This window comes from Paraglaciecola arctica (genome assembly GCF_018861065.1).
Classification (GTDB): Bacteria; Pseudomonadota; Gammaproteobacteria; order Enterobacterales; family Alteromonadaceae; genus Paraglaciecola; species Paraglaciecola arctica_B.
In genome coordinates this window covers 57,672-173,014 of record NZ_JAHKQO010000015.1, presented here as the reverse complement: position 1 = coordinate 173,014, position 115,343 = coordinate 57,672, and the positions used below count along the sequence as shown (strand labels likewise).

Genomic DNA, 115,343 nt, shown 5'->3' with positions numbered 1-115,343 from the left:
ATGGGCCCCTACATGGCTCCAATGGCGTTTAATGTCCCGGTAAGTGTGATGATTTCCACCTTCGTTGCCTTCGCGATCACGCCTTGGTTGGCGGCGAAACTATTAAAACCGACAACCACTGAAGTAGATGAAAACAAACATGGGCTGTATTCGCGTTTGTTAAACCCTTTAATACTCAAGAAGGGACGTAGCAAATTAGGTTTATGGATAGTTCTAGTGTTGTTTATCATTTCTTGTGCGCTGCCTTTGATGCGAAGTGTACCGCTAAAATTATTACCTTTTGATAACAAAAACGAGATTCAGGTGTTGATTGATATGCCACAAGGCACATCTTTAGAACAGACCTCGGCTAAAGTAGAAGAAGTGATAGAAATCGTTAAACGCTTGCCAGAAGTGAAAGCCATCGCCAGTTACATCGGTCAACCATCTCCAATCGATTTTAACGGTATGGTACGCCAACATTATTTACGGCAGTCACCTGACCTTGCTGAATTACGTGTGACCTTATTAGATAAATCCGAGCGTGAGCACCAATCTCATGCAATTGTTTTAAGACTTAGAGAACAACTAGCAAAACTACAACAGACACATCTGACAATAAAAGTGGTCGAAGTACCTCCCGGGCCTCCTGTATTGAGTACCTTTGTGGCAGAAGTCTATGCCGAACCGTTTGTGAGTCCACAAGTACACCAAGCAGCCGCACAAAGTTTAATGCAACGCCTTAAATCAGAAGCACACGTGGTAGAAATAGACTCAACAATTAACAGCGAACAACAAATCTGGCGTTTTGTCACTGACAAACCAAAAGCCGCACTTTCTGGGATTTCCACAGTCGATATTAACAATGCCTTAGGCGTGGCTATCACTTCGAAAAGAGCCGGCATATATCAAGTTGAAAACGACGCGTCACCAGTCCCCATAGAAGTAAAGTTGCCTTACGAAAATAGACAATCTTTAACTGATATCTTAAGTCTTCAAGTTTTGGGACAAAATGGAATAGCACAACAAAACACTGGTTTAGGATTAGAATCATCACCACAATCCTTAGTCAGTTTGGCGGAACTTGGGCATTGGCAACAAACGCAAGTATCTCAACCTATCTTACGCAAGGATCTGGTACCGGTCATCTATGTCACAGCAGAGTTATCGGGGCGTACACCTGCTGAAGTCATTGCAGACTTGAGCACAGATTTAACTGCAGATCTTGATACTTCCGCTTCAAGTCAGTCTAACGACCCAATAGATTGGAAAAACCGAACTTATTTGCAACCGGGCGGTGGTGAGCCGTGGCAACTACCCGCTGGCACATCCTACTCATTTTCTGGTGAGGGGGAATGGAAAATCACTGTAGATGTGTTTAGAGATATGGGCATTGCTTTTGCGTTTGCTTTAGTAGCAATCTTTTTTCTGCTTAAACTACAAACTTCTAGCTCCGCTCTAGCTTTGATTATTATGTCGGCGATCCCTTTAACTATTATCGGCATAATGCCGGGGTTTTGGCTGTTGAATCAATTTGGAGAACGCACTATTGCAGGGGCACCTGATCCTATTTTGTTTACGGCTACCGCCATGATAGGCATGATTGCCTTGGCGGGCATAGTCGTTAGAAACTCTTTGATTTTAGTCGAGTTTATTACGCTGGCTAGAGCCAAGGGCATGAACATTAAACAAGCACTGTTGGCAGCAGGGGAGGTTAGAATGAGACCCGTACTACTCACCGCGGGTACAACCATGCTAGGCAATTTAGTGATAACACTTGACCCCGTTTTTAGCGGCTTAGCATTGGCCATTATTTTCGGCATTATTGCATCAACACTGTTTTCATTGTTTGTGGTGCCTATGGTGTATTTCTTAGTATTTGAAGATAGCCCAAGTCCACAGTTACAGGAGCAAACAATATGAGTTTTAAAAAATGGGGGATCCCGCTGATAACTGTTGTGGGATTATTGCTAGTTGTAGCTTGGATGGCTGGGGTGTTTAGCAGTCGTGTGGCGCCGGGGTTATTAGAGCGCTCAAGTAATAGTACTGTAGAGAGTTATAGCGTCATGCTCAGTAGCAAACCCAATATCGAGTCTATTCCAGCTGGAATAAAAGCCAGAGAAGCAACCCTAGTCTCCAGCCAAATTCTATCTCGAATTAAAAATATACATGTCAGGGCAGGGGAAAGTGTAGTCCAAGATCAGTTACTTGTTACGCTCGAAAGTGCTGCTTTAAAGGCACAATTAGCTCAAGTGGTGGCGATGGAGGAAGCGGCTCAGGCTTCGTTAATTGAATCTCAAGAAACGCTAGAAAGGACTCAAGCACTTAAAGATAAAGGCTTAGTTTCACAAAGTGTACTTGATAACGCTATTGCTGGTTTCCGTCGCTACGATTCTGAAGTTGTAGCCGCAAAACAGCGTAAACAAGCAGCGCAAACAGCCCTTGAATATACAGAAATCGTTTCTCCTTTTTCCGGCGTGGTCGTTGAAAGGTCTGCTGAGCCAGGTAACATGGCGTCTCCCGGACAACTACTGTTGTCTTTGTATGATCCTCTGACTTTGCAAATTGAGGCAGATGTGCGTGAATCATTGGCTATCAAACTACAGGTTGGGCGAAAAATATCTGTGGAAATAGATTCTCTTGGTAAAAATATTGACGCTACCATAGTAGAAATTGTGCCGGCCGCTGATCCCAATGCACGCTCGTTCTTGGTTAAAGCAGGTATAGAGTTCGATCCACAATTGAAACCAGGCATGTTTGCCAGAATGCTAATCGAAGACGGTACCAGCGAAGTGCTGTCTATACCCGTTAATTACGTTAAAAGTTACGGGCAACTTGATATGGTGTGGTTATTACAAGACGGTGAAATTAACCGTCGTTTTGTACGTTTAGGAAAAACTCAAGGTGATCAAGTAGAAATTATTTCAGGTCTCAACTCCGGTGAAACGCTTGTTTTGAGCGCCATTTAAACATGACATATAGATTAAGGAATTTACCATGCTGACAACTCTTCCATCATTGCTACAGCAAGCATCACAAAACGTGCAACTAGTCACAGCGAAACAGGCGGCTCAAGAAATGAGCCAAAACCATGGGTTGCTGATAGATGTTCGGGAGCCTGCTGAGCACGCTGCGTCGCCGGCAGTTGGTGCTATCAATATACCTCGAGGGGTATTGGAAATGAAAATGTTAGAGATAGAAAAACAAGCTGAGCGCCCAATATACTTGCATTGTGCGTCATCTTTGCGAGCGGTACTAGCGGCTGAACAATTGGCGAGAGTTGGTTATACAGATGTCAGTGTTATCAGCTGCAAAATGGACGAAGTGCATAAAATTCATCAATATAGTGAGTAGCTCTATGAAACACCGCACCGACCCTTTTGTTAATGACTATGTATCATCTTTGGTTAAAACTCAGATTTTATTCGAACCGATACCAGGTATTTTCATAGGCTAAACTCCCCCATAGTGCATGAGCCAATGCGGTATCTGACAACTCAAGGTTTAACGGTTTAGGGACCAGCGTTTTTTGCCTGAAGTCATAAGTAAAATTCAAAGCTGGTTTCAGCGGTTGAAGTATTGTTACTTCATCCGCTTTCATATATGCAAAGTTATCAGCATATTGCATCATCGCTCGCCCCGGCGCTTTTGTATTACTAAGGTCGTGTCCCAACATTGGAGATTGATTAGTGATCCCAATTTGTGAAAGTAGTGTGGGTGCTAGATCCATTTGACTAACCACCCTGTTATCAATGAACCCCGTCTTCGATGAATTAAGAATAACGCCTGGTATATGAAAATTTTTTATTGGCACAAGATCACTACCCAATGCTCTTGCATCATGATCAGCCACTATTAAAAATACTGTGTCATTCCAGTAGGAGCGAGTTCTAGCGGTATCAATAAACTGTCCTAGGGCGTGATCAGCATATTTAACCGCTTTATGCCGCATCCGCTCTTTTTCATCGTAGAGTGATAATTGCTCTTTTGAATATTCAATAGGGCTTACCATTCCATCGGGAATTTCAAATGGGTCATGATTGCTAGAAGAAAATATGAAACTAAAAAACGGTTTGTTTTGATTATGAAGTTCAGTTAATTCAATATCTGCTTGTCTAAATAGATCACCATCACTGACCCCCCAAGATGCAATAAATTGCGGGTTGATAATGTCGTTGAAATCAACAATATCGATAAAGCCGTTACCTAGGAAAAAACTCTTCATATTGTCAAAATGGCTCTCACCACCATAGATAAATTGAGTCGTATAGCCGTGCTTCTTTAATAGATTAGCAATGGTAAAAAAGTGACGCTGTGATTTATCTAGCTTGACCACCGCCCTTGCTGGTGTCGGGGTAAAGCCGGTAATAACAGCCTCGATACCTCGAACAGAACGGGTACCTGTTGCAAACAATCTTTTGAATGCCCAACCTTCATTATTCATCTTATCAAGTTGTGGGGTGAGTGGCAGGCCGCCTAAAGATCCCACAAATTGGGCGCCTAAGCTTTCCTCTAAAATAATGACCAAATTTTTAGGCTTTCCTTGATAAGCCGGTTGGCGAGTAGTCAACGAAGGTTGAGATGTATCTATAAATGAATCTAGCGCTAATCCTGTTTCGCCGCGAATAAGTGAAATGACTTTTTGTTCATCCATTTTGCCATAAAGTTTTGCGGAGTTTTTTTCATTACTTAATTGTTTATAGGCATGGACAACACTATAGATTGAATTTAAGGCTAAAGAATTAACCAGAGGGTCGGTTGAAAAATACACCAGGGATGGGTTGATTGGCCTATGTGCAATTGTACCTCGTGCACTAAACATGAGAATAAATAACATCAAAGCACATGATAACAAAGACGCTATTGGAGTAGGGGAGACCTCACTTTTTTTTAAACTAACAGTACCGCTCAATAGCGGTTTTATTAGGAAAATTGCCATAATGAGTGTGATCAGTACGCTGACCAATGTTAAGGAGTGTCCGTTGATTAACATCTTCATCACTTCATTTGGGTATTCTAAATACTCAATGAACAATCTATTTGGACGGAAGCCATATTCGATAATGAACGCAGGTGTGGCAAGTTCAAAAAAAATCACTGCAATTAAAATAGCGAAAAATATAACCTTTAGTATCCTGAGCCAATGATTCTGGTATTGAGTCAACATCAACCAAGGATGCAAGATGGCAGGTAAAATCAATACGTATCCCAAGGTACTCAAGTCTATTCTTAACCCGCTTAACAAAAGCGCACTCAATACCTGTGTATCCTCGATGTGTTCAAACTGCCAAACCGCTAAACCCACCCTAGAAACGAGCAAGATAGAAATTAACAATAAAGAAAATAAAACAAAGGGACGAACTAAATTCAGGACTGCAGTAATCATGGTTATTAAGCTCAAATACAACATAGATTTGAGCTTAATAAATGAAACTTAAGAAGGACTTAACTCGACTTAATTGGAAGCAATTGTATTTCTAAAGGTGATTTGGGGAGAATAAATATCAAATAACTAAGTTATCAAATCCCATCCAAATGATAAATGCACAGTACGCCAACAATAGAATTTTACCGTTATTGTTGGTTAGTTTAGAGCCGTTGCGTGCTACAACTAGAAAAAAGACAGTGGCGCCAAGTAGGAACACAAGCATTGGAAGTACATTAGGAAAACTAAATACCACCGTTCCTGTGACTAATACTCCAACAGGCAATACCACCAACAAGTCAAAAACATTGCTACCGAAAGCATTCGTTAGGCTGGCTGCATTGACTTTTCGTTTTGCCGCTTTAACACTGACAAATAAATCCGGAATACTGGTAGCTGCGGCCAATATAGTCGCCCCCCAAAAGTAACTTGGTGTGTCGAACATTTCGCCAAGTTTTATCACCATTTGTATCAAAACCTCTACAGATATAGTCACCAGCATCATTGAGATTAGTAATTTTGCCCAACTCTTTAGTAGTGGGATGTCGCGATTCTTTTTGTCTGTTTTGTGGTCGCTAACTTCTTGGTATTGGATATATATGTAGAGCACGTAGAACAGCAGCGGCAGGAACATCATTGAAGTGCTAAGTGTTGCGCTCATAGGCGTGTTCGGTAATGGGTTGTAAATCAGTGCTAACGATAAAGTTAACATGATGATTAATACACTGATTAAATAAAACTGTGCTTCTCTGTAAATAAGGTCGCGTCCAGCTTTGAGCGGGCCTTTACGAAACAAAACTGACATTCCTGGGATGACCAATATATTAAAAACCGCTGAACCAATAATGGTCGCCAAACCCAATTCAAAGTCTCCGTGAATTCCCGCTGCGAGAATAATAGTCACCAACTCGGGAAAGCTTGAACTAATCGCCATCACTGTTGAGCCTTTGACTGAGTCAGGTAGTCCGTAATAAAGGGCTAGTTCGTGGCATGCGTCTTCAAGATAGTTGCAAGCCTTCCACACTATGGCTGCAGCAATAGTCATAACAAATAATAGATAAGCAAGTTCTAAAAACACAATAATCCTTAAGTATTGAATTCTATCTTTGACAAGGGCAACAATTCTTATTGAACGGCAGCGAAGGTTACTATTTTCGTCACTTTTCGGGTAAACCTCAAATTGGTAGTCATGCTATTCACCTGTAAACATTTGTATCAAGCAAAGTCTATTCCAAACCAATTTCTATTTGGTTTATATAGGTATGCAAATTATTAGAAAAAGTTCATTTGAAGCCGCTAATAGACATAAATTATCGTTCTGTCATTTAAGGGGCGAAAGACACCTTGATTATCCCTAGGGCAATTGGACCTACGTTACCCTGCAATTGGTATTTGTGGCACTAAGTGTGACTGAATAAAGTTTGATGCAGGTCAAGCTCTTAGATTTACTTCTACTTATACTGAAGATTACTAAAACGAGATGTTTGGCATTGGGTGTTTAACTATCTCGGTTGTTTATAAAGGTGTGTGTTACTTAGCCAAATGTTGGGAATGATTATATGCAAGCACAACAGACTCAAAGTTCTACTGTCCAATTAGCTGGAAAAACGATAACAATTCGCCCAATTAATCTGCAAGACATGACTTTAGAGCAGGATTTTATCGATCACCTATCCCCAGAGACTAAACATTATCGCTTTTTTGGGGCAATAAATCATGTATCTGACACCGTGTTGAAAAGCCTATGTGATATAGATGGAAAAAATTCAATGGCTTTTATTGCCACTGAAAATAGTAATGGTAAGGAGATTGAAATTGGAGTTTGCCGTTATGTGTTTAGTGAAAATCCGGATGTTCATGAGATGGCGCTTACAATAGCAGATGCCTGGCAACATAAAGGTTTAGGGAAGTTGCTTATGACTCATTTAATGTCATATGCCAAAAGTCATGGAATACAGACATTATATGCTGTTGAACTGGCTGAAAACCCTCAAATGCATGCATTGTCAAAAGAACTAGGAATGTTAGCAAAAAGGGACCCTGATGACTGCCACCAAGTGATTTATTCATTAGCACTTTAATATCAATCTGAGGCGAATATATGAAAAATGAAATAGCTGAAAACGCAAAACATGAAGTCGAAAAAATTCTAGAACAAGTTAAACAAGAAAGAGACGAAATTGTACTTAAGGCACATTTGTTAAAAGCCGATGCAAAAGATGAATGGCACAAGGTTGATAAACAATGGGAGCATTTCAAGTCTAAAGCAGGGCAGGTAGGAAAAGAGGCAAAGGGAGCATCTGGAGATGTATCTGCAGCAGCAAAACTATTAGGTGAAGAAATCATGAAAAGTTTTCAACGCATTCGTAAATCTCTTTAAGTTTGAAACTGCTAGATAACACTTCTTTAGATACTCATTACCGCCACTAGTAAAGAAAGCTCATAGCGTTTCTATAACTATATGCAGAAGTAGTGGTTTAAATGGACAGGTAACTCCTCCCCAGTAGGGAGTTAGCCGGGCACAGTGAGGGTAATGCCTTGATAGCTTATTTATAGGCAGTTCTTTTATAGATAAATCTTGTTTGGAGTAGGGGATTTCGATACTGTTTTATTGGCTACAATATATAGTTACTTTTGAGTCAATTTTAATGAGAAATAAAACAACAGATCAGGTCATCCATATCATATCCATTTATGCTTTCTAAACAATGCTAGCATGCCGCAAATCATTACTACTATGACACACCAAACTGCGATATAACCATATTTCCACTGAGTTTCTGGCATATTAAATGAGCTGATTTGTGAGTCAAAATTCATTCCATATACTCCTACAATAAAAGTAGGAGGAATGAAAATTGTAGCGATAATGGTCAACACTTTCATAACATCATTTAGCTTCAGGCTGACGCTGGTCATATACAGATCCATCAAGCCCGATGTCATTTCATGATAGGTTTCGAGTAGCTCCATAATCGCGATGACATGGTCGTGACAATCTCGGATATGCAGCTTGGTTTCGGACGAAATTTGGGTGTTTTCGTCATTACGTAATATTTCATTTATCACTTCGCGTTGAGGCCAAATACGCCTTTTTAGTAGCAATAATTCCCGGCGTAATTTATGAATTTGGTTCAATACATTAGCGTCAGACTTTTCTAACAATTCATCTTCAATAGACTCAATACGTTCAGAATAATACTCTAATAATGGAAAGCCATAATCGATGACACTATCAATGAGATTGTAAAACAGATAATCGGATTTACGTTGGCGTAGTTTACCGGCAACTTTTTGCAATCTAGCCATAACTTTTTGAAATGGGTTAAATCCACCCGAACAAAAAGTGACGACTGTATTTCCTATCAAGAATAGACTGACTTGCTCAATTCGAATTTGATTATCGGTATGTACAGGTAAACTTAAAATTACGAATATTTGTTCTTCATTAATTTCGACTTTAGGTCTTTGACCAGAATTCACTATGTCTTCAACGTATAAATCGTGAATATCTAAGCCCTTAGCGAGAGTAGACAAAGTCTCATGTGTTGGATCTCCTTGTACATGTATCCAGGATACATTTGGGCTGTCAATAAATGGTCGGCAATCATGAACGCTAATATTATTATTTACAGTAATACTTGTTGCATCGTAATAGAGCAAATCAACTGAAAAAATATCACTTTCTGGCTCAGCTAATTCTCCAGGACGGGTACCAGGCTGATGATAGCGTTTATGAAAAAGTTTCATTCAAATCCTTAAAACATCATGTCACTAATTACAGAGTATGATGCAGCGCAAACTAAATTGTTTCAATCACGCTGTAACAGTTAACTTTTTAGTTATGGAATATTAGGTATGTTTTTAAAACGAGACTAACAACAAAGCCAGTTATTTAGTCATGATGATTTACATTCAATAATTAAACACTGTACCTTTTTCGCTACAATGATTAAGGTAAATAATTGTGTCTTCATCTTATTACGGCTTTCGACCCAAAGCGGACGTTGACCTTTCATAGAGACTTTCCTTAATTTAGTTGGAGTATGAGCAATTAATAGACGTTCAGTAGACAAGGTAAGAGCCTCACGTGATGGTCATGAATTTCATGAAAACTGGGCAGCGCGCAGGGCGTTGCAATTATTATGGCCGCAAGATGATCTTATCGGTATAGCCATAGAAGGTTTACACCCAGCCGACCAAAAAAATGCCGCCACTGAAACCGTAGAAATTGCCGATGCCACTATGTACTACGGTAAAAGGCCGACGTTTAAAGGATCAGGCAAGGTTGTAATAGTTCAACTCAAATACTCAATTAGCGATGAGCGCACCCCCTTTCGCAACAGCCATGCTAAAAAAACCATCATAAAATTTTCTACTGCATACAAAGACCATATAAATATGCATGGCGTCAATGAAACCAATAAAAAGCTAGAATTTGAGTTAGTAACTAATAGACCCATATACCCTGCTTTAGAGGATGCGGTTCGATTTATAGCCGAAGGAAAACCTTTAATAGGCGAAAATAAAAAGCAAGCGGATCAATTTACAATGGCATGCGGTCTTAAGGGCAAAGAACTTAAGGATTTTGCTAAAAGAGTATCTTTTTCTGGTTTCTCTGGAAGTTTAGAAGATAACAAGCGTAGTCTATCAAAAACTTTGGCCGATTGGTCAGCTGGTCGTGATCCTATGTCACGTGCTTATCTAGAAGGCATGAAACAGTTGCTAAGAGATAAAGCAGGAACTGAAGGAGAAAGAAATAATGTTATAAAACTTGTCGATGTTTTAGATCGTCTAGAAGTGAATAAAGAAGATCTTTTTCCATGCCCAGAGAGCTTTCCTGAAGTTGGGCAGATAGTAAAACGAGAGCAATTAGCAAACGCTATCAAACTTATAGATAAAACTCGCGATCCATTTTTGATACATGCCGCTGGCGGTGTTGGGAAAACTGTTTTTTTACAAAGCATTACTGAACACTATTCGAAGGATCATGAAGTTGTTCTATTTGATTGCTTCGGTGGTGGTGCATACAGAGCACCTGAAGATGCTCGTCATCTCCCTAAACGAGCTTTTACTCATATCGTAAACAGACTAGCCCAAAAGGGTTTGTGTGATCCCCTGATACCAATACATAACAATACAGAAGATCTAATCAAAACCTTCCGAAGCAGGCTTGAGCAAGCAGCTAATACTTTGCAAAGAGTATCTTCGGATAAAAAGCTAATGCTGTTTATTGATGCAATAGACAATGCCGCCGAGTTCGCACAAGAAAAAAATGAAGTTTGCTTTTCTAAAGAGCTACTGAGGAGTATTGAGTACAATCAAAGTATCCCAAACGTAACATTAGTTTTGAGTTGCAGAACAGAGCGCAGGGAAATAGCTAAAAAGGATCTTACTTGCGAAGAGTATAAGTTAAACCCCTTCTCCATTAAAGAAACTAAAATCTACCTAAAAAAGAGAGTAAAAAACCTTACCTCCACAGAAATTGAAGTTGCTCAAGCAAGGTCAGCTGGAAATCCTAGAGTTCTAGATCATTTAGCATTAACCGATAGAGGATTATTAGATCAATCCGAGATAAACAAAACGATTGAACTGGATGAACTGCTTAAAACTCGCATCGAGAAAGCTTTAAAGGAGGCATTAGGACGAGGATATAGAAAGGCCGATATAAATTCATTTTTTGCCGGCTTATCGGTTCTTCCTCCTCCTGTGCCAATCAATGAATATGCGATTGCTCAGGATATGGATGTGAGTGCAATAGAGAGTTTTATAGCAGATTTAGCGCCACTACTTGAGAGAACTAAGCATGGTATTTGGTTTCGTGATGAACCAACAGAAACATTAATAAGAAAAACTTATGCTTCAAATGAACAAGCCCTTAAAAAGGTATCTGAAAATCTATATAAACAACAAGGTGTTTCAGTATATGCCGCACGTTCTTTACCTGGCTTATTACAAAAGCGGGGGGATGGTGAAAAGCTATTTGAGTTAGCCTTTGATGAACGCTTTCCTATAGAAATTACAAGTACTGTTGGTAAGCAAGCCATTCGCCACGCAAGACTAAAAGCAGCGGTGTCTTATGCTACCCATACCGAAAACTATAATCAAATTGTTCGTTTGTCTGTTGAACTTTCTACTATTGAGGCTGGAAATAAAAGGGGGGCTGATTATATTTTAAATAATCCCGATTTGATCATTGCAGCTCAAGATACCGATGCAACAAGACGACTATTTGAAATTCGTACTCCATGGCAAGGTACCAGGCATGCAAGGCTTGCAATTGCGCATGTGCTATCAGGTGATTCAAGTGAAGCATACCGTCACGCCCTAACTGCTAATGAGTGGATCAATCACTTCGCTAAACAAGATGATGAATATAAAAGAGACCGTAGCGGACAAGAAAGAATAGATGTTGCGGCAATTCCGTTATGCATTTTATCACAAGGCGAAATCGAAACCGCTATTGGCTGGATGAGAAGATGGAAGTCTTGGTATGCTTATGAAGTTTCAGAATATATTTTCTCATTCATTTATCAATCAAAGCTTTTGTCTTCCAATCTGGTAATCGACGTAGATGAGTTATTAAAAGGTTTAACAGATGATATCGGTGTTATTACAGGAGCCTTATCTTTTCATGAATGTTCGGGTGATGATCAAAAGGAATTAATTAAAAAGCTTGCTAAGGCGTGTAATAAAAATAGTTCTATAAAAACAGGGAACAACTTTCATCGACATCGCGATTACGTTATTCAAGACGGTTTGTTTAAAGCTGGGTCTATAGCTTTGTCAATGGGCTTAAAATCAGAGGCATTATCGATTTGCGGAGCCATAAAGACTGAAGTTCCTAGACTATGGTCATTCAACGATAATTTTTCAATTCAAAATATCATCCCCTTTATTATAAATAAGGCCATAACTTCCATGGCAGAAGGGCACAATTTATCAGGGCAGGATATTTTGCCTGAAGAATTGGTAAAGCTATGGCCAACAACTGATAAAAAGATTAATGACGTTGAATTTGAAAAGTTGTTAAAAAAGGAAATCACTGAGAGGTTTAAGCAAAGCCAAAAAGAGAAAGTACAAAAAGATCATGAGCGATCATTTACTTATGATAATAAGAATAATTCTGAACGATTCTTGAACGAGCGTTTTCAGCCACTCACTGAATTATCAAAATCTTTAGCTGAATTATTATCCTCTCCCGTTGGTAAGGCGGAAACTGCTTTTCTTGATTTGGTGCGTGTATGGTCTGACGCCAGAAAAAAGAGAAGTATTTATGAACATGGTGAATTCAATAGGTTCTTCGACCAATTAGGCCAAGGATTACTTCTTTTTTCACTATGGACACGAAACGATTTATCAATTTTATCTATTACTAAGTTTTGGGAGACCCTAAGCGAAGGTAGTTTTATAGGCTCAGCTAATTTAATTCAGATTATATCAACTTTATCAAAGCAAACACTTTTTCACGAACTGGCTGGTGAAATGTCGCTAAAGGCCAGCACTATGATTGAGCAAGAAGACGATGTGGATGCGCGAGTTTCTCTTTATGCCAGTTTATCTAGAGCTATTTTACCTGCCAGTGTTGAAGAAGCAGCAGAGTATTTTAGAGCTGGTCTAGATCAAATGGATACCATTGGATCTGGTGATTATGCGTTTACTAATGAACTTTTGTTGTTTGCCGCTTCTATAAAAGGAGATGAGCTTGAAGGTAAAGATTTTCATACTTTAACCAATATCTGTGAACTCAATATAGGAGAAGAGCCTGGAAAATTTCCTTGGTATGCTTTTGCACAAGGCCTATCTAGAGTAGCCGGCTGTAACGTGTTGGCCAAACTGAGCCGGTGGGATGACCGTTCAAAAGTTTTATTTGAAGACACACTTCTACCATGCCTCCTAGCTTTATTGAATGATGATAAAATAGATGCTGATATAGCATTACCTCTGTTAAGGCTTTGTGATCCTTCTGAATCATACGGCTGTCGTACATCTTACTTTGCTCAAGCAATTGACAATCTTAATTTCCCTAATAAAGAGAAGCTTATTAGAGAGTTTATTACTCAATTTGAAGAAAATAACCCTAACATCCCGATGGATGATGATGTGGAAAGGTTGCGAGCAATATCTTCTAAGCTTTTGGGTGATACTGACGAGGCAACAATTCGTTTGCAGGCGCTTAGTGGAAAATTGAAGACTGTAAGGGAGCAACGTAATGAACACATGAATTACAGAGGTGCACCAGACCAGCAAGATAAAGGAAGCATAAAAAAAAGAGAGCAAGAAAACAAAAAAATAGTCATTGAACTTATCGCTGACACTGATCCAATGGATGAAACAGCCATATCTAAAGCCATTGATAAACTAGATGAAATACAAACCTTTTATACTCTTGAGAGAGACTACCTTTCGGGTATACGTGCAAAAGTAAGTTTTGGTGATCGTTCTCGTTATATCCAAATCATATCCAAACTTGAAAATTTATTTTACCGCAGAAAGATTAAAGAACTAAAGGCGTGTAAAGATAACTGGTGTAAGTCTTCCAAAGCTTTGAACACTTCATTTAGTAATATTGCTAACATTTTTTTTCAGCGACATTCAAGTGAGCTAATTAGCTCTGATAGCTTACCTACTTCAAACTTAGAGGAAATTTCAGATCTTTGCGATATACCGATCACAACGTTGGCAACACGGTTAATAAATGAATATTCTGGCTCTGATATTTATGTTCCTGCCGCAGTATGGATGTCTTTAGCTTCGATTATTTGCGAAAAGTCTGATGATGGTGAAGGCCAAAAAGCCTTAGTGCGCTTGCTCAACAGTAGTGCTGCTAAACTATCTTTGAATGTAGAGGATGGGGAGTGGGAAAAAACTATGTATCCATCAGAAGGTACAACTAAGATAGCAGCAAGTTTGGTATGGCTAAAATTAGGCGCTCCGTTAGCCGCAGACAGGTGGAGAGCGGCTCACAGTATTCGACGTTTTGCAAAACTAGAAAGATGGGATGTCATTGATATACTCGTTTCTAAAATATTTTTAGATAACGCACATCCTTTTCAAGCACCAGAGTTAGTCTTTTATCAGTTACATGCACGTCTGTGGCTATTAATTGCTTTAGCTAGAGTAGCCATCGATTATCCAAAGAAGCTAACAAAACACGCAGACATATTTAAGGAAATTGCTTTAGATGAAGATTTACCGCACGTCCTACTACAACACTTCGCTGTCAGTATAATCCAAACATGCATTAGCAAAGGTAATCTTAAACTTTCTGTGCAAGATGAGCAGGATATAAAAGCTGTCAACCAATCTCCACATCCTCGTTTGAAAAATAAAGTAAGAAAGTTCAGAAAATCTGGATTATATGATGCACGACCAGACACTGCACCAGAAGCTCAGGCAGAATTTTCTTTAGAATATGACTTCAACAAATATGACGTTCAGTATTTAAGCGATGTATTTGGCAAACATGGCTGGGAGATGAGCGACATCATTACAAAATGGGCTAGAAAGTTCGACGATAGCATAGATGGCATGTACGAAAGTGGCGGCAGGAATAGAAGCTTTGGTAGACGACAAACAAAAGGAATTACTTCCAGCTACCATACATATGGTGAACAGTTGGGCTGGAATTCCTTATTCTTAGCTGCTGGAGATATTCTTACTGAATCCCCTGTCACAAACGATTCATATGATGATGACCCTTGGCCTAATTGGATGAGCCGTGGAATGCTAACTCGAAAAGATGGGTTATGGTTATCAGATGGAGTAGATGTCCCCCCCCTCGACACTAAAATAAATCTATTTGAAAAGGGTGAGAAAGAACTCGTTATTACAGGTAACCAGAACACCATACTAAGTCTTATTGGACTTAATTCACTGAAGGTAAAAGATAATATAATTGTTGAGGGGAACTGGCATTCTTCTGATGGTATTAGTATTTACATATCCTCTGCACTAGTACCATCAGAGCAAACTAAACAATTAGCAACGAAGCTATCTAAAGAAGACCCTTTTCAAGCTTGGTTGCCAACTTATCAAGTGGGAGAGGAGGAAGAGGAATACATAAATAGTCAAAAAGAAAGTTATGAGGCGTGGCTTGTTTGCCCTAGTACAGAAAGTAAAATAGACGAAAGCGATACCTTAGGAGCTAGGTGTGCCATGGATCGCCCATACTTTACAAAAGAAATAACTAAAAGGTTCACGCTTGAAACAGGTGATCCCTTCAAAAGACAGTGGAATACGAGTGATGGTGATATTGCGGCAATTGCAGAAGCTTGGAGATACACAAGAGAGCATGACGAAGGAACATCTATCAATGGCCTACGACTAAAATGTTCAAAGGATTTTTTGAAAGATGTCCTAACTCAAAAGAATATGGATTTAATAATATTTATTAAACTACAGCGTTATGAGCAAAGTAATGGGAATACAGGTAGCCGCTATACACACACTACAGCCGTCGTAACCATTCAAGAAAATTCTGTTGTTGAGTTTTACGAAGGACATATAAACCAACTTCATAAATCTAAATTTTAATGTCCGATTAGGGCGTTTACCAGCATAACCTGTCAATACTTACTAATAGGGCTTTCAACCAGCGATCTGTTGGTCGCCATCCACTGCGACCAGTTGATCAACAGGTGAGGGTGTCGATTCGTAACGAAATCAAATTGGTACATGCAAATATAGCTAAAATTAGCTGCTGTACCGTTTGCAACTGTTTTATACATTACGACCCAGTTTCCCTTGTTCATTGGCCAAATTGGCTGTTTCGTTGCCTCATTTCTGCTAGGGTCGGCACCCACAATCGTTCCATCAATAATCATAATTCGTTTCCTAAGTCAGTTGGCTATTTGATACCAAACGAAGTTTATATAACAATTTAGCCGAGTAGGGTGAGCTGTTCTGCACTAACTTGAGTAACATGCAAAACGGTCACCCCACAAACCATTGCGGCACCTAGTGGCAAAACCGCACCAGAACAACACATAGTTGAATTATACGGTCATCCAGAGGGCCCATTCAGAATTACAGGCTCTACTAGTTATGACGCCACACATATCAGTTTGACAGCCGACTTACGTAATTCGACAGACCTGTATGTCATCACAGCCAATAACAAAGATACAAACACATTTGATACTATGGCGTCAGCGCTACAATGGCATATGTACCAGCACGTTGTTATTTTCAATATTGGAGAATATGCTAGTAGCCTTCGCCAACTGGCGATGTTTGTAAACTACACTTCGGCGATCTGTATCAAGCGTTCACAGTTTGAGACATTAACACGTGCAGTGTGATTGTTTTATGCTGCTGGTTAATGGTTAATAATACTATGGGTCGTACACTAACTATTTAATGACACGCTGTGCGAAAAATGACAATGACTACACTTAAAGTGATAAAACACTCCTAAACTAAAATATATGAGAGTTCCTATAATGTATATTATGTTAAATTGAGTGTATCATGACTATCAGGAATTCTAACTAGCAAACGATTCAGTAAATGAACTCGTTTGCTTGCCAATGCACTTCTAATTATTTTTTACGGGTGCTATTAATTTTCCGTCTTCCATGAATTTTGATAATACCTGTTTTTCAACATACTGATTTCTGGCTAACTCCTTATGGCCAGCTTTTCTACTTACCGATGTATTTGATGCCTCCCAACCTGCCATAAATGAAGCTTCGATACTGGCTTTTATTACTTCCTTGTCTCTAAAAGAAATTCGCTGCATTAAACTATGCAAGGCATCTACTTCATTTCCATAAACAATATTTCTAATGTTACTTACTGCTTCATCTCTATGCTCTATGTAAAGCTCTGACATTAAATAGTCTAAGCATTCATCTACACTTTCTGAGTTAATAGACTTCATGGTGTCGCTAAGCCGTTGCCTAATAAATTCTGACACGACTATTGTTTTTCTATTATTTTTTGATCTGTATTTATAGCTTCTATAACGGGTTCTAAATACTTCTAGTTTGTCAGTGGCAATGTACAATTTTAGTAGTTTGAAGGCTTGTTTTGCTGTTTGAGCCTCTTTAACTTGAGCCCATAACAAGTGGATATGGGTAGTTAACGCTTCAGAATCCTCGATTTTAATAAAACTCTCTGATTTTAATTCAGTTAGAAAATCAAGGAGGTTTTTTCGGTACATTTGCCATTCGTAATCAATTTCCTGGTGTTTAAGCATCATTCCCAACATTAATAATATACATAAATAGGCTTCCTATAAGACTGTGATTTACCGTCTAATTTCATGATACATCATGAAATTGGTCTGTACTTAGACTTATTTATATTTATGCAATGGGTATTATAAATTGCTTATCATATCTTGGATATTTGTGAGTACTGTCAGGTTGAATCTACAATGGTAAAAACATGATGTATCATGAAACATGGTTGGCTGGGCATCTATACAAACGAATCCTATATGTCTCTTTTAGTACTTATCTTGTTTTCGTAGTCGGTAATAGTTACATCGATTGTAGATATATCATGAGAACCACGCTTTAGTACATGACTGCATCGATAGTGAAGAAACAGTAACATGTCGTCGGTATTGACTACCACAGTGTCTAACACTGTTTGTAATTTAACTTGGCTACCACTTTTGAGTTTTACTGAAATAACGGGGGCAGGCTCATCGGGTAAAGAGAATTTTAATTTTGACCAAGGTGACGCGTTGTAAACCTGCACAGGCTCGTTACCTTGAAGATAACCTGTAGCCATCAACTTTTTAGGTGCCGCATTATAAAATAAAGGGTTAAAGTCCAAGGGTAACTTTGGTGATCTGTTTTCTTCCCATTTTTTGTCATAGGTACCAGCTAATAAACGCCTTGGTAACCAATTTGGCGAGGTAAATCCAAAGCCTATAGGGGCAGGACAATCGGTATAATGACTAATGAGATGATTGGGATCTTCAATATTCGGCAACGGTGAGTTTTCAATGCAGTCTTTACTATTTTTATGATATCCCCTTCCGACGGGGTTCCTTTGTTCAAATGGATGACCATGTTTGGTCTCTACACTGGTATCCACTCCTCCAAACGCGTTCTCATAATTTAGGGGGATTTCAGTGACTATTTCCGGCTCTGAAATACGCATACCTGCGGCACCCTTTTGCCAGACTCGATTACCAAAAATACGTGCAACTTGGATGTTATCCCCTACCCTGAAACCACAATCAAATTCGGTGATATTTTGTTTTGGTGCACGTGCTGTAGCAATAAGAACGATATCGGTATTTTGCTTAAAAGGCACACACTCTGGTTCATATTTGTAGCTACTAGTTTCTGGTGGGCCGTATTGTTCGCCAGCAAGTACAGGAGCAATTTGTTCCTTCATTGGTATAACAGGGCCGATACTATCAGGTTGAATTCTAAATGCTGCTTTAACCAAACCTACAAATAAGGGGCGCATTTCTTCATCCTGAAGAAATAAAGGCTCAAAATGAAAGGTTGTAGCATTGTTAACTCTGGGGTGACCCATTGAATATTCCTGTTGCTGATTAGATTCGTTGTGATGTGTTTATTGTATGTTTCCAGATAGATAAAATTGACCTGGTGTAAAATTGTTTTCAACAGTTGTAGCCCATTGATAAAGGGCGAGAATTGATTTTTGCTGCGCTTGTATAAGCTCCTCAGTAGAAAAAAAGTGTTTGGCGTTATAGCGTATTGTTAATTCTTGGTAAGTTAATTCACGTATTTCATTATCAACAAATTCAAAGCTCAGCGTTTTAACTAACGCAACCGGAGAGATTGGCACCCCTAACCGATACCGCGTACCACTAATATATTGGGTATGGTTTTGTTTCCACCAATCTAGCCAAGTTTCGAGAGAAAGTGATATTTGTTCAATCGTTTCACCAAAAGCACGACCGTCAGTTCTTTGAGGCATTTTACCTTGTTCAAACTCTTCAATTTCTTCATCAAACAAATCTGCTTTGTCCCAGCTTTCTTCTTGAAAAACATTGTCTATCAAGCGTGTGCCAGTAATCATAAAAAGTGCTTTGGCGGCAAAGTTGGCCACAGACTCGTCTTTTAGTAATTTGATTAACTCAGGAATATGGTCTGCCAAGCCACTTATAGCTAAACACTTTATGTTGTTTTCGTTCCAGTTTGAGGCCGTGTTTGTTTCAATTAGATTGCTAAAGAATGTGGCTGGTGCTCCTAATGCAAAACTTAGTAGTGGTGCGTTTTTTTGCTTAACTTTCGCAAGCGTCTGCTCAACTACTGACTTTCGTCCTAAACGTAAAAGAACCAATACGGCAGCGCTCTTTTCTTTCTTTGAGCCGTTAAGGATAAAATGTGTTAACAGTGCATCAGTATCTAAATCGGAGTAATAATAAATCCCTTGTATACAAGGCGAAACATCGGCTTGTTCATTGGTAACGATACTGTTGTACAACTGCTTGAACGCTAGGTTTGCAGGCATTTGTTGATGTTTAATTAACACAGGGATAAATAGCAACAGTAATACCGGTTGCTGATCAAGCACCTTTTGCAATAATTCACCACACCAGTCTACTGGCATTCTATGCAATAACGCTAACTGAATAGCCTGCTGTACTTCAACGTCTTCTAAATCAAAGTTATCTAATTCACTTAGAAACTTATTACGGTTATTGCGTAAACACCAAAGACTTAGCAGGGTATAGATTGCTCCTACATCGCCCTCTAAAGCAATTTGTTGCGAAATTGATAATGCTCGTTCCGCTCCAATGATTAACCCGTCAAGATGGGCATCTAAGGTTTGTTCTTCAGAAAAAAAGGAAAACCATGACAAATCAGCATCGAGCATCAACGCCAATCGTTGCTCATATAGAAATGACGCCTCTTCAACGTGCTCTTCATAGATTTCATTAATAAATTGCCGGTAGCTGGTAACCATAGATCTTATCTCACTTAACTAATCAGCAACCAATTGACGGTAGCAACAACGATGAATATCAAGGCAATTCGCAACCACGTTTTGCGAGCTAGGTCTTTTTCGGGCTTGTTATAGTTCACAGCAACCAAAATTATAAAGATGGCAGCAATAGCGTATAATATCATAACTGCGTTCATTGCTATTCTCCGGAGAAAGGAATGGTCATAGCAACTAAGCTATTTGCAGGGCAAAATTGGTAGTGGGTAGTGGTATCAATTCCGTGGATTTTGGCAAGGTTTATGAGTGCTAGCCCTTCGATAAAAACCTTTCGATGCGCTAGTACTTCTGGCGTATCCAACTGCCCGCGTTTTTCATTTTTTAGTATCAACTCTTCTTGTTCTACAATGAGCTCTTCAAATGCTTCTTCAAAATCACTTTGGCTTTTTTGAATAATCGCACGTATCAAATCGGTCTTAGTACTTTCACCTGTTAGCTCTTGGTATTGATCACAGAGTGTTTCTATTTGTGGATCGCTTAGATGTTGTAAAACCAAATGATGTAGTAATTGCGAATAACAAAAGTCTTCTTGGTACTCCATCGTTTTTTGAAACTCAGCAGGTGAAAGTTGAGCTATTTGTTTCGCCAAATTAAAATCTTGTGCCGCAACTGCACTCAAAAAGCCCTGAATTCGACCTGAACATTGATGATAAACTTTTGTTTTTTGCGCATCTAATAGTTCAGACAAAAACCGCTTTCTAATTAAGGCTGCTCTAATTAAGTTGTGGTAAAAGCCGTTACTGTCTCCTCGCACTAGCAACACCATAATGGCTAACGCTTGAGTTTGCTGGATTAATTGATTAACCAAATCACCTTTCTCATGTTGCGGCATGTCAGGGTTATCAAGCCCTTGTTGAAAAAATGCAATCTCATAAGAAAGTGCCTCACCCGCTTGTTCAAAATCCATATGTTTACCTAATAAAAATAGCTACTTTATCAACTACTGTAATCAGAAATATCTTGCCAATATATGCCAGTAAAACCGTTATCATCGATTTCTTTTGCTAATGATTGACTAACGCAAATAGCATTGTACAAACCTTTAATTCGAAAAATTTGTATTTCCTGTGGAATACTTTCATCCAATAACGTTAGGTCTTCGACGGATTCATACATTTCATCATTTAAATCGTCTATTTCTAACTCTGTTTGTGTTTTATCGATTGCATCAATGACCTCGGTTGAGTGCAATAAATAGTACTGTTCGAGTACCCTCCCCTTATGATCAAGCATATCTACAGGAATAAACTCAAGATTAGGAATGGTTTTGTTTTCAAGAAAGTGTTTTAGCTTAGGTGATATAGGAATGATGCTTTCTGTATTGCCGAAACTATCTAACATAAGTAAATCGTTGGGATAATCTGGATCGGCACTAAACTGAAGGTTTTCTGGCATATCACTCGCGAGAGAGTCCCCCATCAATAGAGAAAGTTTATTCTCAATGTTTAATAGGTCATCCGGTACGTATGCATTGGGCACATCGTCAAAATCCCATATAACAAACCTATCAGTCATATTTTACTCCTAAATTGTCTTTAATTATCATTAAGGTATCCATGTGATTCGTATTACTTGAATACTAACAACTATAAGTTGATATTTCTCTCCAAGAGATACCAGTAAAACCGTTATCATCAATATCTTTCGCCAGAGTTTTACTTATACAAGTTACGTCGTATAAGCCTTTAACTCTAAATATTTGAATATGATTAGGAACGCTATTGTCGATTAAGGTCAAGTCATCAACCGTGTCGTACATTTCGTTATTTAAGTCATCCACTTCTAAGTCAGTTTCTTCTTTGTCTATGGCATCTATCACTTCAGTTGAGTGGAGTAGAAAGTATCGAGCTAGCACGCTTTTGTTATGATCCAGCATATCAACAGGAATGAACTCGAGGTTCATTATGTTTTTTTCTTCGAGGAAAACCTTAAGCTTGGGTGATATTGGAATAACACTCTGAGTATTACCGAAACAATCCAACATCCGTAAGTCGTGCGGGTAATCAGGGTCTGCACTAAACTGCAGATGACTTGGCATGTCGTCAACCATAGAAACCCCCATGCTAAGGCGAAGATTCCTTTCCATATTTAAGAGTTTTTTTGGCACGTACGCATTAGGCACATCTTTAAAACGCCAGATAGTAAACCTGTCATTTATCATACTCTTTCTCCTCGGCCCTAGTTTCTACTCTATAGGCATCCACATTGAGCGAGCTAGACCTGAAATTTTGCTAGCCATGGAGCCAGACGCTTTTCCTAGTGGAAAAGTCATTTTAGTGGGACGCTCTGCCATAGAAAAATTGAGATACCAATGGTTACTATTTGGGTCATCTTCAGCTCCTTTCATGCCGCCTTTCCATGCTTCATGTGTGCTTGAATATTTCCTCGATACTGCTCTCTTTTTCAGCTTCTTCTTCATCGTTTCGGAGAGTTTGTCGAGTTTATCTTTGATAGCGTCTATCTTATCTGTTTCATGCTTATCTTTGGCGGCTGTTACGTTAGCTACGACATTCTTTAAAGCGCCTATTACTTCCTGGTTGTAACCCGATTTAGCGCTTCTACCGGTATGACTATAGTTATGCTGTGGTAAATCCTTAAATGCTGGAGCGGTATCTCCGGCATCTGTTAGCATATTTGATAGGCTCTTTCTGGCTTCTGCAGAAAGTTTTGACAGCGCCTTATTCCCTATTGAACCTTCATTTTTAGAGAGGATTTCTTCTATTACTTCATCGGATACAGCAGAAAAATTATCGGTGTACCACATAATTGTGTGCCCCCACATGGGCATGGCGATCATATTCTTCTCGGTATTGATACACCATTTAGTTCCTGAAATAACACTCGGGCTACTATTAGCCTTTTCGTCCCATGCAAGAATGACTTTAGATATACAAGCAACGGGTAAAGCGTGATGTGCTTCAAAGGAGCGCTGATTTTTTCGTAAGCTTTCTATTAATTTAGTTGACGCATTTCTTACTGAGTATTTTTGTGGGTAATTGCCCCAACCAGTTGCTTCTCCTTCGCAGGCCTTAAAATAATCATTTCCACAACCGCACTTTCCAGTCGCTGCAACTGAACAGAACTCATTGGTGGTACTGCCTCTTCTATGTTTATCGGACATTATATTGCTCTACCATTGGCTAAAGTTATCGTCATCCCACTTCTCAAAATTCCATCAGCTGATGCCACTACGTACCCATAAGGACTAGGCGCATAGCCCCTGTTAAATGCTTCGCAAATCAGGACTATGGCAACGGCACCATACGCAGCTTCAGCGTAACCAAAAGAAATTACTGGAAACCATGTATCATTAACTAAGACGTTGGGCTGATGTTTCTTTAGGAAATGTAATGCTCCTCCCCATTCTGATGCTCTTGAGTCTTCACCATTGTGATCACTGACCACCCAAGCTCTAAAAATAGTGTCCTGTTCGGTGACAGGAAGTAATTTATCTAAAACCTTAGCCAGCACTTTACCGTCTGATAATTCAGCTTTTAATTGACTTGTAGGACTATGGTCGATGATACAAGTTTGTATACTGCCTTGGGCTTTTAATCCTAATTTAGAGGCTAACGCTGATGAGCATACTGTTAATGCAGAACCCGCTTCACCCGATTGCACACCCACCGGATTACCTGAATGTTTTAATCGATTACAAGCGTGAAGCCATTGCAGTTCTTTTATAGATACCAATGAATCAACGGCAACAATCACTGCAAGTGTATCAGGTTCGTCAGACGCTCCGTTTTTATTTCGAGTTTCTACTTTGGCACTAACAGCATCGATACATTCAGATACACCAGTACTTCCCGAAAAAAACAACGCTTTAGTTGTTGGGGCAACTGGCCAAGGTAAGCCGTTAATGCTTTGATTGAGTGTTGCACGATATAAGGCTTCATCCGGTTCTTCGGTATTAAGTAGATCTTCTAGTTCGGATTGCTCTGTACTTGGTTCCTCGGTTTGTAAAGCCAAACCTTGATTAGTTCTATGAGGGTGCGGTAACGAAAAGTATAAATCTATAGGAACATTTACCTTGTCTCGATTTATTTGCTTACAAACATCGCTAAGGGTCTTTTGCAATATAACCCCGAGTCTAGCTTGGTCTTGAAACCCCGCAGTAATAAAAGGTAAGGGGTGGATAATGGCACTTTCTACTTCGTCCACAGCAGGCTTACCAATTGGGAAGTTATCTGCTTCCTGGCTTCTTATTAACCCAGCCCTCGCTCCAGCGGCGCTACTTTGAACATCTAATCCTAAAGAAGTGTTTAGTGCGGTGTGTATGATAGTTAATGCCTGCATAATATGATCGAAACTCTACTCATCGTTTTACAAAGGCTTATTACAGATATCACATTCTTCTTTGATGATGGCGACACCAATAATAGGTGGCTGTAACACTGGAAATGGTGGGGTGTTTTTATCGTTATGCAACATTAAATCAAAGGCTCTAGCAACATTTTTGCCTTCGAATTTGACATCAAATGAAAAATTGACGAACTCGGCCTTACCCTTAGTTTTACTGGATATAATGCCACCGCCAGCAGTACCGGCTTCATCACCCGTACTCGTCTTAAAGTTTGAATCTTTGACACAAACTGGATTGCCGTCGCATTTTACTTTTTTGGTGCCTTTTGCCGTATCAGAAGACATAGCAATATTGGGATATGGAATAGGGATTGGGCCCGCTGGTGAGGGTGTTTTACAGACATCAGGAAAAGCAATAGTGATCCCATTACTTGATTTATGCACTACCGACATAAAATTTACACCCACACTCACACTCATTAGATACTCCTCGTGGTGAATAATTAATTATTTTCCCTAATTAATACTTTGATGTTTGCAACACTAATTGACTTGGACGTTTGCGCCTTTTATTTTATTAGCGCCTGAAGACCGTGTTGTAATGTTGGTTCCTTTTATTGTTACTTTGCCGTTTCGGGACAATGAAAGTGAACTCTTACCGCATTTGAGCACTACTTCGTTTTGCGCCTGCAGGTTGATTTTTTTACCGTCGACATGCAATGAGGACGTTAATGTGTCTCCAACTAAACCAAAGGAAGTCTGTTTTTGATTTTGCAAAGTGTCACCAACAAACCCCATGATAATAGGTAAATCGCTACCCATAAATAATATGACAGAATTACCGCTGAGTAACATAGGATCGTCATTGATTGTCACTATTGCTTGAGCCACTACCGGTTTGATATGTAAGCTAGAAGTTATTAATGGTCTTTGCTGCTCGTCCAACCCAATAAATTGTCCGATAATAAGATCACTTTCACTACCCACTGCCAACGAATGTAATGCAGTCAAATTAATTCTCCTTAATTTTGCTGCCTTTAATAATGACGTCACCGCGACCATTAACGGTTATTTTTTTACCTTTAAGGGTTATATCACCATTCTTTTTCATGGTGATCATTGCCTTGCCTGTTTTAAATGATATTTCATCATCTGCAGTAAATTGAATTTTCTTAGCACTTAGGCTTAGTTCTTTTTCTATACCAATTGTACTTTTTCCATTGATTGATACATTGTTGTCTTTTTCTACTGATAGATTTCGGTTTTTAGCGATAGACTCACTCGAATCATCGGCCACTGTAAGTGTTCGATTTTTGCCGATACTTTCAGAGTGATTTCCACCAATTGATTCAGACTTATCGCCGCCAACAGATTCAGTCTTTTTAGCCCCTATGGTTTCTGCATAAAAGGCACCCACTGTTAATTCCATTGCCACACCGACAGATTCCGCGACGTTAACCATTACACTTTCGGTTAAGCTGCCACCTACAGTCACTTGCATATTTGCGCCAATCGATTCAGAGTGACTTGCACCTACTCGTGTTGTTTTGTTATTACCGATTGTTTCGCTTAGGCAGTTTTCAACCATGCTGTTATAGTCTTTTTCAGCATGCATATAGAGTTCTTCGCTACCTTTTTCATCTTCGAAGCGAATTTCATTAAAGTTGCTAGCATTTCCACCTTTGGTACTTCTGGTTTTTATTCCACTTTGGGTGGCGTTTGCAGGTAAATCGTAGGGAGGCATAGTTGAACCGTTATATACACTACCAACAATAATGGGGCGGTCTGGATCACCACCTAAGAAATCAACTAAGACTTCTTGTCCAATACGAGGAATTTGAATTTGACCCCAGTTTTTACCCGCCCAGGTTTGCGCTACGCGGATCCAACAAGAACTTTGTTCATCACCTTTTCCATATCTGTCCCAATGGAAATGCACTTTGACTCGTCCGTACTTATCAGTCCAAATTTCTTCACCAGCTTTACCCACAACCATGGCTGTTTGTGGTCCCACCATTTTGGGCTTGGCGGCACTAACTTGCGGCCGATATACGACTGCTGAAGGGATCGCTGTGAACTCACTGCTAAATACTTCAGAGTCATCAAGGTTAGAATTCGATATATACTCGTCTGACGATAAATTGTAGCGAAATTGAGTGATAAGGTATTCACTGTTTTGATCATCTCTATGGTGATCTTTTAACGTAAAATGGCTACCAGTAAACAGGGTGCGTACATTGCTCTTCGCCACCTTAGTTTCGTAGGCTACATTCTCTTTTTCCATTAATAAACGGACGTATTCTGTACCTTTACCCCGCTCTTTATATTTGCCAGGATAATTAAATTTTTCAACTGACGACAATAAACTCGTTTTTGGATCAGTAGACACAAACTCCAAGTTTTTTGAAGGGGTTTCAAAATCGAAATCTGATAAGCGAATTCCCCCCGTAACTATCTTCCTATAGTTCTCCCACTTGGTAATCGATTCGATATTAGTGACATCGTTAGCACCGCCTTGTTGATGAAACTCAACGTCGCCACTGTCTGGTAGTGTTGTACTGTCATCGGCTAAGATTAACGTGTGTTTACCATCGGCATGTTCAAAGTAGTAATAAATCCCCTCTTGTTCCATCAGTCTTGTAACAAAATTAAAGTCACTTTCGTTGAATTGAACAACATATTCTTGAGGTTGATAAGTGCCGGTTAGTTTATTCTCATAATCTGAAAATCCTAAATCATTAAATATGAGTTGAATGATATCGGGGTAACTTTTCTCTTGGAAAATTCGGCAGTTTTCGCTGAGGTCCATTAGCCATAGCCAAGGCCGGATCGTTGCACCATAACGACTGTATCTATCATTATTTGGTAACTGGTGGAATTCAGTAATATAGCCGTTGAAAAAGCGCACATCACCAGCTGTATCCAACCGAATTGTGACATTCTGGCCCATTATATCGTCAAGTGAAATATTGTCATTTTCACTGACTAACTCGACGTTTATCGAAAATGGTCTGGCGAGTTCTTCGTTAATTTCTGCTTTATACAGCGCCAATTCGTTATCGCCCAATGGTGTGGTGATAGCAATTAAGCGGTTTTCTTGTTCAAGCATCCTTTCATTCCCTTAGCCCAGTTAACATTTAAACAAAACTGAGAAATAATTAATATTGATAGGTATTTAATCATTACTTTGGTTAAACGAGTTGTACTAAATTCGGTTGTCACAATATAGAGCAAACTAGTTTTCGGTCAACAATTTTCGCAAAACGTATCTCGAAATATTTAGTCAAAGCTTCAATCTCTTTTCTGTTATTATTACAAAAAACAATAGTTACACCAAGCAGATAACCTGATTTAGCGGCCAACACCGAAACTTAAACAAAATAGCCAATTGAGGCTAACAGAATTTAGCTACAGTTAACCCCGTTTTCGTTACATATAGCTTATTTTTGGTTACCATATGCTTGTATTTGAACTAGTTGATGTTTTAGTTTTTGTAAAACCAATACATGCTATCAATGTTCTCAAGTTGTAATTAGCGAGTAAAAGGCAAATATAATCTAATGCTGAGTGATAAATCCCGTTCTGACAAAGTGGAAATGATTAAAAATCTGATCCGCGCCAATAATTACAAAGATTCTCAGAAAACTTATGAACAATGTATGAATGTGGGTATTAGCGTTAATCTCATGTCTTTGACACGTTTCACCGAAAAACTAGAGTTACTTGACAGAGCAGACCGTTCCAAGCGTATTGAACAGTTACAGAAAGAAAAAAACCAGCCAAGTAAAGCACTCACTTATGAGCAGGTTAAGCAAAGAGAAACAGCAATTACCTTCGAGTTAGGAGAGCTAAAGATTAAAGAGAATAGGCTCATGGAAGAACTCAATGAGCTTTCCAAATTGTTAGATTCTAAACAATTCAACTAGAGTAAATAGACTTTAAATATAACAATGGTGTTTAACTGTTCACCTAGCTTTCCTCAATAAAATTGTTACCATATTAACTACTTATCAGTAGTTAAAGATTTTATATGGAATTCGCTTTTATCCTTTTAGCATTTGTTTGTGGCTTGGGCCTTAAATTGCTTGGCTTACCGCCATTGATAGGTTATTTGATAGCTGGATTCGCACTAAATTACTTGGGTTTTGAGTCGACCGAAGCCTTGCAAACCATTGCTAATTTAGGGATAACCTTGATGCTGTTTAGCATTGGTCTAAAGCTCAACATCCGTGACCTATATAAAAAAGAAGTATGGCTTGGCAGCCTTTTGCACACGGGTATTTGGGTTACAGTTGTTAATCTACTTTTATTGATTGTTACTTGGTTAGGTCTTGATGCCTTTGCGAATTTAGACTGGTTTACTCAGGCCCTTCTAGCGTTTTCACTCAGTTTTAGTAGCACAGTATGTATCGTTAAAATACTTGAAGAAAGTGGCGAAATCAAAACCCGCCATGGAAAGTTAGCTATTGGCGTGTTGATAATGCAAGACATCATCGCGGTGTTGTTTTTAGTCATTGCTACCGGAAAAGTACCGTCAATATGGGCTCTACTACTTTTACTTTTATTTTTCGTTAGACCTGTTTGGAAAAGTATTCTTGAACGTGTAGGCCATGGTGAATTATTGATATTATCAGGATTTATCTTCGCCTTTGGTGGGTACGAACTGTTTTCATTGGTGGGCATTAAAGGTGATCTAGGTGCGTTAATCGTAGGAATGATAATCGCTACACATGTGAAGTCTGCTGAAATGTCCAAAGCACTGATGAACTTCAAAGATATCTTTCTGGTTGGCTTTTTTCTAACAATCGGGTTTAGTGCACTTCCTACCCTAGACTTAACCCTTACTGCTTTACTACTTTGTTTGTTAATCCCAATCAAATTTGTATTATTTTTTGGATTATTTACGCTTTTAAAACTGAGAGCTCGCACCAGTTATTTAGCGAGTTTGGTATTATCTAACTATAGTGAATTTGGCTTAATTGTTGTGGCCTTATTGGTGAGTTTAGGATGGCTTAGCGCCCAATGGTTAGTGGTTTTAGCATTGGCTGTGTCGTTTTCTTTTGTGTTAACCAGCTTGGCGTATAAAACATCACACAATCAATACACCAAATTCAAAGACAGGCTTAAATCTTATGAAAGCCCTAGTCGCTTACCTGAAGATATTTACGTACAACCAATAGGTGCAAAAATAGTAGTGATTGGACTTGGTCGAGTCGGTAAAGGTGCATATACGTCCCTTAATAATATGGTAGGCAAAGAAGTATGGGGAATGGACGCCGATCCTGTTCGCATAAGATCATTAAGAAAAGCGGGTTATCAAGCCATGGTAGGCGATGGAGAAGACGTAGACCTTTGGGAAAACATGGATTTGAGTAAGGTAGAACTCATTTTAATGGCATTACCTTCTATTGAGGATATCTGTAACATCACCGAACAATTACAACACGCTAATTATTCTGGGAAAATTGCCTCAATTGCGCGTTATGAAGATCAAATTCAACCATTATTAGACGCTGGGTCAGACAAAGTATTTAACTTCTTTACAGAAGCAGGAACAGGCTTTGCTGAGGAAAGTTTGCAATTGCTTCCAGAACATTCAAAGTCTTAATAGAGATTAAAATGGTAATCGTTATCATTGCCTATCACATTGTTTTATAAGATGATTTTTATGTTTTAGTGGTTTTGTATACCACTAGAGACTATACTCCGTGCATTAGTTTTAACATGAGAAGCAAACAATGAAAGGTGACAAAAAAGTACTTGCTGTGCTTAACGAAATTCTTACTTTCGAACTTACATCAATTAATCAATATTTTTTACATGCGCGAATGTTCAAAAATTGGGGATTTGAAAAACTTAATAACACCGCGTATAAAAAATCCATCAAGGACATGAAACAAGCGGATCAATTAATTGAACGCATTTTGTTTTTAGAAGGGTTACCTAACTTACAAATGTTGGGGAAATTGATGATTGGTGAAGAGACTCGTGAAATGTTGGATTGTGATATGGCGTTCCAAAATTCCCAAATTCCGTTATTAAAAAATGCCATTAAAACTTGCGAAGAATTACAAGACTTTGTGTCTCGAGACTTAATTGAATCAATCTTAAGTTATGAAGAAGATCACATTGATTGGATAGAAACCCAACAACACCAAATAACACACTTAGGTCTTGAAAATTATTTACAAAGCCAAGTAGAAGAGGACTAACATGAAAGGTAAAAAAGTCGTTATTGAGCAACTCAATGCCCTACTCGCTTATGAATTGGCCGCAATGGATCAGTACTTTATCCATTCTCAGATGTATCAAGACTGGGGACTAAATAAACTTTATGAACGTATTTCACATGAATTTGATGATGAAAAAGGCCACGCAACAAAACTAATAGAGCGTATGTTGTTTCTAGAAGGCACACCCAATATGGTTGACCGAGACGGTTTACTTATAGGTACTGATGTCCCTTCTATGCTTGAAAGTGATCTGCGAGTTGAATACGCAGTGGCTCAGGCATTAAAAGATACCATTAGCCTTTGTGAGTCTGAGCAAGATTATGTTACTAGGGATATGTTGTTAATATTATTAGATGATACAGAGATGGATCACGCACATTGGCTTGAACAACAATTAGGCTTAATAAAACGTTTAGGTTTGTCTAATTATTTACAATCTCAAATGTAAAATCCCTAAGTTTAATAGGCTGAATGAATGGTATTCGTTCAGCTTTTTTTGTTTCTATCAGTCGAAAAGTTAACAAACCAAGACTGTTCCTTTCCTGCCTCATCAATAGTTTGAACAATTAACTGCCATTTCATTTTAGGTTCGCTACAGGCACCTAAAAATAGTCGCGCATTGTAGGTTTTAGTTTCATCATCTTGGTCGATCGAATCAGCTAAAACTGCCGTTTTTCCCATATACATGTTTACACCCTGGACCCACATTTGATGAATGTTTGTACTACTTGGCACAGCAATGCTGAGCAATAATTCCTCCTCTACTTCAATTGCTTGTAAAAATCGAACAGAAATTTGTTGGTTATCCTGCAAAAGCTTACATTGTTGCGTTAGATCAATATCGCACTGTTTTGTAGCGTTAACAGTAATTGGATCTGTATAATTCAAAAAAAAACCGATAATTGCCGTAAAAACCAGCAAAGGGAGTAATATTTTGGTAAAAAAAGTAGGATTCAAAATGGCACAAGAGTTAAACTAAACTACTGTTAAGTGTGATAAAAAAAAAGATAACTAGCAAGTGTGTATTTGTCTTTCTTTTTCGAGTTCATAACCTTAAAATAACTAAGGTTATAGTTCATATTATTTTTAATATCAGTTGCTTAGCTATCAACACCAAATAACAAACGTGAATTGCGTATTGTTTGTAAAGAGCCTGTAAGTTTATCGTTAACAAGAGTGGAAGATTCATTAAATGAGTGAAGCTATTCAAGTACATCCCGAATACAACTATAAAGTAGTTCGGCAATTTGCGGTGATGACCGTAGTATGGGGAATTATTGGTATGGCTGTCGGGGTATTAATCGCCGCACAACTGTATTGGCCGGCATTGAACTTTGATACTCCATGGCTAACATTTTCAAGGTTAAGGCCACTACATACCAATGCTGTCATATTCGCTTTCGGTGGATGTGCCCTATTTGCAACATCTTTTTATGTTGTCCAGCGTACCTCAAATGTGCGTTTGTTTAGCGACAAGTTGGCATCATTTACCTTTTGGGGATGGCAATTAGTCATCGTACTTGCAGCCATAACGCTTCCAATGGGATTAACCAGTACGAAAGAATATGGTGAGCTAGAGTGGCCAATTGACATATTGATTACCATTGTTTGGCTAGCGTATATTATTAATTTCTTCGGCACCATGATCATCAGAAAAGTTTCTCATATATATGTGGCGAACTGGTTTTTTGGTGCATTTATGTTAACTGTAGCGGTATTGCACATTGCTAACAGTATGGCGGTTCCGGTTTCATTGACCAAATCCTATTCTGTTTACGCCGGCGCTGTTGATGCAATGATTCAGTGGTGGTACGGGCACAATGCTGTTGGCTTTTTCTTAACTGCCGGCTTTTTAGGTATGATGTATTACTTTGTACCAAAGCAGGCTGGACGCCCAGTTTATAGCTATCGTTTATCTGTTGTACACTTTTGGGCGTTAATCTCCCTTTATATATGGGCCGGCCCTCATCATCTTCATTACACTGCATTACCTGATTGGACTCAGTCTTTGGGCATGGTGATGTCTATTATTTTATTTGTTCCGTCTTGGGGCGGTATGATAAATGGAATTATGACGTTATCGGGTGCTTGGCATAAGTTACGTACTGATCCGATATTACGTTTCTTAGTTGTGTCTCTGTCTTTTTACGGTATGTCCACATTTGAAGGACCAATGATGGCAATTAAGACAGTTAACGCACTTTCACACTATACGGATTGGACCATCGGTCACGTGCATTCTGGTGCGCTAGGATGGGTGGCTATGGTATCTATTGGTTCCATCTATCATCTGATACCTGTGTTATTTAATAAAGAGAGAATGCACAGTATCTACCTTATTAATGTTCATTTTTGGTTGGCCACAATTGGAACAGTGTTATACATAGTTGCCATGTGGATGTCGGGGGTTTTACAAGGTTTAATGTGGCGCGCTATTAATGCCGACGGTACCCTAACCTATAGTTTTGTTGAATCTCTTGAAGCGTCTAAACCCTTCTACTTGGTTCGATTTATAGGAGGGGCGTTGTTCTTAGTAGGCATGTTGCTAATGGCGTACAACGTTTACAAAACAATTAGAAATGAAAACGAAGACGTTGTTGAACCAACAGCACAACCGGCATAAGGAGGTCAGATTATGAAGAATGTACATGAGTTAATTGAAAAAAATGTTGGTCTACTGGCTATTCTTATCCTTATCGCGATTAGTTTGGGAGGCATGGCCCAAATTACCCCGCTGATGTTTCAACAACAAACCATGGAGCCTGTTAATGGGTTAAAACCCTATACTGCGCTACAAATGGAAGGACGAGATATATATATTCGCGAAGGTTGTGTGGGCTGCCACAGTCAGATGATACGCCCTTTCCGCTCTGAAACAGAACGCTATGGTCACTACTCTGTTGCTGGTGAGTCTGTATGGGAACACCCATTTTTATGGGGCTCTAAACGTACTGGGCCAGATTTGGCACGTGTGGGTGGCAGATACAGTGACGATTGGCATAGGATCCACCTCATTAATCCAAGAGATTTAGTCCCTGAGTCGAATATGCCTGGTTTTCCATGGTTAATGGAAAATACCTTAGACGGTGAACTCACAGCTAAAAAGTTATCGGTATTTAGAGACTTTGGTGTGCCTTACACCGACGAAGATATAGCAGGCGCAAAAGATGCAGTTAAAGGTAAAACGGAAATGGTTGCACTTATCGCTTACTTACAATCTCTCGGCACGGCGTTGAAATAATATGGATTATGCAACTAGTGGCAGTATTTATACGGTAATAGTATTTGTATGTTTTATTGGAATTGTGTTGTGGGCCTATAGTAAAAAGTCAAAAGCTAATTTTGACGAAGCTGAAAGGCTTATATTTGATGATGAGCCACAGCAAGATAAGCGGGAGTCTAAAGTAGATGAGTAGTTTTTGGAGTATCTGGATCTCTGTCATAACACTGGGGTCAATATTAGGTTGTTATTTATTATTGCGTTGGTGTTTGCAAAATCACACTGGTATTAAAGAAGGTGATGATATGCACCATGAGTTTGATGGCATTGTCGAACTCAATAACCAGTTACCGAGATGGTGGACGATCTTATTTTACATTTGTATTGTCTGGGGACTCGTTTACTTAGTTCTATATCCTGGTTTAGGTAATTATAAAGGTTTGTGGAATTGGCAGAGTTCTAATCAAACGATTAAATCTTTGGCAGAATCAAGAGCGGCAGTTGAAGCCAACAAAACTAATGGTGTAATTAATCAATACGACAGAGAAGTTGAATTTGCTAATGAACTTTTTGCGCCTATCTTTGATAATTATTACAAACAACCTATTACTGAGTTAGTTAAAGATGCAGAGGCCTTAAAAATTGGACAACGTTTATTTAGTCAAAACTGTTCTCAATGTCATGGTTCTGATGCTCGAGGTCAAAGAGGTTTTCCAAATTTAACCGATGATGACTGGTTATACGGTGGCACCCCTGAAAAAATCACTGAAACTTTAATTAATGGACGCCAAGCGTTGATGCCTGCGCAACTTGATGCGATGGGTGAAAAAGGAATTCAGGAACTAGTCGCGTATGTATTAAGCTTAAGTGATAGGCCAGACTTGGATCAAGCTCAGGTTGATGCTGGTCAAGCAAGGTTTGCCATTTGTGCTGCTTGTCATGGACAAGACGGAAAAGGCAACCAGCAATTGGGAGCGCCTAATCTAACCGATCAAACTTGGTTATACGGCGGAACAAACAAAGCCATAACCGAAACACTGACATATGGGCGTAACGGCGTAATGCCTTCATTCAAAGATACATTAGGTGAAAAGAAAATCCATCTAGTTGGTGCATACGTATACAGTTTGTCGCAAAAAAATTAGCCACAAAGTGATATACTAAAAGCCCCGTGATTACGGGGCTTTTTTATTTTTTAGTTATTTTAACCTTGAGTATTTTCGTTACATGAAATCTGAACTTCCAAAAATTTGGTACAAACAATTCTGGCCTTGGTTTCTAATATTTGTGCCTGTCACTTCTATGATCCTCAGCTTTACAATGATGAACTTTGCTTTTAACAGTGAAGATAGCATGGTGATTGATGATTATTATAAGGAAGGTAGAGGAATCAATTTAAAAATCCAAAAGCTACAGCAAGCCAAAATCTTGAACATAGTAACCAAAACCCAAGTGTTTACAGATTATGTGGAGGTGACGTTTATCAGTGGCAGCCCCGAAAATGGCGAAGCGTTAATATTAGATTTTTTGCATGCCACCCAAAAATTCAAAGACTTCTCGGTGACTTTGATACGGGATGCTAATGGAATATACCGCGCTCCTTTGACTAATGATGTGCAAGGTAAATGGCAACTGAGTTTACATCCATTCGATGGAAGTTGGAAAATTCAAAAAATGGTTGCCCTACCACAAGCTAATTCATTCGATTTTAAGCCCTAGTTAGATGCAAACCGATTGTTTCCATTGTGGTTTACAAGTGGCCCCACAATTTACCTATCACACTAATGTTTTTGGCAAGCAGCAAGTTTTTTGCTGTCCTGGTTGTTGTGCTGTAGCCGAAGCAATAGTCAGTAATGGTTTGGAAGATTATTACCATTATCGCAGCGAATTTGCAGAGAAAGCCACTGAAAACGAAGACGAGTTATTAGCGAAACTCAGAGTATTTGATGATGAGAATATTTTACAAGAATTTACTGAATCAAGTGCCAGTGGTAGTGAAGTCCAACTGACAATTAGCGGTATTAACTGCGCAGCTTGTGGTTGGTTAATCGAAAAACAACTCGCTAAAGTCCAAGGTATCAATAAAGTGGGAGTCAATGTATCTGCTAGACGCGCCACGGTGTTGTGGGACAACCAAAAATTAAAATTCAGTCAAATACTAAGGCATATTGAAAAAATTGGTTATCACGCCAAGCCGTTTCAGATTGAACAGCACGAAGCCTCTTTTAAACAAGAGAATAAAGCGTTTTTAAAGCGACTTGGCCTAGCCGGTCTGATGACCATGCAAGTTATGATGCTAAATATCGGGGTGTTTTTTGACTTGTTTGGACATATTGACGCGCAAACTAAACAATACTTCAATTGGATTAGTTTGTTCTTAACCACACCAGTTATTCTCTATTCTGCCTCTGAATTCTATTCAAGTGCATTCAGAGCCATTCGCGCTAAAGTGGTCAACATGGACGTGCCAATTACAATGGCATTAACATTGATTTATGTGTCTGGCGTGTTTGCTACCATACAAAATAACGGGCAAACCTATTTTGAATCTTTATGTATGTTTGTGTTTTTCTTACTCACTAGTCGTTATTTAGAGCACAGTTCTCGCTATAAAGCGTCGCAGCTTTCAGCGAATATGTTGGAATACATGCCTACTACTGCAACTTTGATAGAAAACAACAAGTTTTTACCCGTATTAGCCAAGACATTAATAGCAGAGCAACTCGTTTTGGTTAAGTCTGGCGAAATGGTACCGGTCGATGGTGAAATAATTCAGGGCCAAGGGCAGTTGGATGAAGCATTGCTGACGGGTGAGTTTGATTTGGTTCGTAAAACTATCGGCGAAACAGTGTATGCTGGCACAGTTAATCAATTAGGCACCTTAACCATTAAGGTTAACAAGTCCTTAAAACATTCTATGCTCAGTCAGATTAATCTTCTGCAAAACAATGCGTTGTTGGATAAGCCCAAAATAGCTACCTTGGCAGATCAATTTTCACAATATTTTGTCATGGCGGTGTTGGTCATTGCCTTGAGTAGTTATGTTATATGGACGCAAATAGACGCCTCACAAGCGTTGTGGATCACTATTTCCATTCTCATCGCCACCTGCCCTTGTGCCTTGGGTCTGGCCACTCCCTCCGCCCTATCCTGCGCAGTTGCACATTTAAATAGTAAAGGAGTATTGCTTAAACGTGCGGATGCCCTTGAACAAATCTCGCAAGTAGATTGGATTGCCTTAGATAAAACGGGCACTCTGACTGAAGGGAAATTCACTATTGTGGACAGTTTTTGTGCAGAAAAACAAAACAAACAACACTGTCTAGAATTAGCTGCTAGTTTAGAGAAGTATTCGTCTCACCCCATAGCTAACGCCTTCTCAGAACTTCCAAGCGCATATCAAGTGTCCGATTTTTCTGCAAAAATTGGGCAAGGAATAACAGGAGTCATTGCTGGTGTCAGTTATAAACTTGGTTCGTTAAACTATGTCAACTTAGACATTCCAGTAGAAATGCAGAGCTGCAATGTATTCCTTTCAAATCAACACAAAGTACTATGCGGCTTTTTATTAACTGACAAGATCCGCGCAACCAGTGTTGCTTTTCTTAATGAAATTAGATCTAAGCATTTAACTTTGCTTAGTGGCGACATCCCAAGTGTGGTGGAAGATGTCGCCAAAACATTAAATATTCCTAATTGGTTAGCGCAACAAACACCTGAGGAAAAATTAGATTTCATTAAACAAGCCCAGACACAGAAACATGTAGTCTTGATGGTAGGCGACGGCATTAATGACGGGCCAGTTTTGGCGCAAGCTGATGTGTCTGTGACTTTAGGTGCTGGGTCTGATTTGGCAAAATCCTCTGCCGATGTGATTTTGCTGGATAACTCTTTGGAAAAAATTAGCTTAGTATTTACAATTGCCAAACGTTGCAAAGTTAAAATTATCCAAAATATGAGCTGGGCAATTGCCTATAACCTTTTAGTTTTACCTTTAGCTGTATGTGGTTTATTGAGCCCTTGGATGGCTGTTGTAGGTATGTCGTTGAGTTCGTTTATAGTAGTAGTTAACTCCATTAGGCTTTTAAAATAACTAGGAGTAGTTTTGAGTATTATTTATGTGTTGATCCCCATTGCACTGTTACTTGTATTTATCGCAGTAGCGGTATTTTTTTGGGCGGTTAAATCAAATCAGTTTGAAGATTTAGAGCGTCACGGTAGTAGCATTTTATTCGACGACGATCTTCCTAAAAAAGAAAACAAGACCCAAAATCACATCGATAAACCTAATGAATGACCTGAGCTTTTTGTCAGCTTTTTTAATTGGCTTAGCTGGAGGCGTACATTGTGTTGGAATGTGTGGTGGGATCGTAGGCGCGTTTGCTTATGCTGTTCCCAAAAATGCCGCTATGCTCCCATATACTTTGGCCTACAATTTGGGGCGAATATTCAGCTATACCCTAGCCGGAGCCATAACAGGCTGGGCTGGCTACTTATTCACCCAACAAGTCAATATGGGAATTGTGGTTTTAGAGTTTGTCAGTGGTATTTTTCTATTCCTATTGGGTTTATATATAGCGGGTTGGTGGCAGGGACTTACCAAAATAGAGCAATTAGGAAGCAAATTTTGGCAAGTCATTCGCCCTTGGTCAAAAAAACTATTACCTTTTAAGAGCCCTTTTCACGCCTTGCCATACGGCATGATATGGGGGTGGTTGCCATGTGGTTTAGTGTACTCAGTGCTAACTTGGTCTTTAGCAAGTGGTTCTGCGATACAGGGAGCAAAAATTATGGCTGGTTTTGGACTAGGAACTTTACCAATCATGATATTAATGGCGACGGGCTTCGATAAAATTCAATCACTTATCCAGAAACCTAAAGCCAAAACTTTGATGGGGTTGCTATTGTTGCTGTTTGCCATAATGCAATTATTTCACGCCATATCTGGGTCCATTCAATAATCCGATCAAACTTTGATTGTGTTGCATTTTGGCTGGTAAAACCTTAAATAATTTCATAAGCTTAGCTTAGTTCTTCTTAGCTATTTAAGGTGTAGGTCGGATATGAATTATCAGAAAATACTCGCTGTTATTGAGCCAGAACTCTCCTCTCAAAAGTCTTTAGCCAGAGCCATTGAAATAGCCAAAATGAATGGTGCTAGCATCACTGCATTCTTAACTATTTATGATTTTTCATATGAAATGACCACCATGTTATCTATGGATGAACGGGAAAATATGCGTCAGGCAGTTATAGATGATAGGACGGATTGGTTAGTTAAGTTAGTCTCAGAGAATTTTGGTAATCAAGGCGTGAGTATTGATGTAAAAATTGTTTGGCATAATCGGCCTTACGAAAGCATTATTTATGAAGTAATCGAACAAGGTTTTGATTTAATCGTTAAGGGCACTCAGCAGCACGATTCTTTGAAATCCGTCATATTCACACCTACCGACTGGCATATTATGCGTAAAGCCCCCGTTCCCGTATTACTCGTTAAGGAGCATGACTGGCCAATTGGCGGTCAAATTATTGCTGCAATTAACGTAGGTGTAGACGTTGAAGAACATGTCTCTTTAAATGAAGAAATAACCAAACAAGCCCTACATTTTGGTAAGTTATTAACTTCAAACGTTCATTTAGTCAATTCGTACCCGGGAACCCCAGCCAATATTGTCATTGAAATACCAGAGTTTGATCCCACTACCTACGATGAGTCTGCCAGGCAACACCATGAACGCAGTATGCAAATACACAGTGAAAAACATCATATTGATAAAAACTGTTGCCATGTTCACATCGGTTTACCAGAAGATGTTATTCCCCAATTCGCCGAACAGTTAGATGCTGAACTGGTAGTGCTGGGAACTGTGGGTAGACAAGGCATTTCTGCGGCATTAATAGGCAACACAGCAGAACATGTAATAGACAAACTTAATTGCGATGTTTTAGCGATTAAACCCGAAGGTTTTGTCTCCCCTGTAAAATGTTAGGATTAAAACTCACACATTGTTTTCTTTTTGACTGATTAAAATTTGGACGTTTTCGGTTTAAACCTACCCCTAGGTAATAAGCTTTTCAATTAACTGAGGTTTAGTTTAGAAAGGGTGAGTTTTTTGAGTATAATTGCGCGATAACCTAAACAGCCCTTTTCGTAAGACGATATAAAAGCCGTATTCATGAATCATTTATCCAGTACTAATCAAAAACAATCTGCAAGCTTCACTAAATTGCAAAAACGTATCAGACATAACACGGGTAAAGCTATTGCTGACTTCAATATGATCGAAGATGGCGACAAAGTAATGGTGTGTTTATCGGGTGGAAAAGATAGCTACACTATGTTGGATGTATTGTTACACATGCAAAAAGTGGCACCGATATCTTTTAGCATTATTGCTGTTAATCTCGATCAAAAACAGCCAGGGTTTCCGGAACATGTATTGCCCCAATACCTCACTCAACTAGGTGTCGAATTTGAAGTTGTCGAGGAAGATACCTATTCAATTGTTATAGATAAGATACCAGAAGGTAAAACGACCTGTTCATTATGTTCACGGCTTCGGCGCGGCATCCTATATAAAACAGCTACGCGCCTACAAGCAACTAAAATTGCTCTCGGTCATCATAGAGATGATATGTTAGAAACCTTATTTTTAAACATGTTTAATGGCGGACAACTTAAAGCTATGCCACCTAAGCTAGTAAGTGATGATGGGCAACAAATTGTTATTCGCCCTTTAGCTTATTGCGCTGAACAAGATATCGCTGAATATTCCGAAATTTCAGAATTTCCAATTATCCCCTGTAATTTATGCGGCTCCCAAGAAAACCTACAAAGAAAAGTAATTAAAGGCATGTTACAAGACTGGCAACAACGGTTCCCTGGAAGAATAGAATCAATGGCCAAAGCATTGCAAAATGTCGTCCCATCTCACTTAGCCGATAGCAGCCAATATGACTTTATTGGCTTAAAAACTCAAGCCACACCATTTGTAGATGGTGATATCGGGTTTGATCCTCCTGAGTTTGTTAATACTCCCGTAAACAGTAACCGTCATACTGATTCACTCGACGTAACTAACATTTAGGACCCAAAACTAAAATGAAAATTGGACTAGCACTTGGTAGCGGCGCAGCCCGTGGTTGGGCTCATATTGGCGTCATCCAAGCCTTAGAAGAAATGGGCATACAGATAGATATTGTCTCTGGTTGTTCTATTGGCTCTTATGTAGGAGCCGCATATACATCTGGCAAACTACCAGAGTTGGCTCAGTGGGTTACAAGCCTTACGGAGTGGCAGGTCATAGCGTTGATGGGAGTGGGTTTCCATAAAGGAGGCTTAATGAGTGGTCTTAAGGTGTTTAAAGCGCTGCAAGATGATTTTAGTTACGATAACTTTGAGCAATTGAATAAACCTTTTGCAGCTGTTGCCACTGACTTATATAGCGGCCGTGAAGTTAATTTTACCAGCGGTTCAGTAGTTGAAGCTGTAAAAGCCTCTTGCGCCATTCCAGGCCTTTTCCCACCACTGTTATATAACAACCGTTGGCTAGTTGATGGTGGCGTGGTTAACCCTGTACCAGTCAATATGTGCAGAATGTTAGGTGCTGATATTGTTATTGCGGTTAATCTAAGCGCAGATTTTAGACCTCAATCCATCGTCAATAATCAAATCGATCACGGTAATAATCAAAAGAAGACCTCGGAGTTTTTTAGACGTAGTAAACAACAAATTAAGCAATGGTTTACTAAAGAAGACATTTCTAATCAGGAAGACAACTTATCTAACTCAACTGAAGATCAAGACTTCTTAGATATAATTGAGCCAACTAATGTTGAAGCCCAGAATGCTGAAGGAGAACTTGGGCCAACAGAAGCCCAAGTGCCACCTGCCCCATCCATAATTAACGCTATGTCAGGATCATTGGATATATTAGCCGCTAGGGTGGCTCGTTCGCGATTAGCTGGGGATCCTCCCGATATTTTAATCGAACCCCAACTTCGAGATTTTGGCATGATGGAGTTCTATCGAGCAACTGAACTGATTGAACATGGCCGCGCAAGTGTCGAAAGAATTTCTGAACAAATTAAGTATCAATTGGCTTCTGAATAAGCGATATTTAATCTGTACGATTGACAGAGTCTTAGCTGCTCTTTAAGGTATGTAACTAAAATAAAATAAGGATTGAGAACCATGCCCATTCAAATTAGTTTTGAATTATCTGATAGTGACTTAGATCATTTTCGTACAATGATGAAAGCCGCTATGAACAAAGCCAGTGAGTATCCGCCGGCAGAAGTGTTAGAAAAAGCGCGTCTAGTTTGCGCTGAGATGGAAAAGGCTAATTTGCCGGATTTTGTAAAACATAGAATGGAATCTCTGGAGACCCTTATTTCAGCTTTAGAAGATCCAGAATGGCAAATGCCAGAAGATGAAAAGAACGAAATTTTAACCTCTCTTGCCTACTTTACTGAACCCGAAGATTTAGTGCCTGACAACATTCCTGGGCTAGGTTATGTTGATGATGCGATTATGATTGAGTTGGTAATTCAAGAGTTGTCTCAAGACTTGTCTGCCTATAGGCAATTTTGTAGTTTTAGACAAACTGAAGAAAACCGCAGAGGCGAAGAAGCTAACGTTAACCGCGATAGTTGGTTGGATAGTAAAAGGACTGAACTTCGTTCAAATATGCGACGCAGCCGCAGCAATGCAGGTGGTAGACGGTTGTTTTCGAGAAGAATGTAGAGTTTAAACTTTAGTTTCTAGGGCAAATACATGTTTGCCCTATTTTTAGCTTCACTACTACTTTTTGACAATGGCGGTTATGCGTAACGGTTTTTGCGGCAATTCTAAACTTTTATGCTGTGACAACCACACTTTGCTCAAAGCAAGCCTTCCATTATTATCAGATAAAGTTTGTAACTCATCGCCTAATTCTACTTTTTCGTCAAAATGAAATAATAAACCTTGAGCTGAAGGCATCATAAGCGACAAAAAGCCACCCATCTCTTCAAAAAACGCCTGATATTGATTAAATATCAAATTTAAATCCGCGTCACTGTATTGAGTTTGTAAGTAGTCAGGTTTTGTTTCTAATTGCACTGACATATCACATTGATTAGCTTGATCTTGCAGTTCAATGACCACCATTGCTTTTGCCATTTTGAGAATTTTATCTGTAGGTACAGTAAATCGACTATTGTTTTCCACTGTTAATGGCAAGTTTTGTTTTTGAGTGATTATTTCAGCGGAATCTATATGGCAAAGTCTTGACTGTGCAATGTGTTGAAACCCAAAAGCGAACCGCAAAGAATCGATACTCGGATCATCAAGTTTTTTAACATGGCTATAAAAACTAGCGTATTCAACGGTTAAAGTATTAGCAGTAACCTGCGTACTTAACAGCAGACTCGCCCAAATAAAAAATAATTTCTTCAACTTGCAGTATCCATATGTTTTTTGTTGACTCGCAACATGCTTAACAACTCTTCGATGTATTCTTGTCCACGCTCGGAATAGCTAGACAGCCCCAAAGCTAAGGCGCTAGCAGTAACGGGTTTATCTTGTGTTCTTAGGTTTTGTCTAATTGACCTTAATTCTTTATATGCATAGTGTCGGTTGAGATTACGAATGTAGGTCATTACAGCGTGGGATAAACTTCTAAACTTAGCGACTTCGTGCACGGCTTCATTTTCACGTAGTTTCGGAACAAAACCACAACCTTCTTTGAAACACCATAGGCCGAAAAAATTATATCCTTTTTGTGCAAACCTGGACGTTCCCCAACCTGATTCATTCGCCGCTTGAACTAAAACTAGTGCTTCAGGAATTGTATCTACGCGTCGAATGAGTGATTCAAATGTTTGTTCAATTGTTAGCGATTCGTCGCCTGTAAAACGATACTTTTCAGCTAATACATCAAACACTTTTTGTTGGCGTTTAGTTAAATATTGCTGCTGGGCGTATACTTCTTGTAATGCAAATACCATGTCTCTTTCTTTGAGTACTATTTGGTTTTGCCTTTGTATTTCAGGTTTCAGGTAGGCAAAAAATGCGCGTTTTTTTGCTGTCACGTTAGAGTAAGTTGAAAAGTCCGGTACCGCTTTGTTACTGCTTTCTAACGGCGCAACATATAAGCTCTCGAGACTAATATTATCATAGGTTTTGGTACTAAATTGCTGCACAAAGACAATTAACACTAGCGTGCTAACGACAACAATAAAAGAGACTACAAAACACCTAATAAAATTAGGCATGGAATATTGTCTCACTTGGGTTAGCTTCGTTTGAGATACTCAAGACTTTCACGCCAAATAACTCTCTGTACAACACACCTTTCATATTCACAAAAAATGGAATAATCCAGATATATGCAAAACCTAAAGACAATGCTCCTAGAAATAAACAACAATAATAGGCCAAATAGAACAATGAAAGTGGCATCCAGTATTTATGGAATACTCTCATTGATAGAATCACACATTGGCTTGGGGGTAAACGTTTCTCAACCAACAACATAATCGAAAAACCGGTTGCTAGATTAATGTAAAATAGCAATGCTAGGCCAAATAGAACACTAATTTGGGACCCAATGATTGAACCTATGTCCGACATTGCAGCCAATAGAAGTGCTAACAAAATGACTAATACCGAACCCAAAACATTTTTAAGGATGGATAGAAACCTTGGTTTTATGCCTACACTATGGGAAATTCCCAATAGAAACATGGTGGCAATAATTGGAGTGGTGACAATCACACCTGCCACTTTTAGTGTAATCATCATGTGTTGTGACACCAGATTCAAATCTGTAACGCCTAATATAGACTGCATGATCCAAGCAAATAAAATAGCGATGAAAAATAATAGTAACACCCCGTGTAATACGGCTGTTTTGGTGTTACTTGATAAATTCCACGCTTCTTTGGCAATCGCCTTTAGATCCAAATGGGTTTCACCATTTAGAGACTTTTCAACGCTTCCACCTTTAATTTTAAACTGTTGTTCCACTTATACTCCTAGTTTTACAGGGTAATTGCAGCGCACTATACAGGCATTACTAGTTTTATCGCTAACAAAATCAGTACAATCCCCATTACACGGTCAAACCAATAGCCGTTTTTGCCAATAAATTGAGTGACGCTTTTCGAGCTTAAGAAAAAGGACAACACACAAAACCACACTCCAGTAGCAAACGCTAAGTACAAACCATAACCTAGTTTAATAATATTAGGTGTTTCTGGTGATACTGCTACGGCAAAGACAGACAAAAAGAACAAAGTGGCCTTGGGATTAAGACCATTAGTCAACACCCCTACTACAAAAGCTCTTTTATCTGAAATAACTAAATTATGCGTGTCTTCTTTTGCTACAGCTAAATTATCTGGCGCTGGACTTCTTATGGCGCCCCAGCCTAAGTACAGTAAGTAGGCTGCCGCAAGGTAACTAAAAATTTGAAACAACACAGGAGTCGTTTTTATTAGAATTCCAATCCCTAATAACGAATAGGCGACATGTATTAGAATAGCGACGCCCACGCCAATACTTGTAATTATGGCTGCTCTTCGACCATAACTAATACTGTGTTTTAATACGATAGCAAAATCAGGACCTGGACTAGCAACCGCCAACAAATGTACACTAGCGATAGTTAAAAACTCTAGCCAATATTGATTTACATATTCAGTCACTCTAAAAACCTTCTATTAAAGAATCTACAAATTTACACACAATTTCAGTTGCCTGACCATAATGTTTTTCAGCAAAGGCGTTTTGCCCTGAACTGGGTTCTAGGTTTAGTTCAACGGAATGTGCTCCAGATTGATTCGCCAAATTGACAAAACCAGCTGCTGGATACACTGTGCCTGACGTACCTATTGATACAAATAAATCGGCTTGACTGAGTGTGTTTTCAATCTGTTGCATATATTTAGGCATTTCCCCGAACCACACTATATCGGGTCGTAAATTATTGGGAGGGACACAGCATTGGCAGCGGTTACTGCTGTCTAAATCGGTGCGTAAAGGGGTACTTTTATTTGAACTTACACATCGAGCAGATAACAAACGACCATGCATATGCAACACATTTGTGTTACCTGCTCTTTGATGTAAATTATCAACGTTTTGAGTGACTAAAGTAAAATTATTTTTAAAAACACTCTCAAGTTTAGCTAAGGCGAAGTGTGCATGATTTGGTTTGACTTCTGGACTAAGTAGTTGCCGTCTACGTTGATTATAAAAGCGATAGACTAATTCTGGGTTACGCTTAAAACCTTCAGGTGTTGCCACTTCTTCAACGCTATGGTTTTCCCACAAACCGTTATTGTCTCTAAAGGTTTTTAATCCAGATTCAGCGGAGATACCTGCCCCAGTAAGCACAACAATCTTTAGTTGTTGCCCTTTGAAACGAACCAAACTATCTAGCATAAGGCCATCGAATAGCAGTAAACGAAAATTTAATGTGGGTCATCTTAACTTGATAAATCATTAATCTTGTAAGTGTTTTCTTGGGGCGCTATGTTATCAAATATCTGACTCGACGATTCGTTTTTTTAACTTAAACATTTCCCGAAAGGTTATTATTTAATTTGTGAAAGTGCGCTGGTGACTAATAAAGACTACCGAATCGTATTTAACACTTTCACCCCACACCCTTTTAGAACGATAGTAGTAATTGAAGCAACTATCGCTTCATAACTGCTTTCATCCATTTCTTGAATATCCATTGCCGCTAACACTTGAACGTTAAAATCTGCATAATGTTGAGTGGCGCCCCAGATTAAAAACAATAGATGGTAAGGATTAACATCGTCCATCAAGTCCTGCTTGATCCAACCTTGAATTACATTCACTTTAGTTTGCACCCACACCTTAAAGTCAGTGGATAGGTAGTCATTTATTAAGGGGGCGCCGTGTATAATTTCACTAGCAAAAATGCGCGACGCTTCGGGTTCTTCAAGAGAATACATGACTTTTGAGCGAATATAGGCTGATAACGCAATTTCAGGTTCATCATCTGCATTCAAGGAATCAAATTTAGAGTTCCAAATACTAACTATATCGTTGAGCAACTCTTGGTATAACTCCTCTTTGTTTTCGAAATAGTAGTGAATATTGGCCCGTGGTATTTTGGCTCTTTCAGCGATGCGCTTAATAGACGCTCCTTTATAACCGAAGGTAACAAATTCTTGTTTGGCTGCATTAAGGATCAGGGCTTTATTCTTTTTACGAATATCGCCCACTTCAGACTTTTTGGTGTTTAAAACAGGTTTTGCCATTAACTGGTTTTGCTTAGCTTTAGTTCTTTACGCATTTTATGTAATAGTGGTTCTGTGTAACCACTGGGTTGTTGTTCACCTTCAAATATGAGTCCAAGGGCCGCCTGAAATGCGAAGCTGCTATCAAAGTTGGGAGCCATGTTTGTATAGGTGCTATCATCGGCATTTTGCTGATCTACGATCACCGCCATGCGTTGTAACGTTTGTTTAACTTGTTCAGCTCCTAGTAAACCGTGATGTAACCAGTTACAGATATGTTGGCTGGAAATACGCAAGGTAGCTCGGTCTTCCATTCGCCCTACATTATGTATATCGGGAACTTTTGAACACCCTACTCCTTGATTAACCCAGCGCACGACATAACCCAATAGCCCTTGCACATTGTTATCTAACTCTTCTTGGCGCGCTCGTTCGCTCAATATTTCGATATCTGTTAGCAACGGAATAGTTAACAGCGCGTCCAACTGGGCATTATCGTCAATAGATTTTGCTTGTAACAATATATTGTCTTGGACATCCGAAACGTTAACTTGATGATAATGCATCACATGTAATGTGGCAGCCGTAGGTGATGGCACCCAAGCACAAGTTGCTCCGGATTTAGGATGCGCAATTTTAGTGTTAAGCATGGCCGCCATTTCATCGGGTGTTGCCCACATTCCTTTTCCTATTTGTGCCTTACCTTTGAGTCCGGCTTTTAATCCAATGATGACATTTCTATCTTCATAAGCAGAAATCCAACTCTCATTTTTCATTAATTCTTTGGGAACCATTGGCCCAGCCAACATACTGGTGTGAATTTCGTCTCCCGTTCTATCTAAGAATCCGGTGTTTATAAAGGCAACACGAGCGCTTGCAGCGCGGATACACTCTTTCAGATTCGCTGAGGTTCTGCGCTCTTCATCCATAATCCCCAATTTAATCGTGTTTTGGGCGAGACCTAAACATTCCTCGACTCTACTAAATAAGTCATTGGTAAAGTGTACTTCTTCAGGACCATGCATTTTAGGTTTAACAATATATATACTGCCGCATTTCGAATTTACATATTTGGATGAACCCGTTAAGTCATGAAGTGCTATTAACGTGGTTATCAGTGCATCCACTATCCCTTCTGGTACTTCTTCATTGTCGGCAGTTAAGATCGCGTCAGTGGTCATCAAGTGCCCCACATTGCGGATGAACTGCAAACTTCGCCCAGGTAAACTCATGACTTTACCTTCTGGGGTCAGATAACTGCGGTCTGAATTCAGTGTTCTGGTACTTTGTTTGCCACCTTTAGTGATAGTTTCTGCTAAATCTCCCTTCATCAATCCTAACCAATTTGCATAAACCGCGGTTTTGTCTAGCGCATCAACAGCAGCAATGGAGTCCTCACAGTCTTGGATAGTACTCAGCGCGGATTCTAAGATCACGTCTTTTACAGCTGCTGCATCAGATTTTCCAATGGCATCATTCGAATCAATTTGGATTTCGATATGCAATCCATTGTGGATACACAAAATCGCTTCCGGTTCCTGTACAGAGCCATTGAAGCCAACAAACTGGTTAGTGTCTTTTAATGAAACATGATCACCATTACTTAACTCAATAACCAGCTGTTGATCTTGAATCCTATATTTGCATGAGTCATGGTGACTCCCGCTTGAAAGTGGCAAGGTTTCATCCAAAAAATTACGCGCAAATGTTTGTACTTTTTGGCCGCGAATTGGATTGTAACCCGTTGATGTATTTAGGTCATTGGGCTCATCCACAATCACATCAGAACCATACAAAGCGTCATATAAACTGCCCCACCTAGCATTCGCTGCGTTCAATGCAAAACGAGCATTCATCAATGGTACAACTAATTGCGGACCAGCAAGCAAGGCGACTTCAGGATCCACGTCTTTGGTGGTGATTTGAAAATCTTCTTGTTCAGCCACTAAGTAGCCAATATCTTTTAAAAACTGCTGATACTTCTGTTGTGAAAATGGATGATTTGTCGCATCTAAGTGCCAATTATCGATTTGAGTTTGCAATGATTCTCTAACTGTTAATAATGCCTTGTTTCTAGGAATAAACTCATTTAGAACATCAGCGACCGAAGTCCAAAAGTCTTGCTGTTTAATTGCTAAGCCAGGCAAAACCTTTGTATTAACTAATTCATAAAGACAATCGGAAATTTTATACCCATGTTCTTCAATTCGTTTATTCATTGTTGTTCCTATATTTTTCAAAAAATCCCACTGATAGGGCTATTGTTAACCAAAATCGTTTTGTTCAAGATTCGGCTATTACTAGAGCGCCATCCAAACTAACGACATCACAGTTTTCACCCTCTCCGCCGCGGTCTACCACGATAAAATCACTGACCTGATGCAACGCCAAACAATAATGATGCCAGGTGCCTTTGTGATAATTTACCCCTTGATTTGACGTGGCGATAAACACTTCAATTTTAGCAGTGTGTAATTCGCCTTTGGGAGCTACAACAACTAAATAAGGTTGTTGCCCCATAGGAATGAAAGCTTGGCTTGATAATGGGTGTCGCTCCATCATCTTAATGGCTACTGGCTGTTCCAAGGGGGTTGAACGAAAAATATTAATCAGAGTACGTCCATTATTTTCGGTGACATCTACGGCTGCCAAATCATGATAACGTTGTGTGAATCCATCATTGATACTAAAGTTTTGAGCCTCGTTACTCACTTCTATCACATCACCAAACTTAGCAAAATTTTCTCGCGTAAGTGCTTTAGGTACAAGTTGTTGGATTGTCATGTAGCTTTATCCGTTCTCTATTAATGGTTCAAACTAGGCTTACCAAAAACACGCATCCTTGAGATTCCGCCATCTGGGTAAATGCTTAATTTAACATGGGTAAATTGCTGTAATTTCTCGGCTTTTATTTCACTAATAAATAGATGTTCTCTATGGGCATACAATTTAGTTTGAGGAATAATGGTTTGCCAATCTAACTCTGCGTTAGTGTCATTAAAGTCGTCATTGCTGGTGTTGATTCCCTGAAGCATAAAGGTGTCCGGAAAATTACCTTTAAAGTGACAAGTATCGATAATCACCTTTTCAATACTACCAAGCGTAGCCAACTTAACAATTGACCAATCTGGCCCAGGATCGCGTCGACGTTTAGTTTCCCAACCATCTCCCATATCTTTCCCACGGCCAGGCATAATTAAATTATTTTTATCGCTGAAAAACATGTCGCTGACTAATAGCGCTTTAGCACCATTTTTAATTGATGCTAGATCGATTAACTCACCTTCTACAAAATTATCCCAATTAACATCCGCTTCACCGTAAACTCTAAAGCGCGCAATCCCTCCATCTGGAAACATATTCAGGCGCACATGCGTCCATGACTGTTCATTAGATATTTCAAATATATTTTGACTATGGGCAGCGACTTCACTTTTATCCAATATTGTATGCCAAACTGTATTTGCATCGGGTTGTTGAGAACTGACACAAGCTTCTACAGAAACAGTCTGCGGAGCATTACCTCTAAAATAATTAGTATCAATATCAAAGCCTCGAATTACGCCACTTATGCCCAGGCGAATAATGCACCAATCGAACTCGCGACCATTATCTCTGCCGTAACTTCTGCGCGATTCCCAGCCGTCCATCCACTTACCGCGTTCGGTATATTTATCATCGATAAAAATACCGCGACCAGCTTTAAGTAAATTTTCCATTTCGGCAAAAAAGTCATCACTACAACTTAAGGTTTCGCCACCTACTCTTTCACTCGCTAAATCAACAAAATAGGTTTTTAACTTTAACTCCAACTCAGCTCCTTGGCCTACCAGTTTGTTTTGTTGTTGAGTATTTTCTATCATTTACATCTCCTATTTCATCGTGGTGAAGGGGCAATTGGACTTTGTGGATTTTAGGGTACAGGTGCGTGTTGTTTTGAAAAACCTGACACAACTGTCAGGATGTCATTGTAATCGAATCCCTAAACTATGCAAAGAGAGATTATAAAAACTTAAAGAGCCACAAATTGATTTTTGTTGTCATTACACTGGTCTCGACAACAGTACAGTTAACGTTTCTCTAAGTTACCAACATCCAATCAACTTACCCATAGTTTGGTTGTTCTCAATTCGTTGATGAGCTTTGCCTATGTCACTAGCTGGATATTCTGAATCAATGTTAGGGAAGAGTTGACCGCTATCGAAATCCACTAAACAGTCCTTTGTAAATTGTTGTATTAGGTGTGCTTTATAATGATCGCTTCTATTTCTCAATGTTGAGGCTTTTATTGTCGCTCGTTTTCCCAACATCAATGCCATATCGAGTTGATCTGCATAGCGACCCGCTAACATCGCCAAATAAACAACTTTACCATCTCGATTGAGTACTTTTAGATTTCTGTTTAGATAATCACCGCCAACAAAATCCACCACTAAATCGCAGCCTTGCCAATATTTAGGAATTTCGACAGCAAAGTTTTGAGTTTGATAGTTAATGGCGAGATCTGCGCCTAACTTTGTACATAAATCTAGTTTAGCTTGACCCGACGCAGTGACTGCCACCGAACAACCGATACGTTTAGCTAACTGAATCGCCGCAAGTCCGACACCACTAGCACCAGCATGAATTAATATATGCTGGTTGGGTTGTAAATCATTTTCAATAAAAAGCACCTGATAAGCCGTTAGAAAACACTCTGCAATACCTGCTGCTTTAGTCATATTTAAAGCAGTAGGAATTAACATTAAATGCTCAGTGTTCACTGCAACATATTCTGCATAACCTCCTCCAGCCACTAATCCAAATACTTTATCATCAAGCTTAAAGTGCCCTTCGGTCGTTTGCTGTGGATGAATTTGTACAACTGTGCCGCTCGCCTCTAACCCCAAAATCTCGCTTTCACCTACTGGCGCTGGATATTTACCTTGTCGTTGCAACGTATCGGCGCGATTTAAACCAAAACAGGCTACTTTAAGTAACACTTGATTAGGAGCCAGTTCAGGGATCTTGCCTTGTTGAATTTCTAGCGCGTCAGGCGCGCATCCATTTTGATGTTTTATGTACTGCATTGACGTGTTCAAAGTGTTGGACCCTTTTTTGAAGCTGAAATTGTGTTTAGCAAAACTGTACCCTGATGTACAATTGCGGCAAATTTTCTACAGAAGTTATCCTATGTCATCTAGTGTTATTTTGCAGCCCGGTCGTGAAAAGTCTTTATTACGTAAACATCCTTGGATTTTTTCTCGTGCCATAGAAAAAACGGTAGGAAGAACTAATACGGGAGATACGGTAGATGTGTATTCCCATGATGGTGAGTTTTTGGGGCGAGGTGCATGGTCACCAGAGTCACAAATTCAGGTAAGAATTTGGACTTTCGATAAGAATGAGATCATTGATAACGGTTTCTTTCAACGACGTATTGCTACGGCTCAGGCCTCGCGAGAAGAGCTAATAGCGCGACATGGACTAACCGGGTATAGGCTGATTGCCGCTGAATCAGATGGCTTACCGGGCGTTACTATTGATCGTTATGCGGAAGTTTTAGTTTGTCAGTTGTTATCAGCCGGAGCTGAAAAACATCGAGATAAAATAGTGTGGGCTCTTAAAAAGGAGTTTCCAGAATGTGCTATTTATGAACGCAGTGATGTAGCGATTCGTAAAAAGGAAGGGTTGGAGCCACTCACTCAAGTCTTACATGGTGATGTACCGGAAGAAGTGGTAATCGAAGAAAACGGTATAAAGATAATAGTGAATGTTAAGCAAGGGCATAAAACCGGTTTTTATCTAGACCAAAGAGACAATCGTGCCATTACCGCTAAATATGTAAAAGATAAAACCTTACTCAATTGCTTTTGTTATACCGGCACTTTTGGAAGTTATGCCTTAGCAGGTGGAGCTAAAACTATTACTAACATCGATGTATCAGACTTAGCCTTAACCACAGCAAAAAGAAATGTTGAGATAAATGCTTTAGACACAAATAAATGTGAGTTTCTGAATGCGGATGTATTTCAAGCATTGCGAGATTACAAACAACAAGGTAAATGTTTTCAGCAAATTGTTCTAGATCCTCCTAAGTTTATCGATTCGAAAAGTTCACTGGTACGAGGTTGTCGTGGATACAAAGACATTAATATGTTGGCCATGCAAATTATGGAACCTGGCGGTATTTTATGTACCTTTAGTTGTTCTGGATTACTGTCTTTTGAGTTATTTCAAAAAGTAATAGCGGACGCAGCACTAGATGCAGGAAGGACGGTACAAATCCTAGAAAGATTGGGACAAGCCGCCGATCACCCTGTTTCTACGAACTACCCAGAAGGGTTTTATTTGAAAGGCTTAGTATGCAAAGTACTGTAAGTTAACCAAATATGGTCAACTTGTTAGCTCATAATTGAATTAAGCAGCTAATTGTTGCTTATTTCATTTCAATAATTTCAACACCCACTGTACAGGAATTATCATCAACAGCCTCACAGCGTACGACTTTAGTATCGGCGGTAAGTGAAGGTATTTGAGAATTAGTTGATTCAATATAAACATTGATCTTGGTTCCCATTTCAATAGAGTTCTCCTCTATTTCGAAAGACATACCAGTTGCACTTATATCTTTACACACTGCCTGTAAGCTACGTGTAGACTCATCATCAACGATTTCTAATTCACAAACAGAATTAACCATCATTCGGAAAAAATTGCGTTTATCGTCGTAACCTAACATTCAATACCCCAAAGCTGTTTAAATTCTACCCTTTAGGTTATAGGGTGCCGTGAAAACAAAGTCAACGCAAATAAAACTCAAATATTAAAGTTGCATTAGATTGAATCTAAATGGTTTAAAATTCGTTTGACTGATATAGGGGCCGATGTACCCAGTTGTTGAGCAAAAAACGAAACATGTAGTTCATGTAATAGCCAACGGACTTCCTGCAACTTTTCTGGGATCGGCTGATTTTCTGCAATTTTATTACACTTCCCTTGATATGCATGTTGCGCTTTTTCCAAATTTAGCTGGTGTAATTTGTCTTTGGTTGGGTCAATAGCCACCTTTTCTAATCTCTTAGCAATTGCCTGTATATAACGTTGCCAATCGGATAACTTATGGGCGCCAATATCAGCTACGAAACCTTTGTAGACGAGTGAGTCAAGTTGACTTTTAATATGTCCGTGAGCGTAGATTAGATTGAGTGGTACATTACCTTTCATGTTTTTCTTGATTTCATGGGCTATGGTCAGACCCACTTCAACTTGTTTAGCGATAGCCAACACACTCTCATTGATTTGTTGTCTAACAAAATTACAACAGGCCTCGAAATGCTTCTTGTCACGAATATCACAACTATTGTCTTGGCAATATTGCTGAATCAGTTCATCTACCCCTGCATCGATACAGTCGTCAATTAGCGCACCTATTTGACCAAAGGGATTAAAATACAGTCCTAACTTCGCCTTGTTAGGTAATTTGTCCTGTAAATATTTAACTGGTGATGGGATACCTAAAATCACTAACTTTCTTAATCCAAGCTTGTGGGATGTTTGGGCTAAGTGTGGTTGGTCAAATAACTTGACGGCTACAGTTTTCCCTTCATTTACTAAGGCTGGATACGCCTTGATTTCATAGCCACCCGTTTTATTCACAAACTCCGTGGGTAATCTATCTATCTCCCAAGTGATTAAACCCTCTTTTTCGAGCTCTGGAGTAGCTACTGCCTGCAAATTTTGTTTCACTTTTCCTTGCAGCGATTGTTGCAATTTTAACAGATCTCGCCCTTGGGCGATGACCTTGGTATTTTGATCAATTACTTTGATATTAAAGGTTAAGTGCGGAGGTAATTTATCTCGTTGCCAATCGGACTCTTGCAGCTCTTTACCGGTCATACGTTTTAACTTTAAAGATAATGCCGTTAGAAATTCTATCTGATTGCCCTGTTTATCTTGTTGTGGCATATCCGCTAAACAGGCATCAGCATAGTTAGGCGCTGGTACAAAATTACGCCTCAAGGATTTTGGTAGAGCTTTAATCAAGGCAACAATCAGTTCATGGCGCAATCCCGGTATTAGCCAATCTAATCCATCAGTTGTTACTTGATTTAACAGCGCCAAAGGCACCATTAAACTAACCCCGTCGTCAATGTCTTTAGGATCAAAATGATATTCTAATCCCAATGTAAGATTGTTTTGCCTAAAGGTTTCAGGAAAAGACAGGGCATCAATATGCTGCGTACCCTTCTTTAATAAGGTATCTGGATCGAAATTGAGTAATGTTGGATTGTCACTCGCCTGTTTTTTCCACCATTTTTTGAAGTTCACTTCTGAACAAATATGCTCTGGAAGTTTTTCGGAATAAAAATCGACTAGGGTATCTTCGTCTACTAACAAGTCTCGTCTACGACTTTTATCTTCTAATTCTTCAACGTTTTCTACTAACTTTTGATTAAAAGCCAAAAATGGAAAGTTTAGTTTGGTGTCCATATTCACTAAAGCTTCGCGAATAAAGATATCTCTACTGACTGCAGGATCTATTTGGCTATAATTTCTTCTTCTTTGGTTAACTAGCACCAAACCATATAGGCTTACTTTCTCAAATGCTTGCACCACTCCTTGCTTCTTAGACCAATGGGGCTCTGAGTATTCAGTTTTAATTAAATGTTTGGCTAATGGTTCTATCCATTCAGGCTCTATTTTTGCCGCTACTCGTCCAAACAAGTGAGCGGTTTCGACTAATTCAGCCACCATTGTCCATTTAGGTTGAGACTTAGATAAACCAGAACCTGGAAATATCTTGAAGCGACTATTACGTGCACCTAGGTATTCTCGGTTTACGTCTTTAGTGCCCAAGTGTGATAACAAACCCGACGCAATCGCCTGATGGATAGCTTGATACTCAGCCTGTTGTGAAGAAATTCCAAAGCCCAGTTCCGCAACAGACTTTTTTAGTTGACTGACTATGTCTTGCCATTCGCGCATACGCATAAAATTGATAAAGTGTTTCTTGCACCAATTACGTAGTTGGCTGGATGTTAAGGCTTGCTGCTGTTGTTTAAAGTTTTGCCATAACTGAAAATACCCCAGAAAATCAGACTCTTTATTTGTAAAATCCTCATGCATTTGGTCTGCTTGTTGTTTTTTGTCCTGGGGGCGTTCTTTTGGATCTTGAATACTCAATCCCGCTGCTATAATAAGCACTTCGCTAAGACAATTTTGTTTTGCCGCTTCAACCACCATGCGGGCATACCTAGGATCTATGGGTAATCTAGCTAGTTGCCGCCCTTGATGGGTTAATCCTTGTCGTCCAAGTTTATTATCTATGGCACCCAACTCTTCTAGCAATTTAAAGCCATCATTAATACTTCTAGAATCCGGTGGCTGCACAAAAGGAAACACATCGACTTTCCCTAAACCCAGTGACATCATTTGTAAAATGACGGACGCCAAATTAGTTCGCAGAATTTCAGGATCAGTAAATAAGTCTCGCGATAGATAATCATCTTCAGAATACAAACGAATACAAATACCATCAGAGACACGACCACAGCGCCCTGCCCTTTGATTGGCAGAAGCTTGGGATATAGCCTCTATTGGCAAACGTTGCACTTTGCTACGAACACTGTAACGGGATATGCGTGCAGTTCCGGGATCAATAACATACTTGATTCCTGGGACCGTTAGTGAGGTTTCCGCAACGTTTGTAGCAAGCACAATACGTCTGCCAGTATGTGCAGAAAACACTTTATTTTGTTCGCTATTACTTAGTCGTGCATACAGAGGTAAAACTTCTGTGTGCCGGTATTGCTGTTTATTGAGCGCATCAGCGGTATCTCGAATTTCTCGCTCACCACTAAGAAAAACTAAAATGTCACCCTTAGGCTCACTTTGTAGTTCGTTAACCGCTTCTATAATCCCTTGGGTTTGGTCGTAGTCGCCGCTTTCATTTTCACGATAACGAATTTCTACTGGGTACGTTCTACCACTGACCTCGATAATGGGAGCATCATTAAAATGTTTTGAGAAGCGCTGAGGATCTATTGTGGCTGAGGTAATAATCAATTTGAGTTCGGGGCGCTTGGGTAACAATTGTTTTAAATACCCGAGAATAAAGTCGATATTTAGACTACGCTCATGGGCTTCATCAATGATAATGGTATCGTATTGATTCAAAAACTTATCTTGTTGAATTTCAGCTAATAAAATACCGTCCGTCATCAATTTGATATAGGTACTATCGGATACTTGATCTGAAAACCTAATTTTGAAACCCACTTGATGACCCAGTGGTGTTTTTAATTCCTCAGCGATGCGATTCGCAACCGTTCTTGCTGCTAGCCGTCTTGGTTGCGTGTGACCTATTATTCCCTTAATACCTCGACCGAGTTGCAAACATATTTTCGGAATCTGTGTGGTTTTACCTGAACCGGTTTCACCAGCGATGATCACCACCTGATTATTGCTAATCGCTTCCGCAATTTCTTCTTGTCTTTCTGAAACGGGTAGCGGTGGAAAATCAATATCGGGACATTGAGCTTGCCTATTAGCAACTATTTGCGAAGACTTTTGTATATCGGTTTGCAACTGGGCTAAGTGATCAGGTCTCTTATCTTCACTTAGGCGGGAAATCTTACGTAAACGAGAGATAAATCTATGTTTATCTCTCGACATACAAGTCGCGATATCACTGGAAAGTTGTTTAACACTAATCTCTGAGTTGGGTTGTACTAACGACAAAAAGGCTGCTCTATCACATCAATAAAAAACGAATCGAGGATCCTAGAAGATGAATCGAACAAATGCCAGCAATAATAGAAATAACCTCAGCTAATTTGCAGGTAATTTGTAACCATCATGCAAGTGCAAATCCAACGCATTCAATAAGGCCGAGCGATTGATAGTACCTAATAAATAGCCATCGTCGTCCACCACCGGATAAACCTTTGGTTTTTCTGTTGTCATTTTTTGCGCTAATTCGAGGATAGATGTATAGGATTTAATCGCTAAAACTTGGGTTTTCATTATATCTTTGACGTGGGCTACTTGTTCTCTGTAATAACTTGATTCGATCATCTGCACTAAACAATCCTGCTCTGAGAGAAATCCTATAACTTTGTTTTGTTGGTCTACTACTGGTCCACCGGTTTGTTTAGTTTGTAATAATCGTTTTACTGCTTCTGCCACAGGCATATTACTAGTAAAAGTTACTGGCCGATGATTCATATGGTCGTTCACTTTTAAAGATTCCACTGTAACTCCTTGGTTTTCTAATAATTATAATTCTATATCGTCTCTGATAAAGATAGACTTAAGTGATAACAATACCTAATTATTTTCACTTAGAAGTTAAAATAGGAATAGTTTTCCTCTCGAAGTTATCTTGCGATAAAGGGACGCTCTTTAGATATAACCGCCAGGATCAAAATAGGATTTAAAAAGGCAAATAGATACCAAAAACCCTATAACAAAAGTCCCCCCGGTACTTTTGACCGTAAAGTATCATCTCGATGAAAACTACAACAAAGCGATCATTTTTTAAAACGAGCATCAGTCAATATGTTATTCGCAAACGCATGTCTATCGCACAACGACTATTGTTTAATGCACAGAAGAAACTTGGGAATATCGCCACTGAAGTTGGTTATTCTGATATTTATCAGTTTTCAAAACAGTTCAAGAAAACCTTTGGGGTATCACCTAGTAAATATTGTGCTCAACAACAAAACAAAACCCTTAGTTAATTGGTAACACGTAAACCTAGTACACTAACCATAAATGCTATGGATAGAGGTTAGGATAGAAATAGACAGTGTCGTATTTTTCAGTTTCAATACTGATTTATTCTGTAATAATCATTGGTTTAGCGGTTAAATGCAGCTAATGCGAAAATTACTGTAGTTTATTAATCAACATTAATGACGCAGAACCCACTGATACAATCACAGATAATATGCCTTTGGCATGGAGTAACAAACAGTAATGGGAACTAATATACAACCCACAATCTACTGGCACGATTACGAAACTTGGGGAGCTAATCCTAAAAAGGATTTTCCGTGTCAGTTTGCTGGTATTCGAACCGATTACGACTTGAACATTATTAGTGAACCCTTGATGATTTTTAGTCAAATTGCTAATGATTGTTTGCCGGTTCCGCAAGCTTGCTTAGTGACGGGTATTACCCCTCAGCGCTCTTTAAAAGAAGGCATTTGCGAAAGAGACTTTATCGCTAAGATACTTAGCGAATTTGCCCAGCCTAACACCTGCGTAGCCGGCTTTAATAACATACGTTTTGATGACGAAATTACCCGCTACACTTTGTATCGAAATTTTTATGACCCTTATGCAAGAGAGTGGCAACATGGTAATAGTCGTTGGGACATTATAGATTTAGCGCGAGCTTGTTATGCACTTAGGCCTGAAGGCATTAATTGGCCTCTCAACGCTGATGAATTACCCAGTTTTAAGTTACAAGATTTAACGAAGGCGAATGATATACAACATCAAGATGCACATGATGCTATGTCAGACGTTTATGCAACCATTGCTGTGGCGAAGTTAATAAAAGAACGCCAACCAAAATTGTACGATTACGTCTTTAATTTACGCGATAAAAGAAAAGTGCTTGAGCATATTGATTGTGAACAATTGACGCCTTTGGTACATATTTCATCAAAAATATCTTCAGCTCACGGTTGTTGTACGTGGATAGTTCCAATCGGCATGCATCCAACTAATAAAAATGCGGTCATTGTGCTTAATTTAGCCTTGGATCCTTCTCCTTTGTTTTCACTTTCAGCCGATGAGATCCGCGAAAAACTCTATACACCTTCTGCGATGTTAGATGAAAACGAACAACGTTTGCCAATCAAACTTATGCATATTAATAAATGCCCAGTGTTGGCACCGGCAAAAACCCTGAGTGCAGAAAATGCTCAGCGGTTGAATATTGATAGACAACTTTGCTTATCAAATTTACAAAAAATCAAAGCAAATAGGCATACCCTTGAAAAGTTGCAACAAGTTTATAAAGAGTCAGAAGAACATGTTGCGGTTGATCCTGAACACGCATTGTATTCTGGGGGCTTCTTTTCGTCTCACGACAAAGAATTGATGAATAAAGTGGTTAGCTCTGATTTGCAAGGGTTAACTGAGCTGACATTGCCTTTTGAAGACGAACGTTTAAATACGTTGTTGTTTAGATACAGAGCAAGAAATGCGGCGGAGTCATTGTCAGCGTCAGAAATTGAGCGCTGGCAGCGATATAGACACTTCAAGTTTTACGATAATGAATCATCAGCCAGTATTAAAATGCCTGAGTTTTTAATGCAACTAGAACAACTAAGTGCAGAATATTCACGTAACCCCGACAAACTCAGCATATTAAAAGCGCTTTACAATTACGCACAAAGTTTATAAAACTAGGTTCACGCTTATAGAAGTTTAGACTAACTACTTGTAATTTTAGGTAAGTGAACTACTAATGAAAGTTAATTTTAGGCCGATATTAAAAGGAAGACATGCTAGTCTGACTTTAATCCTCTTGTAACAGTGTGTTGTAATTATCAAAGGCGATTGAATGCTTGGTGTAACATTAAAAACTGATGAAACTGACAGATACTTAGATCTTGATATTCTTCCTGATCTAGTGAAACAAAAAGTCGAAGCAAGTGATATTCATGAGCTAATTCAAAAGAGTGAATTTAAGCATTTTTTTATATTCGACGAAAATATCATAGATGCAGTCAACAGCTATAAATCATCAGATGAAAATGGCGTATCCTCGATTATAGAAAATCGCATTGGTGAACGAAGAGATAGTCAAATAAGATGTAGAATTGTGGAAGACCAACTAACCGCCCTCTTAACGGTCACTACTGGTTATGCAGGAAAACTTCCCACTATTGATTCTTTGCTAAAAGAATTACATCAAATTGGTGTTAAGCGCGGCATCAGTACAAAGCGCTTAAAACATATAGTTGAACAATGTGAACAAGCTCCACCTGGCGAAACATTTGAAGCGCTTGTAGCCAAAGGATTACCTCCTAGAGTCGGTAAATCCTCCAAGTTAAAACCCCTAGTACAAAATGCTTTAGAACGCATTCTAAAACCTCAAACAGTGGGCTCAACTCGCGTTGACATGCGTAATCTAGGTGCGATTATTTGTGTACAAAAGGGAGCTGAGTTACTACGAAGAATGCCACCTGGTGAAGGGAGAAATGGCTTTACAGTTGGAGGGGAAATTATAAAAGCTAAACCAGGTGAATGGCTTAAGTTTAGGCCTGGTGATGGCACGGTTATCAGTGACAGCGATGAAAATTTGTTGCTTGCTGATATCGCTGGTATGCCCAAGTTCAAAGATCAAAAAATGTGGGTTGACGACATTTTCATTTGTAAAGGAGTCAATGTAGGTTCGGGTAATGTGGATTATGACGGGTCTGTTTTAGTAAACGGTGATGTAACTGAAAAAATGGAAATTAGTGCGACAGGTGACGTCACAATTAACGGCTTTGTTGAGTCTGCGACTATACATGCTGGCGGAGATATCATTATTACTGAAGGGGCTATGGGTAAAGTTAATGATAGCGCCACGGAATACAGTACTAGCCTGACAGCCAAAGGTAATATTCATATTCAACATGGACAAGGGTTAGACATTACCTGTAGTGGCAGTGTCACTGTAGGCAGACAATTAGCTTACAGTCGTATTAATTGTGGAGGTAAAGTAACGGTAGGGGCAATAGATAAACCCAATGGAAATATCTTTGCTTGTACCATTAAATGCCAAGATGCAGTATCTGCTGGTACCTTAGGTGCTGTTTCAGGTAGCAACTTGAATGTCGATTTTAGTGACGGTTTTAATACTTTATTAGAACGAAAAGACACTCTCGATGAGCTTCTTAAAAAGATAAGGCAAAACAACACGCGTCATTTCGAACGAATGAATATTATTAACTCGAAGTTAATCCCACAAGACATGCAGGACCGAGTTGATGAAGCCAAGCAATTGTTTGAAAATGAATCACAATTATTACAATGGCTTGAAAACAAAGCGCAAGAAATGCATAAGTCTAAAGAAAGATATCAGACAGATATCCAGCTCATGGCTAATAAACGAGTATACCCAGGTGTGATCGTCAAACTTAATAACCGTACTTGGCGCGCCGAAAGAGAATACGACAGAACAAAAATTTGTTTCCACGGGCATCAGTGGCATTTCGAGCCACTGACTTGATTATTAGCCCCTAAATATCAATAATTGAGAACTTAGTTGTTGAGTCTAGTTAGCAAACTTGAGGTATCCCAGCGCCCGCCTCCGTGTTTTTGGACGTCAGCATAGAACTGGTCCACTAAGGCTGTAAGGGGTAAGGTCGAACCATTTTTTTTAGCTTCATTCAAAGCAATATCTAAATCCTTGCGCATCCAATCAACTGCAAAACCAAAATCAAACTGGCCTGCCAACATAGACTCGAATCGATTTTCCATTTGCCACGATTGAGCCGCTCCTTTTGAAATGACATCAACTACTGCATGACAATCTAATCCTGCGTTTTTTCCGAAGCTAAGAGCCTCTGCCAAACCTTGAACGGTCCCGGCAATACAAATTTGGTTCATCATTTTAGCCAATTGACCACTTCCTACTTCACCAAGTAACTGACTAAATTTTGAGTAACAATTAATGACTTCTTCTACTCGCATGTAATCTAAATGTTGACCACCTAACATCACCGTTAATTGCCCATTTTCGGCACCTGCTTGACCACCAGATACTGGCGCATCCAAAAAAGCCACATCGAGTTGTTTACACAGTTGCGCCATTTCTCGGGCAACCTCTGCAGATGCAGTTGTGTGATCAACTATGATGTCTCCTGTTTTTACGCCCGCTAGAACCCCTTGCTCCCCTAACATAACTGAACGTAAATCGTCATCGTTACCAACACATAACAAAATAACGTTAGCGTTTTCAGCAGCAAGTTGTGGTGTTAACGCCATAGCTCCTGAAAATTCCTCTACCCAGGCAGAGGCTTTTTCTGTAGTTCGATTAAAGACGGTCACCTGATGTCCGGCTTTTTTGCAATGCCCAGCCATGGGGTATCCCATAACACCCAAACCAATAAAAGCTATTTTCTGTTGCAATTTTATTTCCTTAGACTTTATTTTTTAATAGTTTAATTAGTTGAAACACATCTAAATAGTGACAATATACACACTACTATTCTACAACGAGAATCATAATGTCAGATACCATATATCAGTTTGATGCCATATTAAATAATGGTGAAACGGTTGATTTTAAAGATTATGAAGGCAAAGTATTATTAATTGTAAACACCGCAAGTAAATGTGGTTTTACTCCACAATACGATGGTTTACAGGGTTTATATCAAGAATATAGTTCTCAAGGACTAGTTGTACTTGGTTTTCCCTGTGATCAATTTGGCCATCAAGAGCCAGGCGGTGATGCTGAAATACAAGAGTTTTGTAGCTTAAACTTCAACGTTAACTTCCCTTTGTTTAAAAAAATTGACGTTAACGGCGCAAATGCGGCGCCAATATACAAATACATGAAACAAGAAGCGACCGGTGTGATGGGTAGCAAAAGTATTAAATGGAATTTCACTAAATTCTTAGTAAACAAACAAGGCAAAGTAGTTAAGCGTTATGCATCGACTACTAAGCCAGCTGAAATGACAAAGGATATCGAAAAATTACTCGCGGAATAATTCAATATCTCAATGCTTTTGGGCAATAATTAGAAAATATTTTCCCAGCCATAAATATGGCTCGATCGAGCCATATTGAATTTCTAACTGCTTTAACTGTTGATATTCACTAGTTTGTTTTTCAGGCTGTTTTAGGTAATCGTGAAAGCAGCGTATCCCTGCCGTTTTTAATACTTCTATAGGTAACTCTGCTAGTTTAGCTAAAACCACTTTGGGTTTTTGCGGATTGTTGGGACTCAAACGCACGATATTTTTATTGACCATACCAGTTTCAACATAGTCAAAATTACCGTAAAGCATATTGCCAAACAATTGTGCGTCATAGTTAAAAAAACTGATTGAAAGATGCCCACCTGGTTTAACCAAACCGGTTAGTTTCACTAAGACTTCAAGGGGATCTTGTAACCATTCTAAAACCGCGTGACAGACTACCAAGTCATATTGTTTACCACTATTTAACGATAAAATGTCAGTATGTTGAATATTCAGATTAATATTTTCGCCAATTTTTTGCTTAGCCAAAACCAATACTTCTGAAGATATATCAGACAAAGTAACCTTGTGGCCTAAATCTAACATCTCCTTACTCATTTCCCCAGTTCCGCCACCTGCGTCCAATATATCTAAACTAGATCCTTTTAAATTGATGGCACTATGCAGGTGGTGAATCAATAATTCATGTCGTAATCGCCCTTTTGTCGAACCATATATATTCTTCTCAAACTTACCAGCAAATTTATCAAAACTTTGATCCTGCTTATCATTTTGCATTTCAATTTTTGCCTTAGGCTGGGTTGGGAATATCAACAAAAACTGTCTCTATTGGTAACAATTGTTGAATATGTTCCCCCAGCGCTTTTACTCCATACCTTTCAGTCGCATGGTGTCCCGCGGCATAAAAATGTATGTTCATTTCTCGTGCTATATGAATAGTTTGTTCTGACACTTCGCCCGTTATATAGGCATCAATGCCATATTCAGCTGCCATTTCCAGGTAACCTTGCCCTCCACCAGTACACCAAGCAACGGTTTCAATATTTTTGGTGTTTGCGGATTCGTGCAATGGGGTTTTATTCAGTTTTGTAGTTAACAATTCAAACAGCTTAGAAGTTTCAATGCCCCCATTAAATCTCCCTCGCATAACTACACATTGAGAGTTATTAGGCTCTAGCGCTTCGCTTCCTTCGATCCCCAATAGTTTTGCTAGTTGCGCGTTGTTACCTAACGTTGGGTGTATATCTAACGGCAAATGGTAGGCGTAAAGGTTAATACCGTGTTGCATCAACGTTTGAATGCGTGTCTTTTTCATGCCTGTAATGCATGGCGACTCACCTTTCCAAAAATACCCATGGTGCACCAAAATAGCGTCTGCATTGATTGCTACGGCATGGTCAATCAAAGCTTGAGACGCAGTAACACCTGTCACTAACTTGGTTATTTTCTGTTTGCCTTCGACTTGTAAACCATTAGGACAATAGTCTTTTACGTTTTCTGGCATTAAGAGCGAATTTAGTGATTGTAGTAATTCACCATTTGAAACTGACATTAAATTTCCTGTTGTTTATTAAGATATCGAATATGACTCAATAAAGAGTATTTATATTCATAATGAAGCCCTGTATCAAAGCATATCGGCCCCTAGACATTATAAATAAAAAAAGGTATAAAACCCGCCCCTATTCTGAAAATAAACATATTAAAGGCAAAGACCTGATTATGAGTAAATTGGATAAAGATCAAGTAATAGCGGCTTTTACTGAGGCATACACTGCCGCTAATGGTAAAGCCCCAGCGATCGAAGCAAAAGGCGGATGGTACAGTGTTGATGGCGGCAAAAATATGCGCTTAGCTGATTTAAACGCCATGATTGCTGACCTTGGTTCTTCAAAACCAGCTAAAAAGACTAAAGCTGCTGAAGAGAAGCCAAAAAAAGCAGCTGAAAGCAAACCAGCAGTAGAGAAGAAGGCGGCTAAAGCCTCGGCACCTAAAAAAGCCAAAAAGAAAGCTAAATCAGATTTTTCAGTTAAAGCTTTTTGGGCAGAGAAAATTTTAGAGAAAAGCCCAGTTTCAAAACTACCTCGATAAGCTCAACCATTAAAAAAAGCCTTATGATTATCTTAGATCAAAGGCTTTTTTAATATATCTACGTAAAATACATTTCCGCTAAAGTAATTCTTTTGAAATATGCTACTGGAATCTATTCGAAATGACGTTCACGCTTCGTTTCAATAGTCGCTATGTAACCATGCCAAGTGCCATATCCGATAAGAGGCATCAGAAATACAAACCCCACAAACCAAGTAGCAAATCCAATAAGTACTGCTAGCAATATAATAAAGGCCCACAATAACATCGGCCCTTTGTTACTTAAAACAGCGTTCATATTCGTTAACAACGCGGTGGCTAAATCAACTTTGCGCTCCATAAGTATCGGTTGGGTAAAAGCGCTCAGGAAAAATACCAGCAGCGTAAATCCCGCGCCAATCACAGTGCCTACAGCTAAAAACGGAAAAAGGTTTTCAAAATTCTCATCTAACAAAGGGGGGTACAAAGCGTGCACCATAGACGCTACCCTAAGCCAAAAGATCATCAAAACCACAAGTAGAATACCTAAGCCCCATTCGTTCACTGCATTGCGTTTTATAGCTTTTATACTATGCCATAAAGAAGGCACATGATCTTTTTCAAGTTCCCAACTCACATCGTACATGCCAGCCGCTAAAAATGGACCTATCAGCATAAAACAAACAATCGCTGGCATAATCACTAAATGCCAACCGGTCAGCTGTACTAAATACGTTATAAACCAAGGAATAGCAGTAAAAATTAATCCAAAAAACAGAGTCAGAACAGGCGCTCGACTCGCATCTTTTAAACCAAGCACTAACCACTTAAATGGATCGCTCATCGACAGTTGTTTACAAGGGATAACGCGGGCGATACCACTATCTACAATTGCATTGTTGGGGGTTTCTTTAAAATGTTGTGACATTAGCTAACTCCATAAAACATCTAAGCAATATAAAGATTTATAGCACAAGGCTGACACAACGACTAAAAATTAGACCAATTCATCAATTTAAGCTTCCAGCTGCTCAAATAACAACCAGTTATGGCGCTACTCGGTGCCAGTGAACATAGGTGGAAAAATGTTCGGAAATTTTTTGATTTAGGATAGAAAATCGTGTGAGTGGAATATTTTCGCCAGCGATACATTGCCAAACAAACTTATGGCAATTATTTTTGATAACATCATATTCAGAGTAGCTAAATAACTTAGATATGGCTCGTTGTGCCGCGTCTGGCGAAATTAATGGATTATGATTAGTGTCACATGCAATAAAGATATCATCACCGCTACGATCTTGTAAAAACCTTGATGGTGATACTCCTCTAATCAATCCGTTGCCCTTTAGTTCAAGAATACTACCATCGACCCATATACCTGTGTGCTCAAAAAGGCCGTAAATACCACAGGTTACAATGGCACCATTACTTGGCTTTACTTTGGTATTCGAGTTTCCAGGTAAGCGACCTACTGAGCCTTCCAGGAGTTTATCATTTGAATATTTTGCCCCGGCCAAAATAGCCACAGCACTTGCACCAAGCCAAAATAAAGGAACGGGCATATGATTTTTCCATATTGATACACTTTGGCAATAGCTAAGATGAAATGTCAGTTTAAATCAAATTTGGAATGTAATGGAATGTGACAAGATTAGATAAAATTAAACAATATTACGTTTTAGTATAGCCATAGCAATATAACACTTAACAGTCTGGGCCTTGTTAGTTTACCCTGTCAATCTAAGTAGTAAATGAAACACCTTAATGAAACAAATTCTTAAATCTAACAAATTAGAAAACGTCTGTTATGAGATTCGTGGCCCAATTCTAGTCGAAGCCAAAAAAATGGAAGACGAAGGGCATCGAATTCTAAAGCTCAATATTGGTAATCCAGCCCCATTTGGTTTTGAAGCACCAGACGATATATTAAAAGATGTGATCCACAACCTTCCAAGTTCACAAGGTTACTCCGATTCTAATGGCATTTATTCGGCTCGTGTTGCGGTGATGCAATACTACCAACAAAAAAACGTCAAAAATCTCAAAGTCGAAGACGTGTTTATTGGCAATGGTGTAAGTGAGTTAATTGTCATGGCTATGCAAGGGTTACTAAATAACGGTGATGAGATTCTGATCCCCGCTCCTGACTACCCTCTTTGGACAGCATCAGTAAGTCTCGCATCAGGTATACCCGTTCACTATCGTTGTGATGAGACTAATGATTGGCAACCCGATATAAAAGACATTCGCGGTAAAATCTCAGAAAAAACCAAAGCAATAGTATTAATAAATCCAAATAATCCAACTGGCGCAGTTTATAGTCCAGAGCTGTTACAACAAATTGTTGAATTAGCCCGTGAGTTTTCATTGGCTGTGATCAGTGATGAAATATATGACAAAATTCTATATGACGATGCGACACATCATTGCATAGCATCCATGGCGCAAGATGTATTTTGTATCACTATGGGAGGACTATCAAAAAACTACCGTATAGCCGGTTTTCGTGCTGGATGGTTAGTAGTCAGTGGCAATAAACTCATCGCACAAAGTTATATAGAAGGCTTAAATATTTTGTCTTCAATGCGTATGTGTGCCAACGTACCTAGCCAACACGCCATACAAACGGCTTTAGGTGGCTATCAAAGTATTAATGAACTCATTGCAGACGATGGGCGCCTAAAATTGCAAAGGGATATGGCCTATGAAAAGTTAAATGCAATAGATGGCCTTGAATGTATTATCCCAAAAGGCGCCATGTATTGTTTTGTTAAAGTAGATGCAGAAAAGTTCAATATCACTAGCGATGAACAAATGATCCTAGATTTATTACGTACCGAAAAAATCTTATTAGTTCATGGTTCGGCCTTTAATCTTAAAGAAGGTTGTTATTTTAGATTAGTATTTTTGCCTCATGTAGATGTACTCAAACCGGCACTAGAAAGTATTGCAAATTTTTTTAAAAATTATCGTCAGGTATACTAGTTCAATGAACATAACCACACCTAATCCAAGTCACTTTTTCGCTCATTTATCACGTATGAAGTTAATAAACAGATGGCCTTTAATGCGCAATGTAAGAACTGAAAACGTGCAGGAACACAGTTTACAGGTAGCAATGGTGGCGCACGCGCTAGCACTGATCCGTAATAAATATTTTGATGGTAATTTAGATCCTAATCAAGTTGCGACTATTGCGATGTTTCATGATGTATCAGAGGTGATCACTGGAGATTTACCCACCCCTGTTAAATATTCAAATCCTATTATTCGCGATGAATATAAAAAGATAGAAAAGCTTGCAGAACAAAAACTAATCAATATGGCACCCAATGAGTTCAAAGATGACTACGCGCAACTTATTGATCATCACCATCACGATAATGACATTGCCTTTATCGTTAAAGCCGCAGATGTAATATGCGCCTATCTTAAAACACTCGAGGAGCTTTCAGCTGGAAACAAGGAGTTCGAACTTGCTAAAAAACGTCTTGATAAAATGTTAAAAGATTACCATTCCCAAGAGGTCGATTATTTTATTAAAGCCTATGTACCTAGTTTCAGCCTTAGCCTTGATGAAATTACCCAAGAAGATCAATTATAAGTCGGCTTGATTTATTCAATAACATTTGGTCACATTAAATACATGTAGAAAAATACTAATTATTCTCAGGGGAGCAGATGTAAATTATGGAAATATGGACACAACGTAAGCTTGGCCAAAAATTACAACGCCAAGGTGATCACCGTACCCCTTTTCAGCGCGACAAAGCGCGCATATTGCATTCTGCAGCCTTCAGACGATTACAAGCCAAAACCCAAGTGTTAGGCGTAGGAATGAGTGACTTTTACCGTACCCGGTTAACTCATTCGTTGGAGGCATCTCAGATTGGTCAGGGAATAGCCGCGCAACTAAGAAGTAAATACCCAGAATTAACTCAGCATCTTGACTTAAACGATACCCTAATAGAAGCACTATGTTTAGCTCATGATATCGGACACCCACCATACGGTCATGGAGGAGAAGTGGCGCTACATTATATGATGCGTAACCATGGTGGATTTGAAGGAAATGGTCAAACCTTTAGAATTGTCACTAAACTCGAACCTTATACCGCGGAACACGGTATGAACCTGAGTCGTCGCACCTTGCTCGGGTTGATAAAATACCCTAACTTCATCGCTGCCCTTAATCAAGCTCCACAACAAGCAGAGTCACTGGCCCATCGCGAAGTTAATGCTTCACAATGGCACCCACCAAAAGGTTTGTACGAATGTGATAGAGCAGCATTTACTTGGTTGTTTGAAGCGTTTTCTAGCAATGACACTCAGACATTTATGGCATTCAAAAGCAACGGTAAAAATCACCATAAAACACAGTATAAATCATTTGATTGTTCAATAATGGAACTTGCAGACGATATTGCTTACGGTATCCACGATCTTGAAGATGCCATCGTAATGGGAATAGTGAATCAATCTCAATTTGAACAAGAAGTTGCAGAACCGCTTCTTAAATTAGATATTGATTGGATGAACCACAATATTATGCACCTTAGTAAAAAACTATTTAGCCAACACCATCATGAACGCAAAGACGCAATTGGAGCTTTGGTAAATTGTTTTATCACTAATATAGAAATCTTAGAAACCACGCCACAATTTGAACAAGACTTACTCAAATACAACTCAGTTTTCCCCGCCCCTTTCCATAAGGCACTCAGTCTATTCAAATCCTATGTCTATAATCGAGTGATCAGAAAACCTGAAATACAGGTACTTGAATATAAAGGCCAACAAATTGTTATGGAATTATTTCAAGCTTTTGCTTCAGATCCACAAAGGTTACTTCCTGACAATACCCGATTACGCTGGTCTGAAGCCAATGATATGGGCAATGGGCATAGAGTGATTGCCGATTATATTTCAGGGATGACAGATGGTTTTGCAGCTAAATTGTACACCAGTCTATTTTTACCCTCATCTGCCGCAGTGGGTGAAAAAATGATATGACCTACTCCTCATAAGTAAAGAAAGATAACTGGAACTAAAAGAAAGTATTTACCAATTACGCTGTGTTGCGGCATCGTTCCTCTCCAATCAATAGCGTATTATATTGGTTTTGGCACCTTTGACTTATTGTTGATATCTTTATGTATTACTCCATTTTCTAATGTTGGGCGTCAAGAACAACTACTAACACTCAGAAGACCCATAGGCAGTTACTCATTTGTTTATGCACTTTGTCATTTCAGCTCCTATTTACAATTTCAATTTAAAGTACACTTTACATAGTCACTGATATCGCCACTTCTATGCGCTTTGGCTGTATTAGTGATATTACTCAGTAGAAGAAGCAAACTTATAAAACCACTTGAAACTGCTAGGCAAAAACGTACTAAAACTAAACAATACAAAAAAAATGCTTGCATGATGATATATACAGTAATACTGTATATCCAACCACTGTATATAACATCACTAGTTAGGAATCATTATGGCAAGTTTACATGCGTTTACCCACAGCTCTACTCCACTAGCCACCATGCAAGTCCCGGCGTTTAAAAGACTGGGTATGGATATTAATGTTAAACACGATCACAAGTGGACTTTCCTAGTAGCGAATAATATTCGATTTACTGAAAAACAAAATTTTTGTATTCGCTTATCTAAACCCAAACAAAAGAGCCTATCACTATGGCTCGAAAAAATTGTAATGGGTGGTCAGTGCGCAAACTTATTTGTTGAACAGTTATCACTAGATGAAATAAGCTTTAAGCGACTCAAACAATTGTGTATTGATTATAACGTGGCGCTGGTTAATCTAATGCCAGTAAATGAACAGAAAAACAACGTGCTGCAAGGACCTTGGTAAGTTAAGTTAGTAATGGTTTTGATGTGATCTATTGACTCACAAGATTGAGATCGCCTAGGCTTGCTTCATTATGTACTTTTAGCACTGATTATTTTGACAACGACTAACAAAAATTGCTTTTGCGGGAATAAGGTTTCATTTGAAAGCTGTTGCCAACCGATAATTACCGGACAGGTTGAAGCGCAAACTGCCGAAAAATTAATGCGTTCTCGATACTCTGCATACGTAATAGAAGACTATGCCTATATATTGCGCACTTACGCATTTGAGCAACGCACCGATTTAACTCTAAATATACTTGCCGATAGCGCAAAAGATACTCGATGGTTATCGCTTCAAGTTTTGAAGCATCTTCCCAACACCACAAGCGCTCAAGTAGAATTTAAAGCCTTTTATAAGATCGAACAGCAATATTTTGTCATGCATGAATTATCTGATTTTGTAATGATTGATAATATATGGCTTTATACATCAGGTTCAATTCTCAAAGACTCTGGTGTATTCCAACCACAACGTAACAGTCGATGTTTGTGTGGTAGTGGTAGAAAATTCAAAAAATGTTGCGGGTGAAATTCTCAACTAGGATCATTTTTTAGTTTATTAGAACAGCTAAATTTTAGTTGCTTGTGTGGCAGAGTTTCCGGGCTAATGTTAACTTCTCAAGCATTATAAATGTAAATACCTAAACGTTAGATTGTTTGCCTACTCCACTTTCATCGACAAATAAGTCATAAAATGCCTTTCAACATGTAGAATAAATGTAAATTTATCAACAGCTTATTTACAACCTGACCAAATAGTCTAGCTAAAGTCAAAATAATATGAAAAAACCTAGAATGAGCCCTACTGATGACTTTACACCTGCCGATGTTTTAATCATTATAAAACTTGGAAAATTGCTATGTGACATGAGGTCACGTTTACTTACTTGACTGGAAGAGCTCAGCTATTTCAGTTTTTACTATGCTGACATAATGTTTAATGGCAAAAATTTATGACCAAATTCTCAATTAGACAGAAAATTATTCTGACTCTTATCCTATTTGTAATGCTTACAGCGGTTTCAGTAGGTGCCGTTAGTATGTTTACAGCTAGATCAAGCATTGAACATCGTGTGTTGACTTCAGAATTGCCTACCACAGTAGAAAAAATCGCGGAAAGTATCGATAGCGACATTGTACTAATGCAGGTATTAGCCAAACAAATTGCTACAGATGAACATATTCATCAATGGGTAAATGGTAAACAGGATAAAGAGGGCGAATCGATTTTAGTGCGAAAACTACAAGCTGTCGCAAAATCTAATAACCTAAGTGCGGTTTCATTTGCAGATAAAGCCACCGCCGATTATTGGAATCAGGAGGGCTTTTTACGTCGTTTACAAAATGACGCTGCCGATGGGTGGTTTTACAACTATACAGCGAGCAAACAGGAATATATGGTGAGTGTTTACCGAGATCCGAATACCGGTAAAACTGATTTATTTGTCAATTATCAGCAACCTGAAGGACAAGGTTTGTCGGGTACAGCGAAATCGTTTAAATCAGTTGTAGATATGTTGGCAAGTTTTCAACTCGAGGAAAGTGGCTTCGTTTACTTAGTTGATGGACAAGGACTAGTGCAGATGCATAAGGATAAGGCCTTGCTTGGTAAATCAAAGTTAAGTGATTTATATGATTATCAAACCAGTACAACACTATTAAGTAAGGCTAAGTTCAATTTAACTGTGATTGAAAAGGATGGAATTGAACTCATTGTTGCTTCTAGTTTTATACCTAGTATGGACTGGTATATTGTTGCTCAAGTGCCGTTTAATGAAATGTTCAGTGCACTGAGTAGCGCCACATGGAAAATTCTATTATGGTCAATTTTAATTGCAGTGTTAGCTTCAGTGGCTGCATGGTTTATCGCTGGCACTGTGACTCGCCCCATAAGCCAGTTAGCAGAAGTATTTAGTAAGTTAGGTCAAGGGAATGCAGATTTATCTTACCGATTGCCCCAAGATGGCCAAAAAGAAATTGCCATAGTGGCTATCGGTTACAATGCTTTCATTCAAAAACTCGAAGACTTATTTAATCAAATTGCTCATAGTGGCGAAGAGTTGCGTAATGTCGCTAATTTACTTAAGCGAGATGCAGACCATACTAGGGCCAGCGTGAAAAATAGTGCTGAAGAAACGCTAGTTATTTCTGAATCATTGGAGAATGTTAGCAGTAGCGTAGTCTCAGCGGCTAACAATGCAAGTGACGCAGCTAAAATCGCTGACCAAATAAGTACCGATGGTGAAATTATTACGGGAGTGATTCAAAACACTCAAAGCGACATAGAGAAGTTAGCCGAGAAAATAAACGACGTGGCTAACGTTATAACTTCACTCACCAATAATACTGAAACCATAGCCAAAGTATTGGAAACTATTCAAGCCATATCAGATCAAACTAACCTTCTGGCATTAAACGCTGCAATTGAAGCTGCGCGAGCCGGTGAACAAGGACGAGGCTTTGCGGTAGTGGCAGAAGAAGTACGTAATTTGGCTCGTAGAACTGCCGACTCGACCCATGAAGTCCAAGATATTATGGAAGAATTAAAACGCACTTCTGGAACTGCCACAAGCGAAATTGAACTAATTATTCAACAATCTAAATCTACGTCTAGTTCTATTAGTAAAGCAGAGAAAATACTTGAAGATAATAATCAACAATTTTTACAAATATCGCAAACTAATAGAACGGTTGCGACAGCAACCAACGAGCAGTCTGAAAATATAGAGTCGATTAATATTAAGATGACTGGGATCAGAGAAAGTGCCAAGCAAAACGTACAAAATGTTCAAAAAATTGCAGATGAAACACTGAGCTTAAATGATCTAGCTGAAAAATTGGATGGGCTAATAAGTCTATATCAACGGACTTAGTAAGCCAAAACTAGCGCGCTTTTTTGTAGCTTGAATTCTGCAATAGGCGCGTTTGACCTATCCGTTCACACACGTTAATTTACTTTACGAACATCAAATAATGTATAAAAATTAGCGGTTGTTATCTGTGCTAGTTCTTCAACTGAAATACCTTTTAGTTCTGCAATAAATTCCCCTACTTCACGAACAAAACCAGGCTGATTTGGTTGACCTCTGTATGGTACAGGCGCTAACCAAGGTGAGTCTGTTTCTATCAAGAGTTTATCTAGTGGTATTTTTTTGACTACTTCTTGTAACTCGGTCGCAGTTTTAAACGTGACTATGCCAGATATGGAAATATACATACCAATCTCTATCGCTGCCTTCGCCATTTCCCAGCTTTCGGTAAAGCAATGCAACACCCCTTTAGTGGCCAAGGCTTTGTGCTCTTTTAGTAGCTCAATGGTGTCTTCTCGTGCATCGCGAGTATGAATAATCAATGGCTTATTTAGCTTATTTGCTACTTTAATATGGTCAACAAAGGAGTTTATTTGTACCGTTTTTGTTTCTGCGCTATAAAAATAGTCTAATCCAGTTTCACCTATAGCGATTACCTCTTCGCTATCCGCCATGTGTAGAAGCTCTTCATAACTACAGGCATCTTCCTGATGTAATGGATGCACACCACAAGAAACAGATACGTCATCAAATTCTTTTACACTGTCTAACATTGCAGGAAAATCTTTAACAGACACCGACACACACAAAAAGTGTTCTACACCGCGATTTCTAGCAAATTTGAGTACTAAAGCAAGTTCTTCAGGGGTTTTATCTAATCGATCTAAGTGGCAATGTGAATCAACAAACACGTTATTTTTTCCAATATTAAAGAGTTAGGTTTAGGCTGCGTTTACTAGGGCGAGTTTATCTAATAATTGGGTTAACACTAATATTTTATTCACCCCAGGATTGCGTAATTGTTTTATGGCTCTCGCCGCTTGCTGATTTAATTCCCAAACGGTATCAGGTAGAAGCTCTGAACATTGCTGCCTTGCCCAATACTGTGTCCATTTTACCACTTTATCAGCGTTATCTTGCCAATCTGAAGCAAGTTGTAAGGCGCTCACTTGTTGTTGTAATAGCTGCCCCACTCCTACGCTATAGATATCGAAAGTAAAACTTTGTTCTTCTTGTAATTCAGCAAGTAAAGCCAATGGCCGGGTACTGAATAGTTTCGCTAAATTAGTATCGACTTCAGCATTAGTTTGGTTTTGCACCCATGCCATAGTGGTTTGTAAATTGGGCAATGGTAAGGCTAATTTTTCACAGCGACTTCTAATGGTAGCCAATACTCGCTCAGGTTTCTCAGTTGTGAGTATTAAAAACGTATTCGCAGTTGGCTCTTCTAAGGTTTTTAATAACGCATTAGCACTCGACTCAGTCATAGTGTGGGCGCTGTAGATAATTAGTACTTTCGCCCCAGACATATGGGCAGAACCGACTAATTTTTTAATCGCATCACGTATTTGGTCTACGCCTATTTGTTTATCAGATTCTACTATATGTAAATCCGGGTGATTGCTAGCAACATTTAACAAACAGGACTGACATCGGCCACAGACTTTTTCTCCTTGTCTCGAATGACATAAAAGTAATTGAGCTAATTCCAATGCGAACTTAGCTTTACCTAGTCCAGAAGGCCCCTGTAACAGCAGCGCATGATGCAGTTTATCTGCCGCCATCCTGACACTCAATTGTTGAAACGAGTCTTCTAGCCAAGGTAACACTTAACACTCCAAAAATTGTTTGATAGCTGATGCGACGTCATCATGCACTTCCTGCATGCTTTGCATGGTGTTAATCACTACACAATTAGGATCTTGTTGTGCCAAAAGTAAATAACGTTCTCTCGTGCGTTCAAAAAAACTTAAACCCTCTAATTCTATACGGTCAAGCTCACCGCGACCTTTGGCTCGCTTTAATCCTTCTTTGGGTTCAACATCTAAATATAAGGTAAAATCAGGTCTAAAATTCTTTAGGGTTATATTTCTGAGGCTCTCAATCATAGATTGTTCAATCTGACGACCACCGCCTTGATAAGCCTGAGAAGACATATCGTGTCTGTCCCCCAAAACCCAGTTACCTTGCTGTAAATTAGGCAAAATAATGTTTTGCACCAATTGCGCTCGTGCGGCATACATTAACAATAGCTCTGCTTCAACCGTAACCTTTTCGTCTTTCCAGTCATGTTTAACAACATCTCTAATTGCTTCAGCCATAGCGGTGCCACCCGGCTCTCGGGTATTAATCACTGTATGACCTGCAGCCTGAATCGTGTCTGACAAGATTGCTACGGCACTACTTTTACCGGCGCCTTCTAAACCTTCAATAACAACGAACTTACCTGGTGATTGCAACTGGAACTCTCTTATTTCTTTAATTGATATTGACGTACGGCAAGGTTGTGCTCTTGTAACGTAGTGGAAAATTTGTGACTTCCATCTCCTTTCGATACAAAGTACAAGTCATCGGTTACCATAGGATTAAATGCAGCATCTATTGCCAACTTACTCGGCATAGCAATAGGTGTAGGTGGTAACCCTTTAATTACATAGGTATTGTAGGGTGTCGGCGTTTTTAAATCTTTACGCCTAATATCTCCGTCAAAGTTATCCCCCATGCCGTAAATAACAGTGGGATCAGTTTGCAATCGCATATTTAGGTTAAGCCTATTAACAAACACCCCTGAAATTCTTGGTCGCTCCTGTGCCACACCTGTTTCTTTCTCGATAATAGAAGCCATGATTAACCCTTCATATGCCGAAGCATAGGGTAAATCTAGTGCGCGATTTTGCCATGCATTATCTAAATATTGCATCATACTTAAATGAGCACGTTTGACTATATCAATCGCCGCAGTTTGCGATACAAAATAATAGGTATCAGGCAACAAATAACCTTCAATAGATTGTTCGGGTAATTGCGAAGTAATTATATCCAGTTGTTGTTTGAAATCGTCGTTAAATTTTATTTGCGGATGAGCCTGCAGCGCTAATAACCATTCCTTCCAATTTAAGCCTTCGATCAAACTTATTGAGAATTGCATTTCTTTGCCAGTCGAAATTAGCTGTAGCAAATCCAAGCCATTCATAGAAGGCCATAATTCGTAGGTGCCAGCTTTGATATTTGCCAACTCTGGAACAAGCTTTAACCTAATTTTGAGGCCCAAGTTATCCTCTAGCACTCCTTGAGTCTTTAGTCGGTTAAGTATACCTTTAGCTGAGTCACCGTTTTTAACTTGAAATACCCTTGTTTCTTTCAAATTGAGTGGCTGGTTTATTTGCTTATCAAAATGCATAACAACGGCAACCAGTGCACAACTGAAAATAATGACCAAAACAGCTAACCATTTTACAATTTTCATCGCACGCTTACCGCTTTACGTTTAATTGCCGCTAAAAGAATTTGTTTTAAGGCAGTAGTTTGTTCTTTCAAGTAACTTTTGTGTTGTTGGTTTAGGGGATTAACCAAACAGGTTACCGGTACAATCGTCATTAAAGAGTTGCAAACGAACAACTCCTGAGCACCAAATAATTCGCGAATGTCGTGATTGACAATATGGCATTCTAGTCCTTGTTGGCGCATTTCAGCGAGAATTTGGTTACGCATAACCCCTTGCACCCCAGATTCAGAAAGGTCTGCCGTAAACCAATGCTTGTCCTTATACCAAAATAGATTAGCAACGGAAGTTTCAATTATGTTTTGTTGAGTATCACACACTACGGCATCGTCAAAATCGCTTTCAAGCAATGCTTGTTTGATGAATACTTGTTCTAAGCGATTTAGGTGTTTAATGCCCGCGAGTAAAGGTTGCTTAGCCAATTGAATAGGACTGACAGTTAATTTAATGCCTATGTTCTGCCATTGCGCATAGTGAGCGGGAATAGGATGTTGGGATATAATATAGTTTGGCTCTAAAGCGCCTTCAGGACTATAACCTCTTCCACCCGCGCCTCGAGTGATCATAACTTTAACTACGCAGGCGGATACACCTTGCAACGAATTGAATATACAAGTCGTCAGCTCTGTCCACTTATTAAACTGAATATTTAGGGTTTTACATGAAAATTTTAGACGTTCTATATGGGCGTCAAAAAACTCAATTTGAGCGTTTCTAAACGCCATAGTAGTAAAGCAGCCGTCGCCATACTGAACCCCCCTGTCTGCTATCGTTATATGTTGTTGCTGCTGTCCATTAACAATCATTTATACTTGCATCTACAACGCTATAAGAGGGTCAATATTACCCAAAACTTAGAGTTTTCCTACTGGTTTTTTAAACAAAAGTGAGCCATTTGTGCCACCAAACCCAAATGAATTACACAACGCGTAATCCATTTGCACGGGTCTAGCGGTATGTGCAACAAAATCAAGATCACAACCTTCGCCGGGATTATCTAAATTAATAGTGGGGGGAGCGATTTGATCACGCAGGGACAAAATCGTAAATATTGCTTCAACTGAACCCGCCGCTCCTAAAAGATGTCCGATCATCGATTTAGTAGAACTTACCAATACACTGTTCGCATGATCACCAAATACTTGTTTTATCGCAGCGACTTCTGCTACATCTCCTGCTTGAGTTGATGTGCCATGCGCGTTTATGTAGCCCACTTCAGACGCCTCAATATTGGCATCGTTAATAGCGTTTACCATTGCAGCGGCTGCACCTTCACCATCTGCTGGCGGTGAAGTCATATGGTAAGCATCACCACTCATTCCAAAACCGACTAATTCAGCATAAATTGTAGCGCCACGAGCGACCGCTGAATCGTAGTCTTCTAACATTACCACACCTGCGCCCTCTCCCATTACGAATCCATCTCGATCTTGGTCCCAGGGCCGGCTCGCCGATTCGGGGTTATCATTTCGTGTAGACAGTGCACGTGCCGCAGCAAAACCTCCAATACCAAGAGCACAAACCGTCGACTCTGCACCACCGGCAATCATAGCGTCAGCATCACCGTACGCTATAGTACGCGCTGCAATCCCAATATTATGTACACCTGTAGTACAGGCGGTGACAACATTAATATTAGGGCCTTTGAGGCCTTCGAAAATAGAAAAAAATCCGGAAATCATATTAGTGATGGTGGCTGGAACAAAAAACGGTGAAATTTTCCGAGGACCTGATTCGAGCATCCTACGATGATTTTCTTCAATTAAACCTAAGCCACCAATTCCTGAGCCTATGGCGACACCAATTCGACCGCAATTTTCCGAAGTAACCTGTAACCCAGAATGTTCTAGGGCTTGTTTACCCGCTGCAATACCCAGTTGGATAAACCTATCCATCTTTTTGGTTTCTTTTTTTGGAATATACTTTTCAATATCAAAATCTTTTACCTCACCAGCAAACTGTGTAGTTAAAGATCCCGAATCAAATGAACTAATAGGTGCAATGCCACTTTTACCAGCAAGAATGTTTTTCCAAGTAGAATCTACAGTATTGCCAACAGGAGAAAGCATGCCAAGACCGGTCACAACAACGCGACGTTTAGACACATTGGCCTCCGCTTATCTAAGAATATTTATTTATTTTTGAAAAAAAACGGTCCGGAGAGGACCGTTTATAATAACTTACGCGTCTTTATTAGCGTTAACGTAGTCAATAGCAGACTGAACAGTAGTAATTTTTTCAGCTTCTTCATCAGGGATTTCAGTATCAAACTCTTCTTCAAGAGCCATTACTAGTTCAACAGTGTCTAATGAATCTGCACCTAAATCATCAACAAATGAAGCTTCTGGCTTTACTTCTTCTTCTTTAACACCAAGTTGCTCAATGACGATTTTTTTTACACGTTCTTCGATAGTACTCATAATTCTAGTTTTCCTTTAAGTCGCTAGATATAAATTTGCGAGTAGTGTATTCAGCTAAGTGACCCCTTGCAAGCAACAGTATCAACTTTTTATCTGGTCTAACCACTCGCCGATTAGAAAATTTTTATTCGTTTAATAAAGAATCAATATTTGAAAACTCTATCATACTTTACCCCATATACATGCCGCCATTGACGTGTATCGTTTCTCCAGTGATATATGCAGCCTCATCACTGGCCAAAAAACCAACAGTCGCCGCTATTTCTCTTGGGTCACCTAAGCGATTTGCTGGAATATCCTTAAATATACTTTCTTTTTGGTCATCAGTTAATGCTTTTGTCATATCAGTATCAATAAAACCTGGTGCAACCACGTTGACTGTTATGCCTCTAGAAGCCACCTCACGAGCCATAGACTTGCTAAACCCTATTACTCCAGCTTTTGCAGCAGCGTAATTTGCTTGCCCAGCATTACCGGTTGAGCCTACTACTGAACCTATATTTATAATACGGCCTTTGCGTTTTTTCATCATACCCCGCAACACCGCTTTTGACATTTTAAAAATAGAGGTCAGATTAGTGTCCATAATGCTTTGCCACTCATCGTCTTTCATACGCATCAATAGATTATCACGAGTAATGCCAGCATTATTAACCAGTATATCGACTCCGCCGTGTTTCTCAGTGATCTCAGCTAACAAGGTTTGCATTGAATCAGGATCCGCAACATTGAGTACTTTTCCTTCACCAGCACCTTGTAAATAATCACTGATTGCAATCGCACCTTTTTCCGATGTTGCAGTACCGATAACAGTCGCACCATCAGCAACCAAGCGTTCAGCGACCGCTCTACCGATACCTCTACTGGCACCCGTAATTAAAGCAACACTACCATTTAAATTAGCCATATATTCTCTCTACACACAATATTTAAAGTAATTAAATCAACGAATTAATAGAGTCTACAGTATTGATCGCCGTACAACTTAGGCGTTTATCAATTCGCTTAGTTAACCCTGTTAACACTTTTCCAGGACCCACTTCTAAAAGCGCTTCCACTTCAAGCTCTGCTAATTTAGTCACGGTTTCCGTCCATCTAACTGGACTATATAATTGTTCGACCAACGCTTGTTTGATAGCAATGGGATCATCTGGATAGGCTACATCGACGTTATTAACGACAGGCACATTAGGCGCATTGAACTGTATATCTTTTAGCAAAATAGCTATCTTATCTGCAGCAGGTTTCATCAAATCACAATGTGACGGTACGCTTACCGCTAGCGGTAATGCTCTTTTTGCCCCTTGTTCTTTACATAAATTAGCTGCCACCTCTGCAGCACCTTTATTGCCCGCGATTACAACTTGTCCAGGTGAATTAAAGTTTACCGCAGCAATGACCTCTGAGGTTTCATTTTGCGCTTGTTTACAACTAGCGACTACTTTATCGTCATCTAATCCTATTATTGCATACATAGCACCAACGCCCGCGGGAACGGCCTGCTGCATAAATTGTCCACGAGCCTCAACTAACTTAAGGGCATCGGCAAAATCTATCACTCCAGCACAAACAAGAGCAGAATATTCTCCTAAGCTATGCCCTGCCATAAATGCAGGTAAACTCTGTTGCTTCTCCATTAACAGTTTATAAATCGCGTAACTCGCAGTTAAAATTGCAGGTTGCGTAATATGGGTTTGATTAAGTTTTTCTTCATTGTTTTGAATGATATCCCATAAATCATAACCCAACACGTCACTAGCGTGCCCAAACGTGTTTTGTATAACTGTATATTCGGCAGCTAAATCATTCAACATACCTAAAGTCTGGGATCCTTGACCTGGAAAAACCCATGCTTGTTTACTCATAATTAATTCTCTAAAAATAAATTCTAATATCGTACTAGAGCGGATGCCCAAGCAAAACCACCACCAAAAGCTTCTAAAAGAAGATTTTGCCCACGTTGAATTCTACCATCTCGGATAGCGGTATCTAACGCAGTAGGAACGGTTGCAGCAGAGGTGTTACCATACTGCGCAAGCGTTATAACCACTTGTTCAAGTGGCATTTCCAATTTTTTTGCTGTTGCCTTAATGATGCGAAAGTTGGCTTGGTGAGGGACTAACCAATCTAAATCAGATTTTTGCATGTTATTGGAGGCTAAAGTTTGTTCAACCACTTCACTTAACTTAGTTACAGCGACTTTAAACACTTCGTTACCTTTCATACTGCCCCAATTTTCAAACACTGACTTTTCGTCACCATGTTGTGGATTGCCGATAGTTAATAAATCGCCATATGAACCGGCCGCGTGAATATGAGTGGATAAAATACCTGGTTCTTCACTCGCTTCTATAATAGTGGCCCCTGCGGCGTCACCAAATAATATGACCATAGTGCGATCATCAGGGCTAATCATACGACTTAAGCAATCTGTTCCCACAACCAATATGCGCTTGGCCATGCCACTTTTTATATACTGATCGGCCACACTCAGAGCATAACAATACCCAGCGCAAGCAGCAGCAATATCGAATGCAGGTATACCATCAACATCTAACAACTTTTGAATTTCACAAGCGGTGCTAGGCAATGCATAACGACCACTAGTAGTGGCACAAACAATCATATCCAAAGATTTTGCATCAATATCAGCCGCTTCTAAGGCTTTTTTAGTGGCTTCAAAGCCCATAGTTGCCGCCGTTTCATGCTCGGCAATAATCCGCCTCTCTTTGATTCCTGTACGATCAGTAATCCATTCGTCAGATGTATCAACCATCAGCGATAAGTCTGCATTGGTTCTGATTTCTGTTGGATAGTAACTACCTGTGCCTATTATTCTGGAATTCATTTATCAGTGACGCTCCATTAAAACATCTTCAATTTTATCTTTTATTCTGTCCGGAACCTGCATTTCAACCTGTTGAATGGCCTCTCGGATCGCATACAAAAAAGCCTCTGACGAGGCGTTACCATGGCTTTTAACCACAATTCCGCGCAATCCTATCAGACTAGCGCCGTTATACTGGTCGGGTTTCATATGTAAATAGATACCACGGAAAAAAGGTATGGCTATTTTGGCAACAATTTTTGAAATCCAATTTTTTTGTGATGCTTTTTTTACTTCCTGAATAATAAAATTGACTAAACCTTCCCAAGATTTCAAAGCAATATTACCGACAAAACCATCAGTGACTATTACATCTGCATTTTTAGAGAAGATATCGTTTCCTTCAACGTAACCGATATAATTGATGTTATTGGATTCACTTAATAACTTTGCAGCATGTTTTACCCTGTCATTACCTTTTATTTCTTCAGACCCTACGTTTAACAATGCGACTTTGGGCTGTTTAATATGGCCGATTTGCTGAGCCAGCACGGCCCCCATTACTGCGTACTGGAACAGTATCTCAGAATCACAATTAACGTTGGCGCCCAGATCCAGAAAATACACTTTGCCATTATTAATAGTGGGTACAAGAGTAACAAGTGCTGGGCGATCTATACCCGGTAAGGTTTTTAGTACGTAGTAGGCCATACTGAGTAGAGCACCAGTATTGCCGCTACTGACGCAGGCATCTGCTTCTTTGTTTGCAATTAAATCTAACATACGCCGCATTGATGAATTTTTTTTGTGACGTAACGCATGGGCAGGAGCCTCATCCATAGCAACGGATTCTGGGCAATCTGATAAGGTGATTCTGTTTTGGATTTCTGGTAGTTGTTTGTTTATCCATTGAGACATAAGCGCCAAAGGACCACAAAATATAAAATCTAAATCAGGGTTTTCTTGGAGTGCTGTCAAAGCAGCGGGGAAAATAATATGGGGGCCGTGATCGCCCCCCATGATATCTAACGCTAAGGTTAGACGACTCAAAGTTCAGTCTCTTAAATTAAAGAGATAAAACTTTTTTGCCTTTGTAGTAACCATCAGCGGTCACGTGATGACGAACATGCGTCTCACCTGACGTTGAATCTACAGACAAAGTCGCAGAACCAAGTGCATCGTGTGAACGACGCATTCCACGTCTTGAACGAGCTTTTTTACTCTTCTGTACAGCCATTACTTTACTCCTAGTCTCGCTTAAGTTCTTTCAAAACCGCGAACGGGTTTGGACGTTCATCGGCCGGTTCAATTTTTCCGAAACTCATTTTATCACGCTTTTGTTTGCAATCCTCCTCTGCATGAAGGGCTACAATCGGCAATGATAAAATCAATTCGTCTTCAAGAATTTGAAATAAATTGATTTCTCCTTGGTCATCGACCTCTACCGGTTCGTAAACATCCGGTAACTCATCTTCGACTTCTTCTTTAGCACTCTGCACGGGGCTAAAGCAAAAAGACACATCCACAGGATGTTCGAAGACTTCATTACATCTCTCACAGATAAGTGACGTTGAACATGCCAAATGACCTTTAAAATAAGTAAGACCCTGCTCGTCTTTAGCAAACCTTATTTCAACGTCAACTTCTTTGGCAACATCAGCAACTGATCCAAGTAACCTAGGCATCTCAGACGACAAAATTACACCCCGATAGTCGGACCGTAAAGTGGCGCTTTTAACTGGGTCTACCATATTGGGTAGTTTCACTTTCTGCATAGCGCGCGCATATTATAGTTTCAGCGCAGTTTAGTCAAAGAAAAAATCATAGTTAATGACACCTAGCCCTGCATTTTATATGCTTTGGCAAATATTCTTAAACAGCACTAAGCATCGTCTATGAAAATTATTTTGGCTTCAAGTTCCCCATATCGCCAATTGATCTTGCAAAAGCTCCAAATCCCCTTCTCATGTATCGCTCCTAATATTGATGAATCAGCTGTAAATAACGAATCAATCTCTGATCAAGTCGCTCGCCTAGCAAAAATTAAAGCGCTTGCTGTGGCTGCAGGCATTTCAGAACTTGATAGTTATATAATTGGTTCCGATCAATTGGCGAGTTTTAATGGTCAAGTGTTAGGTAAACCCGGTGATTTTGCTACCGCTAAACAACAACTGTTAATGTTTAGTGGACAAACCGTTAGGTTTTTTACTGGATTATGCTTAGTTCACTCGGCTAACAATAAAGTGTCGCAACTCGTGGAAACGTTTGACGTAACATTCAAAACTCTCACCGAAAGTCAAATTTCCACCTATCTAAAGATTGAACAACCTTATGACTGTGCTGGCAGTTTTAAATGTGAAGGTTTAGGAATTGCGCTATTTGATTCTTTAACGGGTCGAGATCCAAATACCTTAGTAGGTTTGCCTCTCATCGCACTAATGGAACTATTTAGCACCATGTCGATTGATTTATTTGAATTTATGCAACAAAACTAATATTTAAATATGTAGTAGTAATTCATCCAAAGTATTAATTACTGCCAACGGTGTATGCTTTTGTAACTCGTCAGCATTGTGTACACCAAAACTCACGCCGATACGGTCCATATTTATCGCTTCAGCCATTGCCATATCATAAGTAGTATCACCCACCATAAGAACTTGTTCCGCCGGCAAATCCAATTCAGCCAATATCTGCATTAACATATCTGGCGAAGGTTTACTTTCGGCGTCGTCTGCAGTTCTAGACGCACTAAAAAAGTGTTCTGTATTAGAATGATACCAGTTGTGTTCCAAACCTAACCTAGCTTTACCTGTTGCGACAGCTAAAATGTAACCTCTTTGGGTTAACTCTTCTAACAATTCAACAGCACCGTCAAAAAGCGGACTACTTATTTGTGCATGCTCTTTAAAATGCTCTTTATAAGTGTGAAAAAGTTCCATTGCCCGCTTATCATCTTGGATATTAAACAACTGTTTCAATGCGGGTAACAAACTAATACCAATCACATTTTTTGCTTGGTCATAATCAGGTATAGCAAAACCTAGTTGCTCAGCACTTGTTTGCATACTTTCGACAATCTTACTAATTGAATCCATAAGCGTGCCGTCCCAATCAAATACTATAGCCTTATATTTCACTTCTAAGTCTCTTCAATACACTCACTAAACTAGGTTCAAGTGGGGCTTTACAATTAACTCTTTGTTGCGTGTTTGGATGAATAAACGCCAAAGAATAAGCATGTAAGAATAATCTCTTTAAACCCATCTTTTGGGTTCTTTCGTCAAAATCTTTATCGCCATACCTATTGTCAGCAGCAATCGGATGACCGGCATGCAAACAATGGACGCGAATTTGATGAGTACGACCGGTGATCGGCGATGCCTCAACTAACGTTGCTTGATCAAAGGCTTCCAAAATACGGTAACGAGTTTCAGATGGTTTGCCTTGTTCATCAACCAATACTATTCGTTCTCCAGATTTTAGGGTGTTCTTTAATAACGGCGCTTTTACTTTGAAGCGATTGGCTGGCCACTCTCCTGCAACGAGGGCTTGATAACGCTTGTCAACTTTTCTATCTCTCAACTGTTCGTGCAAGTTTTTCAACGCTGAACGTTTTTTGGCAATCAACAAACAGCCTGACGTATCGCGATCAAGCCTATGTACCAATTCTAAAAATTTTTGCTGTGGTCTTAATGACCTCAGTGCTTCAATGACTCCGAAACTTAAGCCACTGCCACCATGCACTGCTGTGCCAGAAGGTTTGTTAAGCACAATTATCCAGTCATCTTCATACAATATGTGACTTTCGAGGCTCGATACTTTGTTTAATTTAGTGGAAGGTAAATCTGATGGTTCAGATACACGAACAGGCGGGATCCGCAACTCGTCGTTGGCCTGCAATTTATATTCGGGCTTGACCCGTTTTTTGTTCACTCGTACTTCGCCTTTACGCAAAATGCGATAAATAAGGCTTTTAGGCACTCCTTTTAAGAAAGTGCGCAAATAGTTATCAATCCTTTGCCCTTCTAGGTCAGGATCGATAGTAACAAATTGAACTTTTTGGAATGATAAGTCTGTCATATGCCGCGTATTGTAACTGAATTGCTATAGCAGATGTCTAGTTTTTTAATGTCTTGCCAGTGTTAGTGCTTTAATGTGATAATACTCAGGTTTTCAAACATGTAATAAATGTATAAAACAAACAGATGGATTAATCAGTTCTGTATGCATAAACGACCAATTCGTCGTAACACGGTGTTTCAAACGCGTGTATTGCAAGCCTAATATGGCTAATTAACTGTGAAGCGAGTAACTTTTCACAAGCTTGATTAAACAGAACTCTTACATCAGCGATTTAATTAACCTATTGATCGCCAATGATGTAAAGAATACAAAAGAATTGACAAGATATTTGAATATTAAGATAGCCAGACAAGCATTTGTTATTCGAATACCGCTAAGTTTTAAATGATAAATAAGTAGCTAAACAAACCGCCTTGTTTAGTGCCTATGGAAATATAGGTAGAGTGTTTAAAAACAAAACATTAAATAATGCAAAACACTTAGGCGCAAAAACTTAACCAAGAGTATACAGTCGTGAGGCTGCATTAAATAAATTGTCACATTACGGCGTAGTTCTTTACTTGTGGTGATCGGTACATTACCGAGCAACAAGAATGAAAAGAATGTTAATCAATGCTACTCAGCAAGAAGAATTGCGAGTTGCACTTGTCGATGGTCAAAAACTGTATGACTTGGACATTGAAAGTCCGGGGCATGAACAGAAAAAAGCCAATATTTACAAAGGAACTATTACCCGCGTAGAACCCAGTTTAGAAGCCGCATTTGTGGATTACGGCGCTGACAGACACGGTTTTTTGCCCCTAAAAGAAATTGCCAGAACCTACTTCCCTCAAGGATATAGATTTGAAGGCCGTCCAAATATCAAAGAAGTGATTAAGGAAGGTCAAGAAGTCATCATTCAAATTGATAAAGAAGAACGCGGCCAAAAAGGCGCAGCCTTAACTACCTTTATTAGTTTAGCTGGTAGCTACCTAGTTTTAATGCCAAACAATCCTCGCGCTGGCGGCGTTTCTCGACGTATTGAAGGCGACGAACGCACTGAATTAAAAGCAGCTTTAGGAGGGCTAGACCTTCCAGATGGCATGGGACTCATAGTCAGAACCGCTGGTGTCGGCAAAACCACAGAAGAGTTAGCCTACGACTTAGATTACTTAGTATCTGGTTGGGGCCGTATTAAAGAAATGGCAGAATCTCGCCCCGCTCCATTCCTTATACACCAAGAAAGTGATGTTGTAGTACGCGCTATTCGTGATTACCTAAGACGCGATATTGGTGAAATTCTAATCGACAATACCGAAGTGCATCAAAGAGCGTTAAAACACGTTGAGCAGATGCGCCCAGACTACGCTAATCGCGTCAAACTTTATAGCGGTGATGTGCCATTATTCAGTCACTACCAAATTGAAAGTCAAATTGAATCGGCTTTCCAACGAGAAGTCAGACTACCATCTGGTGGCTCCATTGTAATTGACCCTACTGAAGCATTAATATCAATTGATATTAACTCTGCCCGCGCCACAAAAGGTAGCGACATTGAAGAAACCGCCTTCAATACTAACCTTGAAGCTGCGGACGAAATAGCCCGTCAATTACGTTTGCGAGATGCCGGTGGTTTAGTCGTCATCGACTTTATTGATATGACCCCAGTACGCCATCAACGTGAAGTTGAAAATCGCATGAAAGACGCGGTACGTGGTGACAGAGCACGCGTACAATTAGGGCGTATTTCACGTTTTGGTTTGCTTGAAATGTCGCGCCAACGTTTACGACCTTCATTAGGTGATTCAGCCAATAATGTGTGCCCTAGATGTAGTGGTCACGGTTCGGTTAGAGGTACAGAATCACTTGCATTATCGGTTCTTCGTATAATGGAAGAAGAAAGCATTAAAGATAATACTGGTCAAATTGAAGCCCAGCTACCTGTTAATGTTGCCACTTACTTATTAAACGAAAAGCGTAATTCAGTACGTGGTGTTGAAAAACGCCATAATGTCCAACTTGTTATCATTCCTAATCCGAACATGGAAACGCCGCAATACAGTGTTGCTCGCAGACGACCAGATGACGCAGTTCAAGATATGAGTTACAACTTGCCATTAATTGAGCAAGAAGAGAATATCACTGACAAAACTGTTGCCCCTGCATTAGCTAAGGAACAACCTGCTTTACAAAGTTTAATAGCGCCTGATAAAAAGATGAACGCTAACGCTAAGGCCAAATCGACAGAAAAGTCTGAAGGTTTAGTAGAAAAAGTCAGCAAATGGATTTCTGGACTATTTAAAACAGAAGAGAAAGTTGTACCAAAGAAAACCACGCATACTCGTAATAAAGGCACTAACCAACGTCGAAATAAAAATTCTCGCTCTGATCGAAACAGACGCAATAATAAAAACTTCGATCACAAAGACAATGGTGAGCAATCAGCGAATCGTAATGAGCGTCCGTCAAGAAACGATAAAAACGAACGTTCTGATCGTAAACCTAGGAATGATAATCGTAAGCCACGACGTAATGACAAATCAGTAGAGGCAAAACAAGATGGCCCTGCTGCGTCGAAAGGAAACACAACTGCACCAGCCAAGAAAAAAGAACAAGTTGCTGAGCGCAGAAAACGCAGAGACACTAGGCGTAGTGTCAGAGTAGAAGATGATAAGATTGAAAAAAATAACCTAGCAACTCCGAGTAAAGAAACTAAAGAGTCTGTAGTTGAAAAGTCTCAGTCCACTGTCAAAAATGATGCTCCAGTAACCAGCAAACCAGCGTCAAAAGAGCCAAAATCAGCTCCACCAGTCGAGGTTGCTACAGAAGCACCAACCGCAACTGAAGGCGCTAAAGATGCGGTTCAAAATAAAGATGAAGAATCTGCACCTCGCACTCGTACTCGTCGTTCACCACGACATATTCGTGCTGCAGGCCAGAAGCGTCGTAAAGAAGGTGAAGAGAAAGACGATACAGTAAAAGCCCAAGCGGTTGAAATCACTCAGGACGAATTACAGTTTGATGAACCTGTAGCTGCCGAGGCTGTTGCACCAAAACAAACCCAAACGACGCCTGAAGTTGCAGAGACTGCTAATGCAGATGCGGTTCCTGAGAGTGAAACGCGCCCTGAAGAAGAAACTGTAGCTACTTTAGCTAAAGAAGTAATCACTGAAGATACCCCAGCTCAAGTGACCATGGAATTAGCTCCAGAGGCACCTAAAGTCGAAGATAAACCCGAAGTAACGACCCAAGCTGCCACTTCTGAAGAGACCGAGGTTTCGACGCAAGAGCCTAAAACACCAGAAAAGGTTAAACCTGTTAAGAAAGCCGCACCTAAGAAAGCAGCTAAAAAGGCCACTTCGTTAAAAGTGCCGGCTAAGCCTGTCAAAAAGGAATCAGTATCAGCACCTATGGCGCGACCTGCTTCTATTGATGAAGCTTTTGTTGATATTCAGATCGGTTCTCTTGATGATGCAGCCAGACCTGAAGTGAAACGCTCTGGTCGGTCTGCAGTCTACTCGAACTCATTGAATGCAGCGACTGCACCAGCAACTCGCCCAGGTTCAGCAAGCGAGTAAATTTTCACCTACAATAGCTGAGAATAGCCGCAAGACATCATTGACTTGCGGCTTTTTTTCGAGAGTCTAAGTGCTATTGTGTGTTGTTTACTGTATCCTGCCGCGTTTAGTAAAGCTGTTTAAAAAACGACCTGCATTTAACCATGGCTACAACTTCACCGTATAAAAAGTTAACCCCCCTATTTGAGAATAATCTATGAGTTTTGCCGATTTAGGCCTTTCAACCAAAATATTATCTGCAGTAACCAATAAAGGTTACACCACGCCCTCTCCTATCCAGGAGCAAGCTATTCCAGCGGTATTGCAGGGTAGCGATGTAATGGCTGCCGCACAAACCGGTACAGGTAAAACCGCAGGTTTTACGCTGCCTATATTACAACTATTAAGCCAAGGTAAACCCGCTAAACCAAATCAAGCTCGCGCTTTGATCTTAACTCCAACCAGAGAGTTAGCGGCTCAAGTTGCAGAAAGTGTGCAAACCTATGGTCAAGACTTATCTTTAAAAAGTGCAGTAGTATTTGGCGGTGTGGGTATCAATCCACAAATGCTTAAGTTACGTAAAGGTGCCGATATTCTTGTGGCAACTCCAGGCCGTTTGTTAGATTTATTTAACCAAAACGCCGTTAAGTTTAACGAGTTGGAAATTTTAGTGTTGGATGAAGCTGACCGCATGTTAGACATGGGTTTTATTCACGACATCAAAAAAATCATTAAGTTACTACCACAAAAACGTCAAAACTTAATGTTTTCTGCCACCTTCTCAGAAGACATTCGTAAATTAGCAAAGGGCCTAGTAAATAACCCAGTAGAAATTTCAGTTACCCCAGCTAACACCACTGTTGATTTGGTGGAACAATGGGTATATCCAGTTGATAAAAGCCAAAAATCACAACTGCTAACCTCTTTAATCAAAGACAACGATTGGCAACAAGTTTTAGTGTTCAGTCGCACTAAGCATGGCGCCAATCGCATAGTAAAACAGTTAGAATCACGAGGTATAAGTGCTGCTGCTATTCATGGAAATAAAAGCCAAGGCGCACGGACTAAAGCCTTAGCGGATTTTAAACAAGGTAAAGTCAAAGCCTTGATTGCCACAGATATTGCCGCCCGTGGTTTAGATATTGATCAGCTTCCACAAGTTGTAAATTTTGACCTACCAAACATAGCAGAAGATTATGTGCACCGAATTGGACGAACAGGTCGTGCTGGCGCTAAAGGCCAAGCTATCTCTATGGTAACCCAAGATGAATTTAAAGAGTTGGTAGACATCGAAATATTTACTAAACAAATCATTCAAAGAAAAATAATTAAAGGTTTTGAACCCAGTGCCAAGTTACCCGAGTCAAAAACCGACCAACGACCTATCAAAGCCAAAAAACCTAAAAAGCCGAAAGTCGATCATCGTGACGGACAACGTTCAGGCCGAAACGCTGCAGGTGGACAACCCCCTAAGGCTAATCGCTCACGCAATAGAAACAGAAACACTAACCGCAGTTCTGATACTTCCGGAAATCGTTAATATCCCTCTACTCGTTTTTCAAGCTTGATAACAGTCCCTCACTTATAGAAGATGAGGGACTACTCTAGTGAAATAGCGGTCGCACTTTGGCTCATCATGAGTCATCGTTTTGGCCGAAACAACATCTCCATCCCCCTTGCGAAGGCTAGGAGTTCCCCAAAAGCAAACATAATTTAACGCCATTTCATATTACTCTAGCCCCACTAGATTTTTTCTATATTCATACAAACGGAAATCATTGTTAGTTTCAGCCATTTCGACAGCCTGTTGAAAAAGCACCCTTGCGGCTTCTTTCTGGCCACGTGCTTTTGCTACTAATCCTAAGCCGTTGATAGGTAATGCGTTATCGGGATCGCGCTTTTGACTGTATTGAAACAATTTCATGGCGCCAGATAGGTCATTATTTTGTAACTTGAATAATGCGTAGCGATAAATATGATTGACGTGTGATCGTTCCAAAAAGTCAGTATCAGATAGCTGTGCCATATAGCTTTGGAATAACGCGAAGTCGCCGTCCATAAGCGGCATAAAACTGAGTTTTCGAAGCAATTCAAATCTATTTTTATCGATTTGTTGCTGGTTTAGGCTAAATTGTTTTGCCTGCTGGTCAAAATACTCATTTAAAAATTGATGACCACCTACTGCTGTAAACGCTTCGAAGCTGTTGATCTGTGGTTTATCAAAGTAGTAAAAATAGTCACGAACTCCGCGCATTAAGGTTTCAAAGCCAAGGCTAGCATGGGTGGCATCATCAATAATGGCAAAAGTGTATCGCGGCTTTTCTAATGTGATTTTATCTAACGCAGATTCTAGTTTATCAATGCCTAAATACTGCGGGTAATCATAACTCCCCTTGCTAACATATAAATGTTTACCTTTGCCGTTAGTCACAATTGCAGCCAGTAAACGCTCGAAACTTTGCTGTAGCATAGGAAAATACTCCCCATACAAGGGAGAAGGACTAGCGGCAATGTACCCACTGAATAATTTTGGTTTGTCGACCATAGTATTAATGGTAAATCCCCCTGCCGCTTCCCAACCAAACAGGATACGTTCGTCACTTAGAGAATACTTAGACTTGATATGTGGAAAGACTTGGCTACTTGCTACTACCATGTAGTCATTGGGGATAATGGTAGTTTGTCGTCAACATGCCCTATCAATTATTTGCCGTTAAAATTCGGTCTAAGTGATTGGCAAAGTTTTGTCTATCGGTTTGATTAAGTGGCGGTGGACCACCCGATTGTTCGCCACTGGCGCGCATAGTGTCCATAAAATCACGAATATTAAGCCGCGCTCGAATATTCTCTGTAGTAAACAATTCGCCTCTGGAGCTCAATACCTGCCCCCCTTTTTCAATCACTTCTGCAGCTAAAGGTATATCACTCGTAATCACCAAATCATTCGTTGCTACTAGTCTAACAATTTCGTCATCTGCCACATCAAACCCTGCGCTTACTTGCATTGAGCGAATAAACTTTGACGCAGGAGTCTTAATATATTGATTAGCCACAAAAATGGTTTCAATTTTTGTACGCTGTGCCGCTCGAAATAAAATATCCTTTATCACCACAGGACACGCATCTGCATCAACCCAAATTTTCAATGTTACTTTCTCTTTTTAGATAACTAGTTTGATTACCATTGCAGTGCAATCGTCTGAATCGACACGACAAAAAAGTAATGGCCCCAATACATAAGTAACATTGTATTGTCTTGTGTAAATTGATGCAAAACACTATTGAGTATTTGATTCGTTTTCATAAAGGCTGTTTTGAGTGCGTTTTTGTACTTTTCCAATACTCATTACATAGGCGGTCGCCCTTAGTAACAGAATAACACACACCACGTGCAACGAGTGGTGTTGACCATTTCAACCAACAAATAGCGAATATCGCTAATTAATACCAAACAGAAACCTACAGTTGCAACCAAAGTACATACTATCCATTTGTTTTATAAGACTTTTTATGTATTGGCATAGTCGATGCTATCTATCAGCCAATTGGCGCAGATACGCATAATCACTATTAACTTAACATCAGATTTTCAGGAAACCTGCAATGGATACAATAATAAACAATAAGAGAATTGGCCTTAAATTACTTTCAATATTACCCATTTTACTGACAGTCAGTTTACTTAGCAGTTGCGGTCAAGCCGAATCACAAGGTGAGAATATCCAAGAGGAACTAGTGATATCTGTTCCTGTAGAGATTTCCGAGTTATCAATCGGCCATATATCTTCGAATTATGCCACCACTGCGATTTTAGAAGCAAAAGAGGAAGCCTTTGTTGTTCCAAGAGCCTCAGGAATAATAGAGCATATATATGTTGAAGAGGGAGACTATGTTGAGAAAGGCCAAATTTTGGCACAGATAGAACCCCGTCGCTATCACTTGAATTTAGATCGCGCTAAAGCTGATCTAGTGGGTGTTGAGAAAGAACTGTCGAAAATTAACAAGGTGTACAATAAAAAATTAGTCAGTGATGATACCTATGACAAACTTACCGCCCAATATGAGTCGGCTAACGCAACTCTTTCATTGGCACAGCTTGATCTAAAAGAAGCCACTATCACCGCACCTATATCAGGCTTTATAGCTGAACGTAATGCTAAAGTCGGTAACTTGAGCGAGTCATTCCAACGTGAACGGATGTTTCATATCGTTCAACAAAGCGAGTTATATGGTATTGTTTATTTACCCGAAAAGGAACTTTCTAAGGTTCACAAGGAACAACGAGCTACTTTAAATTTAACCGCCGTTAACGGAGCCAGTACGGTTGCCTTTGTAGAAAGAATTAGCCCTGTAATAGACGCAAAAACGGGCACTTTCAAAGTTACCTTAAGAGTGCCAAACCCAGACAATTTACTAAAGTCAGGGATGTTTGCCCAAGTTAAACTCAATTACGACACCAAACAAAATGCCGTTCTGTTACCCCGTAAAGCACTTTTAGCCATAGACGATAGTGTCAACGTTTTTGTAGTCAAAGATGGTATCGCTAGCAAACAAGCTGTCACTGTTGGTTATCAAGAAGGTGAGGTTGTAGAAATATTAAGTGGACTAACCGGAACCGAAAAGGTAGTAATTACAGGTCATCAAAATCTCCGAGACCAAGCACCTGTAGAAATTGTAAACGACGATACAGGCCAAGACGAAACGTTAGAACTTGCCCAGGACAATTCAAATCAGCTAGCGAAAAGTTAAGGAGCGGATTATGAATATTGTTGATATTGCGGTTAAGCGCCCTGTCACGGTTTGGATGTTCACTGTTGCAGTCATTCTATTTGGGATGGTTTCTTTATCACGCTTAGCCATTAACCTATTACCAGAACTGTCCTACCCTACTTTAACCATACGCACCGACTATAGCGGTGCGGCACCCGGTGAAATCGAGCAACTGGTTTCAAAACCAATTGAAGAAACAATAGGTGTAGTGAAAGGGGTTCGTACAGTAACTTCTACCTCAAAAGCGGGCCAATCTGATGTTTTAATTGAATTTGAATGGGGAACCGATATGGATCTCGCTAGCCTCGAAATCCGCGAAAAGCTGGATACGCTCGAACTCCCTTTAGATATAAAAAAACCATTATTATTGCGCTTCAATCCTAGTCTGGATCCTATTATGCGTTTTGGTCTAGGTGGCGTTACATCAGAAACAGCTAACCAGTCCTTACCACCCCACTCCATGCAGCAAGAATTACTCAGTAAACAAGCAATTAAATCTTTGCGTATATATGGGGAAGAACAAATTAAAAGGCAACTTGAATCTGTTGTTGGCGTGGCCTCGGTAAAAGTGGGGGGAGGATTAGAAAATGAAATTCAAGTATTAGTTGACCAGCAAAAAACCAGTCAGTTAAACATCACTGTTAATGAAGTTATCAAACGTTTGAAAGATGAAAACGTTAACTCTTCTGGTGGTCGAGTTAAAGACGGGTCTCAGGAGTATTTAGTAAGAACCCTAAACCAATTTCAAACCCTAGATGATATTCGTAATCTATTTATTGCTAACCGAGACGGAAAAAATATTCGTTTAGGCGATATCGCTTCAGTTCAAGATACCCACAAAGAACCAACCTCAATAAACCGCTTCAATGGATTTGAAGGGGTCGAAATAGCCATTTATAAAGAAGGCGATGCAAACACTGTTCAAGTTGCAGAGAATATAAAATTTCGTGTTGCACAATTGCAAAAAGACATACCAAACCAATACCAATTACAATTAATTTATGATCAATCAAAATTTATCTCTAGTGCTATAAGCGAAGTGAAGTCCGCTGGGATCATAGGTGGCGTATTAGCAATGTTGATCTTGTATTTGTTTTTGAAAAACATTTGGACAACTTTGATAGTGTCGATATCTATTCCCGTTTCGATTATCGCCACCTTTAATCTTATGTATGGCAATGGTATTAGCCTAAACATAATGAGCTTAGGAGGCATTGCGTTAGCAATAGGATTATTAGTAGATAACAGTATTGTTGTACTAGAAAACATCGCTAGACATAAAAGTAACACCGCAAACAATAAAGAAGCAGCAATCATAGGAACCAAAGAGGTGTCTATGGCAATCATTGCTTCTACGTTGACAACTATGGCTGTATTTGTTCCCTTGGTATTTGTTGAAGGTATAGCCGGTCAACTTTTTAGCGATCAGGCCTTAACTGTTACCTTTGCTTTAGCCGCTTCCTTGGTAGTGGCACTGACCTTAATCCCTATGCTTGCCGCTCGAGAAAAATCGACTGCCAATTCTCAAAACACGACAACATTAGATTTCGGTGAAACCACTGAAAAATCGCTACCCGCAACTAAAATAGCCCGGTTTTTTCACTACTTATCACTGCCAATCACTTGGCTACGAAAATTACTTTTCTACGTTATTCCCATGTGCATTACTTCTATAGTGATCTTAACTTATCGAGTTTTAAGTAAAGTGTTGGTGTTGACGTTCCGTCCACTATTATGGGTATTCGATAAAAGTTATGCTCAAATCGAAAAAGCCTATTTATGGGCGCTAAAGTTCGCTTTGAATCTACGACTCTTAGTATTATCAGCGGTAATATTGGTGTCATTGGCTTCGTTAACCTTGTTGCCCAAACTTGGTATGGAGCTTATTCCTGATATGTCTCAAGGAGAGTTTTATGTGGAAATCAATCTTCCAACAGGATCACAATTAATCAACACCGACCAAGTCATTGCAGAATTAGCCACTTTTACAAGCGATCTAACAGGCGTAGAGCGAACCTATGCTCTAGCGGGGACCGGAAGCTTAATGAATGCATCAGCGAGTCAGGGAGGCGATTATTGGGGGAAATTAAATGTGGTAATGCAGCCCAATAGTGACAGTGAAACGACTCAACGAGTAATGCAGGAAATGCGTCGATACTTGTCTCAGCAACCAGGCATTCAAAGCAAGTTTGGAAAGCCTGCTTTATTTACGTTTGCGACTCCTTTAGCAATACAGATTTCTGGATACGATTTACAAAACTTAGCTAAATACAGTCAAAAATTGCAGGCTTTATTACAAAGCGATAACCGTTATACAGACGTTAAATCGTCACTACAAACGGGTAATCCAGAGCTTAAAGTAAAATTTGATCACAGTAAACTCGCTCAGCTTGGAATAAATGCACCTGATGTTTCTAAACTTATCGCCGCTAAGATTGGTGGCGAAGTGGCCACTAAATACAGTATAAACGACCGCAAAGTTGATATTTTGGTGAGAACCATGGAGTCACAACGTGATTCGATTGTTGATATTGGTCAAATGATTGTTAATCCAGGCGTAAGTCTAGCTATTCCTTTAGAAGCGGTTGCAGATATCAGTATGTCCATTGGCCCCAGTGAGATCACTCGCGTCGGTCAGGAGCGTGTAGCTGTTGTGACTACCAATTTAAATTACGGCGACCTAAATGAAGCCGTTTTAGCAGTACAACAACATATCGATGCGTTAAATTTACCAATTACTATGCAGGCTAAAGTGGCCGGACAAAGTGAGGAAATGGAAAACAGTTTCCAATCCTTACAATTTGCCCTAGCCCTTGCAATATTTTTGGTATACCTAGTGATGGCATCGCAGTTTGAGTCTCTATTACATCCTCTACTAATATTATTTACCGTTCCTTTAGCCTGTGCGGGCTCGATTTATGGGTTGTATCTATCGGCTACCAATATCAGTGTTGTGGTGTTTATTGGACTCATCATGTTAGCGGGAATAGTGGTCAACAACGCCATTGTGTTGATCGATCGTATTAATCAATTACGTTCACAAGGGCTGCAAAAATCACTGGCAATCATCGAAGCCGCACAAAGCCGGCTAAGACCTATATTGATGACAACACTAACAACCTCACTCGGTCTTTTACCTATGGCAATGGGTATCGGAGAAGGAGCTGAAATTCGCACACCAATGGCGATTACGGTTATTTACGGCTTACTTTTTGCCACTCTACTTACCTTGTTTTTTATCCCAGTAATTTACAGTTTGTTCGATAGAAAGCAGTTTGCTCAACAACCTAAAGAGTTAGCTTCAACGACGGATACTGCGGAGACAATTTATGGATAAGCTAACCACCGCCAGTTCATCGTTAGCTGGGTTTGCCATTCGTCGCCCAGTTACCATTATGATGGTGTTTTTCTCAATGTTGGTATTGGGCCTTTTGTCTAGTCAATTGTTGCCACTAGAAAAATTTCCAAGCATCGATATACCAGAAATTGCTATCCGCATTCCATATAGTGACGCAACGCCAGTAGAAGTTGAAAAAATGATCACTCGACCAGTTGAAGAAGCCTTAGCGACTATGTCTGGTATCAAACGTTTGCGATCGCGCTCCTCTGAAGATGCTGCTGAAATCCAATTACAGTTTGCTTGGGATGAAAACCTAAAAGCTAAAGGAATTGAAGCCAGAGAAAAGATTGACGCAATACGCCCAGACTTACCCGAGGATGTGGAGCGAATTTTGGTTTATCAATTTAATACCAATGATATGCCAATTTTTTCACTGCGAGTTTCAAGTGAAAGAGACTTATCAAGCGCTTATGACTTGCTTGATCGAAACTTAAAGCGTCCCATCGAGAGAGTCGCAGGAGTTTCAAAAGTCGAACTCTACGGCGTAACCAAAAAACAGATTTCGATACGTTTAGACCAACAACTGATGGCCTCATTACAAGTTAATACCAATGAACTGGCACGAGCGTTAAGTAACGCTAACTTTTCCCTCACCGCTGGTAATTTCACAGATTTAGATATCCAGCAAAAATTCACAGTTAATCCACAAGGCGAATTTACTAGTTTGCAGGAAATTCAGGACTTTATGATTAAAAAAGGCGTCCGCCTGAGTGACATTGCTTTAGTTAAATACGAAAAACCTGCACGTACTGAAGGTCGTCATTTAGATCAATCCTTTGCAGTAGGCTTTAACATTTATCGAGAATCGACCAGTAACATGGTTGCAGTCTCAGACGAAGTAATGAAGGTCATAGACGACGCCAATTCAAACCCAGCCTTTAATGGTATCCATTTGTTTATCATGCAAAATGAAGCCAAAAGTGTGACTAAGTCGCTTTCCGATCTGTTAAACGCAGGTTTGATTGGCGCATTATTATCGCTACTAGTGCTTTATGCCTTTTTACGTAATATAACCAGTACCTTGTTGGTGGTGTTATCAGTGCCTTTTAGTATATGTATTACACTTGGCTGCATGTACATGATGGGTTACAGCATTAATATTTTGTCGATGATGGGACTGATGTTAGCGGTAGGCATGCTGGTGGACAATGCAGTGGTTGTCACCGAAAGCATTGAACAGGAAAAACAAAACAATCCTGATGTAGTGGCGGCGACGAAAGCCGGAGTCGGTAAAGTCAGTTTGGCTGTGATTGCTGGGACTATTACAACCGCTATTGTTTTTTTACCCAATATAGTGGGTGCAAAAGTTAACGTTACCGTTTTCCTCGAGCATGTTGCTATCGCAATATGTATTTCACTCTTTGCCTCTTTATTGATCTCGCAGACCCTAATTCCATTACTTTTCACTAAGATCAATCCTAAAGTCGCTAAGGGAAAAACAACCCCGTCATCTAAACCCCGTAGTAAATTAGCATCTTGGTATACATCAATCCTTAGTTGGTCGCTCAACAATCAAGGAAAAACGGGTCTCATTGCAATATTAGTACTGGCGAGTACCGCTCTGCCCTTGCAGTACGTCACTAGTGATGATGATAACGATAACGACCAAAATCGCGTATGGATGAATTACGATATTCAAGGTAGTTTCAGTTTAGAAGAAGTAGAAAAATCCGTGAGTAAAATGGAAGCGTATTTATACGCTAACCAAGAAAAGTTCTATATCAAGCAGGTATATACCTATTACACCGCTGGATTTGCCGTTTCAGGCATTACGCTAATTGATGATTTGCCAGTCTCGCAATCAACAGTCAAAAATCTAATCACCGAAAATCTCCCCAGTTTTGTAAGAGCGAAACCTTCTTTCCAATGGGATCAAGGTAATGGTGGTGGAATACAAATGACAATAGTCGGTGACTCTTCAGAAAGACTAGAACAAATTGCTAACCAAATCATCCCAATTTTGGCTAACATCGATGGCTTATCTGAAGTAAAAACTGATACCACTAGGCAAAAACTAGAGTTGCAAGTGGTAGTAGATCGACAGAAAGCGTTTCGTTTTGGTTTAAATACCAGCGAAATTTCAAAGGTTGTCGCTACCGCACTAAGAGGCACAAACTTACGTACCTTTAGACATGGCGATGGAGGCGAAGTGGGTATCCGTCTGATGTACGATCAACAACTACAAGACTCAGTTAACGCACTGAAAAACCTTACAATTACCCGTTCGTCTGGTCAAAATGTGACTTTAGATATGGTGGCTGAATTAACGGTTAAACCCAGACTTTCAGAAATTAATCGTAGCTATCGACAAACTTCGATAACGATTGGTGGTAATTTAAAGGATGGCTTTACACTAGAAAATGCGCAAAAAAGCATAGAAGGTGTAATGCAGCATATCAAGTTACCCTCTGGCTACGACTGGACCTTTGATGGAAGTATTGAACGTCAAAACCAAAACGAAAGCGCCATGCAAACGAATATGCTTTTGGCCCTAATTATGATTTATATTGTTATGGCTGCTTTATTTGAATCCCTCTTGTTGCCCACCGCTGTAATAACTTCATTGTTGTTTTCCTTAACCGGAGTGTTTTGGGCGTTGTTCGTAGCGGGCTTACCAATGTCCATCATGAGTATGATAGGAATGTTGATATTAATGGGCATAGTCGTCAACAATGGCATAGTGTTGGTCGATAGAATAAATCAGCTCATTAATAGTGGTTACGCAGTGCGACAAGCCATTGTTGAAGGCTGTTTAAATCGGGTTAGACCCATCCTTATGACAGTCGCCACAACGGTATTAGGGTTGGTGCCACTCGCCTTTGGTAGTACGCGATTAGGAGGAGATGGCCCACCCTATTCACCAATGGCAATATCCATAATAGGAGGGTTGATATTTTCGACTTTAACTAGTTTGGTATTGGTCCCCTTAACTTATTTTTTGCTGCTTAAATTGAGAGCAAAAACGAAGCAAATGATCCTTAATAGTAAACAAATCATTGACCGCGTCATAAGTGTGAATAGCACAAATGTGACTTAATTAAATGGCTTGTATTCGTCATTTTGAATAGAAACGAGTGCGGCACTTCGCCACTTGTTTCTTGTATCGGTTGTCGTTTGCAACGAACCATTTATCAAAATACTAACGGCGTTAATTGAGAATTTTTGGGCTTTGGTTTAGGCTATCGCAAATTTTTTGTTCGGCGAAAATGGCAATGATAACAAACGACCCAAATCCACAATATTTAGCGGCATCTGACAGGTACGAAAGTATGTCGTATCGTCGATGCGGTAAAAGTGGCCTGAAATTACCGGCTCTATCACTAGGACTGTGGCAAAATTTCGGTGCTGTCGATTCGTATAGCAATGCTCAAAACATGCTACATCGCGCGTTTGACCTCGGTATTAATCACTTTGACTTAGCCAACAATTATGGGCCACCATTTGGTTCTGCCGAGTCTACTTTTGGTCAAGTTATGACAAAGAGTTTTAAGCCCTATCGAGATGAAATGTTAATTTCCAGCAAAGCTGGGTATGACATGTGGGCAGGGCCATACGGTATAGGGGGTTCTAGGAAATATTTGGTTGCGAGTTGTGATCAAAGTTTAAAGCGCACCGGACTAGACTATTTTGACGTGTTCTATTCACATTGCCACGATCCTGATACGCCTCTTGAAGAAACCATGCAAGCCTTAGACTATATTGTGCGCTCTGGTCGCGCTTTATATGCAGGTATTTCGAGTTATTCACCTGTGCACACTAAGCAGGCCATTAGTATTTTAAAGGATTTAGGTACACCGCTATTAATCCACCAACCTAGTTATAATATGTTCGATAGATGGATAGAAGACGGATTGACAGAGGTGTTATTAGAAGAAGGGGTCGGCTCCATTGTGTTCTCTCCACTGGCACAAGGTTTTTTAACCAATAAATACCTCAAGGGTGTACCTCAGGGCTCAAGGGCTTCTCGCAGTGAACAGATCTATCTGAATGAAAACAATATTAGCCAAGAAAAAGTAGCGAAAGTTGCGCAGCTTAATGACTTAGCGGTACAAAGAGGGCAAACATTGGCACAGATGGCTGTAGCATGGGTGCTTAACAATCAAGCAGTGACAAGTGCTATTATTGGTGCCAGTAAAGTCAGTCAAATTGAAGACTGTGTGGCGGCACTCAATAATTTAGAGTTTACCCAACAAGAGCTCAGTAATATTGACACTATTTTAGGAAAATAAAGTGCCTGCGCATTTAGCTATTATTAACCCCAAAAGCCCTCAGAACATGGGCAGCATCTTGCGTGCTGCCGGATGTTACCAGGCACAGAGCATTCGATATACGGGAGAACGTTATGCACGTGCAAAAGCGTTTCAAACTGATACCAAAAACGTTCAGTCGGTTATTGAAGTTAAACATGTTGATGAAATAATCAATGACGACACTGACGTTACCCTTAAAAAAGTTGCAGTAGAGTTAGTTGAAGGGGCAACACCTCTTCCCAATTTTGTACATCCTAACAACGCACTGTATATCTTTGGACCAGAGGACGGTTCTATAGAACAAGATGTGGTCGATAAATGTGACCATGTAGTTTACATACCTACCCTAGGATGTATGAATTTGGCCGCAACCGTTAATGTTCTGTTATACGATCGCTTGTCTAAAACCACACAAATGCCAACAGATGATGAGGTCATACTTAAAAGCCGAGATACCAATAATCGCACCAAGGCCAAATAACGGTACCTAATATTACAAGCACTACATAAATGTTAATGCATTTAACTTTTAATTAACATTTCCTTTGTTATCTATCGCTAACCATGTGACTATAAAAATCAATTAAAAGCCGTTGTTATTTGTATTTAAGTCACATGAAGTAATAGAAGGAATATCTAATGAGTGATGATAATCGCATCCCCCGTAATTCAGAGAACGACCATTCTAGGGAAATGGCCGAAGTTCGCAGAAAATTTATCAAACAAAAAACCGGAGCTGAACTCACCCACACCGGTCAATTTAGTATCGATCCTGCAGTGTTACCCGGGAATGTCGAAAACTTTATTGGAATAGTGCAAATGCCGGTCGGTGTAGCAGGGCCAGTTTTAGTCAATGGCGAACATGCTAAGGGCGAATTCTACGTTCCACTTGCGACAACCGAAGGCACCTTGGTTGCCAGCTATAGCCGAGGAATGCGAGTTATTAATGAATGTGGAGGTGTAACCACCACAGTTGTTGAGGGGTTTATGCAACGTGCCCCCGCTTTCATTTTTAACAACGCCCGAGAAGCAAGAGATTTTGGGCATTGGGTTGATGAGAACTTTGAAAAGATCAAAGCGGCTGCTGAAACCACTACAAGCATAGGTAAACTTGAACACATTCAGCAATGGTCGGTTTCTAAAACTAAATACCTACGTTTTAACTACACCACAGGTGATGCCGCGGGGCAAAATATGGTAGGCAAGGCAACCTTGATTGCCTGTGAATGGATCAAAGCCAATTCCCCCATTCCTTGTATGTATATGTTATCTGGCAATATGGATACTGACAAAAAACACTCTCACTTGAATATGTTGCATTCAAGAGGAAAAAGAGTCATCGCTGAAATAGTACTCAAGAAAGAAGTATTAGCTCGTGTCATGAAAGTGGATACCAAAATGTTAGCTGGCGCATCAGTTTTGGCCAACACTGGCGCACAAATGGCAGGTGCTGCTTATAACGGACCGCACTCAGCAAATGGTATAGCAGCTCTGTATATTGCCACAGGTCAAGATGAAGCTAATGTGGTGGAATCGCATGCAGGCATGTTGTCCCATGAATTATTAGATAATGGCGATCTTTACATGTCGGTAACTTTACCTTCACTAATAGTGGCCACGTTCGGCGGAGGCACTGGGTTACCCACACAAAAAGAATGTTTGCAAATGCTCGGTTGCGTGGGGAAAGGTAAAGCTGAAAAGTTTGCTGAAATTGTTGCGGCTACGGTGCTCGCCGGTGACATATCATTAGGTTGTGCGGTAATAGCCGGGCATTGGGTCAGCAGTCATGACCAGATGGGCAGAAATAGATAAACACCTTAAATTGTCTAATTTATGTAGGTTGTTTCTCGCTATTTTTATAATAACGAGAAGTAACCTATTGAAAAACTTAAGAATGCGAAAGCAAGCATATAGACAGCTAATCCAAGAACTATGGCAATAAAACTTTTGAGATATTTTTTACCCGATACTGGACGAAATATTCCTGTCAGTCCCCAGCACATATAGACAACACTCAAAACCGTTAAAAGCAATTGACTCCAAGCGTTTTGGAATACTCCAAGTAGTATAGCGATGCAATACACTAAACAAAAATGGCTGATGTTAAGTAACGCTGGGTAAAAGAGTTCGGCAAAGGTGTATTTTTCGTTTCTAAAAACAAACCGAAGAAATCCTGCAGTCAAACATGCAGACGCAAAATAAAGTGGGATCAACAAAGAGTTAATGATTGCTTGAAACCTCGCTAATTGGGTTTCAAGTTCAGGAGCATTGCTTTCAAGTTGACTTAAGTCAACAATAACCGTGTCAGTCATTGCAGCAATCGCAATCATCAAAGTCATGATCCAAATACTATAACGTACCGGTGAAAAATAACGTTTACGTGCCCCGTCCAAATACTCTACGTACACTTTACTCGGATTAACGGTTAGAAAATAAAGCGTCTTTAAAAAAGGGGATTCAAAATCAATTAGACCGCTATAAACATCATCACCAACTTGGCCGAGTGTTATTCGTTCTTGTTTTTTTTGGCCACATTGACCACAAAACTTAGCCTCAACAGTGGCTCCACAATTTTGACAGGTAAAACTTTGCATGGATATTCCAGAATTTTAATAGGAGAACTACAGCAACCTCGGTTAAGATTACCCAAGGTTGCTTTACCACGCCTAGTTTACACCAACCAATCGACCTAGGCAGCCCCAATAGTCACTGGTACACCATTTAATACCGCATTACCAGACAATTCATCTAAAACCATTTCATCAGTTAGATCATTCACACTGACTCCTGCATGTTGTTCGGCGGTTTTCCATTGACTACCCTTTTTATTGTGCCCCCATCCATGAGGAATCGAAATAACTCCGGGCATGATCTTATCTGTAATCTCTGCTGGTAATGACACTTGACCTACCCTAGAGGTGACTATGATAAGTTGTTGATTTTCAATATTGTGCTTTGCGGCGTCAACAGGGTGGATTTGTGCCGTACATCTGGATAAGCCATTATTAGTACCTTTGACCATTCTATGACTATTGTGCAACCAAGAGTTATTGGTTTTAAGATGCCTTCGTCCAATCAATTGCAGTGAATCACCTTCTGACAGATTTGATGAGTTTTTTGTATCTAACTTCGCACTAAAGAAATGCTTTTCAAGACGGTTTAAGTCAGTCATAAAGTAATCAAAACTTAAGTGTATTTTTTTATCGTTATGGTAAATCGCTTCCGGTAAATCGGGCTGCAGCGGACCAAGATCAATGCCATGTGGTTTTTTCAACAATACATCAATACTCAATGGTTCACCTTCATAGCGGTAGCGACCACTTTTTAATAAATCATCCACTACCCCTTTAGGTTCTTTGTCCCAAAGCGTGCCATACCTGTCGGTGGGCAAGCCGTTTAATCGATCTAGACGTTCTGCCAAACCAAGATATATTTGCCAATCCGTTTTAGTTGTGTCAGAAATGGGGAAAATAGCTGGTGAAAACTTGGAACTGTTTCTTACCGCAAAATTATGGAAAACAATATCATAGTGATCCCGCTCTAAGGCAGTAACAGGCGGTAAAATAATATTGGCATGTCGCGAAGTTTCAGTAATATAAAAATCAACAGCAACAACAAAATCTAATTTTTCAAAGGCTTTATCTAATTGCGGTCCATTTGGGGTAGTTAAGATAGGATTACCCGCCCCTATTACCATAGCTTTGACTTGCCCATCTCCTTCGGTCAGTATTTCTTCAGCCAAAGCCGATACCGGAAATTCACCAGCAAAAGCGGGCAAATTACGTACACGAGTATGAAAATTAGCAATAGAACCCCGGCCTGAATGAGGTAATAAATCGGCAGCAGGTTGTGTAAACATCATGCCGCCTTGCCTGTCTAGATTTCCACTGAGCATATTAAATAGCATGATCAAGTATTGAGTCAGTGTTCCAAAAGCCTGCACACTCGCCCCCATTCGCCCATAACAAACTGCGGGGCCCGCAGCGCAGAAAGATTCAACTAATGCAATAATTTCGGTTTCACCTATGCCCGTTAACGGAGCAACACGTTTAGCTGAATACTCGGACACATACTGTTCAACCGATAATAGATCAGGTGCAAACCCAAGCAGCTCTTTGGCAGCGATCAGTTTTTTGTCGAATAAGGTGTGGATCATCGCTAATAATAGTAACGCGTCTGTGCCTGGCCTAATAAAGTGATGTTCGCTACTAATATCCGCTGTTTCAGACTTTTTCGGATCAATTACTACTACTTTTCCACCTCGATTCTGAATCGCTTTTAGGCGGCGTTTAATATGTGGCACAGTCATTATGCTGCCGTTTGAAGCTAGAGGGTTACCACCAATGATCATAAAGTGTTGAGTATGGTCAATATCGGGAATAGGGATTTGGGATTGATGTCCAAAAAGTTGACGACTAACAATGTGGTGAGGTAATTGGTCAACCGATGTAGCTGAATAGCGATTGTGGGATTTCAACGCGCGATAAAAATAAGGGCCAAATAAAATGGCTCCCATGTTATGGGCATTTGGGTTTCCGAGATAGGTAGCAACCGATTCTACCCCGTGTTTTTGTTGCACTTCAAACAGGCTATTCGCCACTTTATCTAAAGCATATTCCCATGACACTTCTTGCCAACCGTCCGCGGTCTTTTCCAAAGGAGTGCGAATTCGTTGTGGGTCGTCATATAAATCTTTTAACGCCATGGCTTTTGGGCAAACATGACCTTCACTGAAGGGATTGAGTTTATCACCGACTATAGAGAGAATTTCGGTGCCTTGCGTTGTCACTTCTATGCCACACATGGCTTCACACAGAGTACAAGTAGAATAATGTTTTTGTTTTTCAGTCGTCATAATTTTTGTTAAAAAAATTGTTAATATCTGAAAGTTATCGATTAACGCTGTTATATACAAGCATCATTAATAGTTATGTTTTCTAAAGCAATAATTTATGACCTAGACACATGGGTATAACTAATTTACCCTGTGTATCAGTACGATAAGGGTTATCTGTTTAGTTTTATCACGCCAAGGAACCTAGTTGAAAATCACCGACACTAGTGCTCAAGACACTATTATTACTCGTAAAACTTCGTCTAAAAAGTATGTTGTGATTGGGGTTGCGTTTTTATTATTAGTCATCAGTTTAGTGTTGCTGTACCAACACTTTTCTCGTTGGTCCGCATCTACGATGTCGGTCGCAGCTGATCGCATACGAATTGGCACAGTAACACGTGGAGATTTTGTACGAGATTTGTCGATACAGGGCCGAGTTGTGGCAGCAATAAGCCCAAAGCTGTATAGCCCAGCTCAAGGAACCATTACATTTTTAGTAGACGCTGGGGATACTGTTACGCAAGGCCAAACGTTGGCGACTATAGAAAGTCCAGAGTTATCAAATAGGCTCAAACAAGAACAGTCAAATCTACAGCAGTTACAATTTCAGCTCGACAGACAACGGATCCAAAATAAAAAACAAGTATTAGAAAATCAAAAATCTTCTGACTTAGCCAAAGTCGCATTAACTGCTGCTGTTCGCGAGAAACGTCGCGCTGACCAAGCGTATCAAAGTCATTCCATTAGTCAGATTGATTTCGAAAAAGCCCAAGACGAACTAGAAAATGCCGAGTTAGTTTATAAACATTCAGTGAATGACGCCAAACTCAATATCGAGAGTCTCGAGTTCGAACTACAAACCAAGCAGCTTCAAGTCGATAGGCAAGCGTTAGAGGTAAGGGAGTTAAGCAGACAAGAAAAGGAACTAACCCTACTCTCTCCAGTTAATGGCATTGTTGGCAATTTAGCGGTCGAGCAAAAAAATCAAGTCAGTAAAAATCAAGCAATTATGAGTGTCGTGGATTTAACTGAATTTGAATTGGATGTGGATATTCCAGAGAGTTACGCAGACGATCTAGCGATAGGAATGCCAGCTGAAGTCAACTTAAATGGCCGCAATCATCAAGCTATTTTAGTGAACATTTCTCCTGAAATAGAAAACAACTTAGTAAAAGGCCGAGTACGTTTTGCGAAAACCAACGCAATGGGTGAGCCACTTATTCCGCCATCAGCATTACGACAAAACCAACGTTTAACCACGCGAATTTTAATCGAAAGTAAAAACGATGTACTCATGGTAGAGCGAGGCCAATTTTTGCAAAGTTCCAATGGACGTGTTGCCTATGTAGTGCAAGACGGACTGGCAACACGCACCCCAATCAAAACTGGCGCTCGCAGTTTGGCAGTTGTTGAAATTTTACATGGGTTACAGCAAGGACAAAAAATTATTGTTTCAGGTACGGACCAGTTTAATGCGGCTAACACTGTTTTGATCAGTCAATAATGTTTTATTATTATCTGACACTTTCACTAAGAAACATCGCGAGTCACAAAGGCTTGAGTGTTTTGATTGCCACTACCATTGGCCTGGGTATTGCGGCTTCTATGATCACCTATTCGTTGATCTATCTCATGTCCAAAGATCCACTACCTCATAAAAGTGACAGGGTTTATCATATTCAATTAGACAATTGGAGTCTTAACACTGCGGCAATTCCGCCAGATTTACCCCCCGAAGAAGTGAGTTGGACTGATGCTTTAAATATAGTGCATGCCAAGCAGGCTAAGTATCAGGCAGCCAACACTATAACTTGGGGTATGGTTACACCAGCGGATAACAACATTCCTCCCTTTCTCGGTATCATTAGAGCCACCCACGGCGAGTTTTTTCCAATGTTTGATGTACCCTTTTTATTTGGGCAGGCTTGGCAAAATTATCCCCGAGGACAAGTCGAAAATGTCGTAGTGTTAAGTAAATCCACCAATCAAAGAATTTTTGGAGGGATTAACTCTGTTGGCCAAACGCTACCGATGTTAGGCCAATTGTTCACAGTGATAGGAGTAATAAATGATTGGCATCCTAGCCCTAAGTTTTTTGACATGTCACTCGGAAAATTTTATCCACCTGAAGATTTATACGTGCCCCTACAAATAAAAGCCAATTTAGAACTTCCACACGGTGGCAACAGCCATTGTTGGCAATCCAATATAGGTGATAGTTATCAAGCGTTTCTTAACTCAGAATGTGTCAATTTTAATTTGTGGGTAGAATTATCCCACCAACAAGACAAGGCGCAGTTTGCAAGTTATTTAGAGGATTACGTTACTCAACAGCGGGCATTAGGTCGATTCCCTAAGGCCACTCAAAATATCATATTAGATATTGAGCAATGGCTTGCCCACAAAAAAGTAGTCAGTTCTGATATTTATGTGTTTTTCTATTTATCTCTATTCTTTTTGTTAGTTTGTTTGTTCAATGCAGCCAGTTTACTTAGCACTAAGTTGACGACTACTACTGGTCAAATGGCGCTCAGGAGAGCATTGGGAGCTAGCCGCCAGGCTATTTTTAGTCAATGTCTGATAGAGACCATTATGCTGGGATGTTTAGGTGCTCTCATTGGTTTTAGTCTGTGTGCGCTAGGTCTAAGTGGTATAAAGATTCTTTATCCCGAATTTAGTGCATTTATTACTTTGGATATGCCACTGCTGATTATTACAATTGGGATCAGCATTTTATCTACAGTCTTAGCCGGTTTAGTGCCCACTATAAAAGTGTGTATGTTAGCACCAGCGGACTATTTAAGATGAGTGATACTAATCAATCCCATTCCAATACTATGCCTTTTAGTCGCATTCCATTTTTACCCTTATTGCGCACATTAATCAGACAAAAATACACCTTTACCATGTTGGTTTTGCAAATTGCCCTGACTTTGGCGGTGCTGAGTAACGGATTATTTATTGTTTCGCAGCGCCTTGATATTTTGCAACGCCCAACAGGGATAGATGAAACTCACACCTTTGCTTTAACAAGTTCAGGTTTTACTCAAAGTTTCAATCCGCAAAATAGTATCAAGGCTGACCTAGATGCCCTTAGGCAAATGCCAAACATTGTAAATGCTGTCGCAACCTACGCCTTTCCATTTAGTGGCAGCAGCGAATGGGATGAATTGCAAACCTCTACAGGACAAGATGAAATCACTGTGCCTGCTGCCAGTTACAAGTTAGACGAACACGGTATTGAGGCGTTAGGCCTAACCTTATTAGCCGGTGAAAATTTCAATACTAACGAGGTACTTTGGCAAACCCAAACTACCAAGACTTTTCCAAGTGCAGTCATCATTACCTCAAAACTGGCATCAGACTTATTTAACACTACCGATTGGTCAACTGTCGTAGGTAAAACTATTTATATAAACGCTACCTACGGTGCGGTAATCAAAGGGGTCGTAGAACAACTACAAGCGCCTTGGGATGCGGTAGGAAAAATCGAAAACAGCATTATTTATCCTAGGGTCATTACTCGAAATTCAGCACGGTATTTTATTCGCACCCAAGCTAACAAGTTGCAAGAGACTATGGTCGAAGTTGAAGACTATCTTGCTACTAGCAATCAACAGCGGATGATCCGCAAAGTACAAAGTATTCAAACGATTAAAAAACAAGTATATGGGCCGGACATTGGTGCGATAAGTATTTTGATGGTGGTAATATTCGCTCTTAGCATCGTTGCTGCATTGGGCATTGCTGGTTTAACTAGTTTTAATCTAGTGAAACGTAAAAAACAGATAGGTATAAGACGAGCGCTTGGAGCTAATAAGACTGATATATTAAGTTATTTTATTGCTGAAAATATCATACAAAGCACATGTGGTGTGTTACTGGGATGGCTACTAGCATTAGGATTAAATGTGTTTTTAGTCTCACAATATGCGCTGCCTAAACTGCCTCTTAGTTACGTTGTTATTGCTGCGTTATGCCTATATATTTTGGGTATATTAGCCATCCTAAAGCCCGCAATAAAAGCAATGAATATTTCTCCAGCTTTAGCCACAAGAGATCAGTAAAAGACCACTCAAAAAAAATTAATTTTTAGTTTTTTAAACCTTTTTGATTTTTAACTCGACTTAATTGCTGATTGTTCAAAGTTTCAGGGAAAAAAATGAAAATTACAGACACCAGTGGTCAAGATACCCTAGTATCAAAAACAACAAACAACAAAACTAAATGGCTAGTACTAGGCATACTGTTAATGGCTATTTTAGGGTACGCAACCTTAGCCCCCGCGATCAGCAACTGGTCCAACTCAGACGTCAGCATTTCCTCACAAAGAGTCCGTTTAGCCACAGTGACTCAAGGTGACTTTGTGCGCGACTTATCGGTTCAAGGTAGGGTTGTAGCCGCTGTTAGCCCGAAATTATATAGCCCCGCACAAGGCACTATCACATTTGAAGTAGACGCCGGAGATACGGTTACAAAAGGTCAAATATTAGCCATTATCGATAGTCCTGAACTGACTAACCAACTCAAACAAGAACAGTCAGCCATTCAAAGGCTACAAATGGAATTGGATAGACAAAAAATACAATCCAGTAAACAAGCTTTAGTCAATCAAAAAGCGGTCGACTTAGCCAAGGTAGCACTCACCGCCGCAGACCGTGAAAAACGCCGAGCAGATAAAGCTTTTGCTAGCCAATCAATTAGCCAAATTGATTATGAAAAGGCCCAAGACGACCTAGAAAATGCCCGTTTGGTGTTTAAACATTCGGTTAGAGATGCGGAATTAAATTTAGAGAGTCTAGAGTTTGAAGTGAAAACTAAGGCACTATTAGTTGAACGCCAAAAACTCTTAGTAACAGAGCTTAGCAGACAGGTTGAAGAGTTAACCTTACTCTCTCCGGTAGAGGGTTTGGTGGGTAATCTGTCAGTCGAGCAAAAAAATCAGGTAGCCAAAAATCAATCGATCTTAAGTGTTGTGGACCTATCTGAGTTTGAAATAGAAGTCGATATTCCAGAAAGTTACGCCGATGATTTAGCTATTGGTATGGCAGCTCAAATCCAACTTAATGGTGAAACGCATTCAGCAAAACTCGTGACTATCTCCCCTGAAATTGAGAACAATCAAGTTACGGGTAGAGTGCGTTTTACCGCCTCTTCTCATGAAGATTCCACCCAGCCTAGAGGTTTACGTCAAAACCAACGTTTAACCACCCGTATTTTAATGGAACACAAACAAGATGTACTCATGGTGCAACGTGGACAATTCCTAGAAACCGGAAACGGCAAAGTTGCTTATATTGTCAATAACAATATGGCGCAGCGTACTCCAATAACAACTGGCGCTCGCAGCTTATCTAGTGTCGAAGTCTTAAACGGACTTGCAATTGGCGACACCATAATAGTTTCAGGAACGGACCAATTTAACGGCGCACAAAGCGTACTCATTACTCAATAACTTAGAATAATCACAATTACACTTAGGGAACATAACTCATGTTAAAAATGACGGATGTAAAGAAAGTATTTCGTACCGATTTAGTTGAAACACAAGCACTAAGAGATTTTAACTTACATGTAGGTGAAGGTGACTTTGTTGCAGTTACTGGCCCTTCTGGCTCAGGTAAAACCACTTTTTTAAATATTGCAGGGCTACTTGAAACATTTAGCGGTGGGAAGTACGAGTTAGACGGGCAAGATGTAAGCAATCTCAATGACAAAAAACGTAGCCAGCTAAGAAACGAGAAAATTGGCTTTATTTTCCAAAGTTTTAACTTAATCCCAGATCTCAATCTTTTTGATAACGTTGACGTCCCACTGCGTTACCGCGGGTTTAACAGCGCTGAACGTAAAAAACGCATAGAGAATAGCTTAGAAATGGTGGGACTAGCACAACGTATGAAACACCTACCCTCACAACTGTCTGGGGGGCAACAACAAAGGGTGGCTATCGCTAGAGCGCTTGCCGGTGAGCCTCGTTTTTTGTTAGCTGATGAACCAACAGGAAATCTTGATACACAAATGGCAAACAGTGTCATGGACTTGTTAAAAAACATCAACGACGCCGGTACTACAATTATTATGGTAACTCACGACGGTGAACTCGCTAGCCAAGCGAGACGTAATATTTATGTGAGGGATGGCAAAGTGAGTGAAGTCAATAACGCTGACATCTCATCACCTGCTCAGCTTTCAGCTGTTTAACGCCGAGGAGCCATTTTATGTTTGGTTATTATATAAAGCTTGCTTTAAAAAGCGTAAAACGTAATCCAATACTTAGTTTGCTAATGGTGACAGCGATAGCCTTAGGCATTGGTGCATGTATGACCACCATTACGGTCAACTACCTCATGTCTGCCGATCCTATCCCTCATAAGAGTCAGCAACTTTTTCACATTCAAGTGGATAGTTGGGACCCAAACAACGCCTATAGCGACGACGCAGACTCGTTACCCAATCAACTAACCTGGACTGACGCCACGAATTTTACATTGGCTAAAAAAGCACTTAGGCAATCCGCAATGGGAATGTCGGGGGGTATTATCGAACCTGCTGGTGACGACGCCAAACCCTTTGAAGCTTCCATAAGATTAGCGTATACAGACTTTTTCCCCATGTTCGACGTGCCCTTTATTTACGGTACTGCATGGGACAGCCAATCTGATACCGATCGTGAACAAGTGGTGGTATTGAGTAAACGCACCAATGAAAGTGTGTTTGGTGGTGAAAATTCAGTTGGTAAAACCATTGTCATAGACGGTAGAAATTTCCAAATAGTGGGGGTAATTGACGATTGGCAGCCTATGCCAAAGTTTTACGATGTTAACAATGGCGGGTTTAATGAAACCGAA

At 39.7% G+C, this 115,343-nt stretch carries 101 protein-coding genes (2 of these 101 cut by a window edge); 49 read left to right on the top strand and 52 right to left on the bottom strand.

What is annotated here, in order from left to right; translation table 11 throughout:
• The 3 genes in view from KO534_RS05445 to KO534_RS05435 are tightly spaced (at most 28 nt apart) and all read left to right on the top strand, a layout consistent with a single transcriptional unit that may run on beyond the window.
• On the top strand, positions 1-1,902 hold the 3' portion of the coding sequence (locus KO534_RS05445) for an efflux RND transporter permease subunit (RefSeq protein ID WP_215928171.1). It extends 1,419 nt beyond the left edge of the window; 1,902 of the gene's 3,321 nt are visible here — the last part of the coding sequence; its start codon lies off the left edge, out of view; its stop codon occupies positions 1,900-1,902.
• Positions 1,899-2,948, top strand: coding sequence for an efflux RND transporter periplasmic adaptor subunit (locus KO534_RS05440; RefSeq protein WP_215928169.1), 1,050 nt, complete (start codon positions 1,899-1,901; stop codon positions 2,946-2,948). The genes KO534_RS05445 and KO534_RS05440 overlap by 4 nt, the downstream gene beginning before the upstream one ends.
• Positions 2,949-2,976: 28 nt before the next feature.
• Positions 2,977-3,333, top strand: coding sequence for a rhodanese-like domain-containing protein (locus KO534_RS05435; RefSeq protein ID WP_215928167.1), 357 nt, complete (start codon positions 2,977-2,979; stop codon positions 3,331-3,333).
• A 67-nt stretch (positions 3,334-3,400) separates the two neighbouring features.
• Here KO534_RS05435 and KO534_RS05430 read toward each other — a convergent pair whose 3' ends face one another.
• Both KO534_RS05430 and KO534_RS05425 read right to left on the bottom strand, forming a co-directional pair.
• Complete coding sequence (locus KO534_RS05430) at positions 3,401-5,365, bottom strand: LTA synthase family protein (RefSeq protein ID WP_215928165.1); 1,965 nt, start codon at positions 5,363-5,365, stop codon at positions 3,401-3,403.
• 118 nt (positions 5,366-5,483) lie between these two features.
• Positions 5,484-6,482: a sodium:calcium antiporter gene (locus KO534_RS05425; RefSeq protein ID WP_215928163.1), complete on the bottom strand. Its 999-nt coding sequence runs from the start codon at positions 6,480-6,482 to the stop codon at positions 5,484-5,486.
• A gap of 481 nt (positions 6,483-6,963) precedes the next feature.
• On the opposite strand from KO534_RS05425, the gene KO534_RS05420 reads away from it, so the two are divergent.
• Positions 6,964-7,485, top strand: a complete 522-nt coding sequence (locus KO534_RS05420) for a GNAT family N-acetyltransferase (protein ID WP_215928161.1) — start codon at positions 6,964-6,966, stop codon at positions 7,483-7,485.
• A 20-nt stretch (positions 7,486-7,505) separates the two neighbouring features.
• A complete protein-coding gene (locus KO534_RS05415) occupies positions 7,506-7,784 on the top strand; it encodes a hypothetical protein (RefSeq protein ID WP_215928159.1) in 279 nt (92 codons plus the stop codon).
• 302 nt (positions 7,785-8,086) lie between these two features.
• Here the strand turns inward: KO534_RS05415 and corA are convergent, their stop codons facing one another.
• Entirely contained in the window at positions 8,087-9,154 is a 1,068-nt protein-coding gene (gene corA, locus KO534_RS05410; protein WP_215928156.1) for a magnesium/cobalt transporter CorA, read from the bottom strand.
• A 384-nt stretch (positions 9,155-9,538) separates the two neighbouring features.
• Between corA and KO534_RS05405 the strand changes: the two genes are divergently transcribed.
• Positions 9,539-15,940, top strand: a complete 6,402-nt coding sequence (locus KO534_RS05405) for an NACHT domain-containing protein (RefSeq protein WP_215928154.1) — start codon at positions 9,539-9,541, stop codon at positions 15,938-15,940.
• 1,003 nt (positions 15,941-16,943) lie between these two features.
• Here the strand turns inward: KO534_RS05405 and KO534_RS05400 are convergent.
• The 11 genes from KO534_RS05400 to KO534_RS05350 all read right to left on the bottom strand — a co-directional run bounded on the left by KO534_RS05400 (position 16,944) and on the right by KO534_RS05350 (position 27,758).
• A complete protein-coding gene (locus KO534_RS05400) occupies positions 16,944-17,609 on the bottom strand; it encodes a hypothetical protein (protein ID WP_215928152.1) in 666 nt (221 codons plus the stop codon).
• 236 nt (positions 17,610-17,845) lie between these two features.
• Positions 17,846-18,907, bottom strand: a complete 1,062-nt coding sequence (locus KO534_RS05395) for a DUF2169 family type VI secretion system accessory protein (protein WP_215928149.1) — start codon at positions 18,905-18,907, stop codon at positions 17,846-17,848.
• Between the two features lie 39 nt (positions 18,908-18,946).
• Positions 18,947-20,308 carry a hypothetical protein gene (locus tag KO534_RS05390; RefSeq protein ID WP_215928148.1) on the bottom strand — a complete coding sequence of 454 codons (1,362 nt, stop codon included), beginning with the start codon at positions 20,306-20,308 and terminating at the stop codon, positions 18,947-18,949.
• 178 nt (positions 20,309-20,486) lie between these two features.
• Positions 20,487-21,251 carry an Imm49 family immunity protein gene (locus KO534_RS05385; RefSeq protein ID WP_215928147.1) on the bottom strand — a complete coding sequence of 255 codons (765 nt, stop codon included), beginning with the start codon at positions 21,249-21,251 and terminating at the stop codon, positions 20,487-20,489.
• A gap of 29 nt (positions 21,252-21,280) precedes the next feature.
• Positions 21,281-21,859, bottom strand: coding sequence for an imm11 family protein (locus tag KO534_RS05380; protein WP_215928146.1), 579 nt, complete (start codon positions 21,857-21,859; stop codon positions 21,281-21,283).
• A gap of 64 nt (positions 21,860-21,923) precedes the next feature.
• Complete coding sequence (locus tag KO534_RS05375) at positions 21,924-22,505, bottom strand: imm11 family protein (protein ID WP_252731964.1); 582 nt, start codon at positions 22,503-22,505, stop codon at positions 21,924-21,926.
• A gap of 24 nt (positions 22,506-22,529) precedes the next feature.
• Positions 22,530-23,465, bottom strand: coding sequence for a hypothetical protein (locus tag KO534_RS05370; RefSeq protein WP_215928145.1), 936 nt, complete (start codon positions 23,463-23,465; stop codon positions 22,530-22,532).
• Positions 23,465-24,643 (bottom strand): hypothetical protein, encoded by a 1,179-nt coding sequence (locus tag KO534_RS05365; RefSeq protein ID WP_215928136.1) that lies wholly within the window; start codon positions 24,641-24,643, stop codon positions 23,465-23,467. The genes KO534_RS05370 and KO534_RS05365 overlap by 1 nt, the downstream gene beginning before the upstream one ends.
• Before the next feature lie 27 nt (positions 24,644-24,670).
• A complete protein-coding gene (locus KO534_RS05360; protein ID WP_215928135.1) occupies positions 24,671-25,129 on the bottom strand; it encodes a DUF4150 domain-containing protein in 459 nt (152 codons plus the stop codon).
• 63 nt (positions 25,130-25,192) lie between these two features.
• Positions 25,193-25,660, bottom strand: coding sequence for a DUF6484 domain-containing protein (locus tag KO534_RS05355; RefSeq protein WP_215928134.1), 468 nt, complete (start codon positions 25,658-25,660; stop codon positions 25,193-25,195).
• 1 nt (position 25,661) lies between these two features.
• Positions 25,662-27,758, bottom strand: a complete 2,097-nt coding sequence (locus KO534_RS05350) for a type VI secretion system Vgr family protein (RefSeq protein WP_215928133.1) — start codon at positions 27,756-27,758, stop codon at positions 25,662-25,664.
• A gap of 451 nt (positions 27,759-28,209) precedes the next feature.
• On the opposite strand from KO534_RS05350, the gene KO534_RS05345 reads away from it, so the two are divergent.
• From KO534_RS05345 to bfr (KO534_RS05330), 4 genes are all read left to right on the top strand, one after another.
• Positions 28,210-28,575, top strand: coding sequence for a hypothetical protein (locus tag KO534_RS05345; RefSeq protein WP_215928132.1), 366 nt, complete (start codon positions 28,210-28,212; stop codon positions 28,573-28,575).
• Positions 28,576-28,679: 104 nt separating this feature from the next.
• Complete coding sequence (locus tag KO534_RS05340) at positions 28,680-30,257, top strand: cation:proton antiporter family protein (RefSeq protein ID WP_215928131.1); 1,578 nt, start codon at positions 28,680-28,682, stop codon at positions 30,255-30,257.
• 130 nt (positions 30,258-30,387) lie between these two features.
• Positions 30,388-30,861: a bacterioferritin gene (gene bfr, locus KO534_RS05335; protein ID WP_215928130.1), complete on the top strand. Its 474-nt coding sequence runs from the start codon at positions 30,388-30,390 to the stop codon at positions 30,859-30,861.
• Between the two features lies 1 nt (position 30,862).
• Positions 30,863-31,330 carry a bacterioferritin gene (bfr, locus tag KO534_RS05330; RefSeq protein ID WP_215928129.1) on the top strand — a complete coding sequence of 156 codons (468 nt, stop codon included), beginning with the start codon at positions 30,863-30,865 and terminating at the stop codon, positions 31,328-31,330.
• A 38-nt stretch (positions 31,331-31,368) separates the two neighbouring features.
• On the opposite strand, the gene KO534_RS05325 is transcribed toward bfr (KO534_RS05330), so the two are convergent.
• A complete protein-coding gene (locus KO534_RS05325) occupies positions 31,369-31,770 on the bottom strand; it encodes a hypothetical protein (RefSeq protein WP_252731963.1) in 402 nt (133 codons plus the stop codon).
• A gap of 304 nt (positions 31,771-32,074) precedes the next feature.
• Here KO534_RS05325 and ccoN point away from each other — a divergent pair, with 304 nt between their 5' ends.
• The 12 genes from ccoN (at position 32,075) to KO534_RS05265 (ending at position 42,851) form a co-directional block, all read left to right on the top strand.
• Complete coding sequence (gene ccoN, locus KO534_RS05320; protein WP_215928127.1) at positions 32,075-33,505, top strand: cytochrome-c oxidase, cbb3-type subunit I; 1,431 nt, start codon at positions 32,075-32,077, stop codon at positions 33,503-33,505.
• Positions 33,506-33,517: 12 nt separating this feature from the next.
• Entirely contained in the window at positions 33,518-34,123 is a 606-nt protein-coding gene (gene ccoO / locus KO534_RS05315; RefSeq protein WP_215928126.1) for a cytochrome-c oxidase, cbb3-type subunit II, read from the top strand.
• A 1-nt stretch (position 34,124) separates the two neighbouring features.
• Entirely contained in the window at positions 34,125-34,298 is a 174-nt protein-coding gene (locus KO534_RS05310) for a cbb3-type cytochrome oxidase subunit 3 (protein ID WP_215928125.1), read from the top strand.
• Positions 34,291-35,247 carry a cytochrome-c oxidase, cbb3-type subunit III gene (gene ccoP / locus KO534_RS05305; RefSeq protein ID WP_215928123.1) on the top strand — a complete coding sequence of 319 codons (957 nt, stop codon included), beginning with the start codon at positions 34,291-34,293 and terminating at the stop codon, positions 35,245-35,247. Before KO534_RS05310 ends, ccoP begins: the two co-directional genes overlap by 8 nt.
• 82 nt (positions 35,248-35,329) lie before the next feature.
• Positions 35,330-35,821, top strand: coding sequence for a FixH family protein (locus KO534_RS05300; protein WP_215928121.1), 492 nt, complete (start codon positions 35,330-35,332; stop codon positions 35,819-35,821).
• Between the two features lie 4 nt (positions 35,822-35,825).
• Positions 35,826-38,195, top strand: a complete 2,370-nt coding sequence (locus KO534_RS05295; RefSeq protein ID WP_215928118.1) for a heavy metal translocating P-type ATPase — start codon at positions 35,826-35,828, stop codon at positions 38,193-38,195.
• A 12-nt stretch (positions 38,196-38,207) separates the two neighbouring features.
• The gene (gene ccoS, locus KO534_RS05290; protein WP_215928116.1) at positions 38,208-38,399 is read left to right on the top strand and encodes a cbb3-type cytochrome oxidase assembly protein CcoS; all 192 of its coding nucleotides are present in this window, start codon (positions 38,208-38,210) and stop codon (positions 38,397-38,399) included.
• On the top strand, positions 38,392-39,063 hold the full coding sequence (locus tag KO534_RS05285) for a sulfite exporter TauE/SafE family protein (protein WP_215928114.1): 672 nt from the start codon (positions 38,392-38,394) through the stop codon (positions 39,061-39,063). Before ccoS ends, KO534_RS05285 begins: the two co-directional genes overlap by 8 nt.
• 102 nt (positions 39,064-39,165) lie before the next feature.
• Positions 39,166-40,095 (top strand): universal stress protein UspE, encoded by a 930-nt coding sequence (gene uspE, locus KO534_RS05280; RefSeq protein ID WP_215928112.1) that lies wholly within the window; start codon positions 39,166-39,168, stop codon positions 40,093-40,095.
• A gap of 186 nt (positions 40,096-40,281) precedes the next feature.
• Positions 40,282-41,193, top strand: a complete 912-nt coding sequence (ttcA, locus tag KO534_RS05275) for a tRNA 2-thiocytidine(32) synthetase TtcA (RefSeq protein ID WP_215928110.1) — start codon at positions 40,282-40,284, stop codon at positions 41,191-41,193.
• A 14-nt stretch (positions 41,194-41,207) separates the two neighbouring features.
• The gene (locus KO534_RS05270; protein WP_215928108.1) at positions 41,208-42,218 is read left to right on the top strand and encodes a patatin-like phospholipase family protein; all 1,011 of its coding nucleotides are present in this window, start codon (positions 41,208-41,210) and stop codon (positions 42,216-42,218) included.
• Positions 42,219-42,299: 81 nt separating this feature from the next.
• The gene (locus KO534_RS05265; protein WP_215928106.1) at positions 42,300-42,851 is read left to right on the top strand and encodes a YkvA family protein; all 552 of its coding nucleotides are present in this window, start codon (positions 42,300-42,302) and stop codon (positions 42,849-42,851) included.
• A 57-nt stretch (positions 42,852-42,908) separates the two neighbouring features.
• Here the strand turns inward: KO534_RS05265 and KO534_RS05260 are convergent, their stop codons facing one another.
• The 10 genes from KO534_RS05260 to KO534_RS05215 all read right to left on the bottom strand — a co-directional run bounded on the left by KO534_RS05260 (position 42,909) and on the right by KO534_RS05215 (position 52,434).
• Complete coding sequence (locus KO534_RS05260; protein WP_215928104.1) at positions 42,909-43,544, bottom strand: DUF2987 domain-containing protein; 636 nt, start codon at positions 43,542-43,544, stop codon at positions 42,909-42,911.
• The gene (locus KO534_RS05255) at positions 43,541-44,362 is read right to left on the bottom strand and encodes a glucosaminidase domain-containing protein (RefSeq protein ID WP_215928101.1); all 822 of its coding nucleotides are present in this window, start codon (positions 44,360-44,362) and stop codon (positions 43,541-43,543) included. Before KO534_RS05255 ends, KO534_RS05260 begins: the two co-directional genes overlap by 4 nt.
• Complete coding sequence (locus tag KO534_RS05250) at positions 44,355-45,116, bottom strand: hypothetical protein (protein WP_215928098.1); 762 nt, start codon at positions 45,114-45,116, stop codon at positions 44,355-44,357. Before KO534_RS05250 ends, KO534_RS05255 begins: the two co-directional genes overlap by 8 nt.
• Positions 45,117-45,151: 35 nt before the next feature.
• Entirely contained in the window at positions 45,152-45,796 is a 645-nt protein-coding gene (locus KO534_RS05245; RefSeq protein ID WP_215928095.1) for a LysE family translocator, read from the bottom strand.
• Between the two features lies 1 nt (position 45,797).
• The gene (gene cobB, locus KO534_RS05240; RefSeq protein WP_215928091.1) at positions 45,798-46,535 is read right to left on the bottom strand and encodes a Sir2 family NAD+-dependent deacetylase; all 738 of its coding nucleotides are present in this window, start codon (positions 46,533-46,535) and stop codon (positions 45,798-45,800) included.
• Positions 46,536-46,726: 191 nt separating this feature from the next.
• The gene (locus KO534_RS05235; RefSeq protein WP_215928088.1) at positions 46,727-47,386 is read right to left on the bottom strand and encodes a TetR/AcrR family transcriptional regulator; all 660 of its coding nucleotides are present in this window, start codon (positions 47,384-47,386) and stop codon (positions 46,727-46,729) included.
• On the bottom strand, positions 47,386-49,584 hold the full coding sequence (locus tag KO534_RS05230) for a malate synthase G (protein WP_215928086.1): 2,199 nt from the start codon (positions 49,582-49,584) through the stop codon (positions 47,386-47,388). The genes KO534_RS05235 and KO534_RS05230 overlap by 1 nt, the downstream gene beginning before the upstream one ends.
• 64 nt (positions 49,585-49,648) lie before the next feature.
• A complete protein-coding gene (locus KO534_RS05225; RefSeq protein WP_215928084.1) occupies positions 49,649-50,149 on the bottom strand; it encodes an ureidoglycolate lyase in 501 nt (166 codons plus the stop codon).
• Positions 50,150-50,169: 20 nt separating this feature from the next.
• Positions 50,170-51,228, bottom strand: a complete 1,059-nt coding sequence (gene alc / locus KO534_RS05220) for an allantoicase (protein WP_215928081.1) — start codon at positions 51,226-51,228, stop codon at positions 50,170-50,172.
• A 222-nt stretch (positions 51,229-51,450) separates the two neighbouring features.
• Complete coding sequence (locus KO534_RS05215; RefSeq protein ID WP_215928079.1) at positions 51,451-52,434, bottom strand: NAD(P)H-quinone oxidoreductase; 984 nt, start codon at positions 52,432-52,434, stop codon at positions 51,451-51,453.
• Between the two features lie 103 nt (positions 52,435-52,537).
• Between KO534_RS05215 and KO534_RS05210 the strand changes: the two genes are divergently transcribed.
• Complete coding sequence (locus tag KO534_RS05210) at positions 52,538-53,725, top strand: class I SAM-dependent rRNA methyltransferase (RefSeq protein WP_215928077.1); 1,188 nt, start codon at positions 52,538-52,540, stop codon at positions 53,723-53,725.
• A gap of 58 nt (positions 53,726-53,783) precedes the next feature.
• Here KO534_RS05210 and KO534_RS05205 read toward each other — a convergent pair whose 3' ends face one another.
• The 3 genes from KO534_RS05205 to KO534_RS05195 form a co-directional block, all read right to left on the bottom strand.
• The gene (locus tag KO534_RS05205) at positions 53,784-54,086 is read right to left on the bottom strand and encodes a PilZ domain-containing protein (RefSeq protein WP_215928074.1); all 303 of its coding nucleotides are present in this window, start codon (positions 54,084-54,086) and stop codon (positions 53,784-53,786) included.
• A 95-nt stretch (positions 54,087-54,181) separates the two neighbouring features.
• Entirely contained in the window at positions 54,182-58,087 is a 3,906-nt protein-coding gene (gene hrpA, locus KO534_RS05200; RefSeq protein ID WP_215928072.1) for an ATP-dependent RNA helicase HrpA, read from the bottom strand.
• A gap of 90 nt (positions 58,088-58,177) precedes the next feature.
• On the bottom strand, positions 58,178-58,600 hold the full coding sequence (locus KO534_RS05195) for a CBS domain-containing protein (protein ID WP_215928070.1): 423 nt from the start codon (positions 58,598-58,600) through the stop codon (positions 58,178-58,180).
• 257 nt (positions 58,601-58,857) lie between these two features.
• On the opposite strand from KO534_RS05195, the gene KO534_RS05190 reads away from it, so the two are divergent.
• From KO534_RS05190 to KO534_RS05180, 3 genes are all read left to right on the top strand, one after another.
• Positions 58,858-59,091, top strand: a complete 234-nt coding sequence (locus KO534_RS05190) for a helix-turn-helix domain-containing protein (RefSeq protein WP_215928068.1) — start codon at positions 58,858-58,860, stop codon at positions 59,089-59,091.
• 238 nt (positions 59,092-59,329) lie between these two features.
• Positions 59,330-60,769, top strand: a complete 1,440-nt coding sequence (sbcB, locus tag KO534_RS05185) for an exodeoxyribonuclease I (protein ID WP_215928066.1) — start codon at positions 59,330-59,332, stop codon at positions 60,767-60,769.
• Positions 60,770-60,929: 160 nt separating this feature from the next.
• Positions 60,930-62,585, top strand: coding sequence for a DUF342 domain-containing protein (locus tag KO534_RS05180; RefSeq protein ID WP_215928064.1), 1,656 nt, complete (start codon positions 60,930-60,932; stop codon positions 62,583-62,585).
• Positions 62,586-62,617: 32 nt separating this feature from the next.
• Here KO534_RS05180 and KO534_RS05175 read toward each other — a convergent pair whose 3' ends face one another.
• A complete protein-coding gene (locus KO534_RS05175) occupies positions 62,618-63,487 on the bottom strand; it encodes an NAD(P)-dependent oxidoreductase (protein ID WP_215928061.1) in 870 nt (289 codons plus the stop codon).
• Positions 63,488-63,585: 98 nt separating this feature from the next.
• Between KO534_RS05175 and KO534_RS05170 the strand changes: the two genes are divergently transcribed.
• Entirely contained in the window at positions 63,586-64,074 is a 489-nt protein-coding gene (locus tag KO534_RS05170; RefSeq protein WP_215928058.1) for a glutathione peroxidase, read from the top strand.
• A 9-nt stretch (positions 64,075-64,083) separates the two neighbouring features.
• On the opposite strand, the gene KO534_RS05165 is transcribed toward KO534_RS05170, so the two are convergent.
• Together KO534_RS05165 and KO534_RS05160 are read right to left on the bottom strand one after the other, a co-directional pair.
• Positions 64,084-64,845, bottom strand: coding sequence for a methyltransferase (locus KO534_RS05165; protein WP_215928056.1), 762 nt, complete (start codon positions 64,843-64,845; stop codon positions 64,084-64,086).
• A gap of 13 nt (positions 64,846-64,858) precedes the next feature.
• Entirely contained in the window at positions 64,859-65,620 is a 762-nt protein-coding gene (locus tag KO534_RS05160; protein ID WP_215928054.1) for a Nif3-like dinuclear metal center hexameric protein, read from the bottom strand.
• A gap of 170 nt (positions 65,621-65,790) precedes the next feature.
• On the opposite strand from KO534_RS05160, the gene KO534_RS05155 reads away from it, so the two are divergent.
• Positions 65,791-66,159 (top strand): hypothetical protein, encoded by a 369-nt coding sequence (locus KO534_RS05155; protein WP_215928045.1) that lies wholly within the window; start codon positions 65,791-65,793, stop codon positions 66,157-66,159.
• A gap of 112 nt (positions 66,160-66,271) precedes the next feature.
• Here KO534_RS05155 and KO534_RS05150 read toward each other — a convergent pair whose 3' ends face one another.
• Complete coding sequence (locus KO534_RS05150) at positions 66,272-67,066, bottom strand: DUF2189 domain-containing protein (RefSeq protein ID WP_215928043.1); 795 nt, start codon at positions 67,064-67,066, stop codon at positions 66,272-66,274.
• 118 nt (positions 67,067-67,184) lie between these two features.
• Positions 67,185-67,703 (bottom strand): hypothetical protein, encoded by a 519-nt coding sequence (locus tag KO534_RS05145; protein WP_215928041.1) that lies wholly within the window; start codon positions 67,701-67,703, stop codon positions 67,185-67,187.
• Between the two features lie 202 nt (positions 67,704-67,905).
• Between KO534_RS05145 and KO534_RS05140 the strand changes: the two genes are divergently transcribed.
• From KO534_RS05140 to KO534_RS05115, 6 genes are all read left to right on the top strand, one after another.
• Complete coding sequence (locus KO534_RS05140; RefSeq protein ID WP_215928038.1) at positions 67,906-69,126, top strand: pyridoxal phosphate-dependent aminotransferase; 1,221 nt, start codon at positions 67,906-67,908, stop codon at positions 69,124-69,126.
• Positions 69,127-69,130: 4 nt separating this feature from the next.
• On the top strand, positions 69,131-69,745 hold the full coding sequence (gene yfbR / locus KO534_RS05135) for a 5'-deoxynucleotidase (protein WP_215928036.1): 615 nt from the start codon (positions 69,131-69,133) through the stop codon (positions 69,743-69,745).
• Positions 69,746-69,831: 86 nt separating this feature from the next.
• Entirely contained in the window at positions 69,832-71,154 is a 1,323-nt protein-coding gene (locus tag KO534_RS05130; protein ID WP_215928034.1) for an anti-phage deoxyguanosine triphosphatase, read from the top strand.
• A 484-nt stretch (positions 71,155-71,638) separates the two neighbouring features.
• Positions 71,639-72,016, top strand: a complete 378-nt coding sequence (locus KO534_RS05125; RefSeq protein WP_215928032.1) for a hypothetical protein — start codon at positions 71,639-71,641, stop codon at positions 72,014-72,016.
• A gap of 60 nt (positions 72,017-72,076) precedes the next feature.
• The gene (locus tag KO534_RS05120) at positions 72,077-72,586 is read left to right on the top strand and encodes a YchJ family protein (protein WP_354667906.1); all 510 of its coding nucleotides are present in this window, start codon (positions 72,077-72,079) and stop codon (positions 72,584-72,586) included.
• Between the two features lie 511 nt (positions 72,587-73,097).
• Positions 73,098-74,930 (top strand): methyl-accepting chemotaxis protein, encoded by a 1,833-nt coding sequence (locus KO534_RS05115; protein WP_252731962.1) that lies wholly within the window; start codon positions 73,098-73,100, stop codon positions 74,928-74,930.
• Between the two features lie 74 nt (positions 74,931-75,004).
• Here the strand turns inward: KO534_RS05115 and KO534_RS05110 are convergent, their stop codons facing one another.
• The 13 genes from KO534_RS05110 to yceD all read right to left on the bottom strand — a co-directional run bounded on the left by KO534_RS05110 (position 75,005) and on the right by yceD (position 85,391).
• Positions 75,005-75,778, bottom strand: coding sequence for a TatD family hydrolase (locus KO534_RS05110; protein ID WP_215928025.1), 774 nt, complete (start codon positions 75,776-75,778; stop codon positions 75,005-75,007).
• A gap of 30 nt (positions 75,779-75,808) precedes the next feature.
• Complete coding sequence (gene holB / locus KO534_RS05105; RefSeq protein WP_215928023.1) at positions 75,809-76,696, bottom strand: DNA polymerase III subunit delta'; 888 nt, start codon at positions 76,694-76,696, stop codon at positions 75,809-75,811.
• Positions 76,697-77,326 carry a dTMP kinase gene (gene tmk / locus KO534_RS05100; RefSeq protein ID WP_215928021.1) on the bottom strand — a complete coding sequence of 210 codons (630 nt, stop codon included), beginning with the start codon at positions 77,324-77,326 and terminating at the stop codon, positions 76,697-76,699. It abuts the gene before it with no gap.
• An 11-nt stretch (positions 77,327-77,337) separates the two neighbouring features.
• Positions 77,338-78,333: an endolytic transglycosylase MltG gene (gene mltG / locus KO534_RS05095; RefSeq protein ID WP_215928019.1), complete on the bottom strand. Its 996-nt coding sequence runs from the start codon at positions 78,331-78,333 to the stop codon at positions 77,338-77,340.
• Entirely contained in the window at positions 78,330-79,175 is an 846-nt protein-coding gene (pabC, locus tag KO534_RS05090; RefSeq protein WP_215928017.1) for an aminodeoxychorismate lyase, read from the bottom strand. Before pabC ends, mltG begins: the two co-directional genes overlap by 4 nt.
• 48 nt (positions 79,176-79,223) lie before the next feature.
• Entirely contained in the window at positions 79,224-80,474 is a 1,251-nt protein-coding gene (gene fabF, locus KO534_RS05085; protein ID WP_215928015.1) for a beta-ketoacyl-ACP synthase II, read from the bottom strand.
• Positions 80,475-80,549: 75 nt separating this feature from the next.
• A complete protein-coding gene (gene acpP / locus KO534_RS05080; protein WP_007620501.1) occupies positions 80,550-80,789 on the bottom strand; it encodes an acyl carrier protein in 240 nt (79 codons plus the stop codon).
• 169 nt (positions 80,790-80,958) lie between these two features.
• Positions 80,959-81,696, bottom strand: a complete 738-nt coding sequence (gene fabG / locus KO534_RS05075) for a 3-oxoacyl-ACP reductase FabG (protein ID WP_215928012.1) — start codon at positions 81,694-81,696, stop codon at positions 80,959-80,961.
• A 31-nt stretch (positions 81,697-81,727) separates the two neighbouring features.
• Entirely contained in the window at positions 81,728-82,654 is a 927-nt protein-coding gene (fabD, locus tag KO534_RS05070) for an ACP S-malonyltransferase (protein WP_215928009.1), read from the bottom strand.
• Positions 82,655-82,677: 23 nt separating this feature from the next.
• Entirely contained in the window at positions 82,678-83,637 is a 960-nt protein-coding gene (locus KO534_RS05065) for a beta-ketoacyl-ACP synthase III (protein WP_215928006.1), read from the bottom strand.
• A gap of 3 nt (positions 83,638-83,640) precedes the next feature.
• On the bottom strand, positions 83,641-84,666 hold the full coding sequence (plsX, locus tag KO534_RS05060; RefSeq protein WP_215928004.1) for a phosphate acyltransferase PlsX: 1,026 nt from the start codon (positions 84,664-84,666) through the stop codon (positions 83,641-83,643).
• Between the two features lie 16 nt (positions 84,667-84,682).
• Positions 84,683-84,853, bottom strand: coding sequence for a 50S ribosomal protein L32 (gene rpmF / locus KO534_RS05055; RefSeq protein WP_215927992.1), 171 nt, complete (start codon positions 84,851-84,853; stop codon positions 84,683-84,685).
• 10 nt (positions 84,854-84,863) lie between these two features.
• Positions 84,864-85,391: a 23S rRNA accumulation protein YceD gene (gene yceD / locus KO534_RS05050; protein ID WP_215927990.1), complete on the bottom strand. Its 528-nt coding sequence runs from the start codon at positions 85,389-85,391 to the stop codon at positions 84,864-84,866.
• A gap of 120 nt (positions 85,392-85,511) precedes the next feature.
• Between yceD and KO534_RS05045 the strand changes: the two genes are divergently transcribed.
• Positions 85,512-86,111: a Maf family protein gene (locus tag KO534_RS05045; RefSeq protein WP_215927988.1), complete on the top strand. Its 600-nt coding sequence runs from the start codon at positions 85,512-85,514 to the stop codon at positions 86,109-86,111.
• A gap of 3 nt (positions 86,112-86,114) precedes the next feature.
• Here KO534_RS05045 and KO534_RS05040 read toward each other — a convergent pair whose 3' ends face one another.
• On the bottom strand, positions 86,115-86,756 hold the full coding sequence (locus KO534_RS05040; RefSeq protein ID WP_215927986.1) for an HAD family hydrolase: 642 nt from the start codon (positions 86,754-86,756) through the stop codon (positions 86,115-86,117).
• Positions 86,746-87,699 (bottom strand): 23S rRNA pseudouridine(955/2504/2580) synthase RluC, encoded by a 954-nt coding sequence (gene rluC / locus KO534_RS05035; RefSeq protein ID WP_215927984.1) that lies wholly within the window; start codon positions 87,697-87,699, stop codon positions 86,746-86,748. The genes KO534_RS05040 and rluC overlap by 11 nt, the downstream gene beginning before the upstream one ends.
• Before the next feature lie 605 nt (positions 87,700-88,304).
• Between rluC and rne the strand changes: the two genes are divergently transcribed.
• Positions 88,305-91,259, top strand: a complete 2,955-nt coding sequence (rne, locus tag KO534_RS05030; RefSeq protein ID WP_215928398.1) for a ribonuclease E — start codon at positions 88,305-88,307, stop codon at positions 91,257-91,259.
• A 196-nt stretch (positions 91,260-91,455) separates the two neighbouring features.
• Positions 91,456-92,778 carry a DEAD/DEAH box helicase gene (locus tag KO534_RS05025; protein WP_215927982.1) on the top strand — a complete coding sequence of 441 codons (1,323 nt, stop codon included), beginning with the start codon at positions 91,456-91,458 and terminating at the stop codon, positions 92,776-92,778.
• Positions 92,779-92,967: 189 nt separating this feature from the next.
• Here the strand turns inward: KO534_RS05025 and KO534_RS05020 are convergent, their stop codons facing one another.
• Complete coding sequence (locus KO534_RS05020) at positions 92,968-93,894, bottom strand: hypothetical protein (RefSeq protein ID WP_215927980.1); 927 nt, start codon at positions 93,892-93,894, stop codon at positions 92,968-92,970.
• 43 nt (positions 93,895-93,937) lie between these two features.
• Positions 93,938-94,384, bottom strand: coding sequence for a YaiI/YqxD family protein (locus tag KO534_RS05015; protein ID WP_215927977.1), 447 nt, complete (start codon positions 94,382-94,384; stop codon positions 93,938-93,940).
• A 457-nt stretch (positions 94,385-94,841) separates the two neighbouring features.
• Here KO534_RS05015 and KO534_RS05010 point away from each other — a divergent pair, with 457 nt between their 5' ends.
• The 6 genes from KO534_RS05010 (at position 94,842) to KO534_RS04985 (ending at position 105,470) form a co-directional block, all read left to right on the top strand.
• Positions 94,842-95,987 carry an efflux RND transporter periplasmic adaptor subunit gene (locus KO534_RS05010; protein WP_215927975.1) on the top strand — a complete coding sequence of 382 codons (1,146 nt, stop codon included), beginning with the start codon at positions 94,842-94,844 and terminating at the stop codon, positions 95,985-95,987.
• A 10-nt stretch (positions 95,988-95,997) separates the two neighbouring features.
• A complete protein-coding gene (locus KO534_RS05005) occupies positions 95,998-99,345 on the top strand; it encodes an efflux RND transporter permease subunit (protein WP_215927973.1) in 3,348 nt (1,115 codons plus the stop codon).
• The gene (locus KO534_RS05000; protein WP_215927970.1) at positions 99,338-102,445 is read left to right on the top strand and encodes an efflux RND transporter permease subunit; all 3,108 of its coding nucleotides are present in this window, start codon (positions 99,338-99,340) and stop codon (positions 102,443-102,445) included. Before KO534_RS05005 ends, KO534_RS05000 begins: the two co-directional genes overlap by 8 nt.
• A gap of 175 nt (positions 102,446-102,620) precedes the next feature.
• Positions 102,621-103,637: an aldo/keto reductase gene (locus KO534_RS04995; protein ID WP_215928397.1), complete on the top strand. Its 1,017-nt coding sequence runs from the start codon at positions 102,621-102,623 to the stop codon at positions 103,635-103,637.
• A 1-nt stretch (position 103,638) separates the two neighbouring features.
• Positions 103,639-104,139, top strand: coding sequence for an RNA methyltransferase (locus KO534_RS04990; protein ID WP_215927968.1), 501 nt, complete (start codon positions 103,639-103,641; stop codon positions 104,137-104,139).
• A gap of 158 nt (positions 104,140-104,297) precedes the next feature.
• The gene (locus KO534_RS04985; protein WP_215927965.1) at positions 104,298-105,470 is read left to right on the top strand and encodes a hydroxymethylglutaryl-CoA reductase; all 1,173 of its coding nucleotides are present in this window, start codon (positions 104,298-104,300) and stop codon (positions 105,468-105,470) included.
• Between the two features lie 44 nt (positions 105,471-105,514).
• Here the strand turns inward: KO534_RS04985 and KO534_RS04980 are convergent, their stop codons facing one another.
• Both KO534_RS04980 and KO534_RS04975 read right to left on the bottom strand, forming a co-directional pair.
• Positions 105,515-106,252 (bottom strand): DUF3667 domain-containing protein, encoded by a 738-nt coding sequence (locus tag KO534_RS04980; RefSeq protein WP_215927963.1) that lies wholly within the window; start codon positions 106,250-106,252, stop codon positions 105,515-105,517.
• Between the two features lie 95 nt (positions 106,253-106,347).
• The gene (locus KO534_RS04975; protein WP_215927961.1) at positions 106,348-108,513 is read right to left on the bottom strand and encodes a molybdopterin-dependent oxidoreductase; all 2,166 of its coding nucleotides are present in this window, start codon (positions 108,511-108,513) and stop codon (positions 106,348-106,350) included.
• 187 nt (positions 108,514-108,700) lie between these two features.
• Between KO534_RS04975 and KO534_RS04970 the strand changes: the two genes are divergently transcribed.
• The 6 genes from KO534_RS04970 to KO534_RS04945 form a co-directional block, all read left to right on the top strand.
• Positions 108,701-109,999: an efflux RND transporter periplasmic adaptor subunit gene (locus KO534_RS04970; RefSeq protein WP_215927959.1), complete on the top strand. Its 1,299-nt coding sequence runs from the start codon at positions 108,701-108,703 to the stop codon at positions 109,997-109,999.
• The gene (locus KO534_RS04965) at positions 109,999-111,303 is read left to right on the top strand and encodes an ABC transporter permease (RefSeq protein WP_215927957.1); all 1,305 of its coding nucleotides are present in this window, start codon (positions 109,999-110,001) and stop codon (positions 111,301-111,303) included. Before KO534_RS04970 ends, KO534_RS04965 begins: the two co-directional genes overlap by 1 nt.
• Positions 111,300-112,562, top strand: a complete 1,263-nt coding sequence (locus KO534_RS04960) for an ABC transporter permease (RefSeq protein ID WP_215927955.1) — start codon at positions 111,300-111,302, stop codon at positions 112,560-112,562. Before KO534_RS04965 ends, KO534_RS04960 begins: the two co-directional genes overlap by 4 nt.
• A gap of 95 nt (positions 112,563-112,657) precedes the next feature.
• Positions 112,658-113,950, top strand: a complete 1,293-nt coding sequence (locus KO534_RS04955; RefSeq protein ID WP_215927953.1) for an efflux RND transporter periplasmic adaptor subunit — start codon at positions 112,658-112,660, stop codon at positions 113,948-113,950.
• A gap of 38 nt (positions 113,951-113,988) precedes the next feature.
• On the top strand, positions 113,989-114,696 hold the full coding sequence (locus tag KO534_RS04950; protein ID WP_215927951.1) for an ABC transporter ATP-binding protein: 708 nt from the start codon (positions 113,989-113,991) through the stop codon (positions 114,694-114,696).
• Positions 114,697-114,713: 17 nt separating this feature from the next.
• Positions 114,714-115,343, top strand: the start of a protein-coding gene (locus tag KO534_RS04945) for an ABC transporter permease (RefSeq protein WP_215927949.1). 687 nt of this gene lie beyond the right edge of the window; the window shows 630 of its 1,317 coding nt (coding positions 1-630); its start codon is at positions 114,714-114,716; its stop codon lies beyond the right edge, outside the window.

Bases quoted from the DNA above. Each gene is read 5' to 3' on its own strand.
- KO534_RS04960 (WP_215927955.1), top strand. From the start codon at position 111,300: ATGAGTGATACTAATCAATCCCATTCCAATACTATGCCTTTTAGTCGC.
- KO534_RS05350 (WP_215928133.1), bottom strand. From the start codon at position 27,758: ATGCTTGAACAAGAAAACCGCTTAATTGCTATCACCACACCATTGGGC.
- KO534_RS05005 (WP_215927973.1), top strand. From the start codon at position 95,998: ATGAATATTGTTGATATTGCGGTTAAGCGCCCTGTCACGGTTTGGATG.
- KO534_RS04965 (WP_215927957.1), top strand. From the start codon at position 109,999: ATGTTTTATTATTATCTGACACTTTCACTAAGAAACATCGCGAGTCAC.
- bfr (WP_215928130.1), top strand. From the start codon at position 30,388: ATGAAAGGTGACAAAAAAGTACTTGCTGTGCTTAACGAAATTCTTACT.
- KO534_RS05225 (WP_215928084.1), bottom strand. From the start codon at position 50,149: ATGACAATCCAACAACTTGTACCTAAAGCACTTACGCGAGAAAATTTT.
- KO534_RS05420 (WP_215928161.1), top strand. From the start codon at position 6,964: ATGCAAGCACAACAGACTCAAAGTTCTACTGTCCAATTAGCTGGAAAA.
- KO534_RS05215 (WP_215928079.1), bottom strand. From the start codon at position 52,434: ATGCAGTACATAAAACATCAAAATGGATGCGCGCCTGACGCGCTAGAA.
- KO534_RS05440 (WP_215928169.1), top strand. From the start codon at position 1,899: ATGAGTTTTAAAAAATGGGGGATCCCGCTGATAACTGTTGTGGGATTA.
- KO534_RS04955 (WP_215927953.1), top strand. From the start codon at position 112,658: ATGAAAATTACAGACACCAGTGGTCAAGATACCCTAGTATCAAAAACA.
- KO534_RS05190 (WP_215928068.1), top strand. From the start codon at position 58,858: ATGAAAACTACAACAAAGCGATCATTTTTTAAAACGAGCATCAGTCAA.
- KO534_RS05160 (WP_215928054.1), bottom strand. From the start codon at position 65,620: ATGTCAGTTTCAAATGGTGAATTACTACAATCACTAAATTCGCTCTTA.
- pabC (WP_215928017.1), bottom strand. From the start codon at position 79,175: ATGATTGTTAATGGACAGCAGCAACAACATATAACGATAGCAGACAGG.
- rne (WP_215928398.1), top strand. From the start codon at position 88,305: ATGTTAATCAATGCTACTCAGCAAGAAGAATTGCGAGTTGCACTTGTC.
- KO534_RS05360 (WP_215928135.1), bottom strand. From the start codon at position 25,129: ATGAGTGTGAGTGTGGGTGTAAATTTTATGTCGGTAGTGCATAAATCA.
- KO534_RS05115 (WP_252731962.1), top strand. From the start codon at position 73,098: ATGTTTACAGCTAGATCAAGCATTGAACATCGTGTGTTGACTTCAGAA.
- KO534_RS05000 (WP_215927970.1), top strand. From the start codon at position 99,338: ATGGATAAGCTAACCACCGCCAGTTCATCGTTAGCTGGGTTTGCCATT.
- mltG (WP_215928019.1), bottom strand. From the start codon at position 78,333: ATGAAAATTGTAAAATGGTTAGCTGTTTTGGTCATTATTTTCAGTTGT.
- cobB (WP_215928091.1), bottom strand. From the start codon at position 46,535: ATGCTAGATAGTTTGGTTCGTTTCAAAGGGCAACAACTAAAGATTGTT.
- KO534_RS05230 (WP_215928086.1), bottom strand. From the start codon at position 49,584: ATGAATAAACGAATTGAAGAACATGGGTATAAAATTTCCGATTGTCTT.
- ccoP (WP_215928123.1), top strand. From the start codon at position 34,291: ATGAGTAGTTTTTGGAGTATCTGGATCTCTGTCATAACACTGGGGTCA.
- acpP (WP_007620501.1), bottom strand. From the start codon at position 80,789: ATGAGTACTATCGAAGAACGTGTAAAAAAAATCGTCATTGAGCAACTT.
- KO534_RS05400 (WP_215928152.1), bottom strand. From the start codon at position 17,609: ATGATGCTTAAACACCAGGAAATTGATTACGAATGGCAAATGTACCGA.
- KO534_RS05180 (WP_215928064.1), top strand. From the start codon at position 60,930: ATGCTTGGTGTAACATTAAAAACTGATGAAACTGACAGATACTTAGAT.
- KO534_RS05065 (WP_215928006.1), bottom strand. From the start codon at position 83,637: ATGAATTCCAGAATAATAGGCACAGGTAGTTACTATCCAACAGAAATC.
- KO534_RS05415 (WP_215928159.1), top strand. From the start codon at position 7,506: ATGAAAAATGAAATAGCTGAAAACGCAAAACATGAAGTCGAAAAAATT.
- KO534_RS05370 (WP_215928145.1), bottom strand. From the start codon at position 23,465: ATGTCCGATAAACATAGAAGAGGCAGTACCACCAATGAGTTCTGTTCA.
- KO534_RS04985 (WP_215927965.1), top strand. From the start codon at position 104,298: ATGAGTGATGATAATCGCATCCCCCGTAATTCAGAGAACGACCATTCT.
- yfbR (WP_215928036.1), top strand. From the start codon at position 69,131: ATGAACATAACCACACCTAATCCAAGTCACTTTTTCGCTCATTTATCA.
- ccoN (WP_215928127.1), top strand. From the start codon at position 32,075: ATGAGTGAAGCTATTCAAGTACATCCCGAATACAACTATAAAGTAGTT.
- KO534_RS05340 (WP_215928131.1), top strand. From the start codon at position 28,680: ATGGAATTCGCTTTTATCCTTTTAGCATTTGTTTGTGGCTTGGGCCTT.
- KO534_RS05430 (WP_215928165.1), bottom strand. From the start codon at position 5,365: ATGATTACTGCAGTCCTGAATTTAGTTCGTCCCTTTGTTTTATTTTCT.
- bfr (WP_215928129.1), top strand. From the start codon at position 30,863: ATGAAAGGTAAAAAAGTCGTTATTGAGCAACTCAATGCCCTACTCGCT.
- KO534_RS05390 (WP_215928148.1), bottom strand. From the start codon at position 20,308: ATGGTTACCAGCTACCGGCAATTTATTAATGAAATCTATGAAGAGCAC.
- ttcA (WP_215928110.1), top strand. From the start codon at position 40,282: ATGAATCATTTATCCAGTACTAATCAAAAACAATCTGCAAGCTTCACT.
- KO534_RS04980 (WP_215927963.1), bottom strand. From the start codon at position 106,252: ATGCAAAGTTTTACCTGTCAAAATTGTGGAGCCACTGTTGAGGCTAAG.
- yceD (WP_215927990.1), bottom strand. From the start codon at position 85,391: ATGCAGAAAGTGAAACTACCCAATATGGTAGACCCAGTTAAAAGCGCC.
- alc (WP_215928081.1), bottom strand. From the start codon at position 51,228: ATGATAGAAAATACTCAACAACAAAACAAACTGGTAGGCCAAGGAGCT.
- KO534_RS05140 (WP_215928038.1), top strand. From the start codon at position 67,906: ATGAAACAAATTCTTAAATCTAACAAATTAGAAAACGTCTGTTATGAG.
- KO534_RS05170 (WP_215928058.1), top strand. From the start codon at position 63,586: ATGTCAGATACCATATATCAGTTTGATGCCATATTAAATAATGGTGAA.
- KO534_RS04950 (WP_215927951.1), top strand. From the start codon at position 113,989: ATGTTAAAAATGACGGATGTAAAGAAAGTATTTCGTACCGATTTAGTT.
- corA (WP_215928156.1), bottom strand. From the start codon at position 9,154: ATGAAACTTTTTCATAAACGCTATCATCAGCCTGGTACCCGTCCTGGA.
- ccoO (WP_215928126.1), top strand. From the start codon at position 33,518: ATGAAGAATGTACATGAGTTAATTGAAAAAAATGTTGGTCTACTGGCT.
- KO534_RS05205 (WP_215928074.1), bottom strand. From the start codon at position 54,086: ATGTTAGGTTACGACGATAAACGCAATTTTTTCCGAATGATGGTTAAT.
- KO534_RS05045 (WP_215927988.1), top strand. From the start codon at position 85,512: ATGAAAATTATTTTGGCTTCAAGTTCCCCATATCGCCAATTGATCTTG.
- KO534_RS04995 (WP_215928397.1), top strand. From the start codon at position 102,621: ATGATAACAAACGACCCAAATCCACAATATTTAGCGGCATCTGACAGG.
- KO534_RS05365 (WP_215928136.1), bottom strand. From the start codon at position 24,643: ATGCAGGCATTAACTATCATACACACCGCACTAAACACTTCTTTAGGA.
- KO534_RS05375 (WP_252731964.1), bottom strand. From the start codon at position 22,505: ATGATAAATGACAGGTTTACTATCTGGCGTTTTAAAGATGTGCCTAAT.
- KO534_RS05345 (WP_215928132.1), top strand. From the start codon at position 28,210: ATGCTGAGTGATAAATCCCGTTCTGACAAAGTGGAAATGATTAAAAAT.
- KO534_RS05155 (WP_215928045.1), top strand. From the start codon at position 65,791: ATGAGTAAATTGGATAAAGATCAAGTAATAGCGGCTTTTACTGAGGCA.
- rpmF (WP_215927992.1), bottom strand. From the start codon at position 84,853: ATGGCTGTACAGAAGAGTAAAAAAGCTCGTTCAAGACGTGGAATGCGT.
- fabD (WP_215928009.1), bottom strand. From the start codon at position 82,654: ATGAGTAAACAAGCATGGGTTTTTCCAGGTCAAGGATCCCAGACTTTA.
- KO534_RS05395 (WP_215928149.1), bottom strand. From the start codon at position 18,907: ATGGGTCACCCCAGAGTTAACAATGCTACAACCTTTCATTTTGAGCCT.
- KO534_RS05300 (WP_215928121.1), top strand. From the start codon at position 35,330: ATGAAATCTGAACTTCCAAAAATTTGGTACAAACAATTCTGGCCTTGG.
- KO534_RS05125 (WP_215928032.1), top strand. From the start codon at position 71,639: ATGGCAAGTTTACATGCGTTTACCCACAGCTCTACTCCACTAGCCACC.
- KO534_RS05145 (WP_215928041.1), bottom strand. From the start codon at position 67,703: ATGCCCGTTCCTTTATTTTGGCTTGGTGCAAGTGCTGTGGCTATTTTG.
- KO534_RS05265 (WP_215928106.1), top strand. From the start codon at position 42,300: ATGCCCATTCAAATTAGTTTTGAATTATCTGATAGTGACTTAGATCAT.
- KO534_RS05385 (WP_215928147.1), bottom strand. From the start codon at position 21,251: ATGGATTTTGAACAAGCGGGTGAGGCACTTTCTTATGAGATTGCATTT.
- KO534_RS05435 (WP_215928167.1), top strand. From the start codon at position 2,977: ATGCTGACAACTCTTCCATCATTGCTACAGCAAGCATCACAAAACGTG.
- KO534_RS05255 (WP_215928101.1), bottom strand. From the start codon at position 44,362: ATGCCTAATTTTATTAGGTGTTTTGTAGTCTCTTTTATTGTTGTCGTT.
- KO534_RS04975 (WP_215927961.1), bottom strand. From the start codon at position 108,513: ATGACGACTGAAAAACAAAAACATTATTCTACTTGTACTCTGTGTGAA.
- KO534_RS05150 (WP_215928043.1), bottom strand. From the start codon at position 67,066: ATGTCACAACATTTTAAAGAAACCCCCAACAATGCAATTGTAGATAGT.
- KO534_RS05020 (WP_215927980.1), bottom strand. From the start codon at position 93,894: ATGGTAGTAGCAAGTAGCCAAGTCTTTCCACATATCAAGTCTAAGTAT.
- KO534_RS05380 (WP_215928146.1), bottom strand. From the start codon at position 21,859: ATGACTGATAGGTTTGTTATATGGGATTTTGACGATGTGCCCAATGCA.
- KO534_RS05130 (WP_215928034.1), top strand. From the start codon at position 69,832: ATGGAAATATGGACACAACGTAAGCTTGGCCAAAAATTACAACGCCAA.
- KO534_RS05165 (WP_215928056.1), bottom strand. From the start codon at position 64,845: ATGCAAAATGATAAGCAGGATCAAAGTTTTGATAAATTTGCTGGTAAG.
- fabG (WP_215928012.1), bottom strand. From the start codon at position 81,696: ATGGCTAATTTAAATGGTAGTGTTGCTTTAATTACGGGTGCCAGTAGA.
- KO534_RS05270 (WP_215928108.1), top strand. From the start codon at position 41,208: ATGAAAATTGGACTAGCACTTGGTAGCGGCGCAGCCCGTGGTTGGGCT.
- uspE (WP_215928112.1), top strand. From the start codon at position 39,166: ATGAATTATCAGAAAATACTCGCTGTTATTGAGCCAGAACTCTCCTCT.
- KO534_RS05285 (WP_215928114.1), top strand. From the start codon at position 38,392: ATGAATGACCTGAGCTTTTTGTCAGCTTTTTTAATTGGCTTAGCTGGA.
- KO534_RS05295 (WP_215928118.1), top strand. From the start codon at position 35,826: ATGCAAACCGATTGTTTCCATTGTGGTTTACAAGTGGCCCCACAATTT.
- KO534_RS05025 (WP_215927982.1), top strand. From the start codon at position 91,456: ATGAGTTTTGCCGATTTAGGCCTTTCAACCAAAATATTATCTGCAGTA.
- KO534_RS05235 (WP_215928088.1), bottom strand. From the start codon at position 47,386: ATGGCAAAACCTGTTTTAAACACCAAAAAGTCTGAAGTGGGCGATATT.
- KO534_RS05310 (WP_215928125.1), top strand. From the start codon at position 34,125: ATGGATTATGCAACTAGTGGCAGTATTTATACGGTAATAGTATTTGTA.
- KO534_RS05210 (WP_215928077.1), top strand. From the start codon at position 52,538: ATGTCATCTAGTGTTATTTTGCAGCCCGGTCGTGAAAAGTCTTTATTA.
- KO534_RS05010 (WP_215927975.1), top strand. From the start codon at position 94,842: ATGGATACAATAATAAACAATAAGAGAATTGGCCTTAAATTACTTTCA.
- rluC (WP_215927984.1), bottom strand. From the start codon at position 87,699: ATGACAGACTTATCATTCCAAAAAGTTCAATTTGTTACTATCGATCCT.
- sbcB (WP_215928066.1), top strand. From the start codon at position 59,330: ATGGGAACTAATATACAACCCACAATCTACTGGCACGATTACGAAACT.